96 protein-coding genes, 1 riboswitch and 1 other annotated feature (1 of these 98 running past the window's edge) are annotated in these 115343 nt (G+C 51.2%); of the genes, 34 read left to right on the top strand and 62 right to left on the bottom strand.

What is annotated here, in order from left to right; all coding sequences use genetic code 11:
• Both WBG83_RS09080 and WBG83_RS09075 read right to left on the bottom strand, forming a co-directional pair.
• Nucleotides 1-6 carry the 5' portion of a family 4 glycosyl hydrolase gene (locus tag WBG83_RS09080; RefSeq protein WP_336744639.1) on the bottom strand. It extends 1386 nt beyond the left edge of the window, so only the first 6 of its 1392 coding nucleotides appear in the window; it begins with the start codon at nt 4-6; the stop codon falls past the left edge of the window.
• Nucleotides 7-290: 284 nt separating this feature from the next.
• Complete coding sequence (locus tag WBG83_RS09075; RefSeq protein ID WP_336744637.1) at nt 291-1211, bottom strand: helix-turn-helix transcriptional regulator; 921 nt, start codon at nt 1209-1211, stop codon at nt 291-293.
• A 152-nt stretch (nt 1212-1363) separates the two neighbouring features.
• Between WBG83_RS09075 and yicI the strand changes: the two genes are divergently transcribed.
• The 6 genes from yicI to WBG83_RS09045 all read left to right on the top strand — a co-directional run bounded on the left by yicI (nt 1364) and on the right by WBG83_RS09045 (nt 10686).
• A complete protein-coding gene (yicI, locus tag WBG83_RS09070) occupies nt 1364-3691 on the top strand; it encodes an alpha-xylosidase (protein ID WP_336744636.1) in 2328 nt (775 codons plus the stop codon).
• Between the two features lie 282 nt (nt 3692-3973).
• Complete coding sequence (locus WBG83_RS09065) at nt 3974-5782, top strand: cache domain-containing sensor histidine kinase (protein WP_336744634.1); 1809 nt, start codon at nt 3974-3976, stop codon at nt 5780-5782.
• On the top strand, nt 5775-7430 hold the full coding sequence (locus tag WBG83_RS09060; protein WP_336744632.1) for a response regulator transcription factor: 1656 nt from the start codon (nt 5775-5777) through the stop codon (nt 7428-7430). Before WBG83_RS09065 ends, WBG83_RS09060 begins: the two co-directional genes overlap by 8 nt.
• Nucleotides 7431-7567: 137 nt before the next feature.
• On the top strand, nt 7568-8845 hold the full coding sequence (locus WBG83_RS09055; protein ID WP_336744631.1) for an ABC transporter substrate-binding protein: 1278 nt from the start codon (nt 7568-7570) through the stop codon (nt 8843-8845).
• Between the two features lie 126 nt (nt 8846-8971).
• The gene (locus WBG83_RS09050; protein ID WP_336744629.1) at nt 8972-9856 is read left to right on the top strand and encodes a carbohydrate ABC transporter permease; all 885 of its coding nucleotides are present in this window, start codon (nt 8972-8974) and stop codon (nt 9854-9856) included.
• A 5-nt stretch (nt 9857-9861) separates the two neighbouring features.
• The gene (locus WBG83_RS09045) at nt 9862-10686 is read left to right on the top strand and encodes a carbohydrate ABC transporter permease (protein WP_336744734.1); all 825 of its coding nucleotides are present in this window, start codon (nt 9862-9864) and stop codon (nt 10684-10686) included.
• Nucleotides 10687-10946: 260 nt separating this feature from the next.
• On the opposite strand, the gene WBG83_RS09040 is transcribed toward WBG83_RS09045, so the two are convergent.
• The 4 genes from WBG83_RS09040 to mutY all read right to left on the bottom strand — a co-directional run bounded on the left by WBG83_RS09040 (nt 10947) and on the right by mutY (nt 16275).
• Nucleotides 10947-12089, bottom strand: a complete 1143-nt coding sequence (locus tag WBG83_RS09040; protein ID WP_336744627.1) for an acyltransferase — start codon at nt 12087-12089, stop codon at nt 10947-10949.
• 217 nt (nt 12090-12306) lie between these two features.
• Nucleotides 12307-13542, bottom strand: coding sequence for an aminotransferase class I/II-fold pyridoxal phosphate-dependent enzyme (locus tag WBG83_RS09035; RefSeq protein ID WP_336744625.1), 1236 nt, complete (start codon nt 13540-13542; stop codon nt 12307-12309).
• A 151-nt stretch (nt 13543-13693) separates the two neighbouring features.
• Nucleotides 13694-13932, bottom strand: a binding site (T-box leader).
• 175 nt (nt 13933-14107) lie between these two features.
• Nucleotides 14108-14470: a response regulator gene (locus WBG83_RS09030; protein ID WP_336744623.1), complete on the bottom strand. Its 363-nt coding sequence runs from the start codon at nt 14468-14470 to the stop codon at nt 14108-14110.
• 497 nt (nt 14471-14967) lie between these two features.
• Entirely contained in the window at nt 14968-16275 is a 1308-nt protein-coding gene (mutY, locus tag WBG83_RS09025; protein WP_336744621.1) for an A/G-specific adenine glycosylase, read from the bottom strand.
• Nucleotides 16276-16361: 86 nt separating this feature from the next.
• Here mutY and WBG83_RS09020 point away from each other — a divergent pair, with 86 nt between their 5' ends.
• The 3 genes from WBG83_RS09020 (at nt 16362) to WBG83_RS09010 (ending at nt 18707) form a co-directional block, all read left to right on the top strand.
• On the top strand, nt 16362-17231 hold the full coding sequence (locus WBG83_RS09020) for an AraC family transcriptional regulator (protein ID WP_336744619.1): 870 nt from the start codon (nt 16362-16364) through the stop codon (nt 17229-17231).
• 376 nt (nt 17232-17607) lie between these two features.
• Nucleotides 17608-18231, top strand: coding sequence for a hypothetical protein (locus tag WBG83_RS09015; RefSeq protein ID WP_336744617.1), 624 nt, complete (start codon nt 17608-17610; stop codon nt 18229-18231).
• 131 nt (nt 18232-18362) lie between these two features.
• Nucleotides 18363-18707 (top strand): c-type cytochrome, encoded by a 345-nt coding sequence (locus WBG83_RS09010; RefSeq protein WP_336744615.1) that lies wholly within the window; start codon nt 18363-18365, stop codon nt 18705-18707.
• Between the two features lie 196 nt (nt 18708-18903).
• On the opposite strand, the gene acpS is transcribed toward WBG83_RS09010, so the two are convergent.
• A complete protein-coding gene (acpS, locus tag WBG83_RS09005; protein ID WP_336744613.1) occupies nt 18904-19413 on the bottom strand; it encodes a holo-ACP synthase in 510 nt (169 codons plus the stop codon).
• Between the two features lie 98 nt (nt 19414-19511).
• On the opposite strand from acpS, the gene bioA reads away from it, so the two are divergent.
• Nucleotides 19512-20873, top strand: a complete 1362-nt coding sequence (gene bioA / locus WBG83_RS09000) for an adenosylmethionine--8-amino-7-oxononanoate transaminase (protein ID WP_336744611.1) — start codon at nt 19512-19514, stop codon at nt 20871-20873.
• Nucleotides 20874-21113: 240 nt separating this feature from the next.
• On the opposite strand, the gene nadE is transcribed toward bioA, so the two are convergent.
• Complete coding sequence (gene nadE / locus WBG83_RS08995) at nt 21114-21923, bottom strand: ammonia-dependent NAD(+) synthetase (RefSeq protein ID WP_336744609.1); 810 nt, start codon at nt 21921-21923, stop codon at nt 21114-21116.
• Between the two features lie 300 nt (nt 21924-22223).
• Here nadE and WBG83_RS08990 point away from each other — a divergent pair, with 300 nt between their 5' ends.
• A complete protein-coding gene (locus tag WBG83_RS08990; protein ID WP_336744607.1) occupies nt 22224-22805 on the top strand; it encodes a TIGR00730 family Rossman fold protein in 582 nt (193 codons plus the stop codon).
• Between the two features lie 228 nt (nt 22806-23033).
• Here WBG83_RS08990 and WBG83_RS08985 read toward each other — a convergent pair whose 3' ends face one another.
• The 8 genes from WBG83_RS08985 to WBG83_RS08950 form a co-directional block, all read right to left on the bottom strand.
• Complete coding sequence (locus tag WBG83_RS08985; RefSeq protein WP_336744606.1) at nt 23034-24269, bottom strand: hypothetical protein; 1236 nt, start codon at nt 24267-24269, stop codon at nt 23034-23036.
• A gap of 14 nt (nt 24270-24283) precedes the next feature.
• The gene (locus WBG83_RS08980; protein ID WP_336744604.1) at nt 24284-25135 is read right to left on the bottom strand and encodes a hypothetical protein; all 852 of its coding nucleotides are present in this window, start codon (nt 25133-25135) and stop codon (nt 24284-24286) included.
• Complete coding sequence (locus tag WBG83_RS08975; RefSeq protein ID WP_336744602.1) at nt 25132-25821, bottom strand: ABC transporter ATP-binding protein; 690 nt, start codon at nt 25819-25821, stop codon at nt 25132-25134. The genes WBG83_RS08980 and WBG83_RS08975 overlap by 4 nt, the downstream gene beginning before the upstream one ends.
• A gap of 116 nt (nt 25822-25937) precedes the next feature.
• Entirely contained in the window at nt 25938-26315 is a 378-nt protein-coding gene (locus tag WBG83_RS08970; protein WP_336744601.1) for a GntR family transcriptional regulator, read from the bottom strand.
• Between the two features lie 559 nt (nt 26316-26874).
• The gene (locus tag WBG83_RS08965) at nt 26875-27315 is read right to left on the bottom strand and encodes a BrxA/BrxB family bacilliredoxin (RefSeq protein WP_336744599.1); all 441 of its coding nucleotides are present in this window, start codon (nt 27313-27315) and stop codon (nt 26875-26877) included.
• Nucleotides 27316-27407: 92 nt separating this feature from the next.
• Nucleotides 27408-27818: a DUF3905 domain-containing protein gene (locus WBG83_RS08960; RefSeq protein WP_442955814.1), complete on the bottom strand. Its 411-nt coding sequence runs from the start codon at nt 27816-27818 to the stop codon at nt 27408-27410.
• 126 nt (nt 27819-27944) lie between these two features.
• Complete coding sequence (locus WBG83_RS08955; RefSeq protein ID WP_336744598.1) at nt 27945-28067, bottom strand: hypothetical protein; 123 nt, start codon at nt 28065-28067, stop codon at nt 27945-27947.
• 105 nt (nt 28068-28172) lie between these two features.
• Nucleotides 28173-28490: a hypothetical protein gene (locus tag WBG83_RS08950; RefSeq protein ID WP_336744596.1), complete on the bottom strand. Its 318-nt coding sequence runs from the start codon at nt 28488-28490 to the stop codon at nt 28173-28175.
• Nucleotides 28491-28620: 130 nt separating this feature from the next.
• On the opposite strand from WBG83_RS08950, the gene WBG83_RS08945 reads away from it, so the two are divergent.
• The 3 genes from WBG83_RS08945 to WBG83_RS08935 all read left to right on the top strand — a co-directional run bounded on the left by WBG83_RS08945 (nt 28621) and on the right by WBG83_RS08935 (nt 32267).
• Nucleotides 28621-29817, top strand: coding sequence for a Ger(x)C family spore germination protein (locus WBG83_RS08945; RefSeq protein ID WP_336744594.1), 1197 nt, complete (start codon nt 28621-28623; stop codon nt 29815-29817).
• A gap of 18 nt (nt 29818-29835) precedes the next feature.
• On the top strand, nt 29836-30930 hold the full coding sequence (locus tag WBG83_RS08940; RefSeq protein ID WP_336744592.1) for a GerAB/ArcD/ProY family transporter: 1095 nt from the start codon (nt 29836-29838) through the stop codon (nt 30928-30930).
• 65 nt (nt 30931-30995) lie between these two features.
• Nucleotides 30996-32267 carry an NAD(P)/FAD-dependent oxidoreductase gene (locus WBG83_RS08935; RefSeq protein ID WP_442955813.1) on the top strand — a complete coding sequence of 424 codons (1272 nt, stop codon included), beginning with the start codon at nt 30996-30998 and terminating at the stop codon, nt 32265-32267.
• Nucleotides 32268-32595: 328 nt separating this feature from the next.
• Here the strand turns inward: WBG83_RS08935 and WBG83_RS08930 are convergent, their stop codons facing one another.
• A complete protein-coding gene (locus tag WBG83_RS08930) occupies nt 32596-33342 on the bottom strand; it encodes an SDR family NAD(P)-dependent oxidoreductase (RefSeq protein ID WP_336744589.1) in 747 nt (248 codons plus the stop codon).
• A gap of 277 nt (nt 33343-33619) precedes the next feature.
• Here WBG83_RS08930 and WBG83_RS08925 point away from each other — a divergent pair, with 277 nt between their 5' ends.
• Nucleotides 33620-34045 carry a MarR family winged helix-turn-helix transcriptional regulator gene (locus tag WBG83_RS08925; RefSeq protein ID WP_336744587.1) on the top strand — a complete coding sequence of 142 codons (426 nt, stop codon included), beginning with the start codon at nt 33620-33622 and terminating at the stop codon, nt 34043-34045.
• A 19-nt stretch (nt 34046-34064) separates the two neighbouring features.
• The gene (locus WBG83_RS08920; RefSeq protein ID WP_336744730.1) at nt 34065-35306 is read left to right on the top strand and encodes an MFS transporter; all 1242 of its coding nucleotides are present in this window, start codon (nt 34065-34067) and stop codon (nt 35304-35306) included.
• A gap of 347 nt (nt 35307-35653) precedes the next feature.
• Here the strand turns inward: WBG83_RS08920 and WBG83_RS08915 are convergent, their stop codons facing one another.
• Nucleotides 35654-36013, bottom strand: a complete 360-nt coding sequence (locus tag WBG83_RS08915) for a hypothetical protein (protein ID WP_336744585.1) — start codon at nt 36011-36013, stop codon at nt 35654-35656.
• Nucleotides 36014-36192: 179 nt separating this feature from the next.
• Between WBG83_RS08915 and WBG83_RS08910 the strand changes: the two genes are divergently transcribed.
• The 4 genes from WBG83_RS08910 (at nt 36193) to WBG83_RS08895 (ending at nt 41544) form a co-directional block, all read left to right on the top strand.
• Complete coding sequence (locus WBG83_RS08910) at nt 36193-36516, top strand: hypothetical protein (protein ID WP_336744583.1); 324 nt, start codon at nt 36193-36195, stop codon at nt 36514-36516.
• Between the two features lie 277 nt (nt 36517-36793).
• The gene (locus WBG83_RS08905) at nt 36794-37705 is read left to right on the top strand and encodes a YwmB family TATA-box binding protein (RefSeq protein ID WP_336744582.1); all 912 of its coding nucleotides are present in this window, start codon (nt 36794-36796) and stop codon (nt 37703-37705) included.
• A gap of 201 nt (nt 37706-37906) precedes the next feature.
• Nucleotides 37907-39487, top strand: coding sequence for a DUF342 domain-containing protein (locus WBG83_RS08900; RefSeq protein WP_336744580.1), 1581 nt, complete (start codon nt 37907-37909; stop codon nt 39485-39487).
• 14 nt (nt 39488-39501) lie between these two features.
• Nucleotides 39502-41544, top strand: a complete 2043-nt coding sequence (locus WBG83_RS08895) for a GAF domain-containing protein (protein WP_336744578.1) — start codon at nt 39502-39504, stop codon at nt 41542-41544.
• Between the two features lie 89 nt (nt 41545-41633).
• On the opposite strand, the gene WBG83_RS08890 is transcribed toward WBG83_RS08895, so the two are convergent.
• The 10 genes from WBG83_RS08890 to coxB form a co-directional block, all read right to left on the bottom strand.
• Nucleotides 41634-42014, bottom strand: coding sequence for a hypothetical protein (locus tag WBG83_RS08890; protein WP_336744576.1), 381 nt, complete (start codon nt 42012-42014; stop codon nt 41634-41636).
• Between the two features lie 140 nt (nt 42015-42154).
• Nucleotides 42155-43876, bottom strand: a complete 1722-nt coding sequence (locus WBG83_RS08885; RefSeq protein ID WP_336744574.1) for a methyl-accepting chemotaxis protein — start codon at nt 43874-43876, stop codon at nt 42155-42157.
• Between the two features lie 313 nt (nt 43877-44189).
• Entirely contained in the window at nt 44190-46529 is a 2340-nt protein-coding gene (helD, locus tag WBG83_RS08880; RefSeq protein ID WP_336744573.1) for an RNA polymerase recycling motor HelD, read from the bottom strand.
• A 262-nt stretch (nt 46530-46791) separates the two neighbouring features.
• Nucleotides 46792-47790, bottom strand: a complete 999-nt coding sequence (locus WBG83_RS08875) for an inorganic phosphate transporter (protein WP_336744571.1) — start codon at nt 47788-47790, stop codon at nt 46792-46794.
• Nucleotides 47791-48058: 268 nt separating this feature from the next.
• Nucleotides 48059-48514: a DUF420 domain-containing protein gene (locus tag WBG83_RS08870; protein WP_336744569.1), complete on the bottom strand. Its 456-nt coding sequence runs from the start codon at nt 48512-48514 to the stop codon at nt 48059-48061.
• Between the two features lie 17 nt (nt 48515-48531).
• Complete coding sequence (gene ctaG / locus WBG83_RS08865) at nt 48532-49470, bottom strand: cytochrome c oxidase assembly factor CtaG (RefSeq protein WP_336744567.1); 939 nt, start codon at nt 49468-49470, stop codon at nt 48532-48534.
• An 18-nt stretch (nt 49471-49488) separates the two neighbouring features.
• On the bottom strand, nt 49489-49803 hold the full coding sequence (locus WBG83_RS08860; protein WP_336744566.1) for a cytochrome C oxidase subunit IV family protein: 315 nt from the start codon (nt 49801-49803) through the stop codon (nt 49489-49491).
• A 3-nt stretch (nt 49804-49806) separates the two neighbouring features.
• The gene (locus tag WBG83_RS08855; protein WP_336744564.1) at nt 49807-50418 is read right to left on the bottom strand and encodes a cytochrome (ubi)quinol oxidase subunit III; all 612 of its coding nucleotides are present in this window, start codon (nt 50416-50418) and stop codon (nt 49807-49809) included.
• Nucleotides 50415-52265, bottom strand: coding sequence for a cytochrome c oxidase subunit I (ctaD, locus tag WBG83_RS08850; protein ID WP_336744562.1), 1851 nt, complete (start codon nt 52263-52265; stop codon nt 50415-50417). Before ctaD ends, WBG83_RS08855 begins: the two co-directional genes overlap by 4 nt.
• A gap of 44 nt (nt 52266-52309) precedes the next feature.
• Complete coding sequence (gene coxB, locus WBG83_RS08845) at nt 52310-53410, bottom strand: cytochrome c oxidase subunit II (RefSeq protein WP_442955812.1); 1101 nt, start codon at nt 53408-53410, stop codon at nt 52310-52312.
• Between the two features lie 371 nt (nt 53411-53781).
• Between coxB and WBG83_RS08840 the strand changes: the two genes are divergently transcribed.
• Nucleotides 53782-54459 carry a hypothetical protein gene (locus tag WBG83_RS08840; RefSeq protein WP_336744558.1) on the top strand — a complete coding sequence of 226 codons (678 nt, stop codon included), beginning with the start codon at nt 53782-53784 and terminating at the stop codon, nt 54457-54459.
• A 92-nt stretch (nt 54460-54551) separates the two neighbouring features.
• Here WBG83_RS08840 and WBG83_RS08835 read toward each other — a convergent pair whose 3' ends face one another.
• Nucleotides 54552-55325: a stalk domain-containing protein gene (locus WBG83_RS08835; RefSeq protein ID WP_336744556.1), complete on the bottom strand. Its 774-nt coding sequence runs from the start codon at nt 55323-55325 to the stop codon at nt 54552-54554.
• Nucleotides 55326-55539: 214 nt separating this feature from the next.
• Here WBG83_RS08835 and motA point away from each other — a divergent pair, with 214 nt between their 5' ends.
• The 4 genes from motA (at nt 55540) to WBG83_RS08815 (ending at nt 59784) form a co-directional block, all read left to right on the top strand.
• Nucleotides 55540-56355, top strand: coding sequence for a flagellar motor stator protein MotA (gene motA, locus WBG83_RS08830; RefSeq protein WP_336744554.1), 816 nt, complete (start codon nt 55540-55542; stop codon nt 56353-56355).
• Complete coding sequence (locus WBG83_RS08825; protein ID WP_336744552.1) at nt 56327-57145, top strand: flagellar motor protein MotB; 819 nt, start codon at nt 56327-56329, stop codon at nt 57143-57145. The genes motA and WBG83_RS08825 overlap by 29 nt, the downstream gene beginning before the upstream one ends.
• A 353-nt stretch (nt 57146-57498) precedes the next feature.
• Nucleotides 57499-58086: a guanylate kinase gene (locus tag WBG83_RS08820; RefSeq protein WP_336744550.1), complete on the top strand. Its 588-nt coding sequence runs from the start codon at nt 57499-57501 to the stop codon at nt 58084-58086.
• 507 nt (nt 58087-58593) lie between these two features.
• Nucleotides 58594-59784: a conserved virulence factor C family protein gene (locus WBG83_RS08815; protein ID WP_336744549.1), complete on the top strand. Its 1191-nt coding sequence runs from the start codon at nt 58594-58596 to the stop codon at nt 59782-59784.
• Nucleotides 59785-60019: 235 nt separating this feature from the next.
• Here the strand turns inward: WBG83_RS08815 and srtB are convergent, their stop codons facing one another.
• The 6 genes from srtB to isdC all read right to left on the bottom strand — a co-directional run bounded on the left by srtB (nt 60020) and on the right by isdC (nt 69407).
• Nucleotides 60020-60823: a class B sortase gene (gene srtB, locus WBG83_RS08810; RefSeq protein ID WP_336744548.1), complete on the bottom strand. Its 804-nt coding sequence runs from the start codon at nt 60821-60823 to the stop codon at nt 60020-60022.
• Between the two features lie 30 nt (nt 60824-60853).
• A complete protein-coding gene (locus WBG83_RS08805; RefSeq protein ID WP_336744547.1) occupies nt 60854-61624 on the bottom strand; it encodes an ABC transporter ATP-binding protein in 771 nt (256 codons plus the stop codon).
• A complete protein-coding gene (locus WBG83_RS08800; protein WP_336744546.1) occupies nt 61614-62597 on the bottom strand; it encodes a FecCD family ABC transporter permease in 984 nt (327 codons plus the stop codon). Before WBG83_RS08800 ends, WBG83_RS08805 begins: the two co-directional genes overlap by 11 nt.
• 100 nt (nt 62598-62697) lie before the next feature.
• Entirely contained in the window at nt 62698-63579 is an 882-nt protein-coding gene (isdE, locus tag WBG83_RS08795) for a heme ABC transporter substrate-binding protein IsdE (protein ID WP_336744545.1), read from the bottom strand.
• 107 nt (nt 63580-63686) lie between these two features.
• Nucleotides 63687-68477, bottom strand: a complete 4791-nt coding sequence (locus WBG83_RS08790; RefSeq protein WP_336744543.1) for an NEAT domain-containing protein — start codon at nt 68475-68477, stop codon at nt 63687-63689.
• Nucleotides 68478-68654: 177 nt separating this feature from the next.
• Entirely contained in the window at nt 68655-69407 is a 753-nt protein-coding gene (isdC, locus tag WBG83_RS08785; protein ID WP_336744542.1) for a heme uptake protein IsdC, read from the bottom strand.
• A gap of 599 nt (nt 69408-70006) precedes the next feature.
• Between isdC and WBG83_RS08780 the strand changes: the two genes are divergently transcribed.
• The 4 genes from WBG83_RS08780 to isdG are packed head-to-tail and all read left to right on the top strand — an operon-like array spanning nt 70007 to nt 73101.
• Entirely contained in the window at nt 70007-70954 is a 948-nt protein-coding gene (locus WBG83_RS08780; RefSeq protein WP_336744541.1) for an ABC transporter substrate-binding protein, read from the top strand.
• Nucleotides 70955-70958: 4 nt separating this feature from the next.
• Nucleotides 70959-71954: a FecCD family ABC transporter permease gene (locus WBG83_RS08775; protein ID WP_336744540.1), complete on the top strand. Its 996-nt coding sequence runs from the start codon at nt 70959-70961 to the stop codon at nt 71952-71954.
• The gene (locus tag WBG83_RS08770) at nt 71954-72742 is read left to right on the top strand and encodes an ABC transporter ATP-binding protein (RefSeq protein ID WP_336744538.1); all 789 of its coding nucleotides are present in this window, start codon (nt 71954-71956) and stop codon (nt 72740-72742) included. Before WBG83_RS08775 ends, WBG83_RS08770 begins: the two co-directional genes overlap by 1 nt.
• Nucleotides 72743-72744: 2 nt before the next feature.
• A complete protein-coding gene (gene isdG, locus WBG83_RS08765) occupies nt 72745-73101 on the top strand; it encodes a heme oxygenase (protein WP_336744536.1) in 357 nt (118 codons plus the stop codon).
• Between the two features lie 117 nt (nt 73102-73218).
• Here isdG and WBG83_RS08760 read toward each other — a convergent pair whose 3' ends face one another.
• The 3 genes from WBG83_RS08760 to WBG83_RS08750 all read right to left on the bottom strand — a co-directional run bounded on the left by WBG83_RS08760 (nt 73219) and on the right by WBG83_RS08750 (nt 79490).
• Nucleotides 73219-74454, bottom strand: coding sequence for a right-handed parallel beta-helix repeat-containing protein (locus WBG83_RS08760; protein WP_336744535.1), 1236 nt, complete (start codon nt 74452-74454; stop codon nt 73219-73221).
• A 68-nt stretch (nt 74455-74522) separates the two neighbouring features.
• The gene (locus WBG83_RS22575; RefSeq protein ID WP_442955815.1) at nt 74523-75527 is read right to left on the bottom strand and encodes a right-handed parallel beta-helix repeat-containing protein; all 1005 of its coding nucleotides are present in this window, start codon (nt 75525-75527) and stop codon (nt 74523-74525) included.
• A 2811-nt stretch (nt 75528-78338) separates the two neighbouring features.
• Nucleotides 78339-79490, bottom strand: coding sequence for a hypothetical protein (locus WBG83_RS08750; protein WP_336744531.1), 1152 nt, complete (start codon nt 79488-79490; stop codon nt 78339-78341).
• 191 nt (nt 79491-79681) lie between these two features.
• On the opposite strand from WBG83_RS08750, the gene WBG83_RS08745 reads away from it, so the two are divergent.
• From WBG83_RS08745 to WBG83_RS08735, 3 genes are all read left to right on the top strand, one after another.
• Nucleotides 79682-80320, top strand: a complete 639-nt coding sequence (locus tag WBG83_RS08745) for a stalk domain-containing protein (protein WP_336744529.1) — start codon at nt 79682-79684, stop codon at nt 80318-80320.
• 213 nt (nt 80321-80533) lie between these two features.
• On the top strand, nt 80534-81172 hold the full coding sequence (locus WBG83_RS08740) for a stalk domain-containing protein (protein WP_336744528.1): 639 nt from the start codon (nt 80534-80536) through the stop codon (nt 81170-81172).
• Nucleotides 81173-81456: 284 nt separating this feature from the next.
• The gene (locus WBG83_RS08735; RefSeq protein WP_336744526.1) at nt 81457-82059 is read left to right on the top strand and encodes a stalk domain-containing protein; all 603 of its coding nucleotides are present in this window, start codon (nt 81457-81459) and stop codon (nt 82057-82059) included.
• A gap of 21 nt (nt 82060-82080) precedes the next feature.
• Here the strand turns inward: WBG83_RS08735 and WBG83_RS08730 are convergent, their stop codons facing one another.
• The 10 genes from WBG83_RS08730 to WBG83_RS08685 form a co-directional block, all read right to left on the bottom strand.
• Complete coding sequence (locus tag WBG83_RS08730) at nt 82081-82440, bottom strand: hypothetical protein (RefSeq protein WP_336744524.1); 360 nt, start codon at nt 82438-82440, stop codon at nt 82081-82083.
• A 16-nt stretch (nt 82441-82456) separates the two neighbouring features.
• On the bottom strand, nt 82457-85564 hold the full coding sequence (locus tag WBG83_RS08725; RefSeq protein WP_336744522.1) for a phage tail spike protein: 3108 nt from the start codon (nt 85562-85564) through the stop codon (nt 82457-82459).
• 12 nt (nt 85565-85576) lie between these two features.
• A complete protein-coding gene (locus WBG83_RS08720; protein WP_336744521.1) occupies nt 85577-86362 on the bottom strand; it encodes a phage tail domain-containing protein in 786 nt (261 codons plus the stop codon).
• Nucleotides 86363-86407: 45 nt separating this feature from the next.
• Nucleotides 86408-91609: a phage tail tape measure protein gene (locus WBG83_RS08715; protein ID WP_336744520.1), complete on the bottom strand. Its 5202-nt coding sequence runs from the start codon at nt 91607-91609 to the stop codon at nt 86408-86410.
• Nucleotides 91610-91669: 60 nt separating this feature from the next.
• A complete protein-coding gene (locus WBG83_RS08710) occupies nt 91670-91816 on the bottom strand; it encodes a hypothetical protein (protein WP_336744518.1) in 147 nt (48 codons plus the stop codon).
• A 13-nt stretch (nt 91817-91829) separates the two neighbouring features.
• Entirely contained in the window at nt 91830-92303 is a 474-nt protein-coding gene (locus tag WBG83_RS08705; RefSeq protein WP_336744516.1) for a hypothetical protein, read from the bottom strand.
• 122 nt (nt 92304-92425) lie between these two features.
• Nucleotides 92426-93193, bottom strand: a complete 768-nt coding sequence (locus tag WBG83_RS08700) for a hypothetical protein (protein ID WP_336744515.1) — start codon at nt 93191-93193, stop codon at nt 92426-92428.
• A gap of 35 nt (nt 93194-93228) precedes the next feature.
• Nucleotides 93229-93945, bottom strand: coding sequence for a hypothetical protein (locus tag WBG83_RS08695; RefSeq protein ID WP_336744514.1), 717 nt, complete (start codon nt 93943-93945; stop codon nt 93229-93231).
• An 11-nt stretch (nt 93946-93956) separates the two neighbouring features.
• Entirely contained in the window at nt 93957-94430 is a 474-nt protein-coding gene (locus WBG83_RS08690; protein WP_336744513.1) for a hypothetical protein, read from the bottom strand.
• 185 nt (nt 94431-94615) lie between these two features.
• A complete protein-coding gene (locus WBG83_RS08685) occupies nt 94616-96067 on the bottom strand; it encodes a hypothetical protein (RefSeq protein ID WP_336744511.1) in 1452 nt (483 codons plus the stop codon).
• Between the two features lie 437 nt (nt 96068-96504).
• Between WBG83_RS08685 and WBG83_RS08680 the strand changes: the two genes are divergently transcribed.
• Nucleotides 96505-97320, top strand: coding sequence for a Cof-type HAD-IIB family hydrolase (locus WBG83_RS08680; RefSeq protein ID WP_336744510.1), 816 nt, complete (start codon nt 96505-96507; stop codon nt 97318-97320).
• A gap of 443 nt (nt 97321-97763) precedes the next feature.
• On the opposite strand, the gene WBG83_RS08675 is transcribed toward WBG83_RS08680, so the two are convergent.
• The 11 genes from WBG83_RS08675 to WBG83_RS08625 form a co-directional block, all read right to left on the bottom strand.
• Entirely contained in the window at nt 97764-98693 is a 930-nt protein-coding gene (locus WBG83_RS08675; protein ID WP_336744508.1) for an MBL fold metallo-hydrolase, read from the bottom strand.
• A 157-nt stretch (nt 98694-98850) separates the two neighbouring features.
• The gene (gene hemG / locus WBG83_RS08670) at nt 98851-100485 is read right to left on the bottom strand and encodes a protoporphyrinogen oxidase (protein WP_336744507.1); all 1635 of its coding nucleotides are present in this window, start codon (nt 100483-100485) and stop codon (nt 98851-98853) included.
• Between the two features lie 178 nt (nt 100486-100663).
• Nucleotides 100664-101614 carry a ferrochelatase gene (gene hemH, locus WBG83_RS08665; protein ID WP_336744505.1) on the bottom strand — a complete coding sequence of 317 codons (951 nt, stop codon included), beginning with the start codon at nt 101612-101614 and terminating at the stop codon, nt 100664-100666.
• 77 nt (nt 101615-101691) lie between these two features.
• Nucleotides 101692-102726, bottom strand: a complete 1035-nt coding sequence (hemE, locus tag WBG83_RS08660; protein WP_336744503.1) for a uroporphyrinogen decarboxylase — start codon at nt 102724-102726, stop codon at nt 101692-101694.
• Nucleotides 102727-103094: 368 nt separating this feature from the next.
• Entirely contained in the window at nt 103095-104021 is a 927-nt protein-coding gene (locus tag WBG83_RS08655) for a peptidylprolyl isomerase (RefSeq protein WP_336744501.1), read from the bottom strand.
• 309 nt (nt 104022-104330) lie between these two features.
• Nucleotides 104331-105155, bottom strand: a complete 825-nt coding sequence (locus tag WBG83_RS08650) for a sulfite exporter TauE/SafE family protein (protein ID WP_336744499.1) — start codon at nt 105153-105155, stop codon at nt 104331-104333.
• 161 nt (nt 105156-105316) lie between these two features.
• On the bottom strand, nt 105317-106894 hold the full coding sequence (locus WBG83_RS08645; protein WP_336744497.1) for a DHA2 family efflux MFS transporter permease subunit: 1578 nt from the start codon (nt 106892-106894) through the stop codon (nt 105317-105319).
• 11 nt (nt 106895-106905) lie between these two features.
• Nucleotides 106906-108216, bottom strand: a complete 1311-nt coding sequence (locus WBG83_RS08640; protein ID WP_336744495.1) for an efflux RND transporter periplasmic adaptor subunit — start codon at nt 108214-108216, stop codon at nt 106906-106908.
• Between the two features lie 13 nt (nt 108217-108229).
• Entirely contained in the window at nt 108230-108889 is a 660-nt protein-coding gene (locus WBG83_RS08635; RefSeq protein WP_336744493.1) for an HlyD family efflux transporter periplasmic adaptor subunit, read from the bottom strand.
• A gap of 4 nt (nt 108890-108893) precedes the next feature.
• Nucleotides 108894-109319, bottom strand: coding sequence for a MarR family winged helix-turn-helix transcriptional regulator (locus WBG83_RS08630; RefSeq protein ID WP_336744728.1), 426 nt, complete (start codon nt 109317-109319; stop codon nt 108894-108896).
• 272 nt (nt 109320-109591) lie between these two features.
• Nucleotides 109592-110359, bottom strand: a complete 768-nt coding sequence (locus WBG83_RS08625; RefSeq protein ID WP_336744491.1) for a TIM barrel protein — start codon at nt 110357-110359, stop codon at nt 109592-109594.
• Nucleotides 110360-110530: 171 nt separating this feature from the next.
• A riboswitch (guanidine-I (ykkC/yxkD leader) is annotated at nt 110531-110658 on the top strand.
• 71 nt (nt 110659-110729) lie between these two features.
• Here WBG83_RS08625 and sugE point away from each other — a divergent pair.
• Entirely contained in the window at nt 110730-111050 is a 321-nt protein-coding gene (gene sugE, locus WBG83_RS08620) for a quaternary ammonium compound efflux SMR transporter SugE (RefSeq protein WP_336744489.1), read from the top strand.
• Nucleotides 111051-111339: 289 nt separating this feature from the next.
• On the opposite strand, the gene WBG83_RS08615 is transcribed toward sugE, so the two are convergent.
• The 3 genes from WBG83_RS08615 to WBG83_RS08605 all read right to left on the bottom strand — a co-directional run bounded on the left by WBG83_RS08615 (nt 111340) and on the right by WBG83_RS08605 (nt 115011).
• On the bottom strand, nt 111340-112782 hold the full coding sequence (locus tag WBG83_RS08615) for a glycoside hydrolase family 28 protein (protein ID WP_336744487.1): 1443 nt from the start codon (nt 112780-112782) through the stop codon (nt 111340-111342).
• A gap of 211 nt (nt 112783-112993) precedes the next feature.
• Complete coding sequence (locus WBG83_RS08610; RefSeq protein ID WP_336744486.1) at nt 112994-113101, bottom strand: hypothetical protein; 108 nt, start codon at nt 113099-113101, stop codon at nt 112994-112996.
• On the bottom strand, nt 113098-115011 hold the full coding sequence (locus WBG83_RS08605) for a pectinesterase family protein (RefSeq protein ID WP_336744484.1): 1914 nt from the start codon (nt 115009-115011) through the stop codon (nt 113098-113100). The genes WBG83_RS08610 and WBG83_RS08605 overlap by 4 nt, the downstream gene beginning before the upstream one ends.
• Between the last annotated feature and the right edge of the window lie 332 nt (nt 115012-115343).

Below are 115343 nucleotides of genomic sequence, written 5' to 3'. Positions count from 1 at the left end.
TGCCATTGGTATTCCCTCCCGCCGGTTTCTCTGCTGCACCAGGGTGCAAAACAATCATGCTAAGGTGTAATAATTTCATTGTAGAGGCTGACATCAGGAAAGTAACGGGCGATTCATGCCATTTAGATAGGCGAAATCGGACAAAAAAGAAAGCGCTAACAATTAACGGACGCTGCTTCCCCTTCTGCCGTCAGAGCGCCTGCCCAAAGACGGGTGCTCATCACCGCTTGCCGGGCTGCCTCGGCCTGTCCCCAGGCGATGGTTCTTTCCGGCTTCTTTAAGCAAAAAGCCTATAACTCCCCCGCGGTACCGCCCGCCGCCTCCCGGCTGATGCCCCGCCGGTACTCGGAAGGTGTGCAGCCGTATTGGGAACGGAATACCTTAATGAAATAGCTGAAGTTATCGAAGCCGACCTCCAGCGCCACATCGGACACCTTCCAATCGTTCTGCCGCAGGAGCAGCGCCGCCTGATTTACCCGGTAGGCATTCATGTACTCCACAGGCGTTTTACGGGTCATCGATTTGAAAAAGCGGCAAAACTGCCCCTCGCTCATATGGGCCGCGTCCGCCAAATCGCGGGTGCGGATACGCCCGCGGTAGTCTGTCTGCACCCGGGTCAGCACGGCCTTCAGGCGCTCTACCTTCGCCGCATCCTGCGGGCTGACCGGACGGCGCGCGCTCCATTTCTCTGCAGCCGCGACCTCGTGCAGAATAAGCAGCAGCTGTGCTTTGACAAGCAGCTCGAAGCCTTCGCGCCGACCTTGAAAAGCCCCGACGATTTGATGCAGGCAGTCCAGCACAGCTCTTTCCCAGTCCCCTTCGCCTTTCCAATGCCGGGGAAGGGTGAGCCGATGCTCGGCCAGCGGGGCGATGAATCTCCGCTGCACCGCATCCAGCATTCCGCCGCCAATCAAATTCCAATCGAACACGATCGCCCAGAAATCGCAGCCCTCCGTGCCCAGCGCATGGCCAGCATGAACCTCCCCGCCGTGAACAAACACGGCTTCGCCAGCCGTAACTTCCACATACGAGGTATCTATTTGAAACAGCGCACCGCCCCGTGTCACGATTAGAAACTCCGCCTCCTCATGCCAGTGACAGTCAACCACCGTCTCCCCGGGAGCCTGCTCCATGCGGTACACGTGCAGCGGAAACATGGCGTCCCCGTGCCGCCGCTGCTCGCGAAGCCGCTGCCGCTCGAATTGATCCACGGCCCTTCCCCTCCCCTCTGCCAACAAGAATTATCAAAATTGTGTTACAAACGGTCATGATTTTGCAAGAATTAGGCCAAATTATATCAGTATAATGGCATTAATAACAAGTATTTTCGTTTCTATTCCTACTTCAGAAAGGTATGATCGCCATGAAAATTAGCGACGGCAACTGGCTTATCCGCCAAGGCCTGCAGGTGCTCGCGCCTGTTCAAGCACATGATTTTGAAATGGATAGCCGCTCTGTGACAGTATACGCTTCCCCACGGCCAATTGCAGACCGCTCCGGCATGCTGGATACGATGCTGCTCACCGTCAGATTCTCCTCCCCGATGCCGGATGTTATCCGGGTGCAGCTGTTCCACCATCAAGGTGTGGAAGACCATGGCCCGGCATTCGAGCTGGAAGAGTCTCAAGCGCATCCGGTGCAGATCAGCGAAGCGGAAGAGAGCGTAGCGCTTGCAAGCGGCGGGCTGACGGTCCGTATTCGCAAGGGAAGCCCTTGGGCTGTAGATTTCCTTCGCGACGGCCGGCGCATTACGGGCAGCGGCTTCAAAGGCATGGGCTACGTAAAGTCGGATACGGGAACCGCCTATATGCGCGAAGAGCTGGATCTGGGCGTCGGCGAGTATGTGTATGGCCTCGGCGAACGGTTCACCCCGTTTGTAAAAAACGGCCAGGTCGTGGATACCTGGAATAAAGACGGCGGCACAAGCACCGAGCAGGCCTACAAGAACATTCCGTTCTATGTAACGAACAAAGGCTACGGTGTCTTCGTGAATCATCCCGAGCAGGTTTCCTTCGAAGTGGCATCGGAGAAGGTTTCCAAGACACAGTTCAGCGTGGAAGGGGAATCGCTGGACTATTACATCCTGAACGGACCGACAATGAAAGAGGTATTAAACAAGTATACGGCCCTGACCGGCAAGCCTGCCCTGCCGCCCGCCTGGACCTTCGGCCTGTGGCTGACGACCTCCTTCACGACCAATTATGACGAGACGACTGTAAACAGCTTCATCGACGGCATGGCTGAGCGCGATTTACCGCTGCATGTGTTTCACTTCGACTGCTTCTGGATGCGCGAGTTCCATTGGTGCGACTTCGAATGGGATAAGCGCGTGTTCCCCGATCCTGCAGGAATGCTTCAGCGGTTGAAGGACAAGGGGCTTAAGATCTGCGTCTGGATTAATCCCTACATCGCTCAGCGCTCCCACATGTTCACGGAAGGCAAGAAGCTCGGCTACCTGATCAAAAAACCGAACGGCGATGTATGGCAGTGGGATTTGTGGCAGCCGGGCATGGGGGTTATCGATTTCACCAACCCTGCGGCTGTACAATGGTTTCAGGATAAGCTGCGCGGCTTGGTGGATATGGGAGTGGACAGCTTCAAGACCGACTTCGGCGAGCGCATCCCGACCGATGTCGTGTATTATGACGGCTCCGATCCGTTCAAAATGCACAACTATTACACCTTCTTATATAACAAAGCGGTGTTTGAAGTGCTGGAAGAAAAGCTCGGCAAAAACGAAGCGGCCGTATTCGCCCGCTCCGCTACGGTAGGCGGCCAGCAGTTTCCGGTCCACTGGGGCGGCGATTGCTACGCCACCTATGAATCCATGGCCGAAAGCCTGCGCGGCGGGCTGTCCTTGGGCTTATCCGGCTTCGGCTTCTGGAGCCATGACATCGGCGGCTTCGAGAACACCGCTACCGCCGATGTGTACAAACGCTGGCTGGCATTCGGTCTCTTATCCAGCCACAGCCGCCTGCACGGCAGCAAATCGTATCGGGTGCCGTGGGTATATGATGAAGAAGCCGTCGATGTCACCCGCTTCTTCACCAAGTTGAAATGCAGCCTGATGCCGTATTTGTTCGACGCGGCTGTCCAGGCCACCGAGCAGGGAATTCCCGCCATGCGGGCGATGGTGCTGGAGTTCGGAGACGATCCGAACTGCGATTACTTGGATCGACAATATATGCTTGGCGGAGATCTTCTTGTCGCGCCGGTGTTCAATGAAGAAGGCATCGGCACGTATTACCTGCCCCGGGGCACCTGGACGCATTTCCTCACCGGCCAGACTCGCGAAGGCGGTACTTGGGTGAAAGAGCAGGTCGACTACATGAGCATCCCGCTGTATGTCCGCCCGAACTCCCTTATCGCAGTAGGAGCGGACAACCGGCGTCCGGATTATGATTTCGCGGAAGGCGTGGAGCTGCAGCTCTTCGCTCTTGAGGACGGACAATCCGCCACTGCCACAGTGCGTTCCATGCAAGGAACGCCGGAGCTGCAAGTAACAGCCGCCCGCAACGGCCGCAAGCTGACGATTTCCGCTGAGGGCGCAGGCAAACGCTGGAGCGTGCTGCTGCGCGGCGTGAGCTCCCCTGTCTCTGCGGTGAAGGGCGGTTCGGCATCAGCCGAGCAGGCCGGTACACGGCTGACGCCCGACAGTCTGGCTGCGGCTCATATAGAGCTGGAGCTGTAACTATACGCCCTGCTGAAGCTCCCGCTGCCGCCGCGTTCGCCTACTGCCGCCATGAAACACATCCCGCGGGGTTGATCGCCTGCTCGCGGGTGCAGCGCTGCGCCAGGTGTACGGCGGGAAGCGGCAGGCAGCCTTCGTCCCGTATGATCCGCCCTATGATTTGGCAAGCAGCTTCCCGGCAAGTCCCCACGATGGGCAACCATCCTGGGGACTGCTTGTGCTTAACCGCCGTTCTTGCTTATAGTTGTAATCATCTCAGAAGGATGGGGTGTGAAATAAACCATGTGGATTATGCAAGCCCTTCGCCGGGTCAAGCTGCGGATTACAAGCCGGCTGCGCAACCAGCTTATTTTTGTGTTCGCGTGGGTCGTGCTGTTTATCGTCCTGATTCCGGCCTTCGTATTCTATAAACAGACGACCGAGACCATTGAACACAACTTCATTACCGGGCATGAAGAAATATTGAAGCTCGTTAATCAGAATCTGGACAATTATTTAAGCCAGTTAGACGATTTCTCCTTGTCCCCGCGCAAGGACGAGCAATTTATGAATGCCCTGTACTCCGGCGATTATTTGAGTCAATTTTACATTCAAAACCAGCTGCGCAACCTGTTCTACTCCCGTGACGATGTGGAAGAGCTGTCCCTCTACACCCCCGCAAGCGGACAGGTCTTCACCATCTCCCGCTCTCTGATTAATTTACGTCAGGAATCGGGGCAGCACATACCGGCCCAGTCCTGGTATCAGGAGGCGCTGGGCAACAAGCAGTTCCGCAGCATCCGCTCCGGCCTCGCCGCCGATCCGCCCTCCTCGGGCACAAACGGGCGCAATTTTTTGACCTACCACCGCATTCTGATTAACATCTCGGACAAAAGACCTCTTGCCGCTATCTCCATCACACTGAATACGAATGAGCTGCAGCGGATTATCGGCGATTTATCGGGCCGGCAGGGCGGGTATACCGGCTTCTTCGACGAAGGCGGCGTGCCGTACTATTTATCCGGACCTTGGAACGGCCTATCTGTTCCGAATCTGCTGGCCGGGCTATCGCCCTTGCCGGGAAGCTCCGCCCATTTGGCTTGGCGTCAGGGAAGAACCGATCTAATGGCCATTGGCAATACATCCCTGCACAGCCGGTGGCGACTCGTTACGCTCACGCCGACCAGTGTGCTCAACGAGGACGCGGCCAGAGCCCGCCGCTTTAATTTGCTGCTCGGCGGCGGTCTGTTTGTGCTGTTTATCGTGATTGTCATTCTCGTCTCGGGGGTCATTACCCGGCGGTTAAAACGGTTCTCTCAAGGAATTTATCAGCTCGGAGACGGCAATTTCAATGTGATTACGGAAATCGACGGCACCGATGAGATTGCCAATCTGTCCCGCAAATTCAATCAAATGATGCTGCGCATCAACGAGCTTATCAAAGAGCGGTACGAAATTGAGCTGAACGAGAAAAACGCGCGCCTCGAGGCGCTGGAAGCGCAGATTAATCCTCATTTTCTGTACAATGCCCTGCAGGCGTTATCCACCAAGGCCATTCAGCATGGCTTGTATGACATGTACGATATGGTGGAAGCGCTGGCTTCCACGTTACGCTACTGCATAAAGGAGGGCGATCAGGTGAAAATAAACGATGAGGTTGCCCATGTAACCAATTATTTCATGCTGCAAAAGGCCCGCTTCGGCGCCCGTCTGCACGTCGAATATGATCTGGCCCCCGACATCATGACCGCCCCTGTGCCCAAAATGCTGCTTCAGGTGCTCGCGGAAAACGCCATTAAACACGGCCTGGAGCAAATGTCGCAGCCGATTCGCATTCATATCGAAGGCTGGCGGCAGGAGGAGCTGATCGTGCTGCGCGTCCGCGACAATGGTCCCGGCATGAGTCCCGAGCGCCTTGCATGGATGACGGACGTGCTGGAACGAGCAGACCTCCCGCAGCGGGAAAACATCGGGCTTACCAATGTAAGCGCCCGCTTGAAGCTGATGTACGGCAGCCATGCCCGGCTCCGTATGTCCAGCACCCCGGGACAAGGCACGGAGGTTCAGGTCAAGCTTCCCTTCGACCGGAGATTGGGGGGGCCTAATGTTTAGCGCATTAATTATTGATGATGAAGAGCCTGCGCGCCAGGCCATTCGGGCGCTCGCTCTCTGGGATCAGCTTGAAGTCCGCAGCATTCATGAGGCTGCGGACGGCAGGGCCGGTCTCGAACAGCTTCAGGCGCTGAAGCCGGATATCGTCTTTGTGGACATGAAGATGCCCTACTTAAGCGGCGGCGAGTTTCTTGAGCAGGCGCGGCAGGTACTGCCCGAAGCCAAGTACATCGTCGTCAGCGGCTTTGATGAATTCGAGTATGCCAAGCATGCCTTACGTTACGGCGCACTGGATTATTTGCTCAAGCCGATTAAACGAACGGAGCTGAATCAAGCCTTGGGGGAAGCCGTGCGCCAGCTTCAGGAGGAAGCCGCACGGCGGGAGGAGCAAATCAACAGCAGCATTCTCCACAACATTTCCGCGCCGCTAATCAAGGAAAAGGTGTTCTCGTCGCTGATTCACAGCTCGGGGCGCTTCCACCAAATCAGCGAGCTGGACAAGCTGTATGCAATCGGCTCCGGACAAGGCCAGCTCCGCGCGGCCATCATTGAGGTGCTGAACTTCGATGACGTCTGCGGCATCCGGTTCGCGGGAGACGCTCATGCCCTTTATTTCGCTCTGACCAATGCGCTCAACGAGCTGTGCCGTACAAAAAACAGCCAGGTATTCAGCTTCCGCAGCGAGAAGAACGGACAGGAGCTGATTGCTGTCATGACACTGGCGGAGGACTGGGAGCGGACGGGTCCTTCCCTGTATGCCTTGGCTGACCGGCTGGAGACCGCGCTGCACAAGCTGTCGCTTACCTTCGGCACCGACGCCGTCGCAGCGTTGACCGTGTCCGCCTACCCGCTGGAACGGCTGAACGAAGCGTATCATGCCGCACTGCACACCCTGCTTCATCAAAATATACTTCCCTCCGCCCGCAGCCGCAGCGTCTATATCGGTCCGGAAACGGTGCAGGCCAAGCCCGCCCGCGGCGCGATTCTGGAGAAGAAGGAGCTGATTGCCCGCACAGCGGAAACGGGCGGAGCCCCTACCGCGGCGGGGCTGATCGCGGCGTATTTCGACGAGCTGGAGCGCAGCGGTTACTTTAGTCTCGCACAGCTGACGGCTACCACTAGCGAGCTGCGGCTGCTGCTGGAGCATCTGCTGCGGCATTTTCACATCAACGAGACGGAGCAGAATTCGTTTCTGGAGCAGTACGACCAGCTGATGCACGGGCGGTATATGCCATTCGCCGCTTACCGGCGCAAAGCGGTTCATTGCTTTGAGACCTTCCTGCCGCGAATGCTGGACGCCTACAAGCCTACGGAGCGCATTCAGCCCGAGGCCATCAAGCAGTACATTGATCTGCATTATTACGAGGATATTTCTCTGGCGCTGTTTACGGAGAAATATTTCGTCAGCCGGGAGCACCTGCTGCGGTTGTTTAAACAAAAATTCGGCTATGGCATTTATGAATATACGCTGAAGGTGCGCATGGATAAAGCGAAGGATCTGCTTCTCGATCCGGTCCTGAGCATTCAGGCTGTCGGTGAAAGCGTAGGCTACCCGGACAGCGGCTACTTCCGCAAAGCCTTCAAGAAGCACGTCGGCCTTTCTCCGGTCGAATACCGGCAAATGCGCCTGAGAGAAGGACGGCCGTAACCCGCGGCTTGTGGCCGATATCACTTTTTGACCTGTAAACGGACACTTATTGACGTAGAGCAGCCGTGCGAATACTGGTTTAATAAGGACAGAACACGCGATAGAAAGCGTATCCGAATCTATAGGGAGGTCAACTCATGAAAACACGTGTGTGGAGTTCCGCGGTAGCCTTGTGCTTATCGGCCAGTCTGGTGCTCGCGGGCTGCAGCAGCTCGGGAACCAATAATGCGGGGAACGGCACTGCCGAAGGGCAGCCGGTAACACTGGAAATTTTGCAATACTCCCCGGAAATGTCGGAAGCTATGCATAATTTGGCCGAGGAATACCATAAACAAAATCCGAACGTCACCGTAAACGTGACGATTCACCAGGACGACTATTTTACCCTGCTGAAGACAAAAATCAATGCCGGCGACACCCCGGACATCTTCATGACGGGCGCTTACAACGATAACGTCACGTACCAGGATTACGCGTACGATTTGACCCATGAGGATTTCATGAGCCAAATCGTAGATTCGGCCAAAACCGGGGTAACCCTGAACGGCAAAGTCATCGGCTACCCGCTCATCCTGCAGGCCCACTCCTTCATTTATAACAAAAAGCTGTTTGCGGACGCCGGAATTACCGAGCTGCCCAAAACGTTCACCCAGCTGGAGGATGCAGCCAAGAAGCTTCAAGCCAAAGGGGTTACGCCGTTTGCCAACGGCTATAAGGAATGGTGGGTGCTGGAGCAAACCTTTACCCAAGAGATGGCTGCCGTCGGCGGCGACTATCCGAAGCTGTTCGGCGAGCTGAATAGCGGAACGAAAAAGGTTAGCGATATTAAAGAAGCGATGAACGTGTTCCCGCTGATTGACCTGACGCTGAAATACGGCAATGCCAAGCCGCTGGAGACGGACGCCAACTCCCAAATCGCTTTGTTTGCACAAGGCAAAGCCGCGATGATGCATCAAGGCACCTGGGCGGAGGAGTCCATCCGCAAAATCGATCCGAATCTGGAAATCGGCTTCCTGCCGGGTCCGGTTGGCGAGGATGCTTCCAAAGCCGGCTTAATGGTGGATTCCAACATCACCTACCGGATTAACAAGGATTCCAAGAATCTGCAGGAAGTACTGAAGTTCTTCCGCTGGCTGACTACCTCCGATTACGGCAAAAACTTCATTCCCTCCCAGGTGAAGCAAATCTCCACGATTAAAGGAGCGCCGTTCCCGGATGCACAGCTTGCCAAAGAAACGTCCGCCTTCCTGGAAAAAGGCGTTACCTATCCGTGGGTGAAGGGCTACTGGCCTGACGGCTATGAGCAGCAATCCGGCCAAATTTTGCAGAAATACATCGGCGGTGCCTCTACGAAGGAGCAGACGGCGAGCGAATTGGATACAACCTGGAAAAAGCTCGTCGAGGCTAAAAAATAAGTCCGCCTGCCCTGAACGACATTCACTATTGCAGCAGTTCTCAGCCAGATGCGCCCTGTGCGGTCTGGCTGAATTTTAACCTCATGAATCATGTATCCCGCGAAGAAAGGAGCTGGACCAAAGCACATGATGAAAACCCGCGCATTTAAGAACAAGCTGGAGATGCTCGTCTTTGTTGGCCCTGCGCTTGTGCTGATTCTGCTGATGGCCGAAATCCCCTTTGTAATGAGCTTGTACTACTCGCTGACCAAATGGAACGGGATTGGCAAAACCATCGAGTTCATCGGCTTGAAAAACTTCACCGAGCTGTTTACGGCCGACGCAGCCTTTTGGAAAACGATGCTGTTCACGCTCCAATATACGGTATTCAACGTTATCTTAACGAACGTGGCGGCGATTGTGCTCGCTGTTGTCCTAACGAAGGCGCTTAAAAGCGCAAATATTTTACGGGCGGCTTTTTTTGTGCCCTACATTGTCAGTCTCGTCATTATCGGCTTCATCTGGAAGTTCATTTTCACCAAAGGCTTTGAGGCGCTGTTTACTCTAACCGGCTGGGGCTTCTTCGAATGGAGCTGGCTGGGGGATGTGAAGCTGGCCTTCACCTCCGTGCTCTTCGTCAGCGTATGGCAGGCCGTAGGCTTCTATATGATGATTTATATTACCGGACTGCAGTCCGTACCGGGAGATGTGCTGGAGGCTGCGGAAATTGACGGCGCGACCGGGCTTACCCGCTTCTTCAAAATCACGCTGCCGCTGCTTATGCCCTCGTTCACCATTGCGGTATTTTTGTCGCTGGCGAATTCGCTCAAAATATTCGATATTATTTACACCCTCACCTTCGGCGGACCGGGCAATGCCACGCGCAGTGTAACCCTGGACATTTATACCGAGGCGTTCGTCAATAACCGGTTCGGCTACGCGACGGCCAAGTCGCTGATGTTTGTCGTGCTAATTCTCATTATTACCCTGGTCCAAGTCAACTTCTTTAAAAGTAAGGAAGTGGAAGCATGAGTACCTTGCGGGCACGAAAAATACGGCTGCGCGTGCTGGAGATTGTGATCATTCTTGTCGCGCTGGCGTTCCTATATCCGTTCTTTCTCGTCGTCATCAACACCTTCAAGCCGTATAAGGAAGTCATCACCAATGTCGTGGCCATGCCCAAGGAGTGGATGTTCGGCAACTATGGCGACGTCTGGCGGATGATGAACTATCCGAAGCTGTTCCTGAACACGCTGTTCATTACCGCACTGAGCGTGGCGGGCATTGTGCTGTTCGGTGCAATGGCGGGATGGAAGCTGTCCCGGGACAAAAGCCGGCTGAGCGCCGCGCTGTTTCTCCTGTGCATCACACCCATGATGCTGCCGTTCCAGTCGTTTATGATTACCCTGACGAAGCTGGCCCGCGATTTGCATCTGCTGAACACCTTGACCGGCCTGTCGGTCATTTATTGGGGCCTGGGGGTGCCGATGGCGATTTTCCTGTTCCACGGCTTCGTGAAGTCGATTCCGCTGGAGCTGGAGGAATGCGCCTATATCGATGGCTGCTCCACCTACCGGATGTTTTTCCGCATCATTCTGCCGGTCATGCTGCCGGTCGTCAGCACTGTCATTATTCTGAACGTCATGTGGATTTGGAATGACTTCCTGCTCCCGCTCATTACGCTGAACGGGAAGGAAGCGACCCTGCAGCTTGCTTCTTACAAGTTTTTCGGCCAGTACAAGAGTGAATGGCAATACGCCCTGACCGCCGTCGTGCTGAGCACACTGCCGCCGGTGCTGTTCTTCCTGTTCATGCAGAAATATATCATCAAAGGCATGGTAGCAGGGGCAGTGAAAGGGTAAACCTTCTTTTAGCCTAAAGCTTGGCCCAACACAAAGCCTCACGGCCCCCGGATGCTGTATCACCGCGGAGCGTGAGGCTTTGTGTTGCCGTTTTTTGTACCGCAGATAAGTCAGGCAACACCGCTCCTCTCCCGGTAACAAAAATAAACCAGCCGGCCCCGCAAAATTCAGGAACCGGCTATAAGGTGGAGCCGGGTCTAACCCTCCGCGAGCATGAAGCTTGGAGCCGCAGCCTTATCCGGCCTTATCCTTATCCGGCCTTATCCGGCCCTTTCCGGCCCCTTCCCGCTGCTCCGCAGCGGCTTCAGCCAGACGGCAATCCGGCGCAGCAGCATCGCCGCCGCTACAGATAACGCCGCACAGATGGCGAACGCCAGCACCGTGCGGAGCGTGGCATTGCCGAAGGGCAGCAGGCCGTCCGCCAGGCGTGTGGCGTAGGTCAGCATCAAGGCATGTGCCAGGTAAGCCGTATAGGAATAAGAGCCGATTCGCGTCATGAGCCGCTGCCAGAACGGCGAGGCCTTTTGGCCGAACCGGATGGCAATAACGTACATCGCCAGAACGGAGCTGATGAGGACAACCGCCATGGCAGGCCTTATCAGCAGCGTATCATTATAATGAATTACCAGCTCCGGCGTGACAGTAAAATGCGCCACAATCCGGTACAGCATCCAGGCCGACAGCACGCCGAAGCAGACCAGAACCGTGCACTGCCAGCGCAGCAGAGCCGCCCTGAACCGCTCGACATGCAGCCCGGCGGCGGCCCCCAGCACAAAATAAAAGAAGAAATACAGTGCATTGCGGTCACTGTATTCACCGAAGTACCCTGTCAGCACCGGGATCGATAGCTCTGCAAACCAACTGCTCACCGTCCCCATCTGTCCCGTCCAAAGAACATACAGGATGCCGATCGCTGCGAGCCCAGCCGCCAATCTCCGTCCGGAGCCTCCCAGCTTCCCGTCCAGCCACAGCATCGCGGGCCGGATCAGCGGAAATACCAGATAAAATTGAAAAATCATAATAATGTACCACAGATGGTAGCTCGCGGTACCGGTCGCCAGATGAAGTCCAAACTGCGTCCAATCCTGCCAAGGCGAGGCCTGAATGCAGGCATAAAGCACGGCCCAAGGCAAATACGGCAGCAGAATGTCCTTGAACCGTTTCCGGATGAACGGCGCAAAACGCACCCCGTCCCGGTAATTGTAGAACAGCACCATGCCCGTGATAAAAATAAACATCGGCACCGCAAATTTCGCCAGCAGCAGCAGGCTGCCCAGCAGCACACCGTCCTCAAGCCGGGCGCCATAATACGCATAATGGCCTATCGCATGCTGGAGCACGACCGCCAAAAAAGCAAAGGCGCGCAGGTAGTCCAGCTCCGTAATTTTCGTTTTCTTCCCCATATGCCCTCTCTATCACGCGTCAGCAAAGAATGTAAACCATTCCCATTATATTCGTTTTCGAGCAGGAAAGCGACAAACCGGAATTCTTGTACCGCTATCATCGCAGGCAATTCCGATTTCATCTATAGACGTTCGGTTTCTTCGGGTCCGCATGACCCGCAGCGCTTTAACCGGCGTCTCCTGCAGCCGTCAGCCGTCCTTCCTGATGCCTCGATGATTAGGAAGACGTGCCGGCGGCCAGCACCCCGGATTTCTGCGGCTTACCCGCCCCGGCTGGGCTGCCAAGCTGCTTGATGAACCGCTCCATCCGTTCCAGCGCCTCATTCAGCCTGCTTACCGATGCCGCGTACGAGCAGCGGATAAATCCTTCCCCGCCTGCTCCGAACACGTGGCCAGGGACAATCGCAACCTTGGCCTCCTCCAGCAGCCGCTGGGCGAATTGATCCGAGCTCAGCCCGGTCCCCGCGATGCAGGGGAACGCGTAGAAGGCACCCTGCGGCTCATGGCAGCCCAGGCCAATCTCCCGCAGGCCCTGCACGAACATACGCCGCCGCTGATTGAACGACTCCGTCATGTACGCCATCTCCTCCAGCCCGCTCCGCAGCGCTTCAAGCGCAGCGATTTGGCCCATAATTGGCGCGCACAGCACGGTATACTGGTGAATTTTGAGCATCGCCGCAATGAGATCCGGATGCCCGCAAGTATAGCCAACCCGCCAGCCCGTCATGGCGAACGCTTTGGAGAAGCCGCTGATTACCAGCGTCCGCTCCTTCATGCCGGGAAGCGAGGCAAAGCTCACATGCTTGCCCCCATAGGTCAGCTCCCCATAGATTTCATCCACAATCACGATCAAATCGTGCTGCTCTGCCAGCTTGGCAAGCGGAAGCCAGTCCTCGTAGCCCATAATAGCGCCTGTCGGATTACTCGGATAATTCAGGATCAGCACCTTGGATCGTGGAGTGATGCTGCCCGCCAGCGCTTCCGCCGTCAGCTTGAACTGGTCCTCCGCCTTCATCTCCACTTCCACAACACGGCCGCCATACAGCTGGGCCAAAGGCGCGTAAGCGATATAGCTTGGAACCGGAAGAATCACCTCGTCCCCTGGTGTTATTAGCGCACGCAGCGCCAAATCAATCGCCTCGCTTGCCCCGATCGTGACCATAATCTCGCTGGAAGGCTCATAGCCGACCTGGAACCGGGTGTGCATATACTCGGCAATGGCCTCCCGCAGCTCCAGCAGCCCCGCATTTGGCGTATACGAGGTTCTCCCCTTCTCCAAGGCGCGCGCCGCCGCTTCACGAATCACCTCCGGCGTCACAAAATCCGGCTCCCCGACACCGAGGGAAATGACATCCTTATTGCCTTCCGCCAGGTTGAAATACTTCCTAATCCCGGACGGCGGAATCCCTTGCACCACCGGAGATATTTTTTCGCTCATCGATAATTTGCCCATGCTCGCTCCTCCTTTTTTTCCGCTGAATAACCGGCCCTGCCCTTCCCGCTTAAAACTAAAATCGCGCGCCATGCCCGTCTGCAGCGGGTTCCAAACCATGCCGCATGACACGGCAAAAAGGGATGATCCAAACAAAAAAACCCGTCCCCAAAAAAGGGACGAGTTGTATACCCGTGTTACCACCCTAGTTTCACTTTGTACAAGTGACACTCTGCTCACGTATCCATCAATACGCGTTCCCGTTAACGCTGGAATTGCGGCAGCGCCTACTGTAGTTCAGCCTGCTTCTCCGAGACGGCTTTCTGCTATAACCCGAACGTTGGTTTTCAGCTTCCCCAACTCTCTGTCCGATCAGGCGGATAACATACTGGTTCTCATCATTGAATTTCAAGTTTCAATATCAAGTTGAAGGTAATTATAACAGAGAACGGTGCAATTACAAGAGTCACATGGCAATTTTTTTGAATAACCACGAATTTAAATACAAAAAAAGACTGCACCTGTTCGCAGATTCAGTCCGCTTACATGGCAGCCTTGGTTGTCAGAATGCTACCGCCGGGCAGTCTCAAGCCTGAAGCACCTTGTCTACAGCGTCCAGCACCCGCATCGCTTGGACCGGCTTCACGACAAAATCCTTGGCGCCCGCTTCCATGGCGTCTATGATCAGCTTTTTTTGCCCCATGGCAGAGCACATAATAATTTTGGCACGGGCGTCGATTTTGATAATTTCCCGGACTGCATCCACACCCTCCATCTCTGGCATCGTCATGTCCATCAGTACCAAATCGGGGCGGCAGGCGGAATATTGCTCCACGGCCTCCAAACCATTGACCGCCTCGCCGACCACAATGTGCCGCGCCTCCTCCAGCATTCCACGCAGCAGCATCCGCATAAACGCTGCATCGTCAACAATCATGACCTTAGCCATTTCTTACTCACCTACTGTCGGAAATTTAATCCGCATATGCTCGAATTCCGTGTTGTTTTTTCCCTAGTAAAGCACATGATGCTGAACATATTCTGAACAAGCGGACATAAGCCTGACGCGAGACGGAAGATATAGGTAAGATCCGGCTTGAAGCTTCACTGCATCAAGATACGCCACCTACATTGTGCAGGAGACTTCAGTAAGACAGACGACCATTAGCCGCCTTCCCATTCATAGCTGATAAACAGCACCATCGCAACGATAATACCGGCTAACCCCTGAACAAGCTCCAGATAGGCCCGGCCAGGAGCGGAACACCGAGCAAAGCCGCTGCCAGCAGCACATACAGGATGATTCAAAAAAGCTTGCCAAATGAATGCCCCCTCTTGTATTGGATTTCACCGGCCTAAGCTTCCCGCTTCTTCCAGGATACACTGAAAAACAAGCTGCCTGCGGCGGGGACCGGAGTCCTGTTCGCTGTTCTCATTTCACTTTAACTAACTCAGGGCCTTGAACATTTTCAGAAAAACATTCGGCAGGGCGTACGACTCCAGCTCATCCGGGCGAACCCAGCGGTAGGTCTCCGGCACATTCAGCATGCCGGCCGGGCCGGAAGCCATGACACAGCGGTACACCTGCATGTTCCAGATTAAATGGCTGAACACATGCTCGACTTCCATGACACGTTCCAGCGGAAGCACAGTCATTCCGGCTTCCTCGGCCAGCCCCCGGGTGAGCGCGTCCATCCACGGGTCGGCGAACACTCCGGCTGAAGCTGGCCCTATATCCGCGGGGACTTCAGCCCCGGGAACAGGTACGGTCAGCTGCAGGCTGGGCTGGCCTGCGTCACGGGCTGGCCCGCCTGGGGCGGAGCCCGCCGCAAGCACCGCGGCCCCCGCCGAACGGTCCGCTGCTGCCTCCGCGCCGTCCGGCTGAGCCTTGCGCCCGCGTCTGCGCTTGCCGGCGCCCTCTCCGCTGCCTGCGGGAAGCAGCACATGCGGCAGCTCCCACATGCGGGCCAGCAGCCCTTCAGCCGGACGCTGGCGAATCAGCACCATCCCCGCCTGCGCACCGTCTCCTTCAATCCAGGCCACGGCGCGCGGCTCCGGACGCGGCGGCTTCGCCTTTGTCTTCACCGGCAGCTTGTCCTGCATGCCCTCCGTTCTGGCCCGGCAGTGCAGCATCACCGGACAGGTCAGACAGTACGGCGACTTCGGCGTACAGACCATGGCGCCAAGCTCCATCAGCGCCTGATTGAAGTCTGAAGCCGAGGCTTCAGGAATAAGCGCCTGGGCCAGCTTTTCAAAACGGACACGGGTGGTTGCTTTGACAATATCGTCTTCAATCAGGAAATATCTCGACAAAACCCGCATCACGTTGCCGTCTACAGCCGGCTCCGGCTTGTTGTAGGCAATGCTCAGAACCGCTCCGGCGGTATATGGACCGACCCCCTTCAAGCCGGAAATCTCCTCTTTGGTGCTCGGCACCTTCCCGCCGTACTGCTCCTTCACTTCACGAACGGCGGCCTGGAGGTTCCGAGCCCGCGAGTAATAGCCGAGGCCCTCCCACGCCTTCAGCACCTCTTCCTCCGGCGCGTCCGCCAGCGCCTCTACAGTCGGGAACTTCGTCACGAACCGGTGGAAATACGGGATTACCGTCTCCACGCGGGTTTGCTGCAGCATAACCTCCGAAATCCAGATATGATACGGATTGCGGCTGCGCCGCCAAGGCAAGTCCCTCTTATGAACCTGATACCATTTCAACAGCTCTACTGAAAAATACGTCATCTGCTCCGTGCTCTGCATAGCTTCTCCTTCCCCGTCCTCCGGCTTTTCCATCCTGTGGATTAGGGCTATAATATAATGTACTGAAACATAGGGAGGCACGCCATTTGCTCACCGTCGGCCAAATTGCGGAACAACTGAACAAATTTGTATATTCTATCCTCATTATCGGCCATCAGCGCCGGAGACCGGAATATCGTTCTCCCTTGGGCGAAGTGCGCCACAATTCATTGTGGCTTATCATTAAGGGCAAAGGCACCTTTACGATCAACGGCACCCATTATCCCGCCGAGCCGGGACGGCTGTTTTTTTTCAACCCCGGCATGCTGGTGGAACGGACCACCGATCCCGATGATCCGATCGAATATTATTTCATCCGTTATCATTATACGGAAACCTATGAGGAGAAGGAACAGTGGATCTCACGCAGCAGCGCGGAATGCCCCTTTCCACTTGCTGGAATGTACTCTGTCAGCAATACGCCGCAGCTCATTTATTTGGCCGAGCAGCTTGAATCCCTATGGAAGCGGCGCGGTCATATGACTGCGATGCGGCGCAAAATTTTGCTCATGGAATTTTTCCTGAGCGTGCTGGGAGATCTGCGGGCTCAGCAGCGCCAGGGCGACACAACCGCCTCCATCGACCGGACCCAGGATTACATGGTCCAGCATTATCAGGAGCCGCTCACGCTGGAGGGCCTGGCTCAAATGGCCGGCCTCAGCGTCAGCCACTACTCCCGCCTGTTCAAAAAATATAGCGGCTACAGCCCGATCGACTACTTAACCCACCTGCGGATGGACCGCGCCAAGGAGCTGCTGGCCCTCTCCGACTACAAGCTGAAATTCATAGCGCACAGCGTCGGATATGGGGACGAGCTGTATTTTAGCCGCATGTTCAAAAAAGTGGTCGGCGTGTCCCCTCGTGATTACGCCAAGAAGCACCGGATTCTGCCCGCGCAGCAGCCGCCCGTCGAGTAAAAAGAAACCGGACAGCCGCGGGCTTCGTAAAAGGGGGGAGCAGTCGTTCGGCGGATGGACCGGATGAACGGAATCGGGAGCCGGTGCTGCGAACAGCTTCTTGTGGTCGACCGACTGCCGTCATGCAGTGAAGCGCCGCGCACTGGAAGCTGCACGCGGTGCGGACCGAAGTTAAAGCACCCGGTGAAGGAACCGGCAAGCGATAGGGAGCAGCTTCACAGGAAGGGCCTAATTCCAATGGCAAATCTGTGCGTCACTCATCCTGAAATCACAGCGGAGGGCTGGCAATCAGGGGCAATGGCAGCGACCTCTTTTTTTACGCCCGGAGAACACCGATTTCGACCAAGCGTTTAATGGCAAGTAAGGAGTGATTCACATGGCATCAACCGAATCAAAAGGCATGACGCCTCATGAAGCGCAGCGCCGGGAATATATGCTTCAGCTGACCCCGTTCAGGCCCTTCCTCTGGCTTTGGGGTACGGTATGGATGGTGGAAGCTGTGCTCGAATACAAGCTTTACATCCATATGCTGGGATGGGTCCAGCCGGTTCTGTACGTAGTAACGGCCCTTCTGATGATCGTGCTGGCGTCTGTGCAGCGGGGTGAAAAAAAGAACGGCGCAGCCGGCTCAGGCGGCTTGCAGCTCCCAGGCGCAGCCCGGATTAGGCCCTGGCTCACAGCAGCCGTTCCGGTCATCCCGGTCATCGTGCTGCTGATCCTGCTGTATCGCTTCGGGGCAACGGAGGGACATTTTCTCCTATTCGCCCAGGCTGCCGTCATCAGCGCGTTTCTGCTGATTGCCGGCTTATTGGCGGCGCGCGAGCTGCTGCTCCCCGGCGTGCTGTTATTCGCGATTACCCTGCTGATGGGGATTCAATATCTGGGCTACTCCCCGATTGTGCTGACCTGGTTTAAGGGACTGAGTCTGATAACGGCAGCCTTTGTGCTGGGACGGCGGCAGGCGTTTGCCGCCAAGGAGGAGGAAGGCAATCCGCTGTAACTCAGATCCGGCTGAAATCGTCACAACATTGTGCTCAAAGTGTAACAACTCCGCCGGTCACAGCGATAGTCAGGCTGGAAAAGATCGGGTATGATCAGCAGGAGAACAACTCTGGAGAGGAGTGCTGCATTATGAAGAACGCATGGAGCGCCTGGACAGGCCCTTTGGCCGCAACCGTGCTGGCGCTCGCCCTATCGGCCTGTGGTTCGAGCGGCGGTGGCGGTGCCGCAGGTGAAACCACGGATGCCAAATCGCCGGAGGCGCTGGTCAAAGCCAACTGCATTTCATGCCATGGCAACCAGCTGGAAGGACGCGGACGGGAGAAGCTGAATCTTCTGAAAGTGGGCGCACGGATGAGCAAGGAAGAAATCGCGGACAAAATCACGAACGGCGGCGGCGGAATGGTGGCGTTCAAGGGCCGGCTGACCGAGGAAGAAATCAGTTCGATCGCTGATTTTTTGGCGGAGAAGAAATAATCGCTTCCCTTCCGGGAACGAGCTTATCGTTGCGTACAAAGGAACAACCCGGCACGAATCAAAATGACGCACAAGCGAGAACCGCTTGAAGCGTCATTTTTGTTTAGAGCGCAGCGGTACACGACCCCGCGTATGAATGGCTGACGCGCATCGTGCCGCCAGGAAGCGGCCGGACAAACGCTATAGCTTTATCCGGTTATCCGGGCATTTGCACCTGCTCTACCACGGCGAAGGCCGCGGCTGTCCGCTCCGTATGCGTAATGCTCAGCAAAATGCGAACCGGACGGGCCGGAGACGCGGCGCTGGCGCTTGTATCCGTGCCCGGAGAAGCGGCTGCCGGCGGGAGACTGCCCCCGCTTCCGGGACCGCCCGCTTCCTCGCCGTGCATCGCCGGCCCTTGCAGGCCGAGCCGCTGCAGCGCGGCGGCGGAAATCGCAACCTGCGGCTGACCGAGCGCATTCGGCAGCACCTCGATGTCCTGGAAGCCGACGATCTTGCCGATGCCGCAGCCCAGCGCCTTCACTACGGCCTCCTTGGCTGCGAAGCGGCCGCCGACCACTTCCGCCAAGCGGCCCTTCCGTTTTTCCGCATACTGTCGCTCCGCCGGGGTCAGCACCCGTTCTACAAAACGCGCCCCCGTCTCATCCGACAGCATCCCCCGCAGGCGGTCCAATTCGACCAAATCCGTGCCGATTCCGATAATCATCACTGCGTCCCCTTTCTTTTCCTCAGTCCTGTTTTTCGGGTACAATAGAATAGATGGACCGGCCCCCTCCAGGTGTCCGGATCGAAGGAGGAACACCGATGGACCCCAAGGTTAAAGCCCGGCTGCTTGAACAGGACCGCCGTTATGTATGGCATCCCTTCACCCAAATGAAAGATTATGCCGAGCGCAATCATCTGCTGATTGAACGTGCGGAAGGCATTTATTTATATGACGCGGACGGTAACGCGTACTACGATACGATCTCGTCCTGGTGGGTCAATGTGCATGGTCATGCGCATCCCCGCTTGAAGCAGGCTATCCGCGAGCAGGTTGACCGGATGGATCATGTCATGTTCAGCGGCCTGACGCACGCGCCCGGCATTGAGCTGGCCGCAAAGCTTGTGGAGATAACGCCGCCCGGCCTGTCCCGTGTCTTCTACTCCGATAACGGCTCTACCGCCGTCGAGGTGGCGCTCAAGATGTCGTTCCAATACTGGAAGCAGGCGGGCAAGCCTAGCAAGAAAACGTTCATTTACCTGGAACACAGCTATCACGGCGACACGCTTGGCGCCGTAAGCGTTGGCGGTGTGGAACAGTTCCATGCCCTGTTCCGCCCGCTGCTGTTCACGGCGCACCGGGTACCTTCGCCCGGTGCGCCCGTGCCGCTGCCCGGCAGCTTCGGCCGGCCGGCGAACGCCGCCGAAGCTGCCGCAGACCCGGCCGCGCACTCGCTGCGGGCCGTGCGCGAGCTGCTTGAAGCATCGGCCGATGACATCGCCGGCGTCATCGTCGAGCCGATGCTTCAAGCCGCAGGCGGGATGCTGCTCTATCCCGCCGAAGCCCTGCGCGAATTGCGGGAGCTCTGCTCGCAATTCGCGGTGCACCTCATCGCCGACGAGGTGGCCGTCGGCTTCGGCCGCACAGGCGCGATGTTCGCCTGTGCGCATGCGGGGGTCAGCCCGGACCTGCTCTGCTTGTCCAAGGGCCTGACCGCCGGCCTGATGCCGTTGTCCGTCACGCTGTGCACGGACGACATCTATCAGGCGTTCTATGACGACTATGAAACGCAGAAAACATTTTTCCACGGCCACAGCTTCACCGGCAATCCGCTGGCCGCCGCCGTCGCTCTGGAAAGCCTCCGCATCTTCGAAGACGAGGGCCTGCTGCAGCATGTCGGCGGCGCCGCCAGGCACCTGGCCGCGGAGATGCAGCGCCAGCTCGGCAGCCGCCCGCGTATTACCGGCCTGCGCAGCTTAGGCATGGTCGGCGCGTTTGAGCTGGATGCCGCACCCGAACGCCGCATCGGCTTCGAGGCCTACCTGGAAGGCTTGAAGCACGGGCTTTTCCTGCGCCCGCTGGGCAATACGCTGTACTTCTGGCTGCCGCTGTGCACCACGCAGGAACAAATCAGCGATATCGTCACGCGTACGGCAGCCGTTCTGGAACGGCTTGAACTCTAGCCTCCAGCCGGCGAAGCAGCCGGAAGCACACCCAGTCACAAACCGGCGGGCAGGAAAGCAGCATTGCATGCTTCCTGCCCGCCGGTTTTTCTCTGCCTTCCTCAGCTCGGCTGCGGCATGCTGGATGACCCCTCGACTGGGCCCCCGCTAGTTCATCCCGAGGTTCTGACTGAAAGCCAGTTCGTCATGATTGAATCCGTCCGTAACAGCGGTCTCTGCTTCAGGCAATACCGTCCTCGATTAAATACCCGGAATCGGGGAACGCTTATGCTCCGTCCGCTGGTACTGGCGCTCCAGCTTCTCGCGTGCGGCCGGATCTATTGCCTTGCCTTCCAGGAAGCTGCTGTTGTCCTCGTAGGTAATCCCCAGCTCATTCTCATCGGTCTGTCCTTCCCACAGTCCGGCGGTCGGCGCCTTGTTCAGCACACTGTCAGGCACACCCAGCTTGGCCGCCAATTGGCGAACCTGCCGCTTGTTCAACGTGCTGAGCGGCGTCACATCGACCGCGCCGTCGCCATACTTGGTGAAGAAGCCGGTAATGGCTTCCGATGCATGGTCCGTACCGACAACAATCAGGCCCAGCTCAAAGGCCAGCGCATACTGCGTGACCATCCGCGTCCGCGCTTTAATATTGCCCTTCCCGCCGCGGCTGACATGCTTGTGGATTCCGAGCGATTTCAGCGCATATTCGGTTTCCAGTGCAATCTCATCGACTGCTTCCTGAATATTAGTCTCCACCTTATGCGTCAGCTGGAATGCTTCCGCCACAGCATAGCTGTCCGCAATATCGGATTGCTCCCCGTAAGGCTGAAATACGCCAAGGGTCATGTATTCTTTGCCGGTTTCCTTCGATAATTCATCGGTGGCCAGCTTGCACAGCCCTGTAGCGACAGCGCTGTCGATGCCCCCGCTAATAGCAATCAGAAGCCCGCTGGCGTTCGCCTTGACCACATAATCCTTTAAGAAGTCAACCCGTTTGCGGATTTCGGCGTCCACATCGATGACCGGCTTCACGCCGAGTCGCTGAATAATTTCCTGCTGCAAGCTCATACCCACTCCACCTTTTCCGATTGTTTTCCATCATTATACTTGATTTGGGCGCACGTTTAAAAGCCCGGGGAGAATCATCTTGCCCGATCGTCAGCACGGGTTACAAGGATAAGGGGCCTATTTTTAAGCATACCCCAGCTGCACTCGGCCTGGAGAAGCCCCCTCTGCAGATACAGACCGCCGTTTGCCGCCAAAAGCTCCAAATGGCCTGTACCGGCAGCCCTGCGCATGGCGGCATCCGATCAGGTATAATAGAATGGATTGGAATTTATTGCTAGATAAAGATGGAGGGATACGACCATGAAATCCGTTTGTGTATACGCAGGCTCCAACCCGGGGACCGACCCCGACTATGTGGTCCAAGCCCAGAAGCTGGGACAGCTGATTGCTGAACGCGGATACCGGCTCATTTATGGAGGCTCGAAAGTCGGATTGATGGGCGCAATCGCCGATTCGGTCATCACCCATGGCGGGAAAGTCGTCGGCGTAATGCCGAGGGGCCTGTTCCGGGGCGAGATCGTCCACCGCAGTATAACCCAGCTTATCGAGGTGGACAGCATGCATGAGCGCAAAGCCAAAATGTCCGAGCTTGCCGACGGCTTCATCGCCCTGCCGGGAGGACTTGGAACGTTTGAGGAGTTGTTCGAAATGCTGTGCTGGTCGCAAATCGGAATCCATCGCAAGCCGATCGCGTTGTATAATACCAGGCAGTATTATGATCCGCTGATGCAGCTCATCACCCATAGCGTTCAGGAGGGCTTCTCCGGAAGCAACCATTTGCAGCTGCTCTGCTGTACATCCGACCCGGAAGAGCTGCTGTCATTTATGGAAACCTACCAGCCTCCGGCCATGGAAAATAAATGGAAGCAGCTGGAGCCCTAGCGCCTTGGCGCCACAGGCGGCCGTCAAGCCCGAGGAAGAATCGTAGGAAGCCGCGACTAATCCACCGGGCTTAGGCCGCCTGCTCCTCCAGAAGTACGGGAAATGAAGGACGGCCAGGCAATGCCTGTCCTCTTGGCTAAGCACCAGCAGCTGCAGACGCAATTAAACGGCCTTAGCCCCACGAATTCAGGACTAAGGCCGACTAAACAAATAGCAGCTATCCGCGCTTTATTCCAAATTAATCCGGCCGTTGACGGAAGAGCTTTGATAGGTAACTTGCTTCAGCATGCCCTGATCGTCCTTCTCCATCAGGATGCCCTCATAGACCGTCTGACCCTGGTCCAGCTCCACGATATTCAGAGCCGGGCTGGAGGAAGCGCCGGTTTTTTTGTCGTACAGGATGTAAAGACGGTTATTCCTGATTTCCTCCTTCCCGTCACCCACACTGGCTACGTTAACGGGAAACGTCTGCTTGACTTTTCCTTCTGCCAGACTGTAACGGATCACCTTCAGCTCCTGAGGACTCTGCTTGACTGTCAGTAATAATTCATCCTTGGCGTATTTCATTTGCACCGTCTGATACTCCAAGCCGTTGACGATCTCGCTGCTGAATAATTCGTCCTGAATCACTTTTTTCTGACCGGTCCAAAGATTGTAAACGACCAGCCCTTGGCTGACGACGGAACGGCTTGCTTCCAATGCGTTTCCCGCTTGTCCTTCTTGGCTTTGCAGCATCAGAAACACTGCATTGTGCTCTGCCTCACCCGGATTCACTGCGGTAATTTCCCGAATGTACAGCTGACTTGTTTGGTCCGGAGAGGCTGATGTCACGATCGTCTGATCGTCCAGAACGGCCTTTTGCTCCAAATCAATCGTAAACAGATGAATTTCCTCTACTGCCCCGGACTGCAGCTTTGCTTTTTTTACAGCTCTGGAGACGACCTTCATCGTTTTCCCGTCCATTTGAACCTGTATCGGAATGATGTATTCATATTGGCTTCCTTGCGGTACAGCGGCTTCAAAAGAATGGCTTGCCTCCCGCTGCTTGTCATAAACCGAAACGGTAAACCGATAATCCGGCTCAACCTTCCCTATCTCGCGAATTTCCGCATAAGCAATCCGGTTCTCGTCCTGATACAGGGCTCTTATATCCCGCTTTCCTCTCATAAACGCCCGGTATACCCTGGAAAGGGATTGCAGCCTGGAGTCAAACCAGTACAACTCATCGTCCTTTGTCCAAGGCAGCAGCTCGTTTTCGGAGCGGCTTCCTTCCGAAGTAACGGAAACACGCCCGTACTTCGGCAGATACAACTCCATGGAAAGCGGAGCGGCTTCCTCCACACTGCCCTTCTGCGTGCTCAAAATGTACACCGGGTCATGATCGCTAGCGGCTTGTATGTAATAAACACCGATACAACTAATGATAAAGGGAATGAGCACCGCTGTCTTCCAATAACGTTTCATTTCGTTACTCCTCCTCAAACCGTGACCTTTTTACGAAGCAAATAAGAGCTGAACCATACCGATATCCCGGCTATCAGAGCGCCTAACGCGATTCGCAGCACATACAGCTCACTCGGGTAAATCCACATCCCCCGGGATGATATTTCCGACAGGATATCCAGCGAGAAAACGATGAATACTGCCGCAGCCGCATAAAGAATGCCGGCGAAAATCCCTTTGACCCGGAAGCTCCGTTCCAGCAAAATAGCGGTAAATATCACGATCACGCCCAAAAGACCGGCGCCGTAATAAATCATGAACACAATGAAAAAGCGCGGAATCAATATGCTCAGCATCGTCTCATAATTGGATCGAACAATTTGGCTAATCGGAACGAAATCTCTCAATTCGCCAGGCAGCAGGGCATTGAGGAGCAGCTGCTCCAGCGGCAGAAGGAGCAATTGGAACGCAAGCAGACCCCAAACGAACAACATTATCGCACTGAGCTTGGCCCAATACAGATTCATTCTTGATGTAGGAAGCATCAGCAGCCGATAGGCGAACGTGTTCCTTCCGAACCATTCCCGGTACCAAATCATAAATACATACAGCAGCAATGCCGCTGCGCACAGGGCAATCGGAGCTGAGAACCAGAAGGACTCGTCGGTATACGCTTTGAGGCTGATTGTGCCTCCTCTGCCGGATGCCAAATAATCCGATAAGGAAAGCGCGCTTCTTTGCATTCCTTCTTTCATAATGGACATATAGGAAACGGCATATACAATCAGCCCTCCGGTCTGTGACAGCAGCGTCACCAGCAAGAGCACGCCGTACAGCTTGCCGAACCGGTTGATTTCCCAGTTCAACAGTTTTAGATAGGATTTCATGCCTGATACACCTCTCTCATCACATCCACAACCGACTTCCCTTCCCGCAGGCGGGTTTCCTCCGCATAGAACTGCTTTAATACCTTCCCCCGATCCAGCAGGACCACCTTGTCGATCAGGTGTTCAATATCCTGAATTTCGTGCGTCGTGATGAGGACTCCGCGATCCTCAATCAAATGGCTTGTAAACACATTCGCAATCTGTTCCCTGCTGAACATATCGATTCCGGAAAAGGGCTCATCCATCAGGATGTAATCCGCATCCAGCGCAAGGCCCAGCAGCAGATTGACCTTGGCTGCATTGCCTTTGGACAAGTCTCCCACCCGCTCCTCCGCTTTGAGCTTGAAGAAGGCCAGCAGCTCCTGAGCGCGCCGCTCATTCCAGGTGGTGTAGAAATCCTGCATGAAAGTCATCGCTTCGCCAATGCGCATATGCGCCGGAATCGTCAGCGTGTCGGGAATGAACACGACCTTTTCGTAAAGCCGCTCGTCCAGCTGCCGGCCGTCGATGAGAATCTGCCCCCTGCTAATCGGCGTCAATCTCATAATCGCCTTCATCACGGTCGATTTCCCTACCCCGTTAATGCCGACCAGACATGTGATTTGGCCCTTCTCGGCTGTAAAGGATACCTCATCCAGCACCATTTTCCTGCCGTACTTCTTACTAATCCGGTTCACTTCAATCATAAAGCAGCCTCCCCCAAACGTTTCTATGCAAGAAAAGTTAATGTCATTTCCCATTGATCTGCGTTAAGAAACCCGTCCCAAAGCGTGCGGCGAATGTGGTGAAGCCTTGCAAGGACCTATTTTCGGGCCTGCTCTGCTTCGTACCTCAGCTTCACGATGTGCAGCAGCTCATCGACAGGCACCGCGATATTTTTGACAGACGCCACAAAAGAATCCACGGCCTCCTGTATAAGCTCCTCCCGGATCGAATTCAAAACCTGTTCATCGGTCGTAATCCGGCTTGGGGAGTTTCCCTCGGTCGTTATCAACTTCTGTTCCTCCATTTCCTTGTACGAGCGCTGTACCGTATTCGGGTTAATCTGGAGCACGCCGGCCAGCTCCCTGCGGGAAGGGATCTCCTGACCCGCTGCCAGCCTGCCGGTTGCAATTTGCTCTTTGAAATGCCGGACCACCTGCAAATAAACCGGATCGCGATTGTTAAACGTAACGTTCATCTGCCCATCTCCTACGTCCCTTTCTTGTCCCAACCTAATGTTCATCTCCCAAAAAAGCTTCCAGTACACGCCTGCCGTGTCGCGCGACGGACAAGGCTTCCGTCTGTCAAAGCAGCCTTCCCCTCGACATCGCCGCCATAAAGCGAATATGTAAGATACACATGACACCGGGTGCTGCACACAGCCAAGTCCCTGGCGCCAAGGTCGCCGCAGGCTTTGGCTTGCGCTGGATTTTCTATCTCTTGGATGTATGTACTAACTAGTTCATACACTATAGGTGTACTATATCCTTAATACACTTCTTTGTCAATGTCCCCCAGGAAAATCCTTCACCTTGTTTCCCGAGGCTGCGTCTCATTTACGCGAAACCAGGCAAGCTTCCTTACATCCCGTTTCGCCGATACCTATGCAAAAAGGCAAGCCAGCCCCCGGCCTGCATGTTACGGCAGACCAGGGGCTGGCTTGTGGAATATTCAGACGCGGCGGCACGGTCAGGAAGAGCCGGGACAACGCCCTGCCTTCCCGGCTGTTCACCGGTCTGTTATCGTACTGGCGCGTCTTACTTCGCGCAGTATTTATCGAACGCTTCCGTCAAATCCTGGGCGATTTCATGAGCAGAGCGGTTCTCGATTTGATGACGCTCGATCATGTGCACCAGTTGTCCGTCCTTGAGCAGCGCAATCGAAGGGGACGAAGGCGGATAAGGTGCGAAAAATTCCCGCGCCTTCGCAGTCGCTTCCTTGTCCTGTCCTGCAAATACGGTGTACAGGTGGTCGGGCAACGTGCTGTGCTGGAGCGCTTGAGCAACGCCTGGACGACACTGCCCTGCGGCACAGCCGCATACAGAGTTTACTACGACAACTGCCGTACCGTTCTTCGCAGCAGCGAATTTCGCTTCTACTTCCTCCGGTGTCCGCAGTTCTTCAATCCCGAGACGGGTCAGTTCATCGCGCATCGGTTGAACCATATCGCGCATATACATTTCAAATTGCATGGACATGTACCTTCACTCCTTTTCTACTTCATATTATACCCTGCTGAAGGAAAGAAGCAAAGGGGAACCCTCCGGGGGCCGAAAGAAGACCGGCCGCCCTATTCCCGAGGGGGATCGGCATCCTTCTCCGGGCTTTCGTCATACGCCTCATAAGCGACATCCTTGTCCGCATGAGTAAACATTCCGCCCTGCGGCAGCTTCCCTTCTTCGAAATACGCCCGGTTCTCCTCACTGTGAAACCCGATGTCCTTGAACGGATGCACCCACTCGTCTCCGGCCATGATGGCCGGATCGGTGTCCTCCGTCCACTGCTCCAGCGGAGAATTGTCGGAAGCGTACATATGATCGCCGATGAGCACGCCGTATTGATTCACGAATGCTTCCCGGGGTCCGCGGTTTTGCCGGAATTCCGGCAGGAAATTGATTTCATACGGGTCCATTTCCGGCTCCTGCTCATGCTGGATATTCCGGCTGCGGGCGATATGATCGAGATTCACCTTTTTATCCACCGCTTGTCGCTGCCTCCTCTTTGCCTTACTTATATGCTGAATTCCAGAACATTACGCGCTTTTTTCTGTGGAAGAGCTGCTTTCCTACCGGGGATGAGACAGAAAGTCATGACGGCTTTAGGGACGTTACGTCGCAGGACGGTTAGGCCCGTTCAGCTTCTTATCCACGGCTGCGCCGGGGGCAGGCGATGATGCTTTGCGCTTTGCTTCGTGGGCTTGCCCGGCTTTGGCATCCTCATGAATGGTCATTACGGGGTTCATCTCCTTTCCTTTTTTTCTAGTATGTTCCGCAAAGACAGAAAAAACCCGGCATACGCCGGGATTGTACCTGCTTGCTGTATACGACGCGCTTCCTTAAAATCGCAGACCGGTCCGCACTTCCTTGGCGTACTGCTCCAGCAGCTCCCGGGCCTTGGGCACATCCTCATGATGCACCTCCAGCCGGACCGTCTTCTGCCCGGAGCCTTCCACCGCTCCGGAGCCAAAGCCGTCCGCCGACCTCAGCCGGCAGCGAAGGCTGTTCTTTTTAAGCAGCTCGTATTGCTCCTCGGCCTCGGAGGAATGAGACGCCTTCTGCACCAGGACCGCCTCCCATTTCTTTCCCTTACTCCGCCCTAGCCAAACCAGACCAATCATCAGAAGCAGCACAACAATAGCAATAGTGATGCCCATGCTTCCCACCGCCTTTGGCAATGTTGAGATAATGCGCTCGATTCATTTATATTCGGCTGCACTCCCGGTCATACTAACGACGGACTATTTTTCCAATTGATCAATATCCCTCCAGAAGGAGTGCTGACATATGGCCCGAAACGCCGCAATTCTTCTCTTATGCTTCGTACTATGCACCATTCTGAGCGGCTGCTGGAACCGCCGGGAACTGAATGAACTGGCTATATGTGTCGGCCTGGGTCTGGACAAAGCGGAGGGCGGGTACCAGGTGACGGTCCAATTAGTCAATCCCGGGGAGGTCGCCTCCAAAAAAAGCTCCACCCGCGCCCCCGTCATCACCTTCACGGAGAAAGGGACGACGGTGTTTGAAGCGTTCCGGCGCATGACCACCTTCAGTCCGCGCAAAATTTACTTCTCCCACCTCCGTACACTCATTATCGGCGAAGAGCTGGCACGGTCAGGTATTAGCGAAGCGCTGGATATTGTAACGCGGGATCACGAGTTCCGCAGCGATTTCTACGTGGTCGTGGCCAAGCATACCTCTGCAAGCAAAGTGCTGGAGGTGCTGACTACGGTAGATAAAATTCCGGCAATTAAGCTATTTTCCTCTTTGACGACATCACAAAAGGTTTGGGCCCCGACTGCAACCGTCAAGCTGGACGAGCTCATCACGGACTTAACGAGCATGGGCAAGCAGGCTGTTCTCAGCACCATCGAAATCGTAGGCAAGCCGGAGCAAATGAACCGGGAAAAAAACGCGGATTACATCGCCCCGCCTACGCAGCTCAAATATACCGGGCTCGGCGTTTTCAAGTCCGACAAGCTGATCGGCTGGCTGGGGGAGCAGGACAGCAAGTCTTACAACTTTATTGTGAACAAGGTGGAAAATACGGTTGTCCCGTTGAACTGCCCCGACGGAGGCGTCCTGACGCTGGAGGCGATCCGCACCACCACGCAGATTAAAGGCTACATTGAAAACAATCAGCCCAAGGCGAAGGTGATCGTACGGCTGGAGGATAACGTCAGCGAGGTGGAATGCCATTTTGACTTGACCAAGCCGGAGAATATTGAGCAGCTCCAGCAAATAGCCAATGAGCATGTGAAAAGCCTGCTCGGCACGACGATTCAAAAAGTCCAGAGCAAATACCAGGTCGATATTTTCGGCTTTGGCGAAGCCATACACCGGGCAGACCCCAAAATGTGGACCCAGCTCAAGGAAGACTGGGATCAGCATTTCTCGACGATGGAAGTTATTGTGGAATCGGATGTCCGTATCAGGCGGCTGGGCACCGTCAACAATTCCTTTCTCGAGAAGCTGTCACATTAACCCGGCAGGAGGGCTTAAATGGCACATTCATCACAAATCAGCTGGAAGCAATGGACCATCCTGCTTATCCTGGCCATTATCGGCGACTCGATTCTGGTTCTGCCCGTTTTTCCCGCGCTGCTGGCTGGACAGGATGCCTGGTTATGCGCTCTCGCCGCCATGATTCCAGGGCTTGTGCTCACCGGGCTGTTCGGCCTGGCAGCCTCTCGCTTTCCGGGCCGCACGTTAGTCGAAAATTTGACCTTTTTCCTGGGGAAATGGTTCGGCGGCACACTGGCGCTAATCTATATTGGCAGCGCAATTCTGATTACGATCAGTATTCTGAGGGAAGTGAGTGATTTCCTGACCACCAGCATGATGCCGGAGACGCCGATTGAAGCAGTGCATGTTTTGTTTATGGCTATCGTGATCATCGCAGCCGGCCTCGGGGTACCCGACTTTACCCGTGCGGGGGAGATCCTGTTCCCCTGGTTTTTCATCCTGCTCTTAGTCCTGCTGATGTTTCTCGTGCCTCAATTTGAGCTGGAACAAGTTCAGCCCGTTCTGGAAGGAGGCATCAAGCCCATCATGGCCGGGATGCCGATCTGTATAGCGGTGCCGTATATCGAGGTCGTTTATTTCCTGATGATTGCCCCGATGGTGCAGGAACAAAACAAAATCGTGCGGGGCTTTATCCTCAGTGCCCTGATTAGCGGAACCATTCTTGTCCTGATTATCGCCGCCTGTATTTTGGTGCTTGGCGCCGATACGACGACCCGGCAAATGTACCCTACCTATGAGCTGGCGCAGACGATTAGCATCGGACAATTTCTGGAGCGGCTGGAGGCCCTCCTGGCCATCATGTGGATTTTTTCCACCTTTGTGAAAACGACCGTTTGCTTTTATGCGGCCTCGCAGGGCATTGCCCAACTGATGAAGCTCCGCCATTATCGTCCGCTGCTGCTGCCTATGGGACTGCTAATCGTCGGCTTGACGACGCTTTTTGCGCCGAATGTAGCGTATTACAATGAAATTGTGACCCGGTACTGGTTTTTCTGGGATGTGGCCTTCAGTGTGATGCCTGTGCTCTTCCTGCTGGCCGCCGCCGCTTTCCGGAGAAAAGCCGCCAAGTAGACCGCTTTCGCTCCGGCCGGATTTGGTGTAGCATGGATCCCAGAGAAGAAGCGGAGGGCTCACAATTGACTAGCTATGATGTATTGATTATCGGCGGCGGACCTTCCGGTCTGATGGCCGCTATTGCCGCAAGCGAGCGGGGTGCCAGAACACTTCTCCTCGATAAGGGGGACAAGCTTGGGCGCAAGCTGGGGATTTCCGGCGGGGGAAGATGCAATGTCACGAATGCCAAGGAGCCGGACGAGCTGATCCGGCACATCCCGGGCAACGGCCGGTTTCTATACAGCGCATTCTCCCATTTCAGCAACAAGGACATTATCGCCTTTTTCGAAGGTATGGGCATTGCGCTGAAAGAGGAGGACCGCGGACGGATGTTCCCGGTGTCCGACAAGGCCAAAACCGTTGTCGACGCCCTGGTAGGCCAGGTCCGGCGGCAAGGCGTGCATATCCGGACAAACAGTCCTGTACAAGAGCTGCTGCTCTCTGACGGGGCCGTCTGCGGTGTACGCCTCAGAAACGGCGAGTCGATCCGGAGCTCCTGCGTCATCATCGCATCCGGAGGCAAGTCGGTGCCCCACACCGGCTCTACAGGCGACGGCTATGCCTGGGCGGAGCAAGCGGGGCATACGATTACAGAGCTGTATCCGACCGAGGTGCCGCTCACATCCAACGCTTCGTTTATCCGAAGCAAAGAACTGCAGGGTCTGGCGCTGCGGAACATCACCTTGTCGGTATGGAGCCCGAAGGGGAAAAAGCTGATTGAGCATGAAGGCGACATGCTGTTCACCCATTTCGGCATTTCCGGGCCGGCGGCCCTTCGCTGCAGCCAATTTGTTGTCAAGGCGCTCAAACAGTTCCAGGTTTCTACCGTTACGGTTACAATCGACCTGTTCCCCGACCAGTCTGCGGACGGCGTGTACCAGTATACACTCGGACTTGCCAGGAATGAAGCCAAGAAAGCAATCCGCAATGTGCTCAAAGCCGCGCTGCCGGATCGGATTATTCCGCTGCTGCTTTCCCAGGCGGGGCTTGACGGAGACATTACCTTCGATCATATACCCAAGCAGCAATGGCTGGAGCTGTGCCAGCTGATGAAGGCTTTTCCGCTGAAAATCAGCGGCACGCTCTCCATTGAAGAAGCCTTTGTGACGGGGGGCGGCGTCAGCCTGAAGGAAATCGACCCGAAGACCATGCAGTCGAAGCTGGCGCCGGGGCTGTTCTTTTGCGGGGAAATTCTCGATATCCACGGCTATACGGGCGGCTATAACATTACTGCGGCATTCTCCACCGGCTATACGGCAGGGAAAAGCGCGGCGTTGTCAACGCTGTCCGGCTGATACAGATAGCGAACGCAGCAGACAAAGCGCAATGATGATGATGGTATCAGCGTCCAGCTTGACTATCCTCAAGCAGCGCTGGGCCTTAAGCCCGGATACGGCGGACCGGCCGCCTTCATAGGCAGGGCGCACTGCCCGGAAGCTGCAACCGCAGCCAGTACATTGTTCCGTCATGAACGAAACTACGTTTCGACGACACTTGCAGCTTACTTGCTGTTCTTCTCGCGGTCCGGCAATGAACGGTGCTTCAGGTTCGATCTGCGAGGGACGGTCCGGGGACAAAATCGGGTATCAAAGGCAAAGGAGCGGATAAATACCGCTCCTTTATTTACTCCTCATACATCATTTTGCGGGTCATGCCTCCGTCAACCACCAGATTAATGCCGGTGACGAAATCATTGTCCGGGTCCGTCAAATAAAAGCACGCCCGTGCGATGTCCTCCGGCTTGCCCACGCGCCCCGCCGGGTGCTGCTCATGATCGACGGGCCGCAGACTGCCGTAATCCCCGGTTTCAATCCAGCCGGGGCTAATGGCATTGACGCGGATGCGATCAGGTCCCAGTGAAAGCGCCAGCGCGTGCGTCAGCGCGACGATTCCTCCTTTGGAGGCGGCATACGCCTCGGAGCTCGGCTCAGACATCGCAGCCCGGGTGGAGGCCAGATTTACAATTGCTCCCCCGCCGTGCATACGCATGATTCGGGCAGCCTCCTTCGCGCACAGAAAGGTTCCCCGCAGATTCGTATGAAGCACGTCGTCCCATTCCTGAACAGTCAGCTCATACAGCGGTTTAAAAATGCCGAATCCGGCATTATTGATTAAAATATCGATCCGGCCGTACGCTTCGGGCAGGCGCTGAAAAAACGCCTCCACCTGATCCGGACGGCTTACGTCCAGCACCTCGGCATGAACCTCCCCGCCTTCAATGACCAGCGCCTTAAGCGCGTCCATTAACAAGGCCGGGTCCTTATCCACAATAATCACCTTTGCCCCGCGCCCGGCATAAGCGGACGCGACAGCCAGGCCGATCCCTTTTCCGCCTCCTGTTATAAGCACCGTTTTACCTGTAAAAGCCATTCTAATCCCTCCTCTTGTACAGCGGGAATCCCGGAAAGCTCCGGCACCGCGCACAGCTCCCGGCGGGCGGTGCGCGGTACGGAGGCTGCACGACGGCAGTCGGTCGGCCACATGAGCAAAGTCTATTGCTTCCCGGTGAACCCTTGGTTTCCATCGTACATGGCATTGCAATGGTTGACAAAATTAGTTGCTATACATATTATTGTCATGTATATATTTAATGACGTACACTCATCTAGACATTTAATAACGTATACGTTTAGGAGGGCTGTCTGTTTTGAGTATTAATGATTCTATTGGTTTTATGATGAGCAATACGTCGCGGAGAATGAGCCAGCTTTTGAATATCCAATTTCAGCCCTATGCGATTACAACCGAGCAATTTTCCCTGTTGAATAAATTAGTTGACGAAGATGGAATAACACAAAGGGAATTGTCCTTCCGCATCGAGAAGGACCCGACCAACGTCACCCGCATGCTCGATCAGTTGGAGCGCAAGGGCTGGATTCGCCGCGAAGCCAACCGCGATGACCGCCGCTCCTTCCTCATCTATGTCACGGACGAAGGCCGTCGGATGAACGAACAGCTCGCGCCGATAGAGGCGGAATTCGTGCTGGCGGTTTTTTCTGTCTTGAGTGAAGAGGAGCGTACACTTTTGAAGCAGGCGTGCGCCAAAGTGAATCAGCAATTGAACACCTTATGACCCCGCCGGGCCGCCGGGCATAGCGACCACCCGACAACCAGAAACTACACCAAAAAGGAAGAAGAGCATGCAGATGCAAAAACAAGCTTTATGGAACCGTGATTTTATCGCTATTTGCTTTAGCAGCTTCTTTATTTACATCACGTTTTATATTTTAGCTGTCACCCTGCCCAATTTCGTCATCGATGACCTCCATGGAACTAAGCAGCAAATTGGGCTGGTCACGACAGTGTTTATTATCGCCGCCGTCATCTTCCGGCCTCTAACCGGGAAATGGCTGGACGAGCTGAACCGCAAGCGTATTATTTTTGTGTCCCTGCTTATTTTTACCTGCTGCAGCGTATCTTATATGCTTACAGGGAGCTTCTACTTCCTGCTGCTGGTACGCTTTGTTCATGGAATCGGCTTCGGTATTGCGGCTACCGCCACGTCCGCGGTCGTCGTGGATCTAATTCCCGCCCATCGTAAAGGGGAAGGCATCGGTTATTTCAGCCTGTTCATGAGCTTGGCGATGGTTATCGGCCCATTCCTCGGTCTGACCGTCGTAGCCCACTCCTCCTTCGCCGCCCTGTTCGCAATCTGCTCGGTATTCTCCCTGCTGGCCGCGTTATGCGGACTGCTCCCATCCATCCCGCCGCGGCAGCAGGGACACCCGGCGGCGGAAGGGGCCTGGAACTGGAAACGGTTCATCGAGCCGAAGGCTATTCCGATTTCACTGGCCGGAAGCGTGCTGGCTTTCTCCTATGGCGCAATTTCGACCTTCGTGGCGGTGTATGCCAAGTCCATTGGTCTGGAATCCGTCGCCAGCTATTTTTTCATGGTGTTTGCGGCCGTAATCTTGATTTCAAGACCGTTTACCGGCAAAATGTTTGACCGTCTGGGCGAGCACGTACTGGTGTATCCCGGCATCCTGCTGTTTGTAGCCGGCATGCTGTGGTTAAGCCAAGCGCAATCGGCTGCCGTGTTCCTCATTACCGGAGGAATAATCGGGCTCGGCTTCGGCGCTTTGCTGCCAAGCTTTCAGGCGCTGGCGGTCAAGTCCGCTCCAAGCCACCGCAGCGGGCTGGCGACAGGGACCTATTTCCTTCTGTTCGATATGGGCTACGGCTTAGGCTCGTACCTCCTGGGCATCCTCGCAGCGCAAACGAGCTACAGCCGCATGTATTTTGTAGGCGGCCTGGTTGTCGCCCTCACCTTCCTCCTGTATTACATCCTCCACCACCGCAAGCAAAAACAGCGTTTGAAGGAAGCCCTGAGCTAAGGCAAAGGCAATTGCCTGTGGCAGCTGCCCGGCCGGGAGCACTTGACGGCATCAGGCGCAGCTGGCTGTGCCGGAGGCACCCTTCAGGATTCCGCCGTGAAATCCCGCATCGGGGCACAAGTACAACAGCTGGCTGGGGAGGCGGAGCAGAACAAGCTGACGCTTGCTTCAGGCTGTACGCGCCCGGATGGACGCCCTGTAAGTGAAACGGACCCATTTCTTTTGGAAGCACACAAAGACCTGTGATTGCCGTTTTAGTAACGGCAGCCCGCAGGCCATCATGTTTCGCTATATCCTTTTACATGTGTACGCCTGCCGGGAAATGGTCATTATCGTCTCCCGACGGATCAAAGCGAGGCTGCTCCTTGAGGGGAAGCGGACGAAGCCTCCGGTAGACTGCTCTCCGCTTCCTCCTCCTGGACCAGATGTGCGGGAATCGGCAGAGAATCCAGATCGTACACGGAATTCAGGACGCCAGCCGAATGCCCGCCCGCGCTTCCGGTGCGCTCCAGAAGCGTCCCTCCGTGGGACTGTGTAATCTCCAGCGCAGAAACAAGATCATTGTTTTCCACCCACAGCTTCAGCAGGCCTCCTCCTTCTCCTGTGCCTTGATGAACATGGTAGCCCAGCTCCTGCAGCGTAGTCTGGGCCATTTGGGCGGATACCTCCTCAGCGAATTCGAACAGAAGCGGACGGCTTTCCATCAAAACCACCTTCTCCTTTTCATCAGAAATGGTATTGCATTGATACACTTACTAGATTATCCTTATTATTGGAACCTATTCTTTGATTTCCAGAACATCCAAATCCGCTTGTCATGAGCTGATTCCGGTGTGCATACATTGAAGGTGATTGCACATCTATCCCCATGAGGGAGGTGAAACGAATGAGCAATTTGCAAATGGAAGATGCTGACGTTCAGAATAACAAAGCGATGGGAATCCTGGCCTACATCCTCTTTTTTATCCCGCTGCTGGCCGCCAGAGATTCCAGGTTCGCTATGTATCACGCCAATCAGGGTCTCGTGCTGTTTCTGGCTGGCGTTATTGTGAACATCCTCGGGTGGGTGATTCCGTTCCTCGGTCCCTTACTCATTTTGCCTTTAGGCAGTCTGGCCGTTCTCGCGCTGGCCATCATCGGCATTATCAATGCCGCCAAGGGTGAAACCAGGCAGCTTCCGTTAATCGGCGGCTTTACGATTTTGAAATAAGATCGCCCTGCAGCCCGCCCGGCAGTCCTTTACATACCTCGCGGGGCTCGGCCTGATCCCCTGGATACGCTGCGGAGCTGCGCAAGCACGATTGGAATGACTTGAAAGCAGGCCCTGTCTTTAACCGACAGGGCCTGTTTTTTTTCGTGAATTCGAAGCAGCATGGCGCCTTGACTTGAGCCCCGCGCTAGTAATCCAAGTTTAGCTCCTGCTAGATTTGGACATACTGAAAACTAGAGTCAGAGAACGGCAGCTGCATCAAAAGGGGGCAACCACGGTGAAAGCAGGACAACCCGGTATAACCACGCATCACGGATACTATACGGCAAGCGGCACGGCAGCTGCATATGGGGATTCAGGCGCAAGACCGGGCCTGCGCTTCTTCGGTCTGGTTCTGCTTGTTCTGCTTGCCCTGATCGGCTTGGCGCTGCAGCACATGCAAGCTCCATCAACCGGCAGCCCGCAGGACGGTCGTCTCTTCACCGCTCAAGCCGGCCTTTGGACGGATGAGAACGCACGCCTCATCTACAGTTACCGTTCATACAGCCTGGATTTGCCTCAGGATGAACGTTTTTTCGAAGCGGCGAAGCTCCTTGCCTCCCGGCTTGGTCTCTCCCCCGTGACAAAGGCCCCCGCCGCCCTTACAGCCACAAGCGAATCTGACGGGCCCTTAGAGCAAGCGCAGCCCGGGTTTACCGCGAAGTCCCCAGAGACTGATCCCCTGCGCACCTCCCTGCATGTGACCCCCCTTCCCGATGGGCGCACCTACATGCTTCTTTCACTGGAAGGCCGCCTGGGCGATGCGTCAGCCGCGCCTTGGCAAGCGCAGCTGCAGCTGCTGGAAACGGAAATGACCGCACTGGAGCCTTCCGGGCAGCCCCCTGTCTGGAACATGATGGTTCAGGGCGAGGCTTTGCCCCGGCTGCAAAATAATCCGGACGCACTATGGTCCGAGCTGTCGAGCGGCTTTGACGCGAAGGTCCTGTCCCGCTATGCCGATTCGCGTACCGTAAGCCAAACATTTGATTCAGCCTCTCTCTCCCGTTCGGCTTCTTTCCCGCTTCAGCACTTCTCTACCGGCGCCCGTCAAAAGGGAACCCTCAACCTGCAGGCCGCCCTGCACCGGGATACGGAAACCGGGCATCTCCGTCTGACGCTCGGCACCCCGCTGATCACCATCGAATATTGATTTGTATCGAGGCCGGCCAGCTTTACCACCCCCATGAAATAGAGTTGAACCCCGTTTACATCCGAAGGATTCCTTTCTCCAAAAATTGAAATGTTAATTTTATCACATTTGTCGAATTATCACGAAATCCTTAGCTTTTATGTGCTATCCTATGGATATCAGGATGAAAAAACCTAGTCAAAAGGAAGCAGGAGGATGGTCATGGAGTTGTATCGCAACGAACACTTCCACCTCTGGGCGGAGGCCGATAATCACGTGATGATTTCGGTCAAGGAGCCCGGGTTTATGATGACCGACTTTAATGAAATCCTCAAACAGATTCCAAGGTTGACCGTGACCCAGTTTCTGAATCTTCGGAATGCCCTTGCCCAGGCCGGCGGTCCGCCGGTGCGCATCGGAACGCTAAAGCCCACAATCGAGGTCAAGGTCGCCAAGGATTGGATGAGCGCTACAGTCAAGCTCAACATGGACCAGGAGGAAATCGACAGTCAGCAGAAGGAGCTGCCAGCCGAGATTATTGAGCAGCTGCGCGCCGCGGGGGTCAGCGAGGGGTATTTGGTTGAGCAAATCTATTACCAGATGAAGCCGTATACGGAAGCGGTTGTGGCACAAGGCATTGAGCCTGTGGAAGGAACGGAAGCATCCGTCCGCTACTATGAGATATCGGAACGGAAGCCGCGTATCGATGAAGACGGCAAGGCGGATTATTTTGACATGAATTTTATCGACGAGGTAAAAGCGGGCGACTGGCTCGGGGAAAAAATACCGCCTGGCTCGGGAATACCCGGACGTAACCTCAAAGGGGAGCTTATCCCCTCCAGGCATGGCAAGGACAAGCGTCTCCAGTATGACCGCAAAACCGTTCAAGAGGTAGAGGAGGATGGGAAAATCGTATTGCGCGCCTTAATCAACGGCGCTGTCGAGTTCCGTCAGCGAAGCATTGGCGTACTCGAAATCCTGACAATTAATGGCGATGTCGGGCCGAAAACAGGCAACGTCGATTACGACGGCTGTATCAAAATTACCGGAACCGTTCTGGACGGATTCAGCGTCACCGCAACCCGGGACATTTCGATTCTGGGGGATACCGGCATCGGCGCCGTAGATCGGATTACTTCCTACAAAGGCGATATCTACGTGCGCGGCAGTGTATTCGGAAAGGAAAAGGCCATCCTGCACGCAGCGCGAAACGTATATGTCAACAACGCCAACGATTGCTCCATTACGGCCGGCGATGATATCCATATCGGCAACTACGCCCTCGGCTCCACCCTTCAGGCCAAGAACATCCTGCTGAATAAGCGCCGCGGCCGGATCGTCGGCGGCAACGTGCAAGCGAAGGTTCGTGTACAGACTGCTTTTATAGGCAATGAAATTGAACGACCCACCCGTGTACTCGTCGAAGGATTTAACCGCAACCAGATTAAGAATGAGCTCGACACCCTCCTCCGAGACTACCAGAAGATGCTATCCGACATTACCATGATGAAGAAGGAATTGGACTTATACAGTGAATTCATTGAAAAGCTGGATGACGATGCCCGACAGGAATATTATTATAATCTCGATCGCCAGGAAACGGCCATGCTAAAGGTGCATGAGCTAGAGGAGCGCCGTCAGGCGCTGCTTGATATTTTGCGGACCAGAGGCGAGGGCGAGGTTTCGGTAATGCAGCGGGCATTTCCCAAAACGATGCTGCAAATCAAAACCATCGAGAAGCATATTGATAAAATGACCTCCGGAACGTTCTATATCAGCAATAATCAATTACATTTGGAATAAATGAGGGATGCGGTATGAGCGCTGATGCCAGGCATACTTTTTACCGCTATGAAGGCTTGCTGCTGGCCATTGAATATTTCTCCCAACGGTTCAGTCTGGATCAGCTTGCGGTAGCGTCGTTCGAGTTTGTGAATGAGCTTTTGACCTTGCGTGCATCTGCGCTCTTCGTCCGGGATGGCGATCAATTCGTACTCAGCCAGAAACGGCTGTACGCCGTGGAGACGATGGGCGATTCGATCGCTGACTCGCCCAGATTGCGCCGCTTGGCAACCTTCCATGGGCAAGTGCTGCAGAGCGGATTTGACCAGTATTTTGACACAGATGTCATGGAACGGTACCGGCTTCGTCTGGTGATCCCGCTCCTGATAGATGATGTGGTTCACGGGTTCATCCTGTCCGACGGCAAAATAATCGGCGACTTTCAAGAGGATGACACCCTGATTGCCGTGACCTTGATGCGCCTCATCAACAATGCGCTGGAGAACAGCAAACGGCTCGCCGTCCTGCAGCAGATTAACACAACGCTGGATCAAAAAATATTTAACCTGTTTGCCATCAATCAGAGCACCAAAGCGCTTCTCTCCGAAATTTCGATGAACAAGCTCCACGAAATTGCCACCGATATTTTCAGCGAAATTTCATCCAGCAAAGTGACCGCCTTCGGCACTTATGATGAGCTATCCGGCAAAATCAAAATGACCGGCTACCGGAATGTCGCCTCCTTCAAGACACGGTATACTGAATTTACTGTAAAACCCGGCGCGACGCTGCCGCGGAAGGTCGTCCTCCATCTGGAGGAGGATTGGAGCGCTATAGAGGAGCTGTTCGTGAATCCGGGCGACCTCGATTTGTTAGGCGCGCGGTATGCGGTCCTTATCATTAGCGACAGATTAACAGGCATGGTCACCTTAAGCGAGCCGGTAAGCGACCGGATTTATGACGAGGCTACCTTTGAGCTAATCGAATCGCTTGCGGCCGCAACCTGTATCGCCATTACTAACGCCAGCCTGTTCGATAAACTGAGCCGGCAAGAAGAGACCGCGCAGAAAAAGCTGCGCATGCTTTCCTCGCTGAACAAGCTTGTCCGCAACATCAAGACCTGTACTACGCCGCAAGACGTATGCCGATTTACCCTCAAGACATTGCAAGCTACGTTCGGCATCCGCAAAGCCTGGATTGGGTTTCTGGAGGACGATGTTTGCCATGTCCGCTACAGCCTGGGATTGCCGGGCACAGGAGAGGATGTCCATCAAGCCCGGGACAGCTCTCGGAGTGCCACCGCATCGGAACGTGCAGTCATCATGGCCGGCAGCAGGCACAGCGCCCCTGGGCCATACCTTGCATCATCGGAGGAACACAGGCCTGAGGGAACCGGATGGGCCGGTACGGCAGTACTGGCGGAGGACAGCATCCCGGAGGAGATTGCTTTTACGCCTCCTCCTGCATGGCAAGCCGCCCTTGACGGAGAAACCATCTATGCTTTTACTGCGGAGAGCGCGGCCTCTTATTTCCCGGCTCAGCTGCGTGAGCTGTGGGGCCCCTTGCATGGCTGCATGATATGCCCGCTGACGCCCGGCACTGTGACAGCCTCGCTGGATGAGCCTGTAGCTGCAGGCTTTCTCGTCGTGCTGGAGACCAAGGACACGATGAAGGAGGAAGATCTGCTTCTATTGGATACGATGGCCCACAACATCGCTCCGGTCCTGCACCAAATGAGCGTGACCGACTCCATTCGGGCCCGTTTTGTGGAAGACCCGCGCAAAGCTTTTACTGAGGCGTTATACAACCGGATAGACGTGCGGGAGCAGTTCGGAATCCCTTTCTTTTTGTACTATACCCGTATCCAAAAGCACCCGTTCCGCCCCTTTACGTTACCGCCATGGTTGGAAAGCTTCGAAACGTTCGTAATCGATGACGTACTGCTGGTGTTTACGGATGAGCCCCAATCAAGTCATATCCCCGGCTCTCCGCCATCCCATATTCCGCCCGAACAATTGATTCAGATCCCCGAAGCCTTCGGCCCGGATGATATTTTGGCCTACGAGTACCCCGGCTAGAAAGCCGTTATTCGAGCGGCAGCAAAAAACGGCCCCGTTATCCCCATAGGGACAGCGTGGCCGCTGCTGTATCCGTCTGTAACCCTGCCTTACGATTTCAAAGCTTCCACGTGCCCTCCGCTCTGCCGCAGCATTTCCACCGCTGCTCTCGCCTGCTCGTCAGGCACATCCGCAGTCAGAACAGCCGTAAAAGCGCCCCAATCCGCGGGGTCGCCTTCCCCGGTTTCCTCGATAGCCTCAAGCCCCAGAAACGCCCCCGCTCCGCGAAAGCCCTCGGCAGTAAAGCCGGTTCCGCTGCTGTCAGATTCGTCAGCGGTCGAAGTCAATGGAAGCAGCAGCGGCACGCCCGGATCGAAGCCGCCTGTCATCGGTCCAACCTCCACTTGGCCTGCTTGGAAGCGGTGAAGCTTCCTGCTTGCACTCTCAGCCGCATCTTCATTCGGGAAATACGCTTGAATTTTGGTTGTCATGTTCAGTCACCTCGGGACAGTTTTACAGCGGGCAGCGCCCCTGCTTTCCTATGGTTTGCCCGATTATCCGGCCTCTTAACCATCAGATCGTGATGAACAGCCCCAGACCGTTTCGACCTTGCCTCAAGACCTTGCCTCAACTATACCCTGAACCGCCCGATGCCTTCCTGCTGATACAGCGACAGCCTGCGCAGAGCAGAGGCCGCGTCAGTAATTTTCAGCATGGTCTGCTGCTGCGCTCTCGATGCTGCGGCCATTTCTTGCGAATGCCCGGCAAACTGCCGGCTGATGCCCGTCATATCCTCTACCGAGGCGGATACGTGAACTGCATTGCCGGCAATCTGCTGCGAGGCTGCGCTGACCTGCTGCAATTGATCCGCAATACGCTCAAGCTCTCTCATAATGAGCTGAAAGGCGGCCCCGGCTTCATTCACAATCGTCAGACCGGTCTCAACCTCCTTCTTTTCCTTATTCATAGATCCCACAAGCAGCTGCGTGTCATCCATCGTCCGTCCGATGAGCTCCGCAATACGACCGGCCGCCTCTTCCGACTGCCCCGCCAGCTTCCGTACCTGCTCCGCCACCACCGTAAAGCCTCGTCCATGCTCCCCGGCACGAGCCGCTTCAATGGAAGCGTTCAAAGCCAGCAAATTCGTCTGTGCGGCCATCTCCTTCATGACATCGACAATCGCGCCAATCTCGCCGGACCTTGCTTCCAGCTGGGCAATCACTTCCGCCATGCTCTTGGTGGACTGGCTAATGGATTCCATTTGATCCATCGCTTGGGTAATCGAGCCGTTGCCTTTCTTGGCCTCCACGGTGGTTTGAGCCACAGCTTCGGTCACGAACGCAGCGGAGGACGCGATTTGGCCTACGCCGCTGCTGACTTCCTCAATCGCATGCGCGGTGCGCTCCGTCCGTTCCATTTGCCGTTCCGAGCCTACGGCGACCTCTTCAGCCGCTCGGGCAATAAAGCCGCTGGCACTCGATGTTTCCTCGGCCTGCACAGTCAAATCATGGGAGGCTTGTTCCAGCTCCGAGGCGCTATGCTGAATCGACCGGATAACGGAACGCAGCTCGCTGGACATCTGGGCAAATACGGCCGATAAAGTCCCGATTTCATCACGGCGCTGGGCATAACCGCCCACATCCTGTGTCAAATCGCCTTCCCCGACACGCGCCACCTGACGGGTCAATATACGCAGCGGAGTTACCAGCCAGCGGGAAACAATGAAGATGATGCCTACACTCACCGCCATCACGATCAGGAAAACCATCATCAGCTTCCACCGGGTTTCGGCCAGCAGCGCATAAATATTCGTCGCGTCGAAATCGGCGCCGATAATTCCAATCATCTCCCCCGACGTGGAACGAATCGGCACATAAGCCGTAACGGTAGCGCCATAGTCCGGATCATAGGTCAATTCCCCGGTCTGCGCTTCCCCGGTCTCAAAGATCTTAACCAGCGCGGAGTAATGATTCTCCTCCACCTTGCCAAGCGGAGAAAATTGATCCGGCTGGGCGTCCATCGGCGCTCCGTCTACAATATATACATACTCATTCTCGATCTTCGCCATCGTATACAAATATTTGAGCCCGTTTGTCTCCTTCTCCTGATTCAGCTGCAAACGAAGCTGCTTGTAATAATCCGTCTCGCCGCCGGCCGGAGACAGTGCCGCATACTTACTGCCTTCGATCAGCTTCAGTGCCCGCTGCGCAATCGACTGGGCCTGCTGCCCTACAGATTCCACAACCAAATCCCGGGATGAATCGTAAATCACATAGCCCAGAACCGTACCTGATAATGCAATAAGCAGTGAAAAAATAAGCAGTATTCGCGTTTGCAAGCTTTTCAACTTCACAAGCTACTCCTCCAACCCCACAAGGAAATATATGTATAAGTGCATATAGGACTATTTTACTCGAGCTTCGGCTCTTTTCCTACAAAAATCTTCATTTTTCACGCCTTTTTCAAGTCTTCCACCCCTTCACTCGGACCTGCTCCGGAAGCTGTGCCCGTAGGCGCTGTCCATACAAAAAAAGCCTGCGCATTTGTCTGCGCAGACTGTATGGTATTCACGATCCTTTTTCTTGCCCGACCAAAATTCCCCCGGCTCGATCACGACCGGGCTCCAGCATGGCTCAGGCTGCTGTCCAAGAGACGCCAGACCGGGCTTATCGTGCCAGTGAAGCATCAGCGAATGGAGTTAACGCTCCGGTGTAAAACAGCTCCAGCTCATGCTGTGCCCGCGTGCAGGCCGTATAGAACAGCTTGCGTTCGCCTTCCCGGGCGTAATTCGCTTCACTTGCGTTATACACCAGCACAGCATCAAATTCAAGCCCCTTGGCCAAATATACCGGCAGCACGACAGCTCCGCGGGCAAAGGTAAGCGAATGCTTCGTTACCCGCTGCAGCGGCAGATCGTCTCCCAGTATAGAGCGAATCCGCTCATAGGCGGCTTTGCTTTCGGCCTCGGTCTTGCAAATAACCGCAATGGACAAATACCCCTTCTCCCGTGCCGCGCGTGCTGCGGCAGCTACCTGCTCTGCAAGAAGTGCCTCGTCCGCGGCCTGAATCAGCCGCGGAGGTATCCCGCTGCGGGTGAACGGCTCTACGGCCTCGCCGTCCGGTAGCACCGCCCTGCTGAACTCCACAATCTCCCGGGTGGAGCGATAGCTTTTGGTTAGCCGAATCATGCCGATTTCCGACTCCCCGAACAGCTGCTTCAGCTCCTCATAGCCTTGTCCCAGCTGATGGGCGTAAATGCCTTGATTCAAATCGCCGAGCAGCGTCATGCGGGCCGTAGGGAACATCTGGCGTAAATACGCCATTTGGAAAGGGGAGTAATCCTGCCCCTCATCAATAATCACCTGCCGGATGCGCAGGTACGTGTGCTTGCCCTGAATAGCCTCCTTAAGCATCAGGAGCGGCGTCGCATCCTCGAAGGGCAGCAGTCCCCTTCCATGCTGCTGAACGCCTTCCTCCTGCTGCAGGAGGGCGCTCTCCTGAACGACCGCTTCATCCAAACGGCGCAGCGTCTCCGCGGCAATGGCCTCCCAGGCATCCGGCAGCTTCGTCCCGGAAGCCTCCGCCAGCGCCGCAGCCAATTTCGCGTCCTCAAAAAGACGCCGGTAGGTCCCACACACGTCGACAAAGCCTATCCGCTTGGCGCTGTCGTAAAGCGGAGCGAAGCGCTTGCTCACGATTTTTTTGCTCAGCTGCTTTAACTGCTCCTCTGCTCCAATGTACTTGGGCTCGCGAAGCAGCTTGCGGTACACCCGCTTTACGCTTTCCTTCTGGAACGCTTTCAGCTCGCCGCCGACCCATTCCCGCAGCTTCTCCATCCTTGCCCCGAGCGGAGCTGTTCCCAGCTGGTTATAGCACTGCTCGTACAAGGCTTCTCTGGAGATGAGCACTCTGCCCCGCAGAATGATATCGCTCAGCATAACCCCTTCCCGCTTCAAATACTCCGCATAGGCGCGAAGCAAACGGACGAAGCTCTCCGAGCCCTTGTAGGCAATCGCCGCCGTACGGATTCGAAGCTGCGCTTCATCCTCTATCGTCAAAAGCGCCTCAAGCTGGTCATAGCTGTCCTCGGTCTGGAAATCGCCGCCTAGCCGGTGCTCCAAATAATCCTGGTAGGTTGTCTGCTGCATGTTGTTTTCTCCAAGCTCCGGCAGCACGTTCGATACATAATCATTGAACATCCGATTCGGAGAAAATAGCACCATGTTTTCTTCATTCATTTTATCTCTGTATTTATACAGCAAATAAGCGACCCGCTGAAGAGCAACCGAGGTTTTGCCGCTGCCGGCCACGCCCTGCACAATGAGAAGCTTATGCTTATCGTCGCGGATAATCCGGTTCTGCTCCCTTTGGATGGTCGTGACAATGCTTCGCATTTTGTCGTCGCGGCTTTCGCCCAGCAGCTGCTGCAGCATTTCATCGCCAATATTGATTCCCGTATCGAACATGAGCTCCAGCTTGCCTTGACGGATCACATACTGGCGCTTCAGCAGCAGCTGGCCGCCGACCACACCGTCCATCGTCTCATACTGTGCCGGTCCCGGCGGATAGTCGTAGAACATGCCTGCAATCGGGGAACGCCAGTCATAGACGAAAATATCTCCCAGCTCTTCGTCCATCAAGGTCATAATTCCGACATACACCGTTTCTTCCGCTCCACCGGCTTCCTTGAAATCAATGCGGCCAAAATACGGCTTCTGCTTCAATCGGCGCAGCTTGGCAATCTGCGCCAGCGCCCGCTGCTGCATCCGCACCTGGTCGTGCAGCACAGACGTTTGCTGAACGATGCTGGCATAGGTCTCCATCAAATCATCATCGTTCTCCACATTCACCGTAATGTCATGCCAAAAAAATTCGCGGATATCCGAAATTTTTTCTTTCTTCTCATCCACCATGCTGCTGTACCGCTTCAGCTCCTTGCTGATGTGCGCCAACGTCCCGGCCAGCTTTTCCCGTTCTGCGATCCGGTCCTGTTCTTCAATGGTCATTCTTCCGCCCTCCTGCTTGCCAAAAGTGGGCTGCGCTTCCCGCGATCCCCAGGTTTACTGACATGCTGTTCCAAACCTTCAATATATCAAGTATTCCACAAACTTTCAACCAATTACTCCCGCTGCATGTAAAAAACGGATACTCGGTCATCCGAACATCCGTCGCTTGCGTTTTGATTTGATGTAAAGTGCAGCTGTGATAAAATCGGTCCCCGCTTCTACTGCCGGTCAGGCAGCCTCTTTTATCCCAGGCCCAGATCGCTTACAGGAAAAGAAGTGCCACCAGCTTAAACAGCAGCGCGGAGAATATCATGGTAATCGGAATCGTAATGAACCAAGCCGACACGATGCGGCCGGCCATTCCCCAGTTGACGGCGGAGAACCGTTTGGCGGCCCCGACACCGAGGATAGAAGACGTGCTGATATGCGTCGTGCTTGCCGGGAATGAAATCAAGGTTGCGGACAAAATAACACTGGCGGACGTCAAATCTGCGGCAAAGCCGTTGATCGGCTCGATCTTGAAAATTTTCGTCCCCATCGTTTTAATAATTTTCCAGCCCCCGACCGAAGTCCCCAGCGCCATAGCTGCCGCTGCAGAGAGCTTTACCCAAAGCGGCACCTCCATCTCCTGCTGGAAATCTCCTGCCACGAGTGCGAAGGTGATAATCCCCATCGCCTTCTGCGCGTCATTGGTTCCGTGAGAGAAGGATTGAAAGGCAGCAGCCACAATTTGCATGGAACGAAAGCCTTTGTTCACCTGCGGGCTGGCTTTGGCGAACAGGAAGCGCAGCAGATGCATCAGCAAATACCCGATCCCGAACGCAATAATAGGCGAAAGAATTAAGCCTTGAACAATTTTGAGGAAGCCCCCGAAATTAACGCCCTGCAGGCCCGCCGCACCGATCACCGCACCGGCCAAGGAACCGACAAGAGCGTGTGAGGATGAAGAAGGAATTCCGAACCACCATGTCGCGAGGTTCCAAATAATTGCCCCGATAAGCGCCGTAATGACGATAATAACGCCGTGCTCCAGCTTGGTCGGGTCAGCGACACTGCCTCCAATCGCTTTGGCTACCCCGGTAAACGTCAGGGCGCCGACGAAGTTTAACGAGGCCGCAAGCCATATGGCGGCACGCGGCGACAGGGCGCGGGTGGACACCGAAGTCGCAATCGCATTTGCCGTATCATGAAACCCGTTAATAAAGTCAAAAGCGAGCGCCAGCACCACAACGAGGATAATTAATATTAATCCATGGTCCATGTTAGAGTGTACAAGACCGTCCGGCTTGGTCCGTACTTTGTTCCCCCTTACCGTTCCTAAGATGATATATGTATGGTGTTCCCATTACCGGAAAAGCATACATGCCCGAGCAAGTTTAATTGTTTGCCTGCACGTCAGATGTCGAAACTTGTCCTTTGTGATTTTATCATATCTGTGACGCGCCATGGAAATATTTTTTTACAAAATCTTAAAAAATAAGCCGCTTCTACGCCTAAAGCGTCAAGCGGCTTATTTCGCAAGCTGCGCTTTACCCAAAAATGGCATCCAGCAGCGGTTTTGTATGATTGATAGGGTATTTAATATAAAGCAGATAGTACACCGTTACGCCTGTAATCGCCGTACAGAACCAGACCACCGAAGTCACAGGTCCGATCCGGCGATGCTTGGCAAGTTCATTCTTGAACCCCCACCGCAGCGTAATAATTCCCATCACTCCGCCCACCGTAGCCAGGACAATATGAAACAGCAAGAACGTCAAATAAAACGGCTTCAGGCTGTCAGGACCACCGAAGGGAGTGCTGCCAAGCAGCACCGTCCGGCTCAAATAAAAGATAAAAAACAGTGTCGCAAACACGCCCGCCCAGATCATGAGCTTCGTATGCAAAGCGATATTTCTCCTCTTGATCTGTATCCAGCCAAGCAGGACAAAAATGGCGCTGATCGCGATAAATGAGGTACTCAACGTCGGCAATATGAAATACATGCTGATTTTCTCCCTCCTCAGTTCGGCAGCGGGTCCCCTTGTTCCCCAAGCTCATCATCATGCTTTTCTTTTCTGTACCAGTTAAAAAACACATAAGCCAAGGCCGACCCGTAAATAATCTCCTGCATGACCTTCATGATGACGCCGCCAAGCTGCTGATCCTCGGCAGGAGGAAATAGGGCAAAGCTCTCCGGGCCAACAAAGTTGCTTAATATAAAATCCGAACCGGCAGGAATACAGTAGCCGAGGGCCATCGCCCACATCTGCGGGTCATTAAAGGTGCTGTATAACGGATTCTCTGCGAAAATAATAAGCGCACAGGCCGGAGTAATCAGCACGCCGTTGGAGAAGATGTAGGCCATCTTGCGCAGCTCGGACAGCTTCTCCGTCTCCGGCATCGGTCCTAGCACCGGCCACCACATCATGAAGGAGGTAAGCAGCAGCACATTGAAATAAACCATATGCACCGCATAATGGGTCATGACGTAATCATGAATGACCGGCATATGATAGAACGAAAAAAACACGTTAAAGCAAAGCACCGTAACAAGCGGATGTGTCAAAAAACGGAAAAACGGGGCGACCGCACGATGGGAAATGACCGGTTGCACAAGCCATTTCGGCAAGCCGAGCAGCAGCAGCGGCGGCGCCAGGAAAAAGGACAGCACCATGGACAGCATGTGCATACTGAACATGAGATGCCCCAGCAGCATAAACGGACCATAGTTCCCGATATAATAGGTGACAAGACCCGCAAGGAACAACAGCCTGCGGCCGATGCTAACCGGCTCACTGTTCACGAAACGGCCCCGTAAAGGACCAACCAGCAGCAAATAACAGGCACCGATGATAATAAAAACGATCAGCGCGCCTGGACTCCATAGATCAGCGCCGCTAAACCTGTCTAATCCCATCATGACCAAAATCCCCCCTTGTACAGGTAAAAAGGGGGCCATAAACTGCGCCCCCTTATCCTACCAGAACAACCAATATACGACTGCAGCTACAGCGGTCAGCGTAACAATGAAGCCAAAGGCCAAACCGACGATTGCGTAACCATGTCCCTTGTCTTTCATGTGCATCCAGAACCCAAGCTGGAACAGTACCTGTACAACTGCCAGGATGAAGATGAACAGCTTGGTGAACGCACTGCCGAGCCCGGCGTATACGCAAAGGAAGGCCAGCAAAGTCAGGAAAATCGATACTGCAAACGAGATGAAATGATTTTTAGGCCCTTCATGAGGGCGGCGGCGTGCGCCTTCTTCATGAGCGTGTTGATTTGCTGCCATGATTTAGCCCACCTTTCCCATCAGATACACGATAGTGAAGATGAATACCCACACGACGTCAATAAAGTGCCAGTACAAGCTTGCTACATACAGCTTCGGCGCGGTCACAACCGTCAGGCCCTTTTTCATGACCTGAAGAATCAGTGTAACGATCCAGAGCAGACCGAAAGCAACGTGCGCTCCGTGGAAGCCAACCAGCGTGTAGAAGGAGGAGCTGAACGGGCTCGTTGTAAAGCCGTGTCCTTCCTTCACATAATGATAAAACTCATAAACCTCTAGAATAAGAAATCCCAGACCAAGCAGAACAGTAACGACAAGCCAAAGCTGCATTTTCCCAACGTTCTTGTTATGCATGCTTTGTACAGCGAGCACGCTGGTCATAGAACTGACCAACAGCAGCAGGGTTGCAAAAGCAACCAGCTTCAAATCAAACAGATGGGCAGCGGTTGGGCCGTCGCCAATTTCATGGCGAAGTCCGATGAAGGTGGCGAACAAGCATCCGAAGAGCACCGTCTCTCCGCCAAGAAACAACCAGAAACCAAGAATCTTATTGCGTCCCTCCAGCGTCGCCGTTTCCGGCTCGGCTGGCAATTGTCCATGCGTATGAGCACTCATGCTTTCCCCTCCTTCTCATCGCGCTGCAATTCTTCAATCTCAATATGGTAGCCGTGATCGTCATACAAGGAGCGCAGAAGCATGCAGCCCAGCGTGACAACAAGACCAAAACCGGCAACCCAGTAGTTATGGTACATCAAGCCGAAGCCGAGAATAAACAGACCAAGTGACATCATGAACGGAAGAATGGAAGCTGAAGGCATATGGATCGAGCTGAGTGGCTCAGCCGGAGTCATTCCTTTACGGCCATCCACTTTCTCCTTAAACAATGGATCCAATGCGCGTACAAGCGGAAGCTGCTTGAAATTATACTCTGGAGCCGGGGACGGAATCGCCCATTCCAGTGTACGGCCATCCCAAGGATCCGCAGGAGCGTCATTCGTTTTCTTCGCCGATGTAACAATAATGTTGATAATCAGCAGAATCGTACCCAAGCTCATTCCAAAAGCACCAATGGTACTAATGAAGTTTGCCCCATCCAGCCCCTGATTAGGCAGGTATGTGAAGTAACGGCGCGGCATCCCCATCAAGCCCAGCCAGTGCTGAACGAAGAAAGTCATGTGGAAGCCGATAAAGAATGTCCAGAACGTCCATTTGCCAAGTGTTTCGTTCAGCATTTTGCCGAACATTTTAGGCCACCAGTAGTGCAGACCCGCGAAGAGACCGAATACCAGACCGCCTACGATAACATAGTGGAAATGCGCGACAACGAAGTAGCTGTCGTGGTACTGGAAGTCAGCTGCCGGTACGGACAGCATAACCCCCGTCACCCCGCCCATGACGAACGTCGGGATGAAGCCTACGGCAAACAGGTTCGCCGATTTATTAAGCGACACTTGACCGCCCCACATCGTGAACAGCCAGTTGAAGATTTTAACGCCTGTTGGTACTGCAATCAGCATGGTTGCGATGGAGAAAATCGCGTTACCGACAGGACCCAGTCCTGTTGTAAACATATGATGCACCCAAACCATGAAGCCGAGGAAACCGATTAATACCGTTGCGAATACCATCGTGCTGTAACCGAACAAGCGCTTACGCGCAAATGTACTAACAACCTCAGAAATAATACCGAACGCTGGAAGAATCAGGATATATACTTCGGGGTGACCGAAGATCCAGAATAAGTGCTCCCACAACACCGGGTTACCGCCCTTGGTAACGTCAAAGTAACTGGCGTTGAACAGTCTCTCAAACATCAAGAGAACAAGCGCAACGGTGATAACCGGAAAAGCGAACAAGATCAGTGCGGATGTAATGAATCCCGACCAAGTGAAAAGCGGCATCCGCATGAAGGTCATCCCTGGAGCACGCATATTAATGATGGTGACCAGGAAGTTAATCCCCCCGATTAAGGTTCCTAAGCCGGCGATTTGCAAACCGATGACATAGAAGTCCATCGCTCTTGTCGCCGTATTCGTAGATAGCGGTGCATAAGCCGTCCAGCCCGCATCCGGAGCGCCGCCGAGGAACCATCCACAGTTAAGCAGAATTCCGCCGAAGAGGAACAACCAGAATCCAAGAGCATTAACGAAAGGATAGGCAACGTCGCGCGCCCCAATTTGCAGCGGAATAATCGCGTTCATGAAGCCAAAGATAAGCGGCATCGCCGCAAGAAAGATCATCGTCGTACCGTGCATGGTGAGCAGCTCGTTGTACGTTTGCGCACTGACGAAATCATTCATAGGCTTCATAAGTTGAATCCGAATCAGAACAGCTTCGAGACCACCTAACAAAAAGAAAATCCCACCTGCAAGCAGGTAGAGAATTCCTATTTTTTTATGGTCTACGGTGGTGAGCCAATCCATAAGCCCTGTGTGCTTTTTCACCGTATGAGCGTGAGCCAAGGTAGTAACCTCCTTAAATAGTCAATCAAGCTTAATCCCAAAATCTATTGCAATTTCTGTGAAGAAATGAAGTCCACAAGCGCATCAACTTGCTTCTCGTTCAAGCCCAGGTCATCCTTCATTTTGCTTCCTTCAATTTTAATTGGATTCGGCATCAGATTGCCCGGCTTCACTTTTTGCGGATCAGCAAGCCATTCCTTCAGGTTGCTTTTCAGAAGCTGCGGATTGATAGCAGGGTTTTCTTCGGTGTGGTTGAACAAGATTCCCGCAACCGTTTGACGTTCGGCATAGTTAGCCAGATTCGGACCAACTTTACCACCTACGATGCCTTTTTTATCACTATCATAAATGGCATGACAAGCAATACATTTGTCTTTGAAAATTTTCTCGCCTTCGCTGGCGTTCGCTGTAACCGCTACCGGCTGCTGCATCTTCTTGACCCATGCGTCGTATTTCTCCGGAGATACCGCGATCACCTTGAAATCCATCAAGGCGTGAGAGGTTCCACAGAGCTCCGCGCATTTGCCATAGTAAACGCCTTCTTGATCCGCTTGCAGGTACATATGGTTAACAGCTCCCGAACCCGGGTTCGTATCTTTCTTACCGCCAAGCGCCGGCACCCAGAAGGAGTGAATAACGTCAGCAGACTGCAGCTCAAAAGAAATGATACGGTTTGTTGGTACGTACAATTCCATGCCTGTTGTAATCTTTTCGTTCAAATACTCGAATTCCCACCAGAACTGATGACCGATAACCTTCACTTGGATCGCATTCGGATCCTGCGTGTAGTCTTTGTCCAGTTTGAAGGTGTAGTAAATTGTAGGTACTGCCAGGATAAGCAGCAGCACAAAAGGAATGACTGTCCAAATAATTTCCAGCGTATGGCTGCCTTCCACTTGCTTCGGATACTCCGTGTGCTCCTTACGTCTGCGGAACTTCACCAGAACGTAGGCATAAATAATAAACACGGTAATCAAAACCAGAATCATGATCCCCAGCGATAGCCCGATTAACCATAATTGGTCTTGTGCTACCGGCCCCTTCGGCTTCAGCGTCGTCAAGTTTTCTTTACCGCAACCCGTAAGTACGAACGTCAGAACCGCAAACAGGGGGATTAAACGCCATACGTTGAGCCACCGTTTCATCAACCATCAACCCCACTTTTAGTTAAAATTGCTTAAATATAATTGGAAGAAACATCGGAATTTCCTTTGAAAAACCGGCGTTTCTTGTCAAAAGATTCTCATCAGTGCACAGAAATAGCACTTTTTTACCATAACCACTTAATAACTATAAATTCGAGCGTCTCTTTTGTCAATGAAGCCATAAAGTCGTTCACAATTTGGTCAAATACGCTCCTAATAGGTTATTTCCATCCCGGTCCCAAATTATGTACTGACCCATTTTTCCGGGCTGTCCAGGCGCATAATTATGCCGCTCATGCCCATGCTAAGTGTATCTTCACCGGCCTTACTAATTCATCCGATAAATACTTAGTCTAAGGAGGAATCGGCGTATGAGAAAGCCGTCTTCAAGACGGATAGCCCTCGGCACTGCAGCTCTGCTGGCCGGGTCCATCATGGCCTCAGCCTGTAACTACGTCAAGCCGGGTGATGACAGGCCTACCGATTACAGCACCCGTTCTTATCATGCCCGCAATGGGTCCGAATCCATGCCGACCCGGCTATGGGCGCTTGGAACGGTCGACCACAATAACGCTCAGCTGCGTTACAGCCAAACTTATTCCGACTGGATTGCTGAAATGAACGGTCTTCGGGATGCCTATGTTTTCGTTACCGATAAAAACGCCTATGTAGCCATTATTCTTGACAAAACCGGAACGGGAATGGCCGGAAAAGGAATCAAGATCACCAGTGACAAATCGATCACCTCGAACGGCTCCCATTATACGCAAGGAACCAGCCGGACGCTTGGATATGGCGAAATCATTTCCGACAAGTATTCTGCCGATACGATTCCGGATCATCGCGATATCTCCAGCAATCTGAAGCAGCAATTAACGGCAAAAATAAAGAGCGTTGTTCCCGAAGCGCAGCATGTATTTATATCGGCTAGAAAAGAATATATTAATGAAATGAGCAGGTTTGCCGGCGAAGCTTGGAAAAACAGGCCGCTCGAGCCGTTCCTGCCCCGGTTCAATGCCGTTGCAAAAGCGGAATTCGGCGGCGCTTAATTCCAATAACACGAAAAAACCTTTTCCTTACTATCAGGAAAAGGTTTTTTCGTGTTATTGAAAACGGCCTACATGAGAAATGAATACTGTAATTATGGCTTCAACAGCCCCGAAACCGTTTGGGCTACTTCGTTTTCCAATGAAACATTCGCTGAAGTGATGCTGATGACGCCGTTGTTATAATCCACATAATCGGTGAATACCTGCTCGCCTAATGCGCGGATAGGCAGATATACGGTACCGTCCACAATTCGAAAGCCCGGATTAATTTTCCCGGCTTCCCGCAGCTCAATCGGCTGTTGTGTTTTGACAACAACCCTCTGATTGTCCGGTTCCCATACGACATCTTTACCAAATACCTGTTTTATGCTATCAATGGAAGCATAAGCTTTGCTGTCTACTGGCGAAATGAATACCGGCTTGTCCAAAACCTGCTTTTGCCCGTCTACCAGGGCAGCTGCCTGTCCGACTTCAAATGCAATCCCCGATTTGTCCACCGTAACCAGAGTCGAAGTCGTTTCCGTGGGCTCCGCAGCTGGCGCTGACTCGTCCTTCACTTCTGCCTGCGCTTCGGTTGCTGCTCCGGTTTGCTCCGTGGAGGAAGCCTCCGCCGATGCTCCCGTTGCTGCTGCGGCTTCACCTTGCTCTACAGAGGAAGCCTCTTCCACTGCAGGGGTGTTCGTATCCGATTGTACGGCACTGCTTGCAGACTCAGACGATACTGCTTTATCAGAGGAAGCAGCTGCTTCCTGAGCAGGAGCAGCCGAGGCCGCCTGTTCTTGTGCATGTATTGCTCCCGGAAGCGAGGAAAGCATCAAAGCTATCATTGTAGAAAAAACCAGCTTTTTTCTTTTTTTGGTATGCATGTTTCAAAACTCCTTTTCCCTTATTAGCTTCATATTATACCACGTAGCTGAAAACAACATTAAATTTTGCAATAAAATTTCCGGGAATATCTTCCAAACCGATTCTTAAAAAAGCAATTCAAAGGTTTTTGCTTATTTTATTAAGGATTTTGGCTTGTATAACCGAAATATATAATATATATCTAAATTCGTAGCAAAGAGGTGCCTAAAGCAAATGGAGAAATCTACCGTAATTGGCCTGGTGCTTGGCATATTGGCCGTTTGCGTCGGCATGGTGTTGAAGGGCGCGAGCATGTCCGCCCTGGTGAATCCGGCGGCAATCCTGATTATTATTGTCGGAACAATTGCGGCGGTCATGATTGCGGTTCCTATGTCCGACCTCAAAAAAGTACCCAAGCTGTTCAAGATTTTGTTCTCCGAGCAGAAGCTCATTCCGAAGAAGCAGCTCATTCAGATGTTTATTGACTGGGTCAGCATCACACGCCGTGAAGGACTTCTGGCCTTGGAAAGCAAAGTCGAGGAAATTGAAGATCCGTTTCTTAAGAATGGCATGCGCATGATTATCGACGGCAACGATCAGGAATTTATTCATGATGTATTAATGGAAGATATTAATGCGATGGAAGAGCGGCACCGTGCCGGAGCAACGATTTTCTCCCAGGCCGGCGCCTATGCCCCGACACTTGGGGTGCTCGGGGCCGTTATCGGTCTGATTGCAGCGCTGAGCAACCTGAATCAGGTCGATCAGCTCGGTCACCTCATCTCCGCTGCTTTCGTAGCGACCTTGCTCGGTATTTTCACGGGCTACGTGCTGTGGCATCCATTTGCCAATAAGCTCAAAATGCTGTCCAAACGGGAAGCCGAAATCAAATTCATGATGGTTGAGGGTCTGCTTTCCATTCAGTCTGGTATCTCCGCCATTGCCATCGAGCAGAAGCTGTCTGTGTTCTTATCCCCAAGCGAACGCTATGCTGAGGATAGCGCCGCAGAGGAGGTCGCCCGTGAGCAAAAAGCACAAGCAGCATCATGAGGAGCACATCGACGAAACGTGGCTCATCCCTTATGCGGACTTAATGACACTGCTGCTGGCGCTGTTCATTATTTTGTTCGCGTCCAGCCAGGTAGACTCCAAGAAATATGAACAAATCATGCAGGGGTTAAACTCCGCTTTTAACGGAGGGGTCAGCGTAATGGAGCCTTCTTCGGTCATTCCCATCAACGACAACCCGATGGATCAAACGAAGAAGGAAGACTATAAACAGCCCAGTCAGGACAATGCAACCGTACTGACCGAGCAGCAAAAGGAGCAGCTGGAAAAGTACGAAAAAGAAATGCAGGATATGAAGGCGCTGCAGGAAAAAGTGGATGGCTATATCCAGGAAAACGGGCTCACCACCCAGCTGGAAACCAAACTAACAGAAGATTTGCTGATGATAACGATTCGGGATAACGCCCTCTTCTCTTCCGGAAGCGCTAATGTAAAGCCGGATGCGCAGAAGCTGGCCGTGGCCATCTCGAATATGCTGTCCCAGTATCCTCAATACCAAGTGGAAGTAGCCGGACATACGGACACCGTGCCGATTCGTTCCCGGGAATTCGAGTCCAACTGGGATTTGAGCTCTAAACGTGCCTTAAACTTTATGAAGTATCTTCTGCAAAACGACCAGGTCGGTCCTGCGCGTTTCAAATCGATTGGCTATGGAGAGTACCGTCCTATCGACACCAACGATACCGAGGATGGGCGTTCCAAGAACCGCCGGGTTGAGGTTTCTATCCTTCGTACTGTAAAACAGCCGGAGCTGAAAAGTGTAACCCAGTAACCGGTTGGCTGCACCGGGCAGCATTGAATGCTTTGAAAATAAGCGGGCGCCGTTCTGATGTAAGAACCGGCGCCTGTTTTTCGTATGGAAATAAGAGTCTGCTCCCAATCCCAACCGCCAGCCAGTTATGATTAGTGGCTTCTCTCGCCCTTATGCATCTAAATAAAAAAATGTAAGCGCTCATCTTATTTTATAGGCTAAACCATGCGGAAATCCCTTGCCGCTGCGCGTTTTTTATGAATGGCATTTTATTTGTAACGCAGGAGGATTCTTCATGTTTAAGCTAATCACTGGTAAAATGTTCGGTTTTGGCCTACAATAAGATATAGAACGACTAAGAGGAGGTAATTCCGATGTATGAGCTGAAGGAAACGGAAATGATTTTTCTTTTTACCGGTCCTGATGGCGCCGGTCGGCGTACAATCGCTGATATGGTAGGCACAACCTTAGGCATAAAGAAAGTGCTGTCCTGTACGACCCGCGAACGCCGCAGCAGCGAAGTGGATGGCCAAGACTATCACTTTGTCACAAAAGAAGCCTTCCTTGAAGCGGACAGCCGAGGCGAGTTCGTGGAAACGGTGGAAATCGATGGGAATCTCTATGGAGTAAAGCATGCGGACATCCAGCATATGTTTCAGGTAAACGGCTGTGTGTATCTGATTGTAAACCCGCACGGTGCCCAAATACTGAGCGAGCGGTATGGCGATCACGTTACCCGCCTGTTTATTTATGCAGACCGGGACACGGTTATCGAGCGGCTGAAGGCCCGGGGCGAAGACGATGAACTCATCGCCAAACATATGTCTCACTATGATGAAACGATGGCCTATCTTCCCGAATGCAAGTATGCTTACGAAAACTCTGATTTGGCCCACACCGCATTTGCGATTACAAACATTTTGGAAACCTATTTGAACCGGAATTTGCTTAATCTGGACTAAGCCGTCCTTGGCTTAAGCCTGTGGAGCATGACTTCACCATGTTAGACAGCGCTTCCAGGCCACAGCACCCCAACAGATGCCTGTAACTCTACCCCGGCAGCCGCTCTACAAAGCGACTCCGGGGTTTGGTTTTTCCAGGCTGGACAAGCGTAGATCTGCTCGAAGGCAATCAGCTGCAGGCTTCATTCTGCACGCAGATCCCCCGACACACAGGTGACGTCGCATCACGAGAATCAAGCGCATCACATGCCGTTTGCCGGCTCCTTTTTTTGGCGCGGGAAGAGCAGTTGTGCGATAATAAGAGGACTGGGCGCACGGGATTAGCGCCTCTTTTTCAAGACCATGCTGAAACGGAACATGACAAAGAGACCCTGGACCCGTCCAGAAGATGAATCAGATGAAAGCTATGCACGCGGAGGCCATGCCTAATCTGAACCATAAGCAGCATTAAAACCCGGCCTGGAAGCGTAACCGCACTTTTGAGGTCATCTAAGGAGGCATACAGCGATGAAGCTGATTTCTATTGAACCTACTCCAAGCCCGAATACAATGAAGCTGAATGTGGATGAGACCTTGGCTAAAGGGGTATACCGCACGTTTACCCAAGCTCAGGAAGGGCATCCCGCTTATGTCAACGCGCTGCTCGCCATTCCCGGCGTAAAAGCCCTGTACCGGGCCGCCGATTTCATAGCGCTTGATCGCAAGCCCCAAGGCGATTGGGCAGCCATATTGCGGCAGGCGACAGAGCTGCTGGGGGCATCTGAAGGGCTCGCTGCGCAAGTCGTGGATGGGCTTACAGAGGAAGCATGGGGTGAAGTGCGTGTGCTGGTCCAAATGTTCCGGGGAATCCCGATGCAGGTGCGCGCTGTCGCCGGGGGCATTCAAGTGCGGGCGGCATTGCCGGAACGATTCACACAGGCCGCCATGACGGCCGGAGCCGCCTCCCCTACGCTGCTGCAGGAGCGCAGACTGGAGGAATACGGTGTTCGTTACGGGGAGCTTGAAGAAATCGCCCCGCAGGTTGCCGAAGAAATTGATGCTTCGTATGACAATTCTCAATTGGAAAGTCTGGTACAGGCAGCCATTCAAAAAGGGCAGGAAACGGAAGCCGGCCATCAGGTCAATACCGCCGCTCCAGAGGAGAACCCTGCGGCTTCCCCAGCCGTCCAATCACGAGCGCGGCTGTCTGTCGATGAAATTGCCGCCCGTTTACAGGATGACGACTGGAAGGTCCGCTATGGGGCCCTGCAGCAGCTGAAGCCGGCTCTGGAGCACCTGCCTCTGCTTTCGGCTGCACTCGCCGATTCCAATGTCTCTGTCCGGCGGTTGGCCACAGTTTACACCGGGGATGTTCGGGAGCCGGAAGCGCTGCCGCTGTTGTTCCGGGCCCTTCAAGATCCATCGGCTGCTGTAAGACGAACCGCAGGGGATACCCTCTCGGACATTGGCAATCCTGCGGCCGCAGGTCCGATGTGTGAGGCGCTGCGCGACTCTAACAAGCTGGTGCGCTGGCGTGCGGCACGCTTCCTATATGAAGCCGGTGATGAAAGCGCCCTTCCTGCACTTCAGGAAGCGATTCGTGATCCCGAGTTTGAGGTCAGCTTGCAGGCCCGGATGGCCGTTGAACGGATCGAAAGCGGAGAAGCCGCAGCCGGTGCGGTATGGCAGCAAATGACCCGGCTGCGGGAAGGCGAATGAAACGAGCATATAAACGAACTAGTAGAGCGAACCTGAAGTACCGTTCATTTCCGGACCGCGAGAAGAACAGCAAGTAAGCTGCAAGTGGGATCGAAACGTAGTTTGGTTAATGAAGGAACAATATACTAGCGCGTAAGGAGTAAAATCCGCGGCCACTGGTCAACGAAGTAAGCCCCGTAAGAAGGAGCTTGAACGTATCCTTCTTACGGGGCTTATCGTTGTCGAATCATCGCCATCAGAATTCATTTGAAGCTGCGGGCGCACCTCGTTCCACCAGCTTGGCGTGAACGACGAGCCGTCCTTCAACCGGGTCCAGATGGTAATCGCACGTAGATAGGGTCACTATCCGATCTTCCTCCGTCACGGAAACTGAGGTCTTGTAAAGAGAGCGCCCTTGAATATCTCGCAAAAAAGAAGAATACTCGTTCAGGCTTTGGAACTCGGTTTGGATGTAATCAAATTCGGTTGTCGTGTAGTACACCGAGAATATCATGAGATCGTAGCTGTTGTACAACGTATCCAAATGAAGCGCCTGATGGGCTTGAAAAAACTCCGGTTCCATGTAATATTTCAGGCTGCCGAACATGGTTTCATCCTTCATGCGGTGACCGTACAGAACCGTATGTTTGCCCGGCTCCATGCTGTCATTCCGAAAATCCATGAAGATGCTGCCTGCCCTAGACTCCTCTCGCTTATAGTTGCGGGTTACATAATAATCATTGTCCGTTGCCTGTACAATTGGATAATCGACAACCGTACCGTCTATTTTGAGCCACCCGACAAGCTCCGGATTAATCTCCAGCAAAGCGCGGAACCTTGGTCTTGCCTCAGCCTGATGTTCATCCGATGCAGCTGTGCCTGACCCCTGCTCATCCGTTTCGCTTGCATGATACAGGCTCTGAGCTTGCGCCAGCACCTCCCGGTTATCGTGATATCCGATAAAGATGCTCGCCAGCTCGTAGGCGCAAAATAGAAACGCCCCCAGCCAGACCAGAGTCATCGCCCGCTGAAACAGAACGCTGCGCCACAGCTTTCTCATGAATTCAGCCATCCTTGCCCCATCACCCTCTTAAATGCCGATCGGCACCATGTAAAGCCCTGTGTCCTTGTCATCCTTCACAAGGACATCTACGCCATAAATAGCTTTTACCGTTTGCTCTGTAATCACCTCATGAGGCTCGCCCTTCATGACGATTTCCCCGCTCTTCATGACGATGATCTGATCACTATAACGAATGGCCTGATTAATGTCGTGCAGCACCATAACGATGGTCAGCCCGTAGGTTTCATTCAAGCGCTTGACCAGCTCCAGGATTTCAATCTGGTAGTAAATGTCCAGAAATGTCGTAGGCTCATCCAAAAAAAGAATAGGCGTTTTTTGAGCAAGCGCCATCGCTATCCAAACCCGCTGCCGCTCCCCCCCGGAAAGCTGGTCAATGGTAACCGTCCGTTTCCCTTCCAGGTTCGTGCAGGACAGCGCCCAATCGATTGCCTTCTCATCCTCTTCCCCATTCTGGGCGAACAGGCTGCTATGCGGCAGCCGGCCATAGCTCGTCAGCTTCTCCACCGTCATATCCGAGGGCGCATCGTTATGCTGATGCACAACCGCCAATTTCTTGGCCAACTCCTTCGGCTTGTAGGTGTTGATGGCTTTCCCGTCCAGAATCACCTGACCGCTGCGCGGAACGTAGTTGCTCGACATGACGCCGAGCAGAGTTGATTTACCGCATCCGTTGGGCCCAATAATGGCGGTCACTTTGCCAGGCTGAATCTCGCTGCTTACCGATTTGAGCTGATCCGTCTTTTTATCATAGGAGAACGTAATTTGTTTAATTTCCATGAATTCGGCCACTCCTTCTAAGCATAAAAATCAGGAACGGTCCGCCAATCACAGTCATGATGATCGATGCGGGAATTTCAGTTGGAGCCAGAATCGTCCGGCCCAGCGTATCCGCAGTCAGGATAAGCAGCGCTCCGGCTAACGCCGAGAACGGAATAAGCACTTTATGATCGGAGCCGACCAGCATGCGGGCAATATGCGGCACCAGCAAGCCTACGAATGCGATTAATCCGCCGATGGCCGTTGCAACCGCAGACAGCAGAACAGCCACAATGGAAATAAGCAGCCGGGCTTTCGTTACATTCAGGCCGAGATTCCGCGCGGATTTATCCTGCAGCGACAGCATGTTGCACCAGGAGCACAGCAGCAGAGAAAGTATCAGCCCGATAGACCCGTAAACGACCATCACTTCAACATCATTCCATGTTTTCATCGTAAAAATGGAGGTCGTAGCCTGATTCACGCTCCCTGCGGCATAGCTCCCCCGGTAATTAAACGATTGGCCGAGCCCTGTAAAGGTCGCATTAATAGCGATACCGACCAAAATGATCCGCAGCGGACTGAGCCCGGAATTCCATGACAACGAATAGACCAAAAAGCAGGCAAATGCGCCGCCCAGAAAACCAAATACCGGCAACCAGAAAAACAAGGTTGGAAAAATCGATACAAACAAAAGCGAAATAAATCCGGCGCCTGAGGAAATCCCAATGACCCCTGCGTCCGCCAGCGGATTTCTCATTACGGCTTGCAGCAGTACCCCGGAGACAGCCAAGGCCGCGCCTACGAACATCGAGACGATAATTCGCGGCAGCCGCAGGTCCTTAATAATATTGACGCTTTTGTTCGTTCCGCTGATTAATCCCTGCACCAGTTCGATACTGCTCACCTTGATGCTGCCTGTGGTTGCGGAAACAAAAGCGACGACTACGAGCAATATAATAACCGTGACAATGCTAATCCATTTTTTATTCATACTCGTTCCCCGATTAGAAGAATAGCGCCTTTACGGCATGATTCCAAATATATTGGGCCGTACAGTGCGGTAAATAAACCAATTGCAGCTCCGGGACCCATTATTCCGGATACATCATCTTCATCAGCTCATCCAGCGCCTCAATGGCGGCCAGATTGCCCGTAGTTCCAAACAAACGTTCTTCCAAATCGTACACCCGATTATACTTGACCGCATCAAAATGCTTCCAGATGTCGTTTTTCTTGAACTCCTTGTCGAACATCTTAACGACCTCTTCCGGCATACCGTGCGCAGCTCTCAAAATAATATCCGGATTCGACTGCTGCAGGTATTCGGTGTTGGAAGCCAAATACTCTACAGACTCACCTTGAACAATATTTTGGCCTCCGGCAATTTTGACCAAATCGCCGATATAGGAATTTTCCGTAGCCACCAGATAGCTGCCGGGAACCCCTAATAAAATCAGCACGCTTGGCTGGTTCTTGCCTTCGATTTTCTTTTTGATCTCCGCTACTTTATCGCTGTATTTGCCTACAACAGCCTGGGCCTGTTTCTCCCGGCCGTATTTCTGGCCCAAGGATACGATGGCCTTATTCATTTCATCAACGCTGGTCAGATTCAAAAAGCTGACGGGGACCTGGGCATTCGTAAAGTTCGGTTCCAAATCATATTGCAGCGTAGTCACCGAAAGCACTTCCGTCGGATTTAGCGATTTTACAAGCTCCATGTCAGGGGCCATCGGATTGCCGACCTCAAGCAATCCGTCGTAACGCTTAGGGAGCGTTTTTACACTCTTCGGAATTCCAATCAAATCGAGCTCCAGCGCATCCGTAATTTCCGTGACCGCCACCGTTGTGGAGACCAGGCGAAGATCGTGATCCGCCGCTTGCGCTTCCTGAGCAGGCTCACCAGCCTGGACCGAGCAGCCGGCAATGAGCAGTGACAATGCCAAAGCCATTGCGGTAGATTTCAATGTAGGCATGAGGAATTCAAGCTCCTTTCATTTTCATACTATCACCGTAAAATGCCATGGAGCCCGGCTCAAAATCACGAAGGACGCCAGTTGCCCGGCATCCCCGTGAATGAACATTACTCTGCGTCAGTCTGTGCTGTTTCGGTGTTGTCCTGTTGGTCAGCGGCTGGGGCTTCATCTGTTGAGGCTTCCGCTGCTTTTTGGGCGTCCGCCAGAGCTTGTTGTGCTTGAATGTGATTCAGCATGGATACGATTAAGGTCACGGCCTCCGCGCGTGTCGCGTTGGCTTGTGGAGCGAACAAATTGTTATCTCTTCCGTTAATCAATCCGGTATTGGCTGCAGCAACCACATAAATTTTGGCCCAGTTCGGAATATCGTCTGCATCTGCAAAAGAAAGTCCGGCATTGGCCTCGGTCGTCAGCTTAAGCGCGCGGGCAATGATCGCCGCGATTTCCGCACGGCTGATTTGACGATCGCTGCGGAATGTATTGTCCTCGTAGCTGCCGATAATTCCTGCACTAACTGCCTGCTGCAGGTATGGCTGCACCCACAGTGGAATCGAGTCCAAATCGTCATAGCTCAGGTCCGCCGGGTCGCCGTTCAATCTCAGCGCACGGCTAATCATGATCGTGAATTCTGCACGGCTAACCTCATCATTTGGACGGAATGTCGCATCACCATAGCCGTTGACGATGCCAAGGTCGACTGCTTTCTCAATGTTCGCTTTCGCCCAGTGGTCTTGAATATCCGTCAGGCTAACAGTTCCCGGCCCAGGCTCGCCGTTATCCGGCTGCTGTCCTTCACGAACCTGAATAGTGCTCGTATCGAACGTAACCTGAATGTCGTGAGTTGTGCCATCCTGCAGCCGCACTTGAGCCTCCAGCTTCTTCTCCAAATCCTCCACTTCAAACTGATACACCTGGGTATTATCATCAGGATTCAAATGGCTGATTGCGATTGGAGCGGTCAGCTTGCCGTTTTTCTCTAATTTGAAATCCGTAATTTGATTCCCTTGGTTGGTCATGAACGAAACGTACAGGTTACTGCCGCCTCGAATCGTCAATCTGGCCGGGTGAAGCATATAATCGTTCAGGAACGATTTCTTGGAAATGTTGTTGTGCTCCAAAATCGAGAAATCCATATTGTAGTCGCCATTGACAAGCTCTTTGCCGTTAATGGTAACCGATGTCCCGCCACTGCCGCCTTTCGTAGACGAACCGTCGGAGAGAAGCTTCATGCTGGATTCATCGACCTGGATTTGAATGTCGTATTCATGGAAGTAATTCATAGCTGGCCAATCAATTTTGACCCATCCATTTACAGTCGCCGACAGATCCGGGAACGGGAATTCCACAACCCGGGTATTTTTTTCTTCATCCTCACTCACTACGCTGACTGCGGACAAGCTGCCATCCTGCTCCACTTTGAAATCAGTAATTTCTTTGCTTTGCTTCAATGTGAAGGAAAGGTATTTCTGGCTGCCTTCTACACGCAACACACCTGGCGTGACAACATAGCTCTGCATAACGGAGCTTTGAGTTGTTCCGTATTTCAAAATTTTGTAGTTGATGCTATATTTCTTCGTTACTGGTGTAGCGGTTCCGCCACTGCCGCCACTACCTCCACTGCTGCTTCCGCCCGTTCCCGGGTTCGTAGTTGTGGAAGCCTGAATATTCGCGAATGCGATTTTGAACGTATGCACCTCAGATGCATTATCCTTCGTTACAAATGTATTCACAATGTACGTGGAGGCCATATCATCAAGCTCGAACTGGTAGCTTGTTGTGCTGGCCGTCGAATCCGTGGCCAAGACCTGCACCCATCCGTTTTGCTTCGCTGCCGTTGTAGTCAGCGGGTAAATGTCTTCCGTTGTGTTGTCGGCATTCAACTTCTGCAGTTTGGTAATCGTTACGCCGCTTTTGGCTGTAATGGTAACGATATGCTTCTGATTTTGGGCCTTAATCGTTCCTGAGCCTGTCAGATAGGTGTTCAACGCTTCTGTGTCGTCAGAGGACGTCAGGTTAAAGGTATAGCTGCCCGTATCGAGCACCGTTCCTGGATTTACAGGAGTCGAAGTGTCAAACCAAACAATGCTGCTTTTGTCGAATTGGAACTGGACCTGGTAGCTGTTGTCGTAAGGGAACGGCAATATGCCATCCGGAATTTTAATATGCGTATATGCGTTTAGAGCCGAAGACAAATTGTCAACGTCGAAAGACACCGCTCTTTCATACACGTTGTACGTCAAACCGTTCGATACCGCTGTTCCAACTACCGTATCCGCCGTTACAATGTCTACGTCTGTCAGTACCCCGTTCTTCTCTACTTGCAGCTGCTTAATCCAGTCGCTGTTTGTCAGCGTCAGCTCAATCTTGTATTTGCCGTCTGCTACAGTCAGCTTGGCCGGATGCTTGGTATAGCTGTCCATCACAGAGGTTTTGGTTGTTCCGTTCTGAAGAACACTAAAATTAATTTTATAAATTCCGTTCTGCAGATCATCCGGGTTAATCGGCTTGATTGCAGATGCCTGGAAGGCGGCATAAGCAGTTTGCAAGGCTGTCAGCGCCTGGTTTACTTGCGCTTGCGTCGCAGCCGAGCTGCTTGCTACCGTTTGAGCCGACTGAATGGCGGCTTGCAGCGTCGCTTTCGCGCCTGCAGGATATTCGCCGATTGCAGCTCCTTCCACTGCGTTGTTGTAGGCAGCTTCTGCCGTTGCAATGAAGGTATTGAGCGCATCTTTAGTTACTGGAACCAGGATGTTGACACTATGTGCAATATTAGGAAATGACAAGGAATTATCCGGACGGCTAATGGCGTAAACATCGTTCAAGTAAACAACCGCATAGGTTGATTCTGTGACTGATTTCGCAGTAAACGTCAAATCAATAAATCTGCTATTGGTCGTCAAGTCTGCCGCGCTTTGTGCTGTAACTTGAACTGTTCCCGGCACGGCCTCCGTCGTCGTTACAGTCAGTTTCCCCGTTGTAAGCACGGAGGCTGCCTTGGAGAATGTAAGCTTGCTTGGATCATAAGCTACTGTGAACTGGTGCTGATATACATTTTCATAAACACTGTCAGTGACGCCTGTAAGCTTATAATTCAGTTTGAATTGTGCTCCGTAGCTCACATTCAAAGGGCCGGTTAAAATTGCAGATGCAATAGGCTGGCCAAGGTTCGAATCAAACTTGAGACGGAGGTTGTGATCCATTTCGTAAGGGCTGCCGTTGGCCATTGTCGATATATGCACCATCGCATTTACAGGGGTGTCCAAATCTTGAACCTCAAATTGAACAGTCCTTGTATTTGCCACTGTATCGATACTGATGACCGAAGTATCGGTCAGCACTCCATTTTGCTCTACTTTGAAAATCGGTACCGTTGTATGGTTATTAATCACGGCCGTTACAATTCTTTTGCCCTGCTGAACCGTTAATTGTCCTGGCTTATTAAAATACGAATTCATGCTGGAGGTTTGCTCTTTTGTCGCATGCATCGCTGTAAAATTAAAGCTGTAGGTTCCGTCAGCAATATACTTGGCGATGCTGGCTGTATCGAACTTCAAATAAATATCATGGTCTTTCTCATACGCTGTCCCGCCAGCTACAGTCGAGATATGTACCTGAGCATAGGTGTAATCGGTCAAATCGCTATCGGTAACCGGGAATTCAATAACTCTTGTATTCGTAGATACATCTGTACTTAAGACTGTGGAACTAATCCATTCATCATTTACTTTCACTTTAAAGCCGGTAACGATATCACTGTCTTTTACCGTAAAGGATACCTTCTTACTTCCCTGATTGGCAGTCAGCTTAGCTGCTTTGAAAAGGTAAGAATCCATGGAGGATGCCTTTTCTTTTGTGCTGTCCAGCGCCGTAAAGTCGATGCTGTACACGCCGTCGGACAAGGAGAACGTAATCACCGAAGCAAGATAAACGGTCAGAGCCGCCTGCAATGCCGCTTCCGCATCAATAACTTCCTGCGGTGATGCATCGTTATTGGCCTCAACGGCTTTGGCAGTAGTAATTGCCGTTTGAAGCGCGCTTCGGGAAGCTGTGGAATATTGACCGTTCAGCGTTCCTTCAGCGGTGGTATTGAAGACTGTTTGTGCTTCACCGATTTTGGCTGTAAGCCCTGTTCGGCTAACAGGCTTAATTTCAGAATCATTGTAATATTTCAGAGCCGCTTGAACGATGTATGAAGTGACTGCTGTTTGTTCTGGCGTGATGCTTGAATTAGCCGCAATAACTTGTGCAAATGTAATAGCGGAATTCAGTCCGGTCCGGGTTGCTTTCAGGAAGGTTCCCCCGGTAGTGCCTGTAGCAGTGCTGTCATATCTTGTTTTTGCTTGGGAAATTGCATCATTCAAGGCAAGACCGGTGTTCAAAGGAAGCACGCTTGTAAGGTCGAAAGCGTATTGAACGGTGTAATAGTTGTCATACTCGAATGGTAATACTCCATCCGGTATTTTAATGTGCATATAGGAATTCAATTTTTTCGACAAATCCGGCACTAGAAATTTATCAATCCGGCCATTCCAATCATAGGGAACGGAACCGCTTGTAATGGTGGCAAGCTTCGTATCCGGGATAACCCGTTCTGTATCCTGATAAACCTTGGTTCCATTCGCGCTCGTATCCGTTTGCAGGCTTTTGGTCCAATCACTGTTATCGAGGTAGGTGTAGATGTAAGTTTGACCGTTTTTCACTTCAAGTACGGCACGCCGTACTGAATAGGTTTCCATCACCGATCCTTCGGTTGTACCGTCCTTATAGACCCGGTAATCAATACTATAAAGTCCGTCATCCCATGTATCGGCTGCACTGACAAACGGAATTTGAATGGTCGACAACAGAACGCAGACCATCATAAACGCAGATAACCACTTTTTTAACCTCGTCCCCAAAACCAAAACTCTCCCTTCTCTTCTCAACAAACAATTCATGTGTACTGTATAAATATTAAAAGCGGCAAGGGTAACCGCTGTAGGGGGAAGCTTCCTCTCTGCACCGCTACCCTAATCCCTTTTACAACCAGTCCTGTATGGCCTGACTTGTAGACCTAGGCCTTCTATATCGCAATTCTACCGGTTCAATGGCTTATATTTGCGGACCAGGAAGAACAAGGACGCTAAGCCAAGGACGATAAGTCCTGTAATCGGGGCTGTATCGCCGGTTTGCGGATTGCTCACCGCAGCTGCACTGCCGGCGCTTGCCTCAGGCTTTGCTTTGGCATCGGCGGCAGGGGCTGCATTGGATTTGGCGGCCGGCGCGGCGCTTGAGTTGGCTTGTTTCGCTGCCGGGGAAAGAGCGGAAGCCTTCTCGGAGGCCGTGTTTGCCGGAGCGCTTGCCGCAGCCGGTTGACCCGCCGCGCCGCCGCTGATTGGTTTAAGACTCTTGGTGTCAAAGTTAAAGCGAATCGTATAGTCATGATCATATTCGATGTCTTTTACAGTCACATGGATTTTGGAAACCAGCGGCCTCGAGATATCTTTAATGCCGAATTCCACATCCCGGGTATCTTCAGCTTCATCTGTGCCGATAACCTTTGTATCAACAAATCCGCCGTTGCTCTCGACTTTGAAGACGGTGACCCATTTGCTGTGATTTACTCGCATTTGCATGGTCATTTCGCCGTTTTTGACGACAATTCGGGCCGGTTTTTCCCAATAATCATTGGCCATGGAAACCGAGTCGTTCTCCGCCTTCAACACCGTATAGTTGAGCGTATACGTGCCGTCGGACAAGGTGTCTGCCGCGAAAGCGGAGGGCATCATGAAGGCCATTAGCAGAAACAGCAATAAAACAAAGGACGGAACCAGCTTCTTTATTCTCATTTCTTCTCCTTTACTTTGCCAAGCGTGATGGGTGATGGTTTAATACAAGGCTATGCAAGCGATAGACAATGATTCTTATTATCAATTGCAAAGAAAAAAATAATAATGATAATTATTCTCACTAAATACTGAAAAAAAAGCCTCTTGCTGTTTGCTGGATAAACCAATGTGGTGATTGCATTATGCTGTGTGGTCATGGTTTGCTCTCTATAAACTGAACCAGCAGTGACTAGACAGAAGCCAGCGCCATACCAACACCTCTGCTTTCCATGTCATAATTTGCTATCCAACAAATCACGTTACGATATTAGCTTACCTTTTGAAAGATTGTCAACCCGTGTTTAACTTGACTGAATTTTCTTGTAAACGCTTTCCTATTGAAAAAGAAACGGAAAACGGGCGTAACTACTGCATTGATGCCGGTGAGGAACGCTAAAAAAAATAAATTTTCCGCTCCGTATTCCCCAAATATTGTATTGACATTGAAACTGATATTCATTATCGTTAACAATGATTCTCATTATCATAAAGTTGCATAATATGATTATCCTATTCGGATTCTGAATGACTTGGCTACAAATGAATGACTGGAGGACCTCATGAACAAGCTAACACTCCTAATAATGACCGCTTTACTCTGCGCAGTAATCGGCTGCAGTTCAACCGCTCCAACCACTTCCGGAGCTGCCGGCTCTGGCGCAAACTCTTACACTATCCAGGATTTCGCCGGGCGTACCGTAAGCTTCCCGGAAGTCCCGAACAACATCGTTGCTCTCAGCAACGGCGAATTGGAGCTTATTTATGCGCTTGGCAGTAAGGTCGTAGGCCGTCCAACCTCCACATCCCCTGTTCCTGTCAAGGAAGCTGCTGATGTACAGCAGGTCGGATCGACACACGGAATCGACTTGGAAAAAATCGCGGCTCTCAGCCCTGATGTCGTGCTCGGCAACAATCCCCTGAATACCAAGGATATTGCCTCGGTGGAAGGCATCGGTTCCAAAATGGTACTTACCAATGCCAACTCCATTGAAGAGATAAAGAAGCAAATCCAGCTGTTTGGCCAAATGCTTCAACAGACAGACAAAGCTAATGAACTGACACAAGCCATTGATACAAAAGTCAAGGAGCTTCAGGCCGCACAGGGACCGTCCAAAGTACGAGTTCTTATGGTTTATGGCGCTCCTGGGACATACATGGCCGCACTCAATAATTCACTCAGCGGCGACATACTGAATCTGGCCGGCGGTGAGAATATTGCCGCTGATTACCCGAGTCTGGAAAGCTATCCGCAATACGCGCAGCTGAACACAGAAAAAATGATTAAATCCAATCCGCAAATCGTACTGCTTATGACACACGGGGATACAACTAAAGTGAAGGAAGGCTTCTTGAAGGAAATGCAGCAAAATGCGGCCTGGAACAGTCTCGATGCCGTTAAAAACAATCACGTTGAGGTGCTTCCCTCTGACCTGTTCGGCACGAATCCGGGGACGAGAATTGTTGATGCACTGGATACGATGAACAAGCTGCTTCAAGCCGTGAAGTGATGAAATGAATAAACAACAACGCAGCAGAAGAAGGAAGTTCGCCTTAGCCGTTGCTCCGATACTGCTCCTTCTGATTTCCTTCTATGGTTTAACCTACGGCTCCGTGCCGATTTCACTGCACGACATATGGGCCGTTTTTACCGGTCAAAGCGAGCCGATGCACGAAAAAATCATTATGAACTTAAGGCTTCCGCGCGTCATTATCGGCCTGTTGGTCGGAGCTTGCTTGGCGGCATCCGGCGCATTGCTCCAGGGCGTTATGAAAAATCCGCTGGCCGACCCCGGAATTATCGGGGTTTCCGCCGGCGGCGGCCTTGCTGCTATCATGGCGATGATTGTCCTGCCGCAATACAGCTATTTGCTGCCTGCTGCGGCCTTTGTCGGCTCATTTATAACCGCTCTCATCATATACGGGATTGCCTGGGACAAAGGCGCTTCTCCGCTCAAAATCATTTTGGCCGGCGTCGCGATTAACGCTTTATTAGGTGCAGTTACCAATGGGATTATGGTGATTTACAGTGACCGGGTGCAGGCGGTCCTGCCTTGGCTCGCCGGCGGCTTGAGCGGTCGCAGCTGGTACCATCTGGAGTTTATGCTGCCTTATGCTGCAGCAGGCCTGCTTATCTCGTTCTTGGCGATTAAGCCGTCCAATTTGCTGTTACTGGGTGATGATTCGGCCCAACTGCTCGGTCAAAGGGTTGAGCGGCAGCGCTTCTTCATTATTGTGTTATCTGCCTTCCTGGCCGGTACCGCCGTCAGTGTCGCCGGACTCGTCGGTTTCGTCGGGCTCGTCGTTCCACACGCCATTCGCTTGATTCTTGGCGATGATTACCGTGTCCTGCTTCCGTATTCCATTCTCGGAGGAGCAATGCTTGTTGTGCTGGCAGATACGATCGCCCGTTCCTGGTTCGACCCGATTGAGCTTCCCGTTGGTGTTCTGCTCGCAGGACTAGGCGCGCCGTTCTTTTTATTCTTATTGAAGAAACGGAGAATCATGTGATGACAGCCATCCAAACCAGGCAGGTGGGTCTGAATGTCGGGCACTTTCATCTTCATGACATCTCGCTTACCATTCCAACCGGGAAGATGACGACAATTGTCGGGCCGAACGGTTCCGGGAAATCTACGCTGCTCAAAATCATTACGCAGCTGCTACAAGCCGATCAGGGCGAGGTGCTCATCTATAATCAATCGGCAAAGCAATATAAACCCATTGATTTGGCCAAAACGATGTCTATGCTGCCGCAATCCAAAGGCATACTTCCCGATTTAACGGTGAGAGAGCTGATCAGCTTTGGCCGTTCCCCGCATAAACGGTTATTTGGTCGCTTGACCCAAGAGGATGAGCACATCATTGACTGGGCGATGGACGTTACAGGCACCAAGCGGCATGAGGACCGGATGTTCCAAACGATGTCGGGAGGTGAGCAGCAAAAAGCACGTATTGCGATGGCGCTGGCACAGAAGACGGACATCATCCTTCTGGATGAGCCGACGACGTACCTGGACATTGCTCATCAATTGGATGTCATGGAGATGCTGCAGCACATCAACCAGAAATACAACATCACGATCGTTATGGTGCTACATGATCTTCAACAGGCCGGGGCGTACTGTGACTATATGATTGCTATGAAACAGGGGAAGGTCGTAGCTACAGGAAAGCCGAAGGAGCTAATCACTTCATTCTTTTTAAAGGATGTTTATCATATTGAAGCCAAAATAAAGTTTGAAGATGATTATCCAATTATTATTCCGATTAAACATCCAAATCATGGGAGGAATTAAAAATGGTTATCGTAACGAACACCTCGAAAATCACGAAAGGCAACGCACATAAGCTGGTAGAGCGTTTTGACAAAGTCGGAAAAGTGGAGTACATGGAAGGCTTCATCGGTCTGGAGGTTATGCTGACTGAGAATACACCGGATTATGATGAAGTTACTGTAAGCACCCGTTGGGAAGCAAAAGAAAACTTCCAGGCATGGACACGCAGCGATGCTTTCAAAGAGGCTCATGCTCACCGTGGCGGTTTGCCGGACTACATTCTGGATAACAAAATCGCATTCTATGAAGTAAAAATCGTTCGTAACGCAATTAAAGGCGAAGCTCCAGAGGCCGTTGAAGCAGTGGAAGCAGCAGAGTAATCCGATTGGAGTTACGAATGCTGCCGTATGAGCACAGCGATATATCGCTCTTATTCAAAAATAAAAAACCTGTACGCAATGGTGTACAGGTTTTTTATTCAGTGCTACTAAGCAGCATTATTGAATATAGTTATTTGAAATCAAAGAACCTCCCCCTGACAGGTCGTCAATTGTTTTTGTGTTTTGAATAAAGTCACAGTTGGTAATCCTCCCAGCAGACATCATCTTAACCCCTGTTGCCAAGTTTTTAAAAAGACACCGATCTATAATCGTCCTCTCTCCTTCAGCTGCAATTCCATTATCAACCATTCCTGTTCCCCGAAAAAAACAATCACGAATGGTTACTTCAGCCCCACTAACATTATATATCATGGTCGAACCCGCGTTTGCAAAATGGCAATCTTTAATGATTAAGCCTTGACTGCTTTCATTAATATAAATTCCTGCCATTTGGTGATTTAAAAACTGTATTTTTTCAATTAGCTGTGTACTATGCATTGTACCTCCGGCAGCTATTGTTATACCAGCCAAGTTCGGATATTGAGCACTCGTATAGAATATATTCATTCCATCTATACTAAAATTCCCGATCAGGTAGTTTAATGAATCAGTGGATTCCCAACCGTCTGAAGTAATATCAATGAGAGGCCCGAATTGTGCCCCCCATCGTCGAAGTGTTGTTACCCCCATTCCCGCGCCAATGATTTGAACTGGCTTAGAGCCATTCGTATAGCTTGGATATAATCGTATAGCTCCTGAAATTTTATAAATACCCTCTGTTAAGAATATAGCTCCTCCACTTTCTGTATTTTGTGATAAATAATTGATTGCTTCCTGAATCTGAATTTGATCATTTTGTCCAGAACATACATAATCGGCGCCGTCTTTGGATTTCTCGGATGCATTGGATGCAGCAACAATAAGTGTTGATGTTCGGCCCTTTGATGCATTGTTATTGCTCGTTGTGGAGATAGAGATGTTCCCACTTCCATCGAAATACCCCGTTCCTGTTACAGCGCCTGTTAATTCGATTTGTCTTGTTGTTTCCAGTTTTGTTGCTGTTGCCGAGTTCCCGGTTAAATCCCCAAAAAAACGACTGGCTTTTACATCCCCGGATACATTCAATTCCCCCTGGACAGTAGCTTCGCCAGTAATAAGCGTATCCCCATGAATTGAGAACGTTGTATCATTCATAGATGCAATCGTCGTATTATTTACGTCCAATTTAATCCCTTTTTCATTGTAAACCTTGAGTTTTTGATCAGTAGCATCTATCTCGATCCCTACTACTGCTGTTCCATTTTGTTTTAATTCTACCCACTCTGAACCATTCCATATTTTTTGTGTAGCCATTTGTAACCCTCCCAAATAAAAATGAACAGATAGTGATTCTTAGTCACTACCTGTTAAATGTTTTATTCTTATTCATTTGTATCGATCCAAATATCATATATGTTCGGAGCCACCGGTGCAGCTGCGGATATCGTAATATGACCGCCTGCTACATATTTACCGGTGGGATGAATGTAATTATTGGCATGTACTTCGATTCCATCCAGCTTTTCTTTCTCAAATAGTGTATAAGGGGAATCGATTATTGTCCCTACTCCGTGATCATTTATTGCTCCATGCTCTCCGCTATCTGTTAAATCACCGGAGATAATGACCCCCTTCGCATTAGCTTCGACAATAATCCCATAGGAGGGCTTATTCGCATTTCCACCTTTTTTCATGTAGTTTTGGGAAACCACAGCGCATGTTACATCGCCTTTAAGCAGCAAGCCGGCATAGCTTAAATGAGATTCTTGTGAGCTGGAGGTGATGTGATTCCTTACGATAAACACATCGCCGCTCTCAACAACGATTGCCTCTTTCCCACTGTAACTTAAATGATTTTCAGAGATAATCGCCCCATTACCCGATTGGATATTAATACCTGCAAACTTTGCATATAAAATATGATTCCCGCTTATTTTATGACCGTATGTGGATTCAATCCCGATGTTACAAGACTGGATTATATTGTTGCTTATACTGCATGAGTCATAGGAGGTCACTCGAACACCGACACCTGAATTAAAAATTGTATTATCAGAAATAAATGCTCTCGAATTACTACCTATTGCACAATTAGTTGAGGAATGTATGGTATTATTCTTGATTGTTAAGGTTGATATAAATCCTTCGATTCCAGTATTGCAGCCATAAATCGTATTTTCATGAACAAGACATAAATGGGATGCTCGAAAACTAATAGCTCTACCAAGAGAGTTTACAATTATGCATTTTGAAATGACCGTGTTGTATGAGCCATTGCTTGTTATGGCAGATGCCGGTGAATGGTTTACATTAATGTTCAGATTCGTTATTACACTACAACTTGTGCCTGAATTTGTAATTACAACACCTTGCCCATTGGACTTCATGACTGTTCCGCTTCCTTGCCCTTCTAATGTCATGTATGAACGCATTAGAATCGGCTCCGTTATATTATAGCTTCCCTCCAGCAGTAGCACCCTGCCTGCTTGCACGGTTAAACGGTATCTGCTTGTTGAGTCCAAGGCTGTATTTAGGGGGGATTTTAAATCAATTGTTTTCTTATCAGCGTTATACATACTGGCTGGTATGACTTGCCCCGCGCCAGTGCCTTCGACAATTTCCAACTGATATCCGGAAATATTATTACCATATAACGCAGAAGATGTATCCGGAAGTGTCACTGTACTACCAGAACCACTTACAACCATTCCCTCTTCTATAACAAAACGGGGCAGACTATTTATTGCTTCATTAATTACAAGCTGATCATCTGTCCCTGTACAAACAAAATCAGCTGCTTTATTCAAAGAATTTGAAGCTGCTATTACAATAGTTGCCGAACTTTGACCTGAAAAGTCCGGAAGATGCGAGAGATCTATTTTTCCAAGCTCATTTAATCCAACATAACCATTCAACTGGTTTTTATTGGCGGAATCCTCAGGAACATAATTGAGTAGAGCTTGCTTCAATGCCAATCCTTCGTCTACATATTGTTTGTTCGCAATATCGAGTTCATCTAAGGGAAGTGCAACCCGCGATCTTCCATACCCATCACGTTTCATGAGGCTATCATTCACTGTATCTGATTGTGCCTCGATAACCCTTGCCACAACAGTATCAATCTCCTGTGGAATAATCTCTGCAGGCAGCTTTGCTGCGCCATTCAGCTTCACGATCTGATTCGGTCCTATACCCGTATTAAGAGAAAGCACCGGATTCAGATTGGGATCTGTCACGATAATATCTCCAGATGCGTCCCCACTGACACTGCTGACACTTCCGTTGCCTGCTTGTGCAATTAGCCTCCAATAAATCGGGTTTGTTGGCAAGGTTCCGGCGCTTGCAGCCTGGATGCAAACGTAGGAGCTGCCGCTATACGAAACTTTATTTAAAGGAGCATAGGCTTTCTCTGCATCATACTCCTCAAAAACAGAAAATCGGTCGACCAAATCATTGGCTGCCGAAATTGCTGTATTTGTGTCTGAAATAGCTTCCGTAGCATCCTCAAGCTTTTCATTCATTTCCTCGATTTTATTTCGCCCATGTTCTACCGTCCCACTCAGGGCTTCTTGAATAACCGCAGCGCTTGCAATACTGTTCTCCAATGCTGTTTCAAGCAAATGCCCCTCAGTAATATCTGCTTCTAATGAAGCAAGAAGTTGAACCATTTCATTTAAGCTTGTTTTGGCCTCATTCGCTGTTCCGATAGAAGCATCCAAGCCTGCTTTTGCCGTAGAAGACGCTCCGGTGCTTTCATCTAGTGTCTCTTTCGCTTCCAACGCGGCTGCAACGCGGATATCCAAGTCAGACTTCATCACGGCTGCGCTTGCAAGCTCAGCTTCTAAATCCGTTTGCAGTGTTGAACCCGTCGTAATATCCTGCTCAAGCCCCTGCTTTAATTCGGAACCTGCTAAAATGCGTCCTGTAAGCTCATCTTCTAGCGTTGCTCCACTTGCTATGCTTGTATCCAACGCTTCCTTCTTAAGAAGACTTTCACTAATGCTTTCGTCTAACTCTACTTTTTTCAATGCTGCATCCCCGGAGCTGGTTTCCAGATTATCCTTCACCAGGCTTGCCGTCGCTGTGCTTTCATCGAGTTCAGATTTTTTTTGAATTGCAGCTTGGATCGTGCCATCCAACTCATCATGAAGTAACGAGCCCCTGGAATGCGCTTCGTCTAGTTCATTTTTAAGTATGCTCCCCGCGGCCAAGCGATCATTCAAGTCTGATGCAGTAGCCTGACCCGTTGCGATAGCCTCATCCAGAACCTGTTTCGAATCGTTTGCAGCAGCCGTCGATGCTTCCAGAATGCTATTTGTTATGCCAGCTGCACTAACGCTTTGTTCCAGATTTGACTTTACTGTGGTTGCTGTAGACACGGCTTCATCTAGCAGAGATTGGACTTCCGCTCCATTCTCTACACGGATGTCCAAGGATTCTTTCAACGTAGATCCCTCTGTAATGCGGCTTCCTAGCTCGTCCTTTGTAGTGCTGGCTATGTCATGAATCTCTTCCAAGGCCAGCCTCGAGCCCTCCGCGGCCAGCCTGCCCGCATCAAGGGCTTCTCTGACCTGATTGGCTTCAAGCTCTGATTGCTCCAATGCTCCTTGAGTCGAATTCGCTGCGGCGATTGTTTGTTCTAAATCCATCTTTAATGCCGAACCAGCGATTGTGTCGTTTTCGAGTTGATGTTTCAGTGTAGTGCCTGTTGCAAGATCAGCTTCAAGCTGATGCTTCAGATTCTCTCCCGCAAGGACGGCTTCATGTAAATCATCGACATGCTGTACAACTTGACTGGCTTGCTCCACAACTTCTTGGAGCGTCTTCGTAACATGGGTTCCGTCCGATTCCACCCAAACACGTTCACTCGAAATAAAGGTATTTCCCGTCCCCATGAAAGTAAAAACAAGGGTTTTGCCATCATTTGAAGGATCAAATTCTACATAACCATGCAGATAGGATACTTTGTACTTCGTATCTGAAACTGTGCCATTGTCAATTTCATGCCACATCTCATTATTCCCCGTTACAATTACCTTCTGGAATGAGTCTGGGATTTCAGGTAATTGTACCAATCCGTTTTTAACCACACGGGTCATCTGAATGGGAATATACGGGTCGGAGTCACTGCCTTTACGACGAACACTAATCATACTTTCTTTATAATCAAAGCTGCTCATACGATCATCCTTTCCTGTTTACGTGATGGAATTTAATGCAAGTCTAAGCCGGTTGATGTCATTGGCATAAACCGTATCCCCAGTGTATCTTAGGGCTGGGACACTGGTCGGGGGATTCATTTCATTGATTGCTTGTACTGCCTGCCTATAGTAATAAGCTTCAAAGACATTCCCTGAATACGCTGTAGTGAAGCTGTAATTCCCCAGACCCTTATAATTTCGGAATTCATTGATTCTGCTGGTTAATCTGTTCCATTCATTAGCTGTCAGGTTAAAACCTCCGCCTGGGCTTTTTGAAATGTCCCAATCAAAATCATAGGGTCTATTTTTGAGCGTTGTTACTTGAAAAGAACGATAGCCGGAATAATTAAGCTGTGTATCAAATGCCCTCACTCTAGCCAAATAAGTGGTGTCTGGTGACAATCCGGTCATAGAAGCATAGGCAGAGCCGCCATATTTGGTCGCACGATGAATCAGATTGCTTCCACTCGAATTATAAAGCTCAAACTCAAATCCACTCATCCCAGAGCCACTGTCCGAACCACTGGCATATAAGGTGATATAATCTTTCTGAACATCTGTTGCATATAAAGTTATAATTACGGGTGCCGTCACATCCAGTGTTCTTACTGTGGTTGTTCCAGAGCTCCCATCACCTACGGAATTGTATGGAGTTACCGCAATGGTATAGACTGTGTATTCATAATCAACTGGAAAAGTTGCTGATAAGGTGCTTGTGCTTGTCTTATAATAGTTGTTGGCATAAATGTTATAACCAGTCGCCCCGGAAACAGAAGTCCAGGATACTTCAACTTTGTGCTGTCCACTGGAATACAGTGCCCTTGCACTGACACTCGGTCTACCGCTCGGAGGCTGAGGCGCAGCTTGTGTAGTAAAGCTTCTGCTTCCGGCAGAATACCAGCTGTCATTCAAAGCTTGTACCTCGGCTGAAGCACTATAGGTTGTTCCTGCGGATAATCCGGTAATGCTCCCCCAGCTTGTGGAGTAACTCGTCCCACTCATCGGTGGGGCATCCGGAAGGTATACATATTTTCCATTAACATACACCCTGGCACTTTTGTAATAGCTCTTGTTCCAATAATTGCTTAGGTCACTTATATACCACTGCGCACCCGTTTGACCGATACTTGTTATATTTAAGATTGCCACTGCATCACCCCTAACATAGGAACAGTAATAAACAAGTTCACTCTATGAAGAATGACCTTGTTATTTAGTATTAGTATGATATTTTTCTATTGCTCTGTAGATGAATAGAACCCTAAAGCTGCTCAAAAAGATACATGATACACTCTCCACGTGGTATAATATTCCAAAACCAAAGGAGGCTTTTTAGCCTTATGAAAAAATATTTGATTGGCTTCATCTCGGGAGCATTACTGGCCACAGTTGGGTCTGTTTATGCTTCGGATGCCCTTGAGAAAGTAGAAGCTTATTTGAAACCACAATCCGTCAAGCTGAATGGGCAATCCGTAGCATTGGAAAACCCGGCCATTGTCTATGATGGAAGCACGTACTTAAAGGTCAGAGACATTGGCAAAATCACAGGCCTTCATGTGGATTGGAATGCTGAGACTGAGACGGTTGAATTGAATAGTGGTAAAGAAAACAGCGTAACCCCATCTCCCGCCAACGATCCGACAATGGCCGATGGCGATATAACTGACTATTTACAAATCAGAGATATAGTTAACGGTCCATTTAATCATGTCTATGACAAAGATGCCAATGTCATGAAATGCTATTTAACTGATCTGCAATATCAAACCTATAAAAGAATAAAATCCAAACAACTTCAAGTACTATTTTTGACGAAGTCTAATGGAAGCTCAGAGGAGCTTGCTAAATATTCAGAACTATTTGGAAATGAATCTTACAGGGAAGCCAAATTGCAGTGGGAATATATTTATAAAGGGCAAACCGTTCTAGTTTTTTATGATGACAAAGATAACTTAACAAAAGACCTGGATATGAAATAAGATTCAGGTCTCTTCAAGCAAATTTTGCCGCCACAGTTAGTCCTGTTACAGTCGCGCTACCAAAATCCCAATTCCCTTAGCATATACTTTCTCCAAAGCTCCTGGTTGAATAGTTACTTTTCCATATTGATTAGTAGGCGGACTCCTCAAAAAGATTCACCACCACCATTCCCGTGATATAATATACCAAAACAATCGGAGGTGTTTAGTTGCATGAAGAAATACTTTATTGGCTTCATTTCAGGAGCGATGCTGGCCACAGTTGGGTCTGTCTATGCTGCGGATGCCCTTGAGAAAGTAGAAGCTTATTTGAAACCTCAATCAGTTAAGCTGAATGGCCAATCTGTCACTTTGGAGAACCCGGCTATTATTTATGATGGAAGTACATACTTAAAGGTCAGAGACATCGGCAAAATTACAGGTCTTCATGTCGATTGGAATGCTGAGACTGAGACGGTTGAATTGAGTAGTGGTAAAGAAAACAACGTAACTACATCCCCCGCCAACGATCCAACAATGGCCGATGGCGATATAACTGACTATTTACAAATCAGGGAGATAATTCATGGTCCATTTAATCATGTCTATGACAAAGAAGCCAATGTCATGAAATGCTATTTAACTGATCTGCAATATCAAACCTATAAAAGAATAAAATCTAAACAACTTCAAGTACTATTTTTGACGAAGTCTAATGGAAGCTCAGAGGAGCTTGCTAAATATTCAGAACTATTTCGAAATGAATCTTACAGAGAAGCCAAATTGCAGTGGGAATATATTTATAAAGGGCAAACCGTTCTAGTTTTTTATGATGACAAAGATAACTTAACAAAAGACTTGGATATGAAATAAGATTCAGGTCTCTTCAAGCAAATTTTTCCGTCACAGTTAGTCCTGTTACAGTCGCGCTACCAAAATCCCAATTCCCTTAGCATATACTTTTTTCCAATATCGTATTTTCAATTACATTGCACCGCTGGGCTAACATAGGAACAGCAATAAACTATATCACACTATAAAGAATGACTTTGTTATTAAGGTATTTCCCAGCATTCTGTAGGCAGACTCCTCAAAAAGATACACCACCACCATTCTCGTGGTATAATATACCAAAACAATCGGAGGTGTTTAGTTGCATGAAGAAATACTTTATTGGCTTCATTTCAGGAGCGATGCTGGCCACAGTTGGGTCTGTCTATGCTGCGGATGCCCTTGAGAAAGTAGAAGCTTATTTGAAACCTCAATCAGTTAAGCTGAATGGCCAATCTGTCACTTTGGAGAACCCGGCCATAGTTTATGACGGAAGCACTTACTTAAAGGTCAGAGACATCGGGAAGATTACAGGCCTTCATGTAGATTGGAATGCTGAGACTGAGACGGTTGAATTGAGTAGTGGTAAGGGGTTCGATTTAGATGGAAACCCTTCATCTATAGCTCAGACTGATGGAATTGAATCCATAGAATTTAAACTAGAAGTATTGGATGACTACATTACCGATTCAGAAGGAACTGCATTAAAATATAAAGATACAATATATTTGCCATTAACAACGGGAGCACAAAAATATAACATTGATAAAAGAGAAATTGTATATACAGTTAAAGATAAAACGGTGTCATTTACAGGGAAATCCATAAATATTCCTATACTCGATAAATTCGAACCGAATTGCGATGGTTTTTTTAAAAATGGGATGGCTTTTGTCAGAGAAGATATTTTCTCTCAGGTAAAAAAATAAGCTCAGTTCACTGAGCTTTCTTTATTCAAGTAAAATATTAATTTCATTATTATTCTCAAGCAATTGCCCCCCGATCGTCTCAACTATCGTTTTGATATCAAAATATTTAGTTCCTTTGTGCTCAATAAATCCTTCTGAAACAACCAGGTACTCGTTAAAATAAGTGCTATTAGATGTAATAGTAATTTTAGAATTTCCTTTCAAAAAAACCATTTGTTGAAAATCGACATTAAACTGGGCATCTCTTTTTGTAACATTTAAGACACCTACTATCACGATTGCAGGAGCGTATATTTTCGAGTTAATTTTTAATAACTCTACCCTATCATTAAAAACCATCTTTATATTATTTGTGTAAAGTTCAGAATTTATAGTATTCATTATCTTCAACACACCTTTATCCAAATTTGGCAGTAACACCAGAAACGTTACCAGAAAAATTTACATTTCCATTAAAAAACCAATTACCAGAGCAGACTATATTTAAATCTCCTCCAATATTGACTTGGGTTAAACCATCGTGTATTTTAAATAAAATATGGTTACCACTATACCAATATGTGTCAGCCCAGCCACTAGTCATAATTACCCTACTTCCATTTTCCGCAGTACGAATCGTAGAACCTGTTATTGTAGTGGAATAAATACCGTTCCCATCTATGAACGTTTGCCCGTTAGAATTCTTTATTTTTATTGCACCATTTTCAATATATAGACCCCTATAATCCAATTGAGCATATGAAGTACCATTGTTTGTCGTAGCTCTAATACCACTACTATCCATAGTGATTGATGTTGGTAAAGGCGCCGTTAGACGTAAGTCACTCCGCAGCAAAGAGTCTTTATTATTAATGACATATACAGCACTGTTATATGCGGAGTCAGCCTTGTTTTGTGCACCACTTGTTGTTTCTTTTGCATTCCAAGCAGCGGATGAGCCAATTAGATGATCTCCAATGGTACCTCCTCCAACTACAATTTGATTTGCATATAGTTTGTCAATATAATTACCATTAATAAGATTACCATTCAGAATATTAGTGCCATTAATACTTAAAGAGGTACAATCTATTGCCCCTTGAATGGTTGCCTTACTCGCCGTTAAATTCCCCGCCATATCCACCCGGAACGGGGCACTAGCGAATGTGGCATTTCCCAAGCTAATTCCGCTTCCATTTGCCTTAAAAATTGCGTTCCCGGAGCCAATATTTAAATTGACTCCGTACATATCCCCCGCTTTAATCTTGGAGGCCGTTATGCCTTCCCCGTCAATCACTGTGGTGCCATCCTTGCTGGTGATTTGAACGGCTCCATTCTGCACATACAAGCCCCGATGATCCAAACGTGCGAATTTGGATACGTCTGAAGTACTTGCGGTAATCCCGTTTCCATCCATTGTTATGGACGTCGGCAGAGCAGCTTGCAGGCGCAAGTCATTGCGAATTGCGGTATTAATCTGCGTCGTGTACGTAGTGGATGTCACCAGCGTTGTATCAGAATAAGCCTTGGATGCAGCGACAGCTTGGTTTGCCTGGGTTTGTGCGTAGGAGTTGGCCGATCTCTCTACACTGTTCCAGTAGTTTGCAGAGGAAATCACCGTATCCGATATTTTCTCCCCGCTGTCTCCCACCATAATTTGATTGGCCCGAAGTTTGACGAATTCACCCAGAATCCCCTTGACCCGTTCGGCCACAATCCGGTCCGGTGTAATGACAGCCCCCCATGTATTCCCATTATCCTGCGTCAGGGCAACAAGTCCATGTTGAATAACAACATATTTATCAGGGTCATTCAAATCCCGGGTGATAATGCCTTTACGGCTAATTTCCACACTCTCATTATTGGAGGCCACAATAGTTCGTTTCGCCGCATCAAAGTCCGCCTGAATGCCTGCATAAATCTCATTGGATTTGGAATAGGCCTGTTCCCACTTGTAATGATTCATATTGACGGAGGTGGAGGTGCTGATGGATTTATATAAATCCTTCAAGAATCTGGCTTCATCACTTAAAAGCTCTGTTACATTGGAGATGGTTAAATTCACGCCGCCGGACTCATAATCGAATTTCATTTCTACAATCTTGGCTTGAATATGGATGCCGAGCTTTTCATAGTGAATCCTGACCATGTCCCCCAATTTCACTTTATCCCAATTATGTTTTTCTTCAAGGCATTCCCAGAAATTGACGATTTCGATTTCCGCCACGACTTTGGGCTCACGGTATTCTTTGAATTGCTCGACTGCCAGGTGGTAGAGCTCCTGCTCATCATCAATACTGTCATTCACAAGCTCTTTCTCAATCGTGTACTGATTCCATTCCGTAATTTGGTCCGGTGAAAAATTCGATTCTACGGCGATTTCTGCCTGCAGCGCTGAAATTTGCCTGGCCGCCGCCTTGAATTGAGCGTCGGTCGCCTCTAGCAAGGCCCGTTGATTCGTGATTTGCTGCTGCTTGGTCTTTTTTTGCGTAACCAATGAACTGGTGCTTTGGTTGTTGGCATTTGCTACTGAGATTTGATCCTCCAAAACGGCAAGCTCATTTTGCAAGGTGGTCAATTCATTGTCTTGTTCAGTCCGAGTTCGCTGCAATTGAGATTGCTGCTCCGTTAGTTCCTTGTATTGCCCATTCTTGCTCTGAACCATAATTTGGTAATCGAGAAGGGCATGGCACAAAGAATCACTCATATACGCGCTATGAGATAGCACTTTTCGCTGCTCATCACGAGCGAAGGGTGCAATAAAAAAAGAATAATCTTCTACATAGTTGGTGCCGGTCGGATTTACACCAGCTATGGATATTCCATCCTTCCCAAACACCTTCAGCCGGGTACAAAAATCATCTGTATTCTGTTGAACGGAGGCTGATCGCAGCAATTTACCGTAAGACACACTAAAGCGTTGATCAACTCCATACTGATCCGGTTGATAGAAATGGATTTTACGGTGAACCGTATCGTAGATCAGCAAGGCATGAAACTTTTCCGCTGCCTCAATCAGCGCATCATTCACATTTTTGGAGGAAATGTCTAATGACCGATACATGGTATCGAAGCTCGCATGCACGTACCCTGGAGACCACAATGTAGACTTCAGTAAATCCTTAAGAACTCGGGTTGCGGTATAGCTGACAACAGAATAGCTTCGGATCAGCTTATCCGTCAGCTCGTAGCCTAATCCATAGCCGTGTACCTGCTTATAATCTTTATCCTCATCCATGGTATCCTCAGGATTCACAATAAGATACCATTCCTCATCACTACCTTTCACAAATTTGATCAGATAACGGTTTTTCAACAAATCCACATGTTGATTCCGTTCCAGCTGATGGTGTACATCCTTTTCATACGGCAGCTTGAAATCCAGTTGGCTGATGGCGCCCAGCTTCAAATCCTGGCTGATATCATAAGCATCATTAAGAATCGCAATCACCTGGCGATTGGGCTTGCATAAATATAGCTTGGGCTTGAGTACATCGCCTGAAGCCACCTCGGCCTGTTCAATCATAGTCCCCCTCCTCTATTGGTGCATAATATAAAACTGATATTTCCACTGAAGCTTGCACTTCCCAAAGATTTGTAATCGATTAGCCCCCTGACTCATCGTCAGAAAGTGACCTTCAAAGTTGTCATACCGGTAGGTCAACGGGATGCTCGTCTCGATGATTTCCTGTTCGAAATCGATCATCAGTCGTTCGTTGTCCAGCAAGCCGGAAACAGTACACCACTGACCGCCATGAGACGTGTTGATAATTTTAAAATCATCGCCCGCACCGATTTTACGGATGTAAACAATCGGCTTACACTCCGTATCGCCCAAATTCTCGAAGGTGTAGTCTGCCCCGGCAGCAGCGTTTGCCGAATAATCGAGCAGGGCTGATGTATAGACGGGGGAATAGGCATATGGACCATTGCAGCGGAATTTCAGAGTTACATAACCGGACTGGAGTCCATTATGAACAAGCTCCGGGCTGTCTACAACCAAACAATAATAAATCACATTCAAATTGTCGGAGAATTGAAGGGGAGCGTAATAGCCCTGCCCGGTGAGCCATTTTGCGGCACGACGAAGCAGAGCTGAATCCCACGCATGCTCAAAAGCAAATGTCACCGAAAATTCCAGCGGCGACTTCTGCAGGCCAAAAAAGTAGGGTTTATCACGCCCTCGGATTATCTGCTCCTTAATCGTTCTTGCGGCCGCGAATGGCTCCGCGCTTAGGCCGCTATCTATGTTGACATTGGTGATACCATACGCGTCGGAACGCTCCCCATTAAAAATAAAATGTTGACTTGAACGAATGGACATTGTTTCACCTCGCAAAAAAGAAGACCTCTTCTGAGGTCCCCCAGCTTATTTGTATCTGCCTAACTGCATACCGCTTTTAATCTTGTTAAAAAATGCACTGACTCCGTTTTCATCCCCCGTCAGTTTATCGATATTGACAGACAAATGTATCGTCGTATCCCCGGCAACTGCCGTATTCGCAGCAGGGATGCGCAAGCTGCCGAAATCCGGCATGAACTTTTGAATAATACTTTTTATATTCTGGATCGGGCTATTCATGACTACTTCGGATTTACGCAAGATGGCCGACACCTCATCGGAGCCTAAATTGTCAAGCCAGTGGTCAAAGGACGTACCAGGAACACCAACCTCCCCCCCTTGATGATAAAGCGGTTTGCCGTTCTTAAACCAGGTCCCGTTACTATAGGATATACCGGCATCCGGACCAAAGAGTTTAGAGAGCTCCTGATTAGCCTTTTCATATTTCTGCCGAAGCTCAGCGTTTGAAGTAGCTCTCCAAGCGTTACTGTTATTTATCATTTGCTGAATGATGCTGTCTTCATCCATCCGTTTCCCAACTGTTGCATTCGCAGGTGACGACGATGATTGCTTTAGAACGCCCATTTCCCCATAGGGTTGATTGGCCAGGTTGTTAAACAACTGAAGTGCAGCTTCAACCTTTGCGATCAAATTTGTGGAAATAGATTGACCTATAAGGTCCGTTTGGGTACTGATGTTCGTTTTAAGAGTTTCCATTTGGGTTGTAATCCCTGTCACATGCCCCCCCAATAAATCTTGCTGCAGCTTGGCATACTCTGCATCATTGTTCAGCATGTTATTCCAATACAACTGATAATCCTTCTTTTTTTGTTCCCACGTGGCCTTGTTCGCCTCATAAAGAGCATCTTCTTTATTTTGTTCCACTTCGATTTCTTTTTGCTTTTGAGCTAACAAATCATCGAAATTTTGCTTGCGCAGAGCAATCTGGCGGTCGTACTTCAGCTTCTCGATTTCATTTTGCTTAGAAGCATATTCCTGCTCCAATTCTTTCTGCTTGGCCTTGCCCTCCAGGGATTCATCCAGCTGATATTTATTAATCTGGTCCTGGATAGCTTGAGCCTCCTGCTGCTTGGAGGTCAGGTCACTTTGATAACGCTCGGTTTCAACCTCTCGGTCCAAGGATTGTGTCAGTTCACGGATGACAGCTTCATACTGCTTCAGTTCATCATTCAGATTTTTACTGGTGCGCTTATGTCGTTCATCCTCCGCAGCCAGCAGTTCATCATAGTACGCTGCGTAAGCCTCGGAGAGTTGGCCGATAGCTTCCGTTATATTGGATTTCAGCTTGCCCTGCATATCCTTCTGGACCTGATAAATCTCTTTCTCCGCTTCCTTGCGCTTCTCCGCATTCGCATCACGAATTGCTTGAATCTGCCGTTCGGCTTCAACTGAATCATGCTCATAGCTGCGTATCTTTTCAAATAAGTCCGTAAAGTATGGATTGTCGTCAGCATGATTGTTCAGGACGCGGTTCCACGCATTAAATTCATCCTGAACACTCAGCCGATCAAAAGACTTTTCGCCTTCAATCCAGTCTTTGGAGTGCGTGAAACGGGCTTCAACCAGGGATTGAGCATATCTCTCAGCAGATTCTTGAGCGGCCCCTATATCACCCGTCATTTCCTTTATTTTATCGAAATTGGCACTCCAGGCTTGTTTGAGCTGAGACAATTGGCTGAACAGCAATTCCGCAGCCTTTTTTTGATCCTCCAGCAAATCCAGATCCCGATTACGGGCTTCAACAGTTAAACTGTTATTGTCATGGATCGTCTGGGATTGTTCAGCAAGCTTGTTCAGATAATCATAATATGCTAGCGAAGCATCCCCGCTTGGATTAAACCACGCGTCAAAGAATGCCCTGTTTGTCTCTTTAGAGGTGTTTAGCTTTGCATTGTCATCCCTATTTCTCAACCCTTCGGCATAGATCTCCAACTGCGCATTAGCCGCCGCGATTTCGTCCATGGCCCCACGCTGCTGCTTCAGTAACTGATTGCTTTCCATGATAGCTTGAGTAAAATAGGTTTGTTTATCCGCCGCTGATTTCTGGCGGTTAGCCAGTTTCTCAGTCAGACTAACCTGCTCTTGCATTAATCGGATATTTACCAGCCGAGCCTGATATTCTTGATTGAAGGTATCAATGAATTGCTTTGTGGCATCCTGTGCTTCCAATGCCTCTTTAAGCTGATTTTCCTTGACACTTGTGCTTTTATTGGAGCTCGTCACGCCGAAATTCGGATCGTTCACCAACCTCTGAAGCTCGGCAATTTGCAAATCCAATGATTCATTATTTTGGATATATTGTTGAAGGGCTTCAATGGCCGAACGCCGCTGCGCTTTTTTTGCAATTTCTGCTTGCTGCTGCGCATGCTCCTTCTGCTGACGTTGGTCCAGGAAAACCTGAACGCCCGGGAATGGTTTGGTCGGTTGAAGCTTGGCCTGGGCTGCAAACGGCGAAAGGGCATTGGCGGCAGGTTCCTCAGTCTTGTTCTCTTCCTCAGTTTCTTTATTCAGATCTGCTATTTTTTGCTTTGCTTCTTCAACTGATTTGATATTTTTTAACTCGATATTGTATAAGCGTATACGAGCTAAAGAATTGGCTAGTGTCGCGGTTGTTGACCGTTTTTCGGCCTCTAAATCTGCGATTGCTTTTTCAACCTTTGCTTTCCGAACCGCTTGTAGTGCAGAAAGCTCTATTTTATAGCTATCTCCAACCTTAGTGATGCTTCCTGCCAGTTCCGGATATTTAAGCAGTAAGTCAGATACCTCACTTGCATGCAAGGACTGGCCGTGTGCCAGACTATAAATGACTTGATTTAAGTCCTTGACCTCAGCTGTTGAATTCGCAAAAACCGATTTCATTTTCTCGCGCATGGTCTCAAATTGCTTCCCACTCTCAACTAACTGGGGTTTGACCGAATTATTCAGTGTTGAGGAAATTTGACTCAAGGCTTGAATAACCTGAGGATTGTCCTTATAAATCTCTTTTAATCGACTCGTAAACTGCTCAACGGACTCGGACGACCGTAATGATTCGATGATTAGGGTAGATTGGGATAAGAAATCGGCTTCGGACATTGTCACTAAATCCAGATGCTCAATGACCTTGCTGATTTGTTCCTTGTATTCCTCTGCGATAGTGATATTCTTATCCGTACTTGCCAAGTCAAGCAGCGATCGAAAATATGATTTAGCCTCAGTGCTAGTTCGGCTGAGCTCATTTCTAAGCTTGACCAGCTCCATTTTTGAGGCAGCAAGCCGCTTCTTCTCAGACTCATAGAATGTTTGGGAACCCTTCGTCCTATAGGCCCCCGTGTTATTTTGATAATTGGTAATTAACGTCTCACTATTCTGGATACTCTCTTTCTTCTTCTCAACACTTCGAAGCAGATCATTTCGTGTTTCTATATTTTTCTTGATATCCAGGACTGTCTCTTGACGGGCTTGCTCCGCTTGCGCCTTGGTCAATTCCCGTGTGTAATCAATTTCTTGTTTTAACTGCTGGCCTACTTTTAAATGAGTCCTGCCCTTCTCATCAATCTTTTCTACAAGACTCGGCAGCAAATTCCCAAGTTGTTGTGTAATCTGAAAGTATTCTTTTTCCTGAGCCGGACTGGCGAATTGCTCCCCATTGAATGTTATACCATTCAACTCTTCATAGGTAGCAAGCAATTTCTCAACTTCTGTCCTCTGGCTTCGATAGGATTCAAAAATACGTTTCTCCTGCTGCTCCTGCTCCTTCCTTTTTTCATTCACTTCAGAGGTTTTATTGATGATGAGTTCTAAACCGAAGCCAATGGCCGCTAATCCAGCACCAACAAGGGTAGAAGCAAGAAATGAACGCACCGCTGCCTTAGCTGCGGTAGCCGTAATCGTAATCCCGCTGAAAGCAGCAGATAGCAAGTTTCCGGAAGCGGCAGCTGTTCTAAAATTTGCATGTAATAAAATAGCCGCCATTCCTGTCGCACCAAACAGCACAGGCAGTACCCCTACTTTATCTATCAGGGCCTTCATCCCTTCGCCCACACTTACCGCTGCCTGCAACAAGGAGATCATGGTATTGTTAACAACGGCATCACCCATCGTCAATGATAAGTCCTGCCAAGAAGTCCGCACTAAGCTTATTCTCGCTTCTAATGACTGCATGTAATTGTCATTTTCTCTGAAGGCAGATCCATTGGAGCTTAGGGACGTTCGGGCAGCTTCCATCGCATAGGAGTAGTTATCCATTAATGCCATGAAATTCGACACCTGGGTACGACCGCCTATTGTGACTGCAATACTTTCTCGCTGCTCTTCCGATAGTAAGCTCCATTTTCCGGCAAGATCTTCAAGGATATCGCCGGCGCCTCTCATTTCTTGATTCATATTCCGTACGGAAACACTAACAGATCCCAAAATAGCATCCGATTGGGATAATGTTGACAGTCGGCTATAAATATCCTTCAACCCACTGCCTGCTTCTTTTCCACCCTCGTTCGTTGCAGCCGTAAGTGCCGTTACATGACCGAGAAGCTGATCAAGACTGACCCCATACGTTCCGGCCGTTTTCCCGGCCGTATTCAACGCCTCGGTCAAATCCTTTGTAGATACATCATACCTGCCGCTAACTTCGTTCAGTTTGTCCGCAATGGCAATACTATGAGATGCTTCTACATTAAAGGCGTTAATTGCTGTGTTCAATGCTTCAAAAGATTCATCCGGTGTGAGCTCGGAAATGTTCTGCATAAGCACAGCGGTTTTTGCTAAAACAACCGCATCTTCTGCCTTGAAGCCCTGGAGGGTCATACCTTGTGCAGCCTCGTTCACTTCTTTTAGGGATCGGCCAAGTTCTTTGGCAGTTGCAATGTTTTGGCGCAGAATTTTATCAAAATCGGTATCCATATTCATAGCGCGGCGTAAACCATTTACCTGCCTGTCCACATCGATTATCATCACCGTCACTGCGGACAAAAACTTATATAAATAACTCAGGTAGTTGCCGAAAAACGATAGCCGCTTTTCTGTCTGCTCACCCGCAGCTTGAATTTGATTCGTTATTTGGGTAATTTGTGTAAACGTATTTTGATTAATGTTCGTGGTCAAGCTTAATCTTTTTAAGGAAGGATTCCGTTCAATACGTTGAATGGATTCGTTTAAGCTTCCAATAATTTGTGCTGTATTTAAGCTTGTATTGAGTAAAATGGTTAATGAACTTCGATTTTCAGCCATTGTCCCCCCCCTTTCTTTAAAAACAAAAGGAAGCAGCCTGAATGCTAGCTTCCTCTAATATTATTGCTGCTGTTCATCCTGTTTCGGGTTTCTCAAATATTGCTTGGCTTCGACTAAAGCCTCTGCTTCGGCACCTTCCAATTTCGTCCGATCTAAGAAAGTTAAGATGTTCTGCACCACATACTCCGGCAATTCATAGTTAAACATATATATTCCTCCTTCAGTTTTTATTGGCATGAGGTTGAAGAGACTGTTCAATAACCGCTTCCCCAAAAATAGTTCCTGTGTTACGTGCGGCTTTAAGCACTTCCTGCATAATCAGTTCCAACTGCTCTTTAGGAAAATGATCATAGACCTCTTCCATTATTCCAGTATCCAGCAGCATATCCGTTACTTTGATTAAATGTTCGATGTTCTTAATTGCGGGAATCGGAACATCTGTAAACTCTTTTAGAATTAATGCGTAGAGAAGAGATAGCGATGCGGCAATCGTTTCATCGGTCACTTCTTCGTTTCGCTTCAATTCCTGCAAAACCGAAAAATATTGCACCATCACACGGCGGATCTGAGATTTCCGGAAATGGAGTTGAATTTTAACATCATACTTATCTAGAATTCGAATTAGCTTCTCTTCATTTAAAACCGAATTTTCTTTTTGAATAGCGGCTGCAGTAAGCTTTGTGGATTTTGCCATCTTATGTGTCTCCTTTTCAAATAAATAATAAATCTTATATGAATCCCTTATGTTCAAAAGCCCTGTGTCAAGAGCTTCTCAAGATAAGCAAGGCAGGGATGAGCCCCTGCCTTGAATGCCTGTTATTCCTCTAACAAGTCGATCACAACCATAGAGGTAGACTTTGTGTCCTTCAACACCTCTGCTGAGAAATTGAACGGCTTCGGATCCCCTGTTGCCGCCATTTCAATTGTGAATTCATTCAGGATTTTGAGCTTGGGAATAGTGAAGAGCGCTGGAACGTCTTGTCCCTCCTCATTTCTCCACAAGGTTTCTCCTTCCAGCAAATACGTCCCGGCAAATTTATCCGAGCTGATGCTCAGAGATTTTTTGTTGGCCGCATTGTAATAGTAGTCAACAATAACCTGTTCCCCTGCTGCTGGAGCATCCGCACCCGACAAAGTCGCCACAGTCACTCCACCATCCTCTGTAAAAGAAGCGGTCAGTTTCCCGCCTTCCATCGAAATACCATCCTCTGTTTTGTAAATAAATACCGGATAGTCTGCTTCCGAGGTTACTTTATGGGATAGCTTCACTTCCTTACTGCCTGCGTTATCCACGACCCGCAGTACTTCCTTTTTATGAACGGGACGTGAGGATTCCTTAAAGGAATCTCCAACCAACAGCCCTAGCGATGCTTTACTAATTAAAGCATCCTCCATCTTCATGGAGATTTCCTTCTCCGAATCCCAACCGATTAGCTTCGGATTCCCTCGGCCACCGCGGGCATATACGGTGGTTGCTTTAGATTCCAGGCTGGAGGTAGTCAGACTTTCCAAATAAACGACAGGTTCCTTGGTTACAACATCCTTCAATACCACATTACAAATTTCACGTGTGCCGTACCTCATACACAATTCCTCCTAGGAAATAAATAAATTTTGAGTTATGTTAGTTTGGAAATCCAATGCTTGAATTGAATCTGTTTCGAATCTGCACCATGCAGCAGGGCCTGAATGTTCATTTCATAATCATCCAGCAGCTTCATACGGCTAAATTGGTTATGAAATTGAAACATGTTCAAATCGAAAACATTAAACAGATTAAGACCATTAGCACGGGAGCATAGAATGGAGATTAAGTCGGAGAAGTTTAGACTTTCATCCGTGTCCTCCTGCTTCAATTGATGAATTTTCTTTTGATTTCGAAGCATTTGCTCTTTAATTTTTCTGGCCTGCTCGTTTAAAGGATTGAAGGCCCCTTCTTCTGCTGATCGGATACAGTTCTGAATTTTAATCACATGAATGATTTGCTGAAATGCCTCTGAAGAAACAATGCTGCCCCCAATACTCAGTCCTTGCTCCCGATGATATTCAATATCCGTTCTCAAAAATAAAGCCAAGCTCTTCGTATATTGATGGATAAGCTCCGCTTGGTTTGAGAGGAAAATAACGTCGGCAATACTGAAATCCGCAGGAATGTGCCTCGCTGCTTCTTCTCCAAACAATTGCTCCTGGTCTAAGGTGACGAGATTAAGTGCCTGGATATATGAACCATGACCCATTAAAATGATTTCTTTGAGTGTAAGAGGGAAAATTTCAATGCCGTTAATAGTTGTTGGTAACCGGGCTAATGTATTAAGTTTGATACTTTCTACATCCATCTCGTTTATCCTCAATTAAAATCGACGGTTTTGTACACCAGATAACTGCCGGTATACAGTTCATTGAGAACAAAGTCATTCATAACGTAGAATTCCAGCTTACCAATTCCAATCCCCCGCTGTTGGTTAAACAACTCGTCAATTTGATTCAGCATATAATCCACTCGCGTTCCTCCCTGGGCTACCGGCAGCAAATCCGTATGAGTAAACACGTGAAAGTAGATAAGCCCTGATTTAAAGGTTTGTTTAACAGGTTGGAATTTCTTCAATGTCACGGTGATATACGTTCGAGGTTGCTGATCGATTTTAGGAACGAACCTGTAGGAGTAAATTCCCTGATAAATTAACCCCGAAGGATCCTCAACAGCCGGTTTATTTAAAAAGTCCGGTTCAGTGTAAAATAAAGCTTTGCACAATTGTTCTGAACCAACCATACGATTAATAATTTTATTCTTATAATCTGTAAGCTCAGCTAATCTGGTCATAAGTGAGACACTGTTCACCTCCTGTATACGAATTGCAGACATCCGGCATATGCGTCATTGCTGTAAAATGATGATTGTTTCTTTAACAATCCCTCCCTCCTTCTTTTCCGGCTGCCCCTTACATTTAGTTAATAGGAGATATGAATGCATTTCGTAACTTTTTCCTGTAAAATATTATTATTTATTTAATTTTTATCCATTTTCCTTTTGGCATCACATTTTTTACATTTGCTTTGCAGTCCATCCTTTTTCCGTTTGTCTTTTGAGAAATTCCTCTCACTAGGCACAAGCCATTCACTACAACCAGTGCAGCACTTTAATGCATACCCGTTACGACGGCTGATATACTTCTCCTTGCCGCTTAAATAAGCTTCAGCAAGCAACCTGGGTATTTTTTGCTCAACTGCATATCTTATAGGCTGCTCGTCATGATAGACAACACTGGATTTTAACGCCACGTATATCTCATGGACCGTAAAACCTTTACAGTATAATCGAAGTACCTGCTGCTCTTCCTGGTTCAACTGGGGTTGTACTTCTTCAAGTAATGCTTCAAAATCAAATAGTATACTCCATAAAGGATGTTCAAACTTAAACTGCAGGCTATCTCTTAAGTCTGGGTAGTGTTTGAGTAGATTTTTTATATGAGAGGGATTATTGAATTCAATCCGGTTATTGGAAATTTCTATCCAATCGCCCTCCCCGGCCCTTTTGCCATGTTCGTACTTATCCGCAAAATACCCTGTATCGCTCTCAAAATTATAGACTGTGCTCCCTGATGTGATTCGCTTAAATTGAATATATCCTCGTAAACTATCACGTACCTCATACAATTGTTCTGATAATTGTTTGTATAGTTGTTTTAATTTGAACAACTCGGAGCGCCCGTAGTGAAATATAATGTTTTCTTGTATTCGCCGCCTATCTTCAGGTGTGTAACCATATTTGCTATAACCGAGTTTCTGCCCTAACATATCAATACACTCTTGAATCTGCTTTACATCCTTTAATTGCATATCTTGTGGCGTAAGTCTGGTTCTTGCCTTAAACCGTCGAAGAGACTCTTTTTCCCTAATCTTCTTTTCTATAAGATTTCTTTGGAGACGCTGGATTTCCGAATCCTTCCCCTCCGTTTGGCATCCCAATTTCTCAGCCATTCCATGCAAGGATGATTCACGAAGCTTTAGCATTTTGACCTTATTATTGGTAAGAATGGTAAGTCCGTCATTAATCTGGTGCACGTTGTTTTTTCCATTATGAAGAACTCGGCGATTTATAAGGTAACGAATATTATTTGCACGATGTGTGTTCAACACCCTTCCTTCCCGATCAGATTTGAATTCCCGCTCATGTTGTTCGTTTCTATATTCAGGAGTAATTAAATAGGTAGCAATACGCTCCATAGCCTTCCATTGTTTTTGATCTTCAGCCAGCTGATTCACTTTCGTTTTAATCTGTTGCCCGATAAATCCTGGCGAACTGCAATAATCCGTAAACCATTGTCTTTGCCCTTTGCTACTAAAAAATTGATTAACAGATTTCATGCGCTCCTCACAATAAACGAGCCCAAAATTTAATTGGCTTGAATAATAATTAACCCTGTCAAACAGTGTTTCCTTGACATTCCAGATATCCATCCCGTTCCCCCTCCTTATTAAGTGAATAAATAATTCATCCTTTAAAATAGGAACATATGTTTGTAATAAGGATACCATGTGTAGTTATTTTTTTTACGACAGCTTAAGGCCACGTCTAGGTCACTAATTTCCAAAAATTTCATGAATTAAATAATTTTTCGTATTAATTGATTTCGTGAATATCCTGCCCCAAAAAATAAAAACCGGATGCCTGATAGGATGAATTAGGCATCCGCTTATTTTAATCGTAGTGTCGATGAGCATTTCAGAGCAAAATTGCTGCTGCACATATGTCAGTCATTATAGCCTTTGACGGGAAAGCGATCCTGCTCAGTTATTCCCCTTTGCCCGGGTCTGAGCTATAATTGAAAGAAAAAGCACAGTGTCCAGAGTACTTTTGCGATGCTTTTTCACCTCTGTGCTACAGGAGAGAAAACATGTACAAACTGATTTGCATTGATATTGACGATACGCTCATTAACGACAAGCGTCAGGTAACGGAAGGAACCAAGGCTGCTCTTGCAGCTGCAATACAGCGCGGAGTGACGGTTACCCTGGCCACCGGACGGATGCACGCCTCCGCCCAGCAGCTAGCCAAGCAAATGGAGCTGAATGTGCCGCTGATTTCCTATCAAGGATCGCTGATCAAAAATGCGATGGACGGCAAGGTGCTCTACGAACGTGCGGTTCCTGAGGAAGCGACGCGAATTATTTTTGATTTCTGCGAGGCCAACGGCCTGCACCTGCAGTACTATATCCAGGATCAGCTGTACACCAAAGCTGATAATGAACGGACACGGGCGTATTGCGAGCTGTCCAACATTCCTTTTACAGTGGAGCCGGATTTCTCCAAGCTGCTGGCTTCGCCTTCGACCAAGCTGCTGATCTATGAGGATTCAGATAAGCTCGATGAGCTGATGCCCGAATTTGCCCGCCTGCTGGAAGGCAAAAATGTGCATATGACCAAATCAAAGCCGTATTTCCTCGAATTCACCCATAAAGAAGGAACGAAGGGCCAAGCGGTAGCCCATCTGGCCAAGCATATCGGCTGCGAGCTGTCTGAAGTCATCGCCATCGGCGACAGCTGGAATGACCGCGACATGCTGGAGGTTGCTGGACTTGGGGTGGCTATGGGGAACGCTGTAGATGCCTTGAAGGAGATTGCCGATTACATTACCCTTTCAAACAACGAGGACGGCGTGAAGCATGTCATCGACAAGTATGTGCTGAATGCGGTAGAAGCAGAGAAATAAGATAACCCTGCCTATAAATTTAAAAAATTAAAACGGTCCCTTCCTCTCAAGCCGCCAGGGCTGAAATGGAAGGGACCGTTTTTTATTCAAGTGCCAGATTAATCAATCGCATTAAACAAGGTGCTGTGGCTGTCTCCGTTCCGTATTATTTCTTCATCGCGAGACGACTTCCTTTTCCCACGCACGCGAATCCCAAGCGCTTGTGGGAAAGCACAAGATAGAGCGCACGAATAACGTTGGCCCGGTCTTATGACCGAGTCATATATACTTGACTACGCGTGGGGGTCAACCGACCGCCGCGCAGCAACGCGTGCTTGGAGGTCAAGCTCGCTGAAAAATCTGCCATGCGACGCTGCACCACGTACCAAAAACAACTTATGGGGTAAAACATGAAGTCAGTTTAATAAGTCTACGGAATATGGTTCAGTGACATGCTGCTTCTCCTAGGCCCGCTTAAAGCAGGTTTCGCCGATAGCCAGCACACGCAGCCGCTGATCCGGCAGCTGGCGCTGCGCCCACGCGCTGTATAGCCGCTCCAGTGCCTCCGGGCCGGTGTCATCAGCCAGCCGATAGGCTCCGTAGTGCATCGGTACAAACACGGCTTCACGGCTGTCTAAATCCAAATAGGCCTGAACGGCGTCCTCAGGATTAATATGTGAAATCCTCATAAACCATTCCGGTTCATAGGCCCCGATCGGCATAAATACAGTATCGATTGTAAACCGGCTGCCAATCTCACGAAAACCACGGAAATAACCGGTGTCCCCTGCAAAATACAAGGTTTCGCGCTGCCCTTCCAAAACCCAGCCGCCCCAATGAGACGTATTCATGTCCCACAGTGAACGGCGGGTCCAGTGCTGGGCCGGCACAAAGTGCAGCCGAATACCCTGATGCTCGAAACACTCCCACCAATTCGCCTCGGTCACCTGCCAGTAGCCCTTGCGGCGAAATAACGCCCCCAGACCGGCCGGCACGAAATAAGCCGGCTGTCCGGGAAGCCTCGCGAGTGTCGGAAAATCCAAATGATCATAGTGTCCGTGAGAAATAACAACCACGTCAATATCCGGCAGCTCCGAGATCGCCCAGCCCGGCGCGGTCAGCCGCCGTTGAAACCCCATCCGTCCGGCCCACACCGGGTCCGTCAAGATGTTCAAGCCATCCAGTTGGATGAAAAACGTAGAATGACCGATCCACGTGTAGCTGAGAGCCGAACGATTATTCCGTACCTCTGCGGTTTGCTTCCGCTCAGCCTGAGGCAATGGAGTGGTCAAATCCTTGACCTTGGCTTTTCGCTCCGCCCGCCATTTCCGCATATCCGCAAATGTATGCTCATTACGGACACCGTCCAGGTTCTCATAACGGCGTTTTACCATTTGTTATTCTCTCCTTGCCTCTGACTTGGTGCTGGAACGCTTCCTGCTTCACGCCTCACGTTAGGAAAAACCGCCCTACTTAGTCCATTTGCACAACGGCTGTCAGTGGACACTCCTGTATGGGCCGCCTCCCACGCTTTTCGCCCTTTACATGCAGCTACATCGTCTGAGCCAGGGGCGCATCTCCGGTTTGGCGCGCTGCGGTGCCCTGCACTGCCTGCTTGGCGAATGCGGCAATCGCTTGGGCCGCCTCCCGCCCCTGACGAACACAGTCCGGAATCCCGACACCGTTATAGCCCGCACCGCATACGACCAGGCCCGGACGGTGTTCATTCAAATATTCACGCAGACGCCGCACATTCTCCACGTGTCCGACTGGATATTGCGGCATGGAACGCAGCAGCCGCGTAATTTCGGTAAACTGCGGCTCCGCCGAAATTCCCATCAGCTCCCTCACGTCATGACGCACACGTGCAATGATTTGCTCGTCAGGGGCCTGGACGAGCTCCTCTTCCCCGCTGCGACCGACATAGCACCGGAGCAGCAGCCCGCCGTCCGGCGCGGTGTGAAGCCATTTCACCGATGTCCAGGTGCTTGCTGTAATGCTTCGCCCTTCCCTGCGGGGGACGAGGAAGCCCGTACCATCCAGAATTTGCGGCACATCCTCCTTCCGGAACGCCATGACAACGTTGGCTACAGACACATAAGGCATGGCGGCAATGGGGTCGTAAGCAGGAACATCTCTCAGCAGCTCTCCCGCAGCATAAGTAGGCAATGCAATCACCACGGCATCCGCATCTAGCGTGCTGCCATCCGTCAGGCGCAGCCGGTAACGCGCTGCCCTGCTCCTCTGCTCCTGGCCTGAAGCAGACGTGCTTCTGTTCGCAGTCCGTCCCTCTTCAGCAGTTAATGCAGCCTGACCGTCGGCAGGCCGCATGACTGCCTCCCGTGCCATACCGTCCCTAGTGTCGATCTCAGCGCTTCCGTTCCGCTCCAGCCCTTCTACACCAACGCCCGTCCGGATGCTGATGCCGTTACAGGCTTCCACAAGGCGGTTAATTACCGTAGACAAGCCTCCCTTATACGTGAGGAACATGCTGTTTTGCGCGATATTAGGCAGCCCTTTCGTTTCCTGTCCGTTCGCCCGCCGATTCATCATCATGCCGCGAATCAGGCTGCCATGCTTCCGTTCCAAAGCCTGAAACTGCGGAAACGTGCTCTGCAAACTGAGCGCGAACGTATCTCCGGCGTAAATCCCGGCGAGCAGCGGCTCGGCGACACGCTCCAGCACCTCTCGGCCCACACGGCGCGTCAGAAACTGCCCCAGCGACTCATCCCCTTGCTCCTTACGCCGGGGAAGAACCAAATCCAGCGCCGCACGCAGCTTGCCCTTGGGGGAAATAAGTCCGGTCTTCAAAAACGGGGTAATTTCCGTCGGAATCCCGAGCACAAGGCCCGCGGGCATTCTGTGCAGCTTGCCGTTTTGTAAAATGTATGTTTTTTTCGCGGCCGGGTTCGTGCCTGTCAGCTCTCCTTCCAGTCCCAGCTCCCTGCTCAGCTCGATAATCGGAAGCTTGCGGGCCAGAAAAGAATCGGCCCCCTTCTCGATGACGAAGCCTTCCTTATGGAGGGTGTGTATTTTGCCGCCAAGCCGGCGGGATTTCTCCAGAAGCGTAATTTCCGCAGCGATGCCTTGTTCACGAAGCTGCTGCTGCGCGTAATAAGCCGCACTTAACCCGCTGACTCCCCCGCCGATAACGGCCAGCCGAAAGACGCCTGCTTGTGTGCCCATAGCCAAAACCCCTTTCTTTCTCGATTGGGAAAAAACGGACCCTTTTCGCCATCAATAAACGATGCGGCAATTTCACTTCGCTCTATACGATGAAATAAAAGCAGCGCCGTCACAGTTTCCCGTTCAGCACCGCTTTGTTATATCTGCTTCCTATATGTCTGCATCAGGCAGAAAAGCCTTATACCGTCTGCTTCATCTTTAATTCGCCGTACACGGCATCCGCCAGCACGGATATGTAGCGGGGATCTGTATTAAGGGACGCCGTCCGCTCCAGCTGCACACCCAGCTCCGCTGCTATGCCCTGCAGCTCAATATCAATATCATACAGCACTTCCAGGTGGTCTGATACGAATCCGATCGGGCAGGAGATTACGTAACGAACGCCCTCTTCGGACGCAATGTGCCGCAGCACCTCCGAGATATCCGGGCCAAGCCATGGGACCGAGGTCTGTCCGGCGCTCTGCCAGGCAAACTGCCAATTGCTTACACCAGCCGCCTCCGCAATCCGCTGGGCGGTTTCATGAAGCTGCTTCGGATACGGGTCGCCCATCTCCACGATTTTCTCCGGAAGGCTGTGCGCGCTGAAAATAACCCGGATTTCATTCCGGTCCGCGTCGAACCTCTGCAGTGCCGTGTTTACCCGTTCTGTCAATGCCTCAATCAGCTGCGGATGCAGATGATAGCTGTGGACAAAATGCATGCTCAAGCCGCCCGGCAGGGCTGCTGCAGTCTCCTGAGCCCGCTTGATGTAGCCGCCTACGCTCATAACCGAATAATGAGGGGCCAGCACGATGCCCACGGCTTCCGTCAAGCCGTCCTCCGCCATTTGCCGGACACCGTCCTCGATGAATGGGGAAGCATGCTTCAGGCCCTGATAGCAAGCAAACTGCAGTCCTTGCCCTGCATATCTGCGGTTCAGCTCGTCCTCCAATGCTTGTACCTGCTTGTTCGTATTGTCTCGCAGAGGAAACAGCCCGCCGATCGCTTCATAACGGTCAGTCAGCTCTTTCAGCTGCTGCGGCTCCGGCGAATGACCGCGGCGGATATGCGTATAGTAGGCTTCAACCTGATCCAGACTTTCCGGGGTACCGTATGACATGACCAGCACGCCGATTTTACGTTGTTCCATTGTTCCAGTCACCGTTCCTTTTAGGTCTCCGCTGGTCCAACAGGAAAGCTAGGGCAGCGGGCGAGAGATAGTATAGATTAGCGGGAGGAATACTGCTGTACGAAGGCGGTGAGCTCCTTCAGCTTCTCCAGGGAAGCCTCCGGGAACAGGCCATGCCCGAGATTGAACACAAAGCCCGGCTCCTTCATCCCTTGATCAATGACAAACTTGGCTGCTTCCTCAATAACCGGCATCGGCGCCATCAGCACGGTCGGGTCCAGATTCCCCTGAACCGCGAAGCGGTGATTCAGCCGCCGGCGTCCTTCCTCAATCGGGATACGCCAGTCCAGCCCGATGACATTGGCCTTCACCTGGCCGAGTGTAGGCAGCAGCTCGCCGGAGCTTACCCCCGGGAAATATATTTTAGGCACATCAATCAAATCCGAAAGCTGCTCAAAAATAGATTCAATCGTCGGTAAAACAAACCGGGTGAAATCATGCGGCGCCAACGCCCCGACCCAGCTGTCGAACAGCTGCACCGCTTTGGCGCCTGCCCGAATCTGTTCGCGCAGGTAGGTCGCTACCATATCCGCCAGCTTGCGCATCAGAAGCTGCCACGTTTCCGGATCGCCGTACATCATTGCTTTGGTCCGCAAATAGTTTTTGGACGGCTTGCCTTCAATTAAATAGCTGGCAATCGTAAACGGCGCGCCGGCAAATCCGATAAGGGGCACCTTCAACTCGCGGTCCAGGATTTTGATTGTTTCCAGCACGTGGCCCAAATCGGCCTCCACCTGAACCGGACGCAGCCGCTCCACGTCCTGCCGGGTCCGTACCGGGTTATGAATGACCGGCCCGATATTTTTGACGATATCAAAATCGATCCCAATCGAAGCAACCGGATTCATAATATCCGAGTACAAAATCGCTGCATCAACCCCCAGCTTGCGCACGGGCATCAAGGTCACTTCCGCCGCAAGCTCCGGCTGGCTGCAAATCTCAAGCAGGCTGTATTTCTCTTTAATTTTTTGATAGTCCGGGTCGTACCGTCCGGCTTGGCGCATATACCAGACCGGAGCCCGCTCTACGTCCTGCTTGAAACAGGCCCGGAGGAATAAATCATTAAAGCTCATTGCTGCTCCCTACTTTCCGCGTTCAGTCCACGTCGATTTTCTACCTCCTATTATGCCTCTTTTACTCTCTTCTCACAACCGAGGTCAGCTCTTGAATATTACAATTCATTGAATACTGCCGCATACAGCGCTCCCGGACCGCTCTGCTTCTTCTGATCCAGGTTGAATCAGACGCGCTCCCTGCGCTTTGCCCGGCCTTCTGAAGCGCAGACGTGACCGTCTGCCCAAAGTATAAACGGCTATACAAAAGGGCTGATATGACTTTGCTTACTGTCCCGTCAAACAAGAAAAAAGACGAGGCCGCCGCAGCTCGCCGCGGCTTCCCGTCTTTTCCCAGTTGCTGCCGCATCCGCGCCGTTCGGGCTGAATTATGCTTTTGCAGCAAGTGTATTATCGATTTTGGAATCTTGTTTAAGCTTGTCCACAAACTCTTGGTAACGCTTGCCCACTTCTTCCGTAATCATCTGCTTCTCTACTTCAGCTTTCTTGTCCTCATAGGTTGCAGTGACGGCCGGCTTCTTGTCCACCAGCTTGATGATATGGAAGCCGAATTGTGTTTGAACCGGCGCTGTTGTCGTTTCGCCTACATTCAGCTTAAACGCCGCATCGTCGAATTCAGTAACCATTTTGCCTCTTTCAAAATAGCCCAGGTCCCCGCCATTGGCTTTGGAGCCGGTATCGGTCGATTTCTCTTTGGCCAGCGTTGCGAAATCAGCGCCGTTTTTGAGCTGCGCCAGGATGGCGTCAGCTTCTTCTTTGGTCGCCACGAGAATGTGGGACGCTTTAATTTGCTCCGCTTTATTGTAGGAAGCTTTGTTGTCTTCGAAATATTTCTTCTTATCGTCATCGGACAGCTGAATCTCTGGTGTCAAAATTTTCGTGACCAGCGCCTGCGGACGGATTTGCTCCTTCAGTTGATCCAAGGTCATGCCATATTGCGTCAAAGCCATTGTAAATTCTTCTTCTGACGGGAACGACTTCTTGATATCCTCCAATTGGCTGTTCACGTCTTCATCTGTAACTGTTACATTGCGTTTTTTCGCTTCTTGCTCCAGCAGCTTCTTGGTAATCAGCGTATCCAGCGTTTGCGTGCCGCCTTGCTTCACCAATTCATCGTACAATACATCCTTCGTAATGACTTCTCCATTGACAGTCGCTACCGCTTCACCGGCTGCGGTCTTTTTGCCGGAGGCCAGAATATAGGCAAGCGCTGCTACAATGACCACAACGAGCAAAATCCACGGCAGCAAAGAAACGCCACGACGCCCTGCGGAAGAGTTTTGAATATCAGCCATGTCTTTTTAATCCCCCATCTAGGTTCTAAATTTTTTTAAAAAATCTTTATTCACTATAACAGACTTGGTCTAAAAAAGCATTAATATAACCTTAAGATGAACAAGAAAAATTTACATGTGCCTGCGCATCATGTTACCGCTATCATGCAAGCCGGGCAAGAAGCTGCTTCTTGCTCTTGTTCCCATCACGCAGTGGCTCATCATCATGCGAAGCCGCCTCAGCGCGCTAGAGCGCTCGCCGTACCAAGCACGCGGCCGCCATAGCGCATAACGGATGATTTCGCCTTTCCGTATGATACAGCGCCCTGCTTACCCGGTCAGCCCTTCCCAAATAAGCTTGGTCGAAAGTACAAACAGGGTAAGCCGCAGCAGCCACAGCAGCGCCGGGCCGCTCAGCCGGGTCGTAATTTTGGCGCCAAGAATACCGCCTACATAAGCCCCCGGCGCCAAAATCAGCAGCCACCAGTAATGAATTTCGCCCAAGGCACCATGCACCAGGCTGCCCATCACCGCAGAGAACAAAATGGTGAACATGGACGTGGCCGTCGCTACATGGGGCGGAAAACCGAACAGCAGCACCATCGCGGGAACAAATAACGAGCCGCCGCCAATGCCGAACAAGCCGGATACAAGTCCCACCAAAAAACCGATGGCCAGGAGCGGCGTATAGCTGTAACCGTAAGACCATACCGTGCCGGAGGCATCGGTAAACTGCCGCTGAATGGGCCAAGGTCTGCTGACAGGCTTCAGCTTGTCCCGCAGCAGCATCAGAAGAGCCATAAGCAGCATGAAAATTCCAAAGCCAAGCTGAAACCGGCTCGGCTCAAGCAGCCCCGTCACCATGGAACCGACGATAGATCCCGGGCCGCTTGTAATAAACAGCAGCCAGCCGCTGCGGAAGTCAACCCGCTTCTGCTTGGCGAACGTCAGGGTTGAAGCCAGCGCCGTTATAATCAATACAGCCAAGGAGGTTCCGACAGCAGTCGCTGTAGATACCTCTTCCCCAATCAGAGGCCCGAGATAAACAAGAGCCGGAACGATAATAATACCGCCCCCCAGGCCCACAATACTGCCGAAGGTGGCCGAAACAAGCCCGATGATGAATAACAATCCCAGTGTCCACGCGTATCCCATTGCTTGACGCTCCCTTATCCCCGGCTCCTTCTGCCTAGTGTTCTCCCGGTGAGCTTCCGTCATGCTTTGCTGACTGAATTGGTTCGGAAGCGTCCGGCATAACACCGCAAAAACCATCTGCTACGCCCGGATAGGCCGCAGATGGTTTCAGGTAACCTGTTCTACATCTCTACCATAACATGCGCCTGCGCGTCCTTTTGTCCGTCAGCTGCGTCAGGCTTCTTCTTCTCTTTAATGAGCAGGATAAAAATAATCGATATAAAGGCCGGTACCGCTGTAATCAGCAATGTATCCGCCAGCGCCCGAACGAGCGCCTCCTTCTGAATCAATCCCATAAGCACACTGACATAGCCTGATTTGGAGGAGGCGACATCCGCCCCCAGCTCCAAATAACGGTACGCCACATCCGTTTGAAACTGCGCGAGCGCCGGAGACATGTTGTTCACCTGGTCGGACAACTGGCCGGCAATCAGTGTTTGACGGTTGGTCATAATACTGGTGAGCACTGCAATCCCGAAGGAAGCCGCCACATTCCGGAATACGTTCGACAGCGAAGAAGCTCTGGCAATCTGATGATTGGGCATCGTATTCATCGCCGCGGAGGAGATAGGCATCATGCACAGCCCAATCCCGATTCCACGAATCGCAAGAATCAGCTCCAGCCAGTGATTGGACGTCTGCAGGTTCAGACTGCCCAGCTCAAAGGTCGTAATCCCCATAATGATCAGCCCGGACACTGCAAGCGGCACCACGCCGAATTTCGAGGCCAGCTTGCCGCTAACCGGCATCATAATCGCCATGGCGATGGACTGCGGCATCATGACGAGACCCGTCTCCATCGGGGAGAGCCCCTGGACATTCTGGAAAAACATCGGCATCAGGAAAACCCCGCCCTGCAGCGCAATCATAACAAAGCTGGAGCAGATCGTACTAATCGTGAACACCGGATTTTTGAACATCCTTAAATCAAGCAGCGCATGCTCGGTTCCCAGCTCTACCCAGATAAAAAGCAGAAAGCTGAACGTGGACACAAAAAACAGACTGACGATATAAGGAGACGTCCAGCCTTCCGAGGAGCCCTCGGACAACGCCAGCAGCAGTGTCGTAAATAAGATCATCGACAGCATCGTGCCGATATAATCGAATTTCAGACCCTCCCGCTTAGGAGTCTCCTTCAAAACGGACAGCCCGACAATCACAGCGGCAATGCCAATCGGAATATTAATCAAAAACAAGTACCGCCAGCTTAGATGATCCACTAGGTAACCGCCGAGCGTCGGGCCGACGGCCGGAGCAGCCATAGCCGCAATCCCGAACACCCCAAGCGCCACCTGCACTTTATCACGCGGAATAATTTGGTAAATCATCGCCATGCCGAGCGGCATAATAAAGCCGCCGCCCAGCCCTTGAATAATTCGGAAAATAATGAGGCTCATCTCGCTCCATGCAATGCCGCACAGCGCCGAGCCAAAGGTAAAGAATGCGACCGTAATCAAAAAAATCGTTTTGTAGCCGAACCGGTCAGCCAAAAATCCGCTGGTCGGCACAACGACGGCGGAAGCGAGCATATACCCGGTAACCACCCATTCTATATCCTTGGCCGACGAGCCAAAAATAGCCATCAGCTTCGGCAAAGCCACGTTCATCAAGCTGTTGTCAAGCACCGCAATGAACGTCCCCAGCAGGATTGCAACAAGCGCAAGCCATTGGGATGAGGTAATGCCCCTCGACTCCGTCATGGACACCCCTCCTACTCAGCCTTCACCTTCGCGCCATCCGTCAACGATTCCACAGGATTCAGCACAAGACGATCCTCCGACTTTAACGAACCGTTGCCCTGCACATAAACCCAGTCCTGATTCTTCTCCTCCGTCACAACGGAAACCTCATGGACGACATCGCCGTCCAGCTTGTAAACGACCGTTTTATCCCCTTTTTTAAGCAGGGCGACCTTCGGAATTTCCAGTCCATGGGCAGTGCCAGGCGTAAAGCTTACTTCAGCAAGCGTTCCCGCCAGAAGCAATCCGTCCGCATTGGGCACGGTCAGCTTCACCGGGAACGTGTTGCTGGCCGAATCGGAGACCGGGCTGGCAAAGCTGACCGTTCCTTCAAAAGCCTTCCCTTGCAGGCTGGCCACGCGCACGTCGGCTTGTTGTCCAACCTTGACCTGTTGAATCATGTTCTCCGGCACGCTCACCTCAACCGACACCTGATGCATATCTACGACGGTCAACAGCGCTGAGCCGGCTTGTGCCATCTCTCCGGGATGGATAATCTTCTTCACGACGGTTCCGTCGATCGGCGCCCGGACAGCTGCCTGATTCATTGCGTTCCGGGCAATCTCCAGCGCGGCCTGCGTACGGGTCACTTCAGCCCGCAGCGCGTCCAGCGTAGAGCTGGTAGCTCCCGCCCTGAGCAAATCGTACTTCGCTTGAGTGCTGGAAAGCGTTGCTTCCGCAGCCAGCTTCTGCGCCAGAGCCTGCTCATAAGCCGTTCTTGTTTTCTCTGCGGCAAGCTGGCCCTGATCCAGCTCATCCTGCGTCACTTCCCCGTTATCGAACCGGTTGCGCAGCTTGTTGAACGTGCGCTGCTGCAATTCGTTAGCCGCTTGCGCCTGCTCCACTGCGGCGGCTGTCTGGCGTACAGTGCCTGCCGCCTGATCCACTCCGCTTCTGGCTGCCTGGATATCCTGCAAGCGCGCCCCTGCTTCGGTATCGGCCAGCTTCGCCTGCGCTGCTGCAAGGCCTGCCTGCGCCTGATTCACCTGAAGCTCCAGATCGTCGGTTTCCAGCTGGACGAGCACGTCACCCTGCTTAACCTTCGCTCCTTCGCCTACTTCCACCGATTTCACCTTACCGGAGGTTTTGGATACGATTTGCACCGTTTGGTCCGGTGCGATTTTGCCGCTGACGCCTGCTGTCGCGGCTCCGATTTGAACCGTTTTGACGACGGCCGGTCCTGCCGATCCTGCACTTGCGGCCTTCCCGCTGCAGCCGCTGACCGTTAGCGCCGCCGCTGCCAGCAGAATCAGCGCGACCCTGGTTGTTCCCCGGTATTTCATCCGCTTTCTCTCCTTATCCTTCATTGATGTGTATTTTGACGTTGCTATTCATGCCTGGCGAGAGATTAAGCCCCTGCTGGTCATCAATCGAAATCTTGACGGTAATCCGCTGGGTCACCTTCGTGAAATTCCCGCTTGTATTCGTCGCCGGAAGCAGAGAGAAGGTGGAAGCCGTGGCTTCTCCGATTTCGTACAGCGTTCCCGTCAAGGTTTTCCCCTTAAAGGTATCGATGGTGAAATCCACCTTCTGGCCCAGCTTCAGCTTGACCATCTCGGTCTCCTCAATGTTGGCCGATACATACAGCTTGCTTTTATCCACTACCATCGCTACCGCCTGGCTTGTCGAGACGACCTCGCCGACCTTCGCCGCGGTTTGAATGACGGTGCCGCTAATCGGCGAGCGCAAAAAAGCCTGATCCAGCGCGCTGTTGCTCAGGTTCGCGATATCCTGCTGCCCGACGATCTGGTCGGCGACCACAGTGTCTCCCGCTTTAATCGGAAAGGAGGTCAGCTTGCCCGTAATCCGGGGCGTTACCTTGTAGATATCTCCTGCGATGCGGGCATCCTCGGTCTGGACATAATGGGTCGCCTTGTACCAATAAAACGTACCGATCCCTGCGCCACAGATCACCATGGCGGTCAAAATGGAGTACAGTATTAATTTTCGCTTCATTTTTCTATCCCTCAACCTTCTTTTCCATGTAAGTCACGATCATTTTCAAGGTCTCCTCCGCTTTGGAGAGCTCCTCTCTCGAAATGACCTGCAGCAAATCCTCCGACAGCTGTTCCTGAAAACAGCTAACCCGTTCCTTAATTACGCGCAAATCATCCGTAGGCCGAATCCAAACAACCCGACGATCCTGCTCATCCCGGACACGCTCCACCAATCGGTTGCGTTCCAGCCGGTCTACAATGCCGGAGACGGTGCTATAGCTAAGATCGACCCCTTTGGCAATTTCCCCGATAGTCTTCGGGCGATCAAACAGCTGACGAAGCACGAACATTTGTGCCATCGTAATCCCGACCTGTTTAAACTCCTTCACAGCTACTGCTGCAAACACCTTATTTAGACGAATCAACGTTCTCGCGAAATCGGAGCCCATTTCCAAGGGTCACTCCCACCTTCCTTCAACCCGAACCAATTATTTTGCATAAGAAATATTTCTATACGAAATATATACTACTTTTATTGATTTGTATACCGTTTTTTATCATCCTTACACTGAGCGCGTCCGGCCGGATGTGCTTGCAAAAAAAGAACCCCGCCGCTCCCGGCGGCAGGGAAAGCGCTCCCGCAAAAAAAAAAAACATTGCCGGAAACGGCAACATTCTTGATGTATATTGCTTCATATCCATGCTTAAAGAGCATCCGGCCTTAAGACAGCCTGGACAGTATCGCTGCTTTGAATGCTTCCAGGGCGGAATCGGTATCGATGGTATAGCCGCACTCCAGACCGATAAAACCGTCGAAGCCGGTGCCTTGAATCGCCCGCAGTATATTCAGATAGTTCAGTTCGCCGGTTCCCGGCTCGCTGCGCCCCGGATTGTCGGCAATATGGTAATGATTGATTCGGTCCTTGTACGCAGTCGCGTTGCGAATAACGTTGCCTTCTGTGATCTGCTGATGGTATACATCAAAAACAAGCTGAATTTGCGGGCTGCCCACCTCATCAACAATAGCGGCGCCTTCCTCCGAATATTGCAGGAAATGGCCGGGATGATTCACGAGCCCGTTCAGCGGCTCCAGCTCCAGTACAATTCCCGTCCCGTCCAGCAGGCCGGCGCAGCGCTTAAGCGTCTCCACCATGGCTGCCCGCTGCTTGTCCCGGGAGACGCCCGGCAGTTCCTTTCCCGTTTGCGTAATAATCGAACGGGTTCCGAGTATGCGGCAGGCCGCAATCGTGGCTTGAAGCCCGGCAAGATAATCCTCCCGCTTGGAGTCATCTACTAAATCAAACACCTTGGTGCAGGTTGCGCTAATACCGACTCCCATACGGTCCTGCTCGGCCGCAATGGCCCTCAGATCCCCCAGCTCCCACCACTTGTACAGCTCCAGCCCGTGAAAGCCGTGATCCCTTACCTTCTGTAAATGATACAGCGCGTCCTGCCCCGGATAAGCGCCTATGCAAAGCGAATATTTCATCCTTATCGCTCCTTCTGTATACAGCCTGCCGGTCGCGGAAGCGGATGGCCGCCCGGCCTGTCTCCACGTTACCCCGTATAGCCATACATGTAAAGGCCTGAATTCGGACCTGCTTACAGGCCGGATGAAAAAACCAGCATTGACATCCAGCATGTAATGGCCTATGATGGGGTCAAAGTTTTCTAGGGTTCCGCATTCCTATCATTTGGCCTTGAGGGCTGATGCCCCGGAATGGTCTGGTCCGAGAGAAAACGCGCGGCCGGGAGCTGCGTTCACGGAGGGACAAAAGCCCGGGAGGATATCTGCGACAGATATCTTCCCGGGCTTCTTTTTGTTCTCCGTCCCATCATGAGAAAGGAGCTGGAACAGTATGGTTTGGATTTATTTATTGATTGCGGGTATTTTTGAGGTGATCTGGGCGGTTTCCATGAAGTATTCCGATGGCTTTACCCGCCTGACGCCTTCCGTCATTACCGTCGCCGGGATGATCATCAGCTTTTACTTTCTGGCGCTGACAACCCGGGATTTGCCCTTGGGCACAGCTTATGCCATCTGGACCGGAATCGGGGCGGTCGGGACCATTATCGTAGGCGTACTGCTTATGAACGAACCGCTGACCCTGGCCCGGATTGGCTTTTTGCTGCTGATTGTGGTCGGCATTATCGGGGTAAAATTTACTTCAGGGCATTAAGTTGCCCTCCCGTATCCGCAGGAAGCGTCGTGTAGCCAGGGCCGCCAGAATTGCACCGCGTAATTACATCGCCTAAGCTCCTAACGTATGTCGCTTCGTTGTATGCCGGCGGCTCGTCAACTATATCATGGCCCGTCTTGTCCTCGTCACCGGGTATATATCGGCTCATACAGCAAGCCCGGCTGCACTCGGAGCCACCGGCAAAGTCAGCTTACCGGATAACTTCCGCTCCGCAGCCACCCTGTCTTTATCCGCTTGTTTTTTGAAGCAGCTGTTCTTTGCCGCCGGTTTAACGCTTGTCAATTACAGGCGTGTTCGGATGAACAGTGCGCATCCGGACCCCTTCAAGAAGAACGTCCTCGTACGCCTCCAAGGTCAAGGCAGGCCCCTGACGGGTTTCGATCCGCACATTGCGGAATTCGCAGGCTTTCACGTACTTGGCGAACATTCCTTCGCCGGCCATGTTCAGCACATCGCGGACCATATCTGGCTCGCCGCCCTGCTCGTCAGGGTTTGTGGTCATCTCAATCGTAACGTTGTCCAGGACTACATCCTCGATCGGCTGCTCTGGCAGCCCGTACAGGAAGCCGGCAGACGCACGCGTCCCCCGCGCCGTAATATCGCTCAAATAAATGTTGCGGAACGCCGGAGTGCACTCGGTAATCGGCTGTGGCGTTTCGCTGGCCAGCGCTTCGTTGGCCGGATCAACCCCATAACGGTAGAACATATTAATCGTAAACGGACATAACACTTCCTGCATCAGGATGTTGCTGACGCGAATATCCTCGATGATGCCGCCGCGGGCCCGGTTCGACTTCATCCGGATTCCGCGCTCCGTGCCGATGAAGATGCAGTTCGAAATCACGATATTGCGAAGTCCGCCCGCGGTTTCGCTTCCGAGCACGACACCGCCATGGCCTTTGAGCATCGTGCAGTTGGTGATGGCAATGTTCTCCGACGGCTTGCCGATGCGGCGTCCGTCTTCATCAATGCCGGATTTGATCACAATGCAGTCGTCCCCGACATGGAAATGGCAGTCCGACACACGGACGTTGGCGCAGGAGTCGATATCCAGTCCATCAGTATTCGGCGCATTTTCCGGGCTGTTGAAGGTAACGCTGTGGATCGTAACGTTCTGGCAATAAACCAGATGCGTATTCCAGAACGGGGAGTTTTGGTGGGTAACCCCCTGCAGCAGCACATTGTCGCAGTGCATCAGCTGTACAAGCGCGGGACGCAGGAATTGCGATTCCCACTCTACGATATTCGATTTCACTTCTTGATACAGCTTGCTGTTTAATTCGGCAAAGCCGCGCTCCCGCTCTGTTTGCTGACGCTCGCCTTTCTTGCAGTCAAAGTACCCGTTCCACCACCAAGAGCCGTTGCCGTCAATGGTGCCGCGACCCGTAATCGCCACGTTGCTGAGCTCATAGCCGTAAATGCAGGGCGAATAGCCATAGCATTCATAGCCGGACCAGCGTGTTTTTACTGTCGGATATTCGTCCAGATCGGAGACAAACAACAGCTTGGCGCCCGCATCCAGATGCAGCGTCATGTTGCTGACCAGATGAATGGCCCCCGTCAAGTAGGTTCCCGCCGGAACGAACAGCGTGCCTCCTCCGGCAGCTTGGATCGCTTCTATCGCCTTGGCGAAGCTCTCCGTATTTTTCGTTGCGCCGTCGCCGACAGCCCCGTAGTGTACAGCGTTAAAAAATCCTTGATGCTTGTCCATCCGTAAGCGTCTCTCCTCTATTTGTATAATATCAGCTTATGCCTGCAAGCCTTGAAGCAGCGGAAGCCGCCCAACCATAGCTTGCCCTTCATATCAGCCATTATTGTCCGAATCGGCGTTACGGTCAATATGCCGAAAGCAACCAAATATACCGCAAAACCGCCAAATACAGCGGGAGGAGGGCGATCTCGGGATCGCCCTCCTCCAACTTTTAATTCATAAATTCGACATAGTGCAGCAGACGCTTCAGCATAACCGCCGCTTCAGCCCGGCTTGTGCCGGCATCCGGCACAAACGTTGTTTCCGTTACACCGTTCATAATTCCCGCTTGACCTGTGAAGCTTTTCTCGCCGCTTCAAGCGGGCCGATCGGCAGGCTCGTTCTGCCCCACACCTGCGGGTCATAAGCAGCCACATATTGATCCAAGTCATAGTTCGGGACCCGGTAGTCGTCAAAATAAAGCGGATTATTATTGTCATCCGTGTTCATGTCGATAGTGCCCTGGACGTAAATCATTTTGGGCGCCGCATTCGTTTTCGCGTTAGCTCCTCCCAGCGCCGCTAGCAGCTCGCCACGGTTTGTAACGACCGTAATATTGGCCGGCGCAGCGTTAATACCCCCGCTTACGCCGGTTACATAAGAGGCCCAGCCGCCCTCCCCTGGAGCCAGGGTCTGAACCATCGTAGAATCCACTACCACAACCTCGACCGTAACCGCATAGCCCGAGGTGTATGTGAAGGTCAGCTCATGGACACCAAAAGACAACTCCGCCAAATAGGAACGGTGGATCGTATAGCCGCTGGCTGCGACCGAATAGTCTGTCTCCGGCTGCAAGGTATCGCCCTCATTCGTTACCGAAGCCAGTGTGCTTCCGGCGGCTTGCGCAGCGATCGTAATGTCCCCGGATTTCTCCGTATTCCTGTCAAACAATACGGTTTTCTCAGCGATAACCGGGCTTGGATTCGCCTTCGGCAATATGACGGGCACCGACGGGTCCCACCCGCCAAAGATACGCGGAATCGTCAGATCGCCCGCTTCATCGGCAGACAATTGACGGGACAGCAGGGTAGAGCGTCCCGCCGCATTCGCTCCCGGTCCGTAGCTGTTATATTCCGCATAAATGGCCGGCTGCACATTCCAGGAAACCCAGCCCGCAGCGATAATATGCGAATCTATATACGTATTGATAAACCGGACCGCCGGATTTTGCTTCCAGGGCCGGCCCAAATCAAAGCTGCCCGTTGCCGAGCTATCCTGAACCACGCGAGAGTTGAGGAAGACATAGCCCGGATCGCCGGCACTGGCCTGACCCGCTGCCGTAATGTGCCCCCCGCCGCCGGCCACTTGACTGGCGCTGACGATTTCATTGTTGTCAAACACCACCGCCGGCGCTTCGCCAAAAATAAAATCGACGTCGCCGACAATGCGGCTGTTGCGGTAATACTGCTTGCCCGTACCCGTGTACAGCGTATCCTGATAGCCAAGCAGCTCCACATTGTCGAACACGGACTGGTCGCTCTTGACGGATAAAGCGACAGCGGTCCCAACCACATTGCGCGGTCCGGCACTGTTCTGAATCGTCAAATTGGACGCGTTGAAATCATTGCCCGTTACGGCAACGGTCGGCGTGTTGAAGGTCCCGCCCACATTCCCAGATTGCCCGTCCGTGCCGCCGTAATCGTTATACTCAATGACCGTCACGCCCCGTCCTTCGCCCACCAAGCTGACATACGGAGCGGCTACCGTAATTTTCTCATGATACGTTCCGGCTTTAATAAAAACAACCATCCGCTTCGCGTTATTCGCCGGTATGGATGCCACCGCTTCAGCAATGGTCTGGTACCGCCGATTCGAAGCGTCTGTAGGCTGGGCCGGGTCCACAGTAATCACTTCGGCCGGCATCACCAGCAGCTCGGCGCTTTCTCCGCTCTCGCCGTTATCGTTTACAGCTGTCACGATGTAAGCGTACTGGACACCGTTGATCACTGTTGTGTCCTCAAAGCCGGCTGCCGTTAAACCGGCCGCGACCGGTGTGTAGGCGCTCTCAGCGGCGGCCTTCCGCTTTACCGTGTACGAAGAAGCTCCGGTTACGGTATCCCAGGACAAAAGGACCCTGCCGTCATCGGCTGCAGCTGTGAAGCCTGAGGGAGCAGCCGGGGCTCCGCCGACCAGTGAATATGGCACGGCTTTGGCCTGACTGGAAATCATACTTTCCGTTTTGCTGTTCATGGCGGTCACTACATAATAATAGGCGGTAGGTATGTAACCTCCCTCACTTCGCACTGCCCGCCCCATACAGGCCTTGTGTAGCTACTATAGTAGGGCATCGTTTATTACAAGCAAGGCATAACATTTAACTTTCCGCACAGGTCGGCTCCTCGATTTCATCTGAATTTCGCAGAATCATGAACCATGATTGTTCCTGTTATCCCTTATTTGGTATTTATCCCTAGTTATTCACTAGCGTTGCATTAATTTTCCCTAAATCTTCATAATTTTCTGTATTTATCTCATTCAGACGCAAAAAAATCCTTTACAATGGATTGGCAGGTAGTTCCTGT

It is taken from the genome of Paenibacillus sp. y28, assembly GCF_037137075.1.
In the GTDB taxonomy this organism is placed as follows: Bacteria; Bacillota; Bacilli; order Paenibacillales; family NBRC-103111; genus JBBBNV01.
Note: the sequence above shows the minus strand (reverse complement) of the source record. Positions and strands in the feature narration are given on the sequence as shown.

Bases quoted from the DNA above. Each gene is read 5' to 3' on its own strand.
- yicI (WP_336744636.1), top strand. From the start codon at position 1,364: ATGAAAATTAGCGACGGCAACTGGCTTATCCGCCAAGGCCTGCAGGTG.
- WBG83_RS09065 (WP_336744634.1), top strand. From the start codon at position 3,974: ATGTGGATTATGCAAGCCCTTCGCCGGGTCAAGCTGCGGATTACAAGC.
- WBG83_RS09060 (WP_336744632.1), top strand. From the start codon at position 5,775: ATGTTTAGCGCATTAATTATTGATGATGAAGAGCCTGCGCGCCAGGCC.
- WBG83_RS09055 (WP_336744631.1), top strand. From the start codon at position 7,568: ATGAAAACACGTGTGTGGAGTTCCGCGGTAGCCTTGTGCTTATCGGCC.
- WBG83_RS09050 (WP_336744629.1), top strand. From the start codon at position 8,972: ATGATGAAAACCCGCGCATTTAAGAACAAGCTGGAGATGCTCGTCTTT.
- WBG83_RS09040 (WP_336744627.1), bottom strand. From the start codon at position 12,089: ATGGGGAAGAAAACGAAAATTACGGAGCTGGACTACCTGCGCGCCTTT.
- WBG83_RS09035 (WP_336744625.1), bottom strand. From the start codon at position 13,542: ATGGGCAAATTATCGATGAGCGAAAAAATATCTCCGGTGGTGCAAGGG.
- WBG83_RS09030 (WP_336744623.1), bottom strand. From the start codon at position 14,470: ATGGCTAAGGTCATGATTGTTGACGATGCAGCGTTTATGCGGATGCTG.
- mutY (WP_336744621.1), bottom strand. From the start codon at position 16,275: ATGCAGAGCACGGAGCAGATGACGTATTTTTCAGTAGAGCTGTTGAAA.
- WBG83_RS09015 (WP_336744617.1), top strand. From the start codon at position 17,608: ATGGCATCAACCGAATCAAAAGGCATGACGCCTCATGAAGCGCAGCGC.
- WBG83_RS09010 (WP_336744615.1), top strand. From the start codon at position 18,363: ATGAAGAACGCATGGAGCGCCTGGACAGGCCCTTTGGCCGCAACCGTG.
- acpS (WP_336744613.1), bottom strand. From the start codon at position 19,413: ATGATTATCGGAATCGGCACGGATTTGGTCGAATTGGACCGCCTGCGG.
- bioA (WP_336744611.1), top strand. From the start codon at position 19,512: ATGGACCCCAAGGTTAAAGCCCGGCTGCTTGAACAGGACCGCCGTTAT.
- nadE (WP_336744609.1), bottom strand. From the start codon at position 21,923: ATGAGCTTGCAGCAGGAAATTATTCAGCGACTCGGCGTGAAGCCGGTC.
- WBG83_RS08990 (WP_336744607.1), top strand. From the start codon at position 22,224: ATGAAATCCGTTTGTGTATACGCAGGCTCCAACCCGGGGACCGACCCC.
- WBG83_RS08985 (WP_336744606.1), bottom strand. From the start codon at position 24,269: ATGAAACGTTATTGGAAGACAGCGGTGCTCATTCCCTTTATCATTAGT.
- WBG83_RS08980 (WP_336744604.1), bottom strand. From the start codon at position 25,135: ATGAAATCCTATCTAAAACTGTTGAACTGGGAAATCAACCGGTTCGGC.
- WBG83_RS08975 (WP_336744602.1), bottom strand. From the start codon at position 25,821: ATGATTGAAGTGAACCGGATTAGTAAGAAGTACGGCAGGAAAATGGTG.
- WBG83_RS08970 (WP_336744601.1), bottom strand. From the start codon at position 26,315: ATGAACGTTACGTTTAACAATCGCGATCCGGTTTATTTGCAGGTGGTC.
- WBG83_RS08965 (WP_336744599.1), bottom strand. From the start codon at position 27,315: ATGTCCATGCAATTTGAAATGTATATGCGCGATATGGTTCAACCGATG.
- WBG83_RS08955 (WP_336744598.1), bottom strand. From the start codon at position 28,067: ATGACCATTCATGAGGATGCCAAAGCCGGGCAAGCCCACGAAGCAAAG.
- WBG83_RS08950 (WP_336744596.1), bottom strand. From the start codon at position 28,490: ATGGGCATCACTATTGCTATTGTTGTGCTGCTTCTGATGATTGGTCTG.
- WBG83_RS08945 (WP_336744594.1), top strand. From the start codon at position 28,621: ATGGCCCGAAACGCCGCAATTCTTCTCTTATGCTTCGTACTATGCACC.
- WBG83_RS08940 (WP_336744592.1), top strand. From the start codon at position 29,836: ATGGCACATTCATCACAAATCAGCTGGAAGCAATGGACCATCCTGCTT.
- WBG83_RS08930 (WP_336744589.1), bottom strand. From the start codon at position 33,342: ATGGCTTTTACAGGTAAAACGGTGCTTATAACAGGAGGCGGAAAAGGG.
- WBG83_RS08910 (WP_336744583.1), top strand. From the start codon at position 36,193: ATGAGCAATTTGCAAATGGAAGATGCTGACGTTCAGAATAACAAAGCG.
- WBG83_RS08900 (WP_336744580.1), top strand. From the start codon at position 37,907: ATGGAGTTGTATCGCAACGAACACTTCCACCTCTGGGCGGAGGCCGAT.
- WBG83_RS08895 (WP_336744578.1), top strand. From the start codon at position 39,502: ATGAGCGCTGATGCCAGGCATACTTTTTACCGCTATGAAGGCTTGCTG.
- WBG83_RS08890 (WP_336744576.1), bottom strand. From the start codon at position 42,014: ATGACAACCAAAATTCAAGCGTATTTCCCGAATGAAGATGCGGCTGAG.
- helD (WP_336744573.1), bottom strand. From the start codon at position 46,529: ATGACCATTGAAGAACAGGACCGGATCGCAGAACGGGAAAAGCTGGCC.
- WBG83_RS08875 (WP_336744571.1), bottom strand. From the start codon at position 47,790: ATGGACCATGGATTAATATTAATTATCCTCGTTGTGGTGCTGGCGCTC.
- WBG83_RS08870 (WP_336744569.1), bottom strand. From the start codon at position 48,514: ATGTATTTCATATTGCCGACGTTGAGTACCTCATTTATCGCGATCAGC.
- ctaG (WP_336744567.1), bottom strand. From the start codon at position 49,470: ATGGCCCCCTTTTTACCTGTACAAGGGGGGATTTTGGTCATGATGGGA.
- WBG83_RS08860 (WP_336744566.1), bottom strand. From the start codon at position 49,803: ATGGCAGCAAATCAACACGCTCATGAAGAAGGCGCACGCCGCCGCCCT.
- WBG83_RS08855 (WP_336744564.1), bottom strand. From the start codon at position 50,418: ATGAGTGCTCATACGCATGGACAATTGCCAGCCGAGCCGGAAACGGCG.
- coxB (WP_442955812.1), bottom strand. From the start codon at position 53,410: ATGAAACGGTGGCTCAACGTATGGCGTTTAATCCCCCTGTTTGCGGTT.
- WBG83_RS08840 (WP_336744558.1), top strand. From the start codon at position 53,782: ATGAGAAAGCCGTCTTCAAGACGGATAGCCCTCGGCACTGCAGCTCTG.
- WBG83_RS08835 (WP_336744556.1), bottom strand. From the start codon at position 55,325: ATGCATACCAAAAAAAGAAAAAAGCTGGTTTTTTCTACAATGATAGCT.
- motA (WP_336744554.1), top strand. From the start codon at position 55,540: ATGGAGAAATCTACCGTAATTGGCCTGGTGCTTGGCATATTGGCCGTT.
- WBG83_RS08820 (WP_336744550.1), top strand. From the start codon at position 57,499: ATGTATGAGCTGAAGGAAACGGAAATGATTTTTCTTTTTACCGGTCCT.
- WBG83_RS08815 (WP_336744549.1), top strand. From the start codon at position 58,594: ATGAAGCTGATTTCTATTGAACCTACTCCAAGCCCGAATACAATGAAG.
- srtB (WP_336744548.1), bottom strand. From the start codon at position 60,823: ATGAGAAAGCTGTGGCGCAGCGTTCTGTTTCAGCGGGCGATGACTCTG.
- WBG83_RS08805 (WP_336744547.1), bottom strand. From the start codon at position 61,624: ATGGAAATTAAACAAATTACGTTCTCCTATGATAAAAAGACGGATCAG.
- WBG83_RS08800 (WP_336744546.1), bottom strand. From the start codon at position 62,597: ATGAATAAAAAATGGATTAGCATTGTCACGGTTATTATATTGCTCGTA.
- isdE (WP_336744545.1), bottom strand. From the start codon at position 63,579: ATGCCTACATTGAAATCTACCGCAATGGCTTTGGCATTGTCACTGCTC.
- isdC (WP_336744542.1), bottom strand. From the start codon at position 69,407: ATGAGAATAAAGAAGCTGGTTCCGTCCTTTGTTTTATTGCTGTTTCTG.
- WBG83_RS08780 (WP_336744541.1), top strand. From the start codon at position 70,007: ATGAACAAGCTAACACTCCTAATAATGACCGCTTTACTCTGCGCAGTA.
- WBG83_RS08775 (WP_336744540.1), top strand. From the start codon at position 70,959: ATGAATAAACAACAACGCAGCAGAAGAAGGAAGTTCGCCTTAGCCGTT.
- WBG83_RS08770 (WP_336744538.1), top strand. From the start codon at position 71,954: ATGACAGCCATCCAAACCAGGCAGGTGGGTCTGAATGTCGGGCACTTT.
- isdG (WP_336744536.1), top strand. From the start codon at position 72,745: ATGGTTATCGTAACGAACACCTCGAAAATCACGAAAGGCAACGCACAT.
- WBG83_RS08760 (WP_336744535.1), bottom strand. From the start codon at position 74,454: ATGGCTACACAAAAAATATGGAATGGTTCAGAGTGGGTAGAATTAAAA.
- WBG83_RS22575 (WP_442955815.1), bottom strand. From the start codon at position 75,527: ATGAAGTCCAATGGGCAAGGTGTTGTAATTACAAATTCAGGCACAAGT.
- WBG83_RS08745 (WP_336744529.1), top strand. From the start codon at position 79,682: ATGAAAAAATATTTGATTGGCTTCATCTCGGGAGCATTACTGGCCACA.
- WBG83_RS08740 (WP_336744528.1), top strand. From the start codon at position 80,534: ATGAAGAAATACTTTATTGGCTTCATTTCAGGAGCGATGCTGGCCACA.
- WBG83_RS08735 (WP_336744526.1), top strand. From the start codon at position 81,457: ATGAAGAAATACTTTATTGGCTTCATTTCAGGAGCGATGCTGGCCACA.
- WBG83_RS08730 (WP_336744524.1), bottom strand. From the start codon at position 82,440: ATGAATACTATAAATTCTGAACTTTACACAAATAATATAAAGATGGTT.
- WBG83_RS08725 (WP_336744522.1), bottom strand. From the start codon at position 85,564: ATGATTGAACAGGCCGAGGTGGCTTCAGGCGATGTACTCAAGCCCAAG.
- WBG83_RS08720 (WP_336744521.1), bottom strand. From the start codon at position 86,362: ATGTCCATTCGTTCAAGTCAACATTTTATTTTTAATGGGGAGCGTTCC.
- WBG83_RS08715 (WP_336744520.1), bottom strand. From the start codon at position 91,609: ATGGCTGAAAATCGAAGTTCATTAACCATTTTACTCAATACAAGCTTA.
- WBG83_RS08710 (WP_336744518.1), bottom strand. From the start codon at position 91,816: ATGTTTAACTATGAATTGCCGGAGTATGTGGTGCAGAACATCTTAACT.
- WBG83_RS08705 (WP_336744516.1), bottom strand. From the start codon at position 92,303: ATGGCAAAATCCACAAAGCTTACTGCAGCCGCTATTCAAAAAGAAAAT.
- WBG83_RS08700 (WP_336744515.1), bottom strand. From the start codon at position 93,193: ATGAGGTACGGCACACGTGAAATTTGTAATGTGGTATTGAAGGATGTT.
- WBG83_RS08695 (WP_336744514.1), bottom strand. From the start codon at position 93,945: ATGGATGTAGAAAGTATCAAACTTAATACATTAGCCCGGTTACCAACA.
- WBG83_RS08690 (WP_336744513.1), bottom strand. From the start codon at position 94,430: ATGACCAGATTAGCTGAGCTTACAGATTATAAGAATAAAATTATTAAT.
- WBG83_RS08685 (WP_336744511.1), bottom strand. From the start codon at position 96,067: ATGGATATCTGGAATGTCAAGGAAACACTGTTTGACAGGGTTAATTAT.
- WBG83_RS08680 (WP_336744510.1), top strand. From the start codon at position 96,505: ATGTACAAACTGATTTGCATTGATATTGACGATACGCTCATTAACGAC.
- WBG83_RS08675 (WP_336744508.1), bottom strand. From the start codon at position 98,693: ATGGTAAAACGCCGTTATGAGAACCTGGACGGTGTCCGTAATGAGCAT.
- hemG (WP_336744507.1), bottom strand. From the start codon at position 100,485: ATGGGCACACAAGCAGGCGTCTTTCGGCTGGCCGTTATCGGCGGGGGA.
- hemH (WP_336744505.1), bottom strand. From the start codon at position 101,614: ATGGAACAACGTAAAATCGGCGTGCTGGTCATGTCATACGGTACCCCG.
- hemE (WP_336744503.1), bottom strand. From the start codon at position 102,726: ATGAGCTTTAATGATTTATTCCTCCGGGCCTGTTTCAAGCAGGACGTA.
- WBG83_RS08655 (WP_336744501.1), bottom strand. From the start codon at position 104,021: ATGGCTGATATTCAAAACTCTTCCGCAGGGCGTCGTGGCGTTTCTTTG.
- WBG83_RS08650 (WP_336744499.1), bottom strand. From the start codon at position 105,155: ATGGGATACGCGTGGACACTGGGATTGTTATTCATCATCGGGCTTGTT.
- WBG83_RS08645 (WP_336744497.1), bottom strand. From the start codon at position 106,894: ATGACGGAGTCGAGGGGCATTACCTCATCCCAATGGCTTGCGCTTGTT.
- WBG83_RS08640 (WP_336744495.1), bottom strand. From the start codon at position 108,216: ATGAAATACCGGGGAACAACCAGGGTCGCGCTGATTCTGCTGGCAGCG.
- WBG83_RS08635 (WP_336744493.1), bottom strand. From the start codon at position 108,889: ATGAAGCGAAAATTAATACTGTACTCCATTTTGACCGCCATGGTGATC.
- WBG83_RS08630 (WP_336744728.1), bottom strand. From the start codon at position 109,319: ATGGGCTCCGATTTCGCGAGAACGTTGATTCGTCTAAATAAGGTGTTT.
- WBG83_RS08625 (WP_336744491.1), bottom strand. From the start codon at position 110,359: ATGAAATATTCGCTTTGCATAGGCGCTTATCCGGGGCAGGACGCGCTG.
- sugE (WP_336744489.1), top strand. From the start codon at position 110,730: ATGGTTTGGATTTATTTATTGATTGCGGGTATTTTTGAGGTGATCTGG.
- WBG83_RS08615 (WP_336744487.1), bottom strand. From the start codon at position 112,782: ATGGACAAGCATCAAGGATTTTTTAACGCTGTACACTACGGGGCTGTC.
- WBG83_RS08610 (WP_336744486.1), bottom strand. From the start codon at position 113,101: ATGAACGGTGTAACGGAAACAACGTTTGTGCCGGATGCCGGCACAAGC.
- WBG83_RS08605 (WP_336744484.1), bottom strand. From the start codon at position 115,011: ATGAACAGCAAAACGGAAAGTATGATTTCCAGTCAGGCCAAAGCCGTG.